The organism is Sphingomonas sp. CARO-RG-8B-R24-01, from assembly GCF_022662295.1.
Taxonomy (GTDB): domain Bacteria; phylum Pseudomonadota; class Alphaproteobacteria; order Sphingomonadales; family Sphingomonadaceae; genus Sphingomonas.
Genome location: NZ_JAKNQI010000007.1, coordinates 1 through 109,011, shown reverse-complemented (window position 1 = coordinate 109,011; position 109,011 = coordinate 1). Strand labels below are relative to the sequence as shown.

At 66.1% G+C, this 109,011-nt stretch carries 118 protein-coding genes and 3 tRNA genes (1 of these 121 only partly in view); 50 read left to right on the top strand and 71 right to left on the bottom strand.

Going from position 1 to position 109,011, the window contains the following annotated elements; translation table 11 throughout:
- On the top strand, window positions 1-80 hold the end of the coding sequence (gene moaA / locus L8G49_RS14485) for a GTP 3',8-cyclase MoaA (RefSeq protein ID WP_242186500.1). The gene continues 931 nt to the left of window position 1, outside the view; the window shows 80 of its 1,011 coding nt (coding positions 932-1,011); its start codon lies off the left edge, out of view; it ends in the stop codon at window positions 78-80.
- Window positions 77-856 carry an NAD kinase gene (locus L8G49_RS14480; RefSeq protein ID WP_242186499.1) on the top strand — a complete coding sequence of 260 codons (780 nt, stop codon included), beginning with the start codon at window positions 77-79 and terminating at the stop codon, window positions 854-856. The genes moaA and L8G49_RS14480 overlap by 4 nt, the downstream gene beginning before the upstream one ends.
- A 35-nt stretch (window positions 857-891) precedes the next feature.
- Here the strand turns inward: L8G49_RS14480 and L8G49_RS14475 are convergent, their stop codons facing one another.
- The 4 genes from L8G49_RS14475 to L8G49_RS14460 form a co-directional block, all read right to left on the bottom strand.
- Window positions 892-1,428 carry a GNAT family N-acetyltransferase gene (locus L8G49_RS14475; RefSeq protein WP_242186498.1) on the bottom strand — a complete coding sequence of 179 codons (537 nt, stop codon included), beginning with the start codon at window positions 1,426-1,428 and terminating at the stop codon, window positions 892-894.
- Complete coding sequence (gene ndk / locus L8G49_RS14470; protein ID WP_242139092.1) at window positions 1,421-1,843, bottom strand: nucleoside-diphosphate kinase; 423 nt, start codon at window positions 1,841-1,843, stop codon at window positions 1,421-1,423. The genes L8G49_RS14475 and ndk overlap by 8 nt, the downstream gene beginning before the upstream one ends.
- An 84-nt stretch (window positions 1,844-1,927) precedes the next feature.
- Window positions 1,928-2,371, bottom strand: coding sequence for a DNA polymerase III subunit chi (locus tag L8G49_RS14465; protein ID WP_242186497.1), 444 nt, complete (start codon window positions 2,369-2,371; stop codon window positions 1,928-1,930).
- 118 nt (window positions 2,372-2,489) lie between these two features.
- The gene (locus tag L8G49_RS14460) at window positions 2,490-3,962 is read right to left on the bottom strand and encodes a leucyl aminopeptidase (RefSeq protein ID WP_242186496.1); all 1,473 of its coding nucleotides are present in this window, start codon (window positions 3,960-3,962) and stop codon (window positions 2,490-2,492) included.
- A gap of 168 nt (window positions 3,963-4,130) precedes the next feature.
- Here L8G49_RS14460 and lptD point away from each other — a divergent pair, with 168 nt between their 5' ends.
- The 4 genes from lptD (at window position 4,131) to rsmA (ending at window position 9,741) form a co-directional block, all read left to right on the top strand.
- Window positions 4,131-6,368, top strand: a complete 2,238-nt coding sequence (lptD, locus tag L8G49_RS14455; protein ID WP_242186495.1) for an LPS assembly protein LptD — start codon at window positions 4,131-4,133, stop codon at window positions 6,366-6,368.
- Window positions 6,369-6,468: 100 nt separating this feature from the next.
- Complete coding sequence (locus L8G49_RS14450; protein WP_242139096.1) at window positions 6,469-7,890, top strand: peptidylprolyl isomerase; 1,422 nt, start codon at window positions 6,469-6,471, stop codon at window positions 7,888-7,890.
- A gap of 19 nt (window positions 7,891-7,909) precedes the next feature.
- The gene (gene pdxA, locus L8G49_RS14445) at window positions 7,910-8,902 is read left to right on the top strand and encodes a 4-hydroxythreonine-4-phosphate dehydrogenase PdxA (protein ID WP_277923298.1); all 993 of its coding nucleotides are present in this window, start codon (window positions 7,910-7,912) and stop codon (window positions 8,900-8,902) included.
- Entirely contained in the window at window positions 8,899-9,741 is an 843-nt protein-coding gene (rsmA, locus tag L8G49_RS14440; protein WP_242186494.1) for a 16S rRNA (adenine(1518)-N(6)/adenine(1519)-N(6))-dimethyltransferase RsmA, read from the top strand. Before pdxA ends, rsmA begins: the two co-directional genes overlap by 4 nt.
- Before the next feature lie 296 nt (window positions 9,742-10,037).
- On the opposite strand, the gene L8G49_RS14435 is transcribed toward rsmA, so the two are convergent.
- The 5 genes from L8G49_RS14435 to L8G49_RS14415 all read right to left on the bottom strand — a co-directional run bounded on the left by L8G49_RS14435 (window position 10,038) and on the right by L8G49_RS14415 (window position 15,621).
- Window positions 10,038-10,562, bottom strand: coding sequence for a hypothetical protein (locus L8G49_RS14435; protein WP_242186493.1), 525 nt, complete (start codon window positions 10,560-10,562; stop codon window positions 10,038-10,040).
- Between the two features lie 34 nt (window positions 10,563-10,596).
- Window positions 10,597-11,769: an RsmB/NOP family class I SAM-dependent RNA methyltransferase gene (locus L8G49_RS14430; RefSeq protein WP_242186492.1), complete on the bottom strand. Its 1,173-nt coding sequence runs from the start codon at window positions 11,767-11,769 to the stop codon at window positions 10,597-10,599.
- 249 nt (window positions 11,770-12,018) lie between these two features.
- Window positions 12,019-13,476 carry an IMP dehydrogenase gene (guaB, locus tag L8G49_RS14425; protein ID WP_242139100.1) on the bottom strand — a complete coding sequence of 486 codons (1,458 nt, stop codon included), beginning with the start codon at window positions 13,474-13,476 and terminating at the stop codon, window positions 12,019-12,021.
- 95 nt (window positions 13,477-13,571) lie between these two features.
- Entirely contained in the window at window positions 13,572-13,886 is a 315-nt protein-coding gene (locus L8G49_RS14420) for a hypothetical protein (protein WP_242186490.1), read from the bottom strand.
- Window positions 13,887-14,013: 127 nt separating this feature from the next.
- Window positions 14,014-15,621, bottom strand: coding sequence for a phosphoenolpyruvate carboxykinase (locus tag L8G49_RS14415; RefSeq protein ID WP_242186489.1), 1,608 nt, complete (start codon window positions 15,619-15,621; stop codon window positions 14,014-14,016).
- A gap of 202 nt (window positions 15,622-15,823) precedes the next feature.
- Here L8G49_RS14415 and L8G49_RS14410 point away from each other — a divergent pair, with 202 nt between their 5' ends.
- The 7 genes from L8G49_RS14410 to L8G49_RS14380 are packed head-to-tail and all read left to right on the top strand — an operon-like array spanning window position 15,824 to window position 20,970.
- On the top strand, window positions 15,824-16,531 hold the full coding sequence (locus L8G49_RS14410) for a response regulator transcription factor (RefSeq protein ID WP_242186487.1): 708 nt from the start codon (window positions 15,824-15,826) through the stop codon (window positions 16,529-16,531).
- Window positions 16,500-18,095: an ATP-binding protein gene (locus tag L8G49_RS14405; protein ID WP_242186485.1), complete on the top strand. Its 1,596-nt coding sequence runs from the start codon at window positions 16,500-16,502 to the stop codon at window positions 18,093-18,095. The genes L8G49_RS14410 and L8G49_RS14405 overlap by 32 nt, the downstream gene beginning before the upstream one ends.
- Window positions 18,092-18,514: an HPr kinase/phosphatase C-terminal domain-containing protein gene (locus L8G49_RS14400; RefSeq protein ID WP_242186483.1), complete on the top strand. Its 423-nt coding sequence runs from the start codon at window positions 18,092-18,094 to the stop codon at window positions 18,512-18,514. Before L8G49_RS14405 ends, L8G49_RS14400 begins: the two co-directional genes overlap by 4 nt.
- Window positions 18,511-19,452, top strand: a complete 942-nt coding sequence (rapZ, locus tag L8G49_RS14395) for an RNase adapter RapZ (RefSeq protein WP_242139107.1) — start codon at window positions 18,511-18,513, stop codon at window positions 19,450-19,452. The genes L8G49_RS14400 and rapZ overlap by 4 nt, the downstream gene beginning before the upstream one ends.
- A 30-nt stretch (window positions 19,453-19,482) precedes the next feature.
- Window positions 19,483-19,890 (top strand): PTS sugar transporter subunit IIA, encoded by a 408-nt coding sequence (locus L8G49_RS14390; protein WP_242139108.1) that lies wholly within the window; start codon window positions 19,483-19,485, stop codon window positions 19,888-19,890.
- Window positions 19,890-20,162, top strand: coding sequence for an HPr family phosphocarrier protein (locus L8G49_RS14385; RefSeq protein WP_242139109.1), 273 nt, complete (start codon window positions 19,890-19,892; stop codon window positions 20,160-20,162). The genes L8G49_RS14390 and L8G49_RS14385 overlap by 1 nt, the downstream gene beginning before the upstream one ends.
- A gap of 7 nt (window positions 20,163-20,169) precedes the next feature.
- Window positions 20,170-20,970, top strand: coding sequence for an RNA methyltransferase (locus L8G49_RS14380; protein WP_242186481.1), 801 nt, complete (start codon window positions 20,170-20,172; stop codon window positions 20,968-20,970).
- Here L8G49_RS14380 and L8G49_RS14375 read toward each other — a convergent pair.
- From L8G49_RS14375 to L8G49_RS14365, 3 genes are read right to left on the bottom strand one after another with little or no spacing between them, the layout of a single operon-like run.
- On the bottom strand, window positions 20,967-21,311 hold the full coding sequence (locus L8G49_RS14375; protein WP_242186479.1) for a PilZ domain-containing protein: 345 nt from the start codon (window positions 21,309-21,311) through the stop codon (window positions 20,967-20,969). The two genes, L8G49_RS14380 and L8G49_RS14375, sit on opposite strands and share 4 nt — an antisense overlap.
- A 14-nt stretch (window positions 21,312-21,325) precedes the next feature.
- Complete coding sequence (locus L8G49_RS14370) at window positions 21,326-21,463, bottom strand: hypothetical protein (protein ID WP_242186478.1); 138 nt, start codon at window positions 21,461-21,463, stop codon at window positions 21,326-21,328.
- A 38-nt stretch (window positions 21,464-21,501) separates the two neighbouring features.
- Complete coding sequence (locus tag L8G49_RS14365) at window positions 21,502-23,028, bottom strand: DNA recombination protein RmuC (protein ID WP_242186476.1); 1,527 nt, start codon at window positions 23,026-23,028, stop codon at window positions 21,502-21,504.
- A gap of 155 nt (window positions 23,029-23,183) precedes the next feature.
- On the opposite strand from L8G49_RS14365, the gene L8G49_RS14360 reads away from it, so the two are divergent.
- Window positions 23,184-24,848, top strand: coding sequence for a formate--tetrahydrofolate ligase (locus L8G49_RS14360; RefSeq protein WP_242186474.1), 1,665 nt, complete (start codon window positions 23,184-23,186; stop codon window positions 24,846-24,848).
- Between the two features lie 112 nt (window positions 24,849-24,960).
- Here the strand turns inward: L8G49_RS14360 and def are convergent, their stop codons facing one another.
- On the bottom strand, window positions 24,961-25,491 hold the full coding sequence (gene def, locus L8G49_RS14355) for a peptide deformylase (RefSeq protein ID WP_242186472.1): 531 nt from the start codon (window positions 25,489-25,491) through the stop codon (window positions 24,961-24,963).
- Between the two features lie 144 nt (window positions 25,492-25,635).
- Window positions 25,636-26,232 carry a recombination mediator RecR gene (gene recR / locus L8G49_RS14350; RefSeq protein ID WP_242139278.1) on the bottom strand — a complete coding sequence of 199 codons (597 nt, stop codon included), beginning with the start codon at window positions 26,230-26,232 and terminating at the stop codon, window positions 25,636-25,638.
- A gap of 117 nt (window positions 26,233-26,349) precedes the next feature.
- Between recR and fmt the strand changes: the two genes are divergently transcribed.
- The gene (gene fmt, locus L8G49_RS14345) at window positions 26,350-27,336 is read left to right on the top strand and encodes a methionyl-tRNA formyltransferase (RefSeq protein ID WP_242139116.1); all 987 of its coding nucleotides are present in this window, start codon (window positions 26,350-26,352) and stop codon (window positions 27,334-27,336) included.
- A complete protein-coding gene (gene truA / locus L8G49_RS14340; protein WP_242139117.1) occupies window positions 27,333-28,073 on the top strand; it encodes a tRNA pseudouridine(38-40) synthase TruA in 741 nt (246 codons plus the stop codon). Before fmt ends, truA begins: the two co-directional genes overlap by 4 nt.
- A gap of 195 nt (window positions 28,074-28,268) precedes the next feature.
- Here the strand turns inward: truA and thiS are convergent, their stop codons facing one another.
- A complete protein-coding gene (thiS, locus tag L8G49_RS14335; RefSeq protein WP_347272074.1) occupies window positions 28,269-29,273 on the bottom strand; it encodes a sulfur carrier protein ThiS in 1,005 nt (334 codons plus the stop codon).
- 135 nt (window positions 29,274-29,408) lie between these two features.
- Here thiS and aroQ point away from each other — a divergent pair, with 135 nt between their 5' ends.
- The 6 genes from aroQ (at window position 29,409) to purL (ending at window position 36,507) form a co-directional block, all read left to right on the top strand.
- Window positions 29,409-29,843, top strand: a complete 435-nt coding sequence (aroQ, locus tag L8G49_RS14325) for a type II 3-dehydroquinate dehydratase (protein ID WP_242139118.1) — start codon at window positions 29,409-29,411, stop codon at window positions 29,841-29,843.
- Between the two features lie 39 nt (window positions 29,844-29,882).
- Window positions 29,883-30,356: an acetyl-CoA carboxylase biotin carboxyl carrier protein gene (accB, locus tag L8G49_RS14320; RefSeq protein ID WP_242186470.1), complete on the top strand. Its 474-nt coding sequence runs from the start codon at window positions 29,883-29,885 to the stop codon at window positions 30,354-30,356.
- Window positions 30,357-30,358: 2 nt separating this feature from the next.
- Complete coding sequence (gene accC / locus L8G49_RS14315) at window positions 30,359-31,711, top strand: acetyl-CoA carboxylase biotin carboxylase subunit (protein ID WP_242186467.1); 1,353 nt, start codon at window positions 30,359-30,361, stop codon at window positions 31,709-31,711.
- Window positions 31,712-32,022: 311 nt separating this feature from the next.
- Window positions 32,023-32,976 (top strand): alpha/beta hydrolase, encoded by a 954-nt coding sequence (locus L8G49_RS14310; protein WP_242186465.1) that lies wholly within the window; start codon window positions 32,023-32,025, stop codon window positions 32,974-32,976.
- Between the two features lie 4 nt (window positions 32,977-32,980).
- Complete coding sequence (locus L8G49_RS14305; protein WP_242186463.1) at window positions 32,981-34,219, top strand: MFS transporter; 1,239 nt, start codon at window positions 32,981-32,983, stop codon at window positions 34,217-34,219.
- A 47-nt stretch (window positions 34,220-34,266) separates the two neighbouring features.
- Complete coding sequence (purL, locus tag L8G49_RS14300; protein WP_242186462.1) at window positions 34,267-36,507, top strand: phosphoribosylformylglycinamidine synthase subunit PurL; 2,241 nt, start codon at window positions 34,267-34,269, stop codon at window positions 36,505-36,507.
- A gap of 639 nt (window positions 36,508-37,146) precedes the next feature.
- On the opposite strand, the gene L8G49_RS14295 is transcribed toward purL, so the two are convergent.
- The 23 genes from L8G49_RS14295 to L8G49_RS14185 all read right to left on the bottom strand — a co-directional run bounded on the left by L8G49_RS14295 (window position 37,147) and on the right by L8G49_RS14185 (window position 59,586).
- Window positions 37,147-37,425, bottom strand: coding sequence for a DUF1467 family protein (locus L8G49_RS14295; protein WP_242186461.1), 279 nt, complete (start codon window positions 37,423-37,425; stop codon window positions 37,147-37,149).
- Window positions 37,426-37,456: 31 nt separating this feature from the next.
- On the bottom strand, window positions 37,457-39,034 hold the full coding sequence (locus L8G49_RS14290) for a ribonuclease J (RefSeq protein WP_242186634.1): 1,578 nt from the start codon (window positions 39,032-39,034) through the stop codon (window positions 37,457-37,459).
- Window positions 39,035-39,227: 193 nt separating this feature from the next.
- Window positions 39,228-40,010: a type III pantothenate kinase gene (locus L8G49_RS14285; RefSeq protein ID WP_242186460.1), complete on the bottom strand. Its 783-nt coding sequence runs from the start codon at window positions 40,008-40,010 to the stop codon at window positions 39,228-39,230.
- A gap of 17 nt (window positions 40,011-40,027) precedes the next feature.
- Entirely contained in the window at window positions 40,028-40,840 is an 813-nt protein-coding gene (locus L8G49_RS14280; protein ID WP_242186459.1) for a biotin--[acetyl-CoA-carboxylase] ligase, read from the bottom strand.
- A 47-nt stretch (window positions 40,841-40,887) separates the two neighbouring features.
- A complete protein-coding gene (gene nuoN, locus L8G49_RS14275; RefSeq protein ID WP_242139126.1) occupies window positions 40,888-42,342 on the bottom strand; it encodes an NADH-quinone oxidoreductase subunit NuoN in 1,455 nt (484 codons plus the stop codon).
- Entirely contained in the window at window positions 42,339-43,868 is a 1,530-nt protein-coding gene (locus tag L8G49_RS14270) for an NADH-quinone oxidoreductase subunit M (RefSeq protein ID WP_242186458.1), read from the bottom strand. Before L8G49_RS14270 ends, nuoN begins: the two co-directional genes overlap by 4 nt.
- A complete protein-coding gene (gene nuoL / locus L8G49_RS14265) occupies window positions 43,865-46,036 on the bottom strand; it encodes an NADH-quinone oxidoreductase subunit L (RefSeq protein WP_242186457.1) in 2,172 nt (723 codons plus the stop codon). The genes L8G49_RS14270 and nuoL overlap by 4 nt, the downstream gene beginning before the upstream one ends.
- Window positions 46,037-46,041: 5 nt before the next feature.
- Window positions 46,042-46,350 carry an NADH-quinone oxidoreductase subunit NuoK gene (gene nuoK / locus L8G49_RS14260; protein WP_010163525.1) on the bottom strand — a complete coding sequence of 103 codons (309 nt, stop codon included), beginning with the start codon at window positions 46,348-46,350 and terminating at the stop codon, window positions 46,042-46,044.
- Window positions 46,347-46,958: an NADH-quinone oxidoreductase subunit J gene (locus L8G49_RS14255; protein WP_242186456.1), complete on the bottom strand. Its 612-nt coding sequence runs from the start codon at window positions 46,956-46,958 to the stop codon at window positions 46,347-46,349. The genes nuoK and L8G49_RS14255 overlap by 4 nt, the downstream gene beginning before the upstream one ends.
- 34 nt (window positions 46,959-46,992) lie before the next feature.
- On the bottom strand, window positions 46,993-47,478 hold the full coding sequence (nuoI, locus tag L8G49_RS14250) for an NADH-quinone oxidoreductase subunit NuoI (RefSeq protein ID WP_010163523.1): 486 nt from the start codon (window positions 47,476-47,478) through the stop codon (window positions 46,993-46,995).
- A complete protein-coding gene (gene nuoH / locus L8G49_RS14245) occupies window positions 47,475-48,644 on the bottom strand; it encodes an NADH-quinone oxidoreductase subunit NuoH (RefSeq protein ID WP_131528515.1) in 1,170 nt (389 codons plus the stop codon). The genes nuoI and nuoH overlap by 4 nt, the downstream gene beginning before the upstream one ends.
- Before the next feature lie 139 nt (window positions 48,645-48,783).
- Window positions 48,784-50,784, bottom strand: a complete 2,001-nt coding sequence (gene nuoG, locus L8G49_RS14240; protein WP_242186455.1) for an NADH-quinone oxidoreductase subunit NuoG — start codon at window positions 50,782-50,784, stop codon at window positions 48,784-48,786.
- Window positions 50,784-52,088, bottom strand: a complete 1,305-nt coding sequence (gene nuoF, locus L8G49_RS14235; protein WP_010216648.1) for an NADH-quinone oxidoreductase subunit NuoF — start codon at window positions 52,086-52,088, stop codon at window positions 50,784-50,786. The genes nuoG and nuoF overlap by 1 nt, the downstream gene beginning before the upstream one ends.
- A 43-nt stretch (window positions 52,089-52,131) precedes the next feature.
- Window positions 52,132-52,362 carry a hypothetical protein gene (locus L8G49_RS14230; RefSeq protein ID WP_242186454.1) on the bottom strand — a complete coding sequence of 77 codons (231 nt, stop codon included), beginning with the start codon at window positions 52,360-52,362 and terminating at the stop codon, window positions 52,132-52,134.
- Window positions 52,359-53,027 (bottom strand): NAD(P)H-dependent oxidoreductase subunit E, encoded by a 669-nt coding sequence (locus L8G49_RS14225; RefSeq protein WP_242186452.1) that lies wholly within the window; start codon window positions 53,025-53,027, stop codon window positions 52,359-52,361. The genes L8G49_RS14230 and L8G49_RS14225 overlap by 4 nt, the downstream gene beginning before the upstream one ends.
- Window positions 53,027-54,262: an NADH-quinone oxidoreductase subunit D gene (locus L8G49_RS14220; RefSeq protein ID WP_242186451.1), complete on the bottom strand. Its 1,236-nt coding sequence runs from the start codon at window positions 54,260-54,262 to the stop codon at window positions 53,027-53,029. Before L8G49_RS14220 ends, L8G49_RS14225 begins: the two co-directional genes overlap by 1 nt.
- The gene (locus L8G49_RS14215; RefSeq protein WP_242186449.1) at window positions 54,259-55,104 is read right to left on the bottom strand and encodes an NADH-quinone oxidoreductase subunit C; all 846 of its coding nucleotides are present in this window, start codon (window positions 55,102-55,104) and stop codon (window positions 54,259-54,261) included. Before L8G49_RS14215 ends, L8G49_RS14220 begins: the two co-directional genes overlap by 4 nt.
- Complete coding sequence (locus tag L8G49_RS14210) at window positions 55,101-55,655, bottom strand: NADH-quinone oxidoreductase subunit B (RefSeq protein ID WP_010216641.1); 555 nt, start codon at window positions 55,653-55,655, stop codon at window positions 55,101-55,103. The genes L8G49_RS14215 and L8G49_RS14210 overlap by 4 nt, the downstream gene beginning before the upstream one ends.
- Entirely contained in the window at window positions 55,646-56,020 is a 375-nt protein-coding gene (ndhC, locus tag L8G49_RS14205; RefSeq protein WP_010163508.1) for an NADH-quinone oxidoreductase subunit A, read from the bottom strand. The genes L8G49_RS14210 and ndhC overlap by 10 nt, the downstream gene beginning before the upstream one ends.
- Window positions 56,021-56,381: 361 nt before the next feature.
- Window positions 56,382-57,194 (bottom strand): inositol monophosphatase family protein, encoded by an 813-nt coding sequence (locus L8G49_RS14200; protein ID WP_242186448.1) that lies wholly within the window; start codon window positions 57,192-57,194, stop codon window positions 56,382-56,384.
- Between the two features lie 147 nt (window positions 57,195-57,341).
- Complete coding sequence (efp, locus tag L8G49_RS14195) at window positions 57,342-57,905, bottom strand: elongation factor P (RefSeq protein ID WP_010163506.1); 564 nt, start codon at window positions 57,903-57,905, stop codon at window positions 57,342-57,344.
- A 65-nt stretch (window positions 57,906-57,970) separates the two neighbouring features.
- Window positions 57,971-58,597, bottom strand: a complete 627-nt coding sequence (locus tag L8G49_RS14190) for a M23 family metallopeptidase (protein WP_242186447.1) — start codon at window positions 58,595-58,597, stop codon at window positions 57,971-57,973.
- A gap of 14 nt (window positions 58,598-58,611) precedes the next feature.
- The gene (locus tag L8G49_RS14185; protein WP_242186633.1) at window positions 58,612-59,586 is read right to left on the bottom strand and encodes a L,D-transpeptidase family protein; all 975 of its coding nucleotides are present in this window, start codon (window positions 59,584-59,586) and stop codon (window positions 58,612-58,614) included.
- Between the two features lie 80 nt (window positions 59,587-59,666).
- Between L8G49_RS14185 and L8G49_RS14180 the strand changes: the two genes are divergently transcribed.
- Complete coding sequence (locus L8G49_RS14180; RefSeq protein ID WP_242186446.1) at window positions 59,667-60,266, top strand: DUF882 domain-containing protein; 600 nt, start codon at window positions 59,667-59,669, stop codon at window positions 60,264-60,266.
- A 46-nt stretch (window positions 60,267-60,312) separates the two neighbouring features.
- Here the strand turns inward: L8G49_RS14180 and L8G49_RS14175 are convergent, their stop codons facing one another.
- From L8G49_RS14175 to L8G49_RS14155, 5 genes are read right to left on the bottom strand one after another with little or no spacing between them, the layout of a single operon-like run.
- Window positions 60,313-60,585 (bottom strand): type II toxin-antitoxin system RelE/ParE family toxin, encoded by a 273-nt coding sequence (locus tag L8G49_RS14175; RefSeq protein ID WP_242186445.1) that lies wholly within the window; start codon window positions 60,583-60,585, stop codon window positions 60,313-60,315.
- Window positions 60,563-60,754, bottom strand: a complete 192-nt coding sequence (locus L8G49_RS14170) for a stability determinant (protein WP_242139144.1) — start codon at window positions 60,752-60,754, stop codon at window positions 60,563-60,565. The genes L8G49_RS14175 and L8G49_RS14170 overlap by 23 nt, the downstream gene beginning before the upstream one ends.
- A gap of 32 nt (window positions 60,755-60,786) precedes the next feature.
- Window positions 60,787-61,470 (bottom strand): thiamine phosphate synthase, encoded by a 684-nt coding sequence (gene thiE / locus L8G49_RS14165; RefSeq protein ID WP_242139151.1) that lies wholly within the window; start codon window positions 61,468-61,470, stop codon window positions 60,787-60,789.
- On the bottom strand, window positions 61,460-61,909 hold the full coding sequence (locus L8G49_RS14160) for a hypothetical protein (protein WP_242186444.1): 450 nt from the start codon (window positions 61,907-61,909) through the stop codon (window positions 61,460-61,462). The genes thiE and L8G49_RS14160 overlap by 11 nt, the downstream gene beginning before the upstream one ends.
- Window positions 61,910-61,949: 40 nt before the next feature.
- Complete coding sequence (locus L8G49_RS14155; protein WP_242186443.1) at window positions 61,950-62,858, bottom strand: class I fructose-bisphosphate aldolase; 909 nt, start codon at window positions 62,856-62,858, stop codon at window positions 61,950-61,952.
- 137 nt (window positions 62,859-62,995) lie between these two features.
- On the opposite strand from L8G49_RS14155, the gene L8G49_RS14150 reads away from it, so the two are divergent.
- Together L8G49_RS14150 and L8G49_RS14145 are read left to right on the top strand one after the other, a co-directional pair.
- Window positions 62,996-64,192 (top strand): MFS transporter, encoded by a 1,197-nt coding sequence (locus tag L8G49_RS14150; RefSeq protein WP_242186442.1) that lies wholly within the window; start codon window positions 62,996-62,998, stop codon window positions 64,190-64,192.
- Between the two features lie 52 nt (window positions 64,193-64,244).
- Complete coding sequence (locus L8G49_RS14145) at window positions 64,245-64,751, top strand: TlpA disulfide reductase family protein (protein WP_242186441.1); 507 nt, start codon at window positions 64,245-64,247, stop codon at window positions 64,749-64,751.
- 24 nt (window positions 64,752-64,775) lie between these two features.
- Here L8G49_RS14145 and L8G49_RS14140 read toward each other — a convergent pair whose 3' ends face one another.
- The 3 genes from L8G49_RS14140 to gap all read right to left on the bottom strand — a co-directional run bounded on the left by L8G49_RS14140 (window position 64,776) and on the right by gap (window position 67,554).
- A complete protein-coding gene (locus L8G49_RS14140; protein ID WP_242186440.1) occupies window positions 64,776-65,981 on the bottom strand; it encodes a phosphoglycerate kinase in 1,206 nt (401 codons plus the stop codon).
- Window positions 65,982-65,989: 8 nt separating this feature from the next.
- A complete protein-coding gene (locus L8G49_RS14135) occupies window positions 65,990-66,400 on the bottom strand; it encodes an MOSC domain-containing protein (protein WP_242186632.1) in 411 nt (136 codons plus the stop codon).
- A gap of 143 nt (window positions 66,401-66,543) precedes the next feature.
- On the bottom strand, window positions 66,544-67,554 hold the full coding sequence (gene gap, locus L8G49_RS14130; RefSeq protein ID WP_242186439.1) for a type I glyceraldehyde-3-phosphate dehydrogenase: 1,011 nt from the start codon (window positions 67,552-67,554) through the stop codon (window positions 66,544-66,546).
- A 168-nt stretch (window positions 67,555-67,722) separates the two neighbouring features.
- Here gap and L8G49_RS14125 point away from each other — a divergent pair, with 168 nt between their 5' ends.
- From L8G49_RS14125 to L8G49_RS14110, 4 genes are all read left to right on the top strand, one after another.
- Window positions 67,723-68,070: a hypothetical protein gene (locus L8G49_RS14125; RefSeq protein ID WP_242186438.1), complete on the top strand. Its 348-nt coding sequence runs from the start codon at window positions 67,723-67,725 to the stop codon at window positions 68,068-68,070.
- Window positions 68,070-68,369 (top strand): cell division protein ZapA, encoded by a 300-nt coding sequence (locus tag L8G49_RS14120; RefSeq protein ID WP_242186437.1) that lies wholly within the window; start codon window positions 68,070-68,072, stop codon window positions 68,367-68,369. The genes L8G49_RS14125 and L8G49_RS14120 overlap by 1 nt, the downstream gene beginning before the upstream one ends.
- A gap of 448 nt (window positions 68,370-68,817) precedes the next feature.
- Entirely contained in the window at window positions 68,818-69,390 is a 573-nt protein-coding gene (locus L8G49_RS14115) for a 5-formyltetrahydrofolate cyclo-ligase (RefSeq protein WP_242186436.1), read from the top strand.
- Window positions 69,387-69,599, top strand: coding sequence for a DUF2842 domain-containing protein (locus L8G49_RS14110; RefSeq protein ID WP_242186435.1), 213 nt, complete (start codon window positions 69,387-69,389; stop codon window positions 69,597-69,599). The genes L8G49_RS14115 and L8G49_RS14110 overlap by 4 nt, the downstream gene beginning before the upstream one ends.
- 37 nt (window positions 69,600-69,636) lie before the next feature.
- On the opposite strand, the gene L8G49_RS14105 is transcribed toward L8G49_RS14110, so the two are convergent.
- From L8G49_RS14105 to L8G49_RS14095, 3 genes are all read right to left on the bottom strand, one after another.
- Window positions 69,637-69,713, bottom strand: a tRNA-Asp gene (locus L8G49_RS14105).
- 76 nt (window positions 69,714-69,789) lie between these two features.
- A tRNA-Asp gene (locus tag L8G49_RS14100) sits at window positions 69,790-69,866 on the bottom strand.
- A 23-nt stretch (window positions 69,867-69,889) separates the two neighbouring features.
- Window positions 69,890-71,140, bottom strand: a complete 1,251-nt coding sequence (locus L8G49_RS14095) for an AI-2E family transporter (RefSeq protein WP_242186434.1) — start codon at window positions 71,138-71,140, stop codon at window positions 69,890-69,892.
- A gap of 209 nt (window positions 71,141-71,349) precedes the next feature.
- On the opposite strand from L8G49_RS14095, the gene L8G49_RS14090 reads away from it, so the two are divergent.
- From L8G49_RS14090 to L8G49_RS14080, 3 genes are all read left to right on the top strand, one after another.
- Entirely contained in the window at window positions 71,350-72,741 is a 1,392-nt protein-coding gene (locus tag L8G49_RS14090) for a carbohydrate porin (RefSeq protein WP_242186432.1), read from the top strand.
- Window positions 72,742-72,875: 134 nt separating this feature from the next.
- The gene (locus tag L8G49_RS14085; RefSeq protein WP_242186430.1) at window positions 72,876-73,070 is read left to right on the top strand and encodes a hypothetical protein; all 195 of its coding nucleotides are present in this window, start codon (window positions 72,876-72,878) and stop codon (window positions 73,068-73,070) included.
- Between the two features lie 181 nt (window positions 73,071-73,251).
- Window positions 73,252-74,184: a glycosyltransferase family 2 protein gene (locus tag L8G49_RS14080; RefSeq protein ID WP_242139221.1), complete on the top strand. Its 933-nt coding sequence runs from the start codon at window positions 73,252-73,254 to the stop codon at window positions 74,182-74,184.
- Here L8G49_RS14080 and L8G49_RS14075 read toward each other — a convergent pair.
- From L8G49_RS14075 to L8G49_RS14065, 3 genes are all read right to left on the bottom strand, one after another.
- The gene (locus L8G49_RS14075; RefSeq protein ID WP_242139223.1) at window positions 74,181-75,488 is read right to left on the bottom strand and encodes a DUF2079 domain-containing protein; all 1,308 of its coding nucleotides are present in this window, start codon (window positions 75,486-75,488) and stop codon (window positions 74,181-74,183) included. The genes L8G49_RS14080 and L8G49_RS14075 overlap by 4 nt on opposite strands.
- Before the next feature lie 331 nt (window positions 75,489-75,819).
- Complete coding sequence (locus L8G49_RS14070; protein WP_242186428.1) at window positions 75,820-77,568, bottom strand: chloride channel protein; 1,749 nt, start codon at window positions 77,566-77,568, stop codon at window positions 75,820-75,822.
- Between the two features lie 48 nt (window positions 77,569-77,616).
- Window positions 77,617-79,362, bottom strand: coding sequence for a class I adenylate-forming enzyme family protein (locus L8G49_RS14065; RefSeq protein WP_242186631.1), 1,746 nt, complete (start codon window positions 79,360-79,362; stop codon window positions 77,617-77,619).
- Window positions 79,363-79,502: 140 nt separating this feature from the next.
- Here L8G49_RS14065 and L8G49_RS14060 point away from each other — a divergent pair, with 140 nt between their 5' ends.
- From L8G49_RS14060 to L8G49_RS14035, 6 genes are all read left to right on the top strand, one after another.
- Complete coding sequence (locus tag L8G49_RS14060) at window positions 79,503-80,738, top strand: serine hydrolase domain-containing protein (RefSeq protein ID WP_242186427.1); 1,236 nt, start codon at window positions 79,503-79,505, stop codon at window positions 80,736-80,738.
- 347 nt (window positions 80,739-81,085) lie between these two features.
- Window positions 81,086-83,119, top strand: coding sequence for a 3-hydroxyacyl-CoA dehydrogenase NAD-binding domain-containing protein (locus tag L8G49_RS14055; RefSeq protein ID WP_242186425.1), 2,034 nt, complete (start codon window positions 81,086-81,088; stop codon window positions 83,117-83,119).
- Between the two features lie 258 nt (window positions 83,120-83,377).
- Window positions 83,378-84,685 carry an amidase family protein gene (locus L8G49_RS14050; protein ID WP_242186424.1) on the top strand — a complete coding sequence of 436 codons (1,308 nt, stop codon included), beginning with the start codon at window positions 83,378-83,380 and terminating at the stop codon, window positions 84,683-84,685.
- A 4-nt stretch (window positions 84,686-84,689) separates the two neighbouring features.
- Entirely contained in the window at window positions 84,690-85,871 is a 1,182-nt protein-coding gene (locus L8G49_RS14045; protein ID WP_242186423.1) for an acyl-CoA dehydrogenase family protein, read from the top strand.
- 141 nt (window positions 85,872-86,012) lie between these two features.
- Complete coding sequence (locus tag L8G49_RS14040; protein ID WP_242186422.1) at window positions 86,013-87,140, top strand: acyl-CoA dehydrogenase family protein; 1,128 nt, start codon at window positions 86,013-86,015, stop codon at window positions 87,138-87,140.
- 146 nt (window positions 87,141-87,286) lie between these two features.
- The gene (locus L8G49_RS14035; protein WP_242186421.1) at window positions 87,287-88,162 is read left to right on the top strand and encodes an acyl-CoA thioesterase II; all 876 of its coding nucleotides are present in this window, start codon (window positions 87,287-87,289) and stop codon (window positions 88,160-88,162) included.
- A 96-nt stretch (window positions 88,163-88,258) separates the two neighbouring features.
- Here L8G49_RS14035 and mltG read toward each other — a convergent pair whose 3' ends face one another.
- The 5 genes from mltG to fabD all read right to left on the bottom strand — a co-directional run bounded on the left by mltG (window position 88,259) and on the right by fabD (window position 92,666).
- Window positions 88,259-89,224, bottom strand: a complete 966-nt coding sequence (mltG, locus tag L8G49_RS14030) for an endolytic transglycosylase MltG (RefSeq protein ID WP_242139241.1) — start codon at window positions 89,222-89,224, stop codon at window positions 88,259-88,261.
- Window positions 89,225-89,231: 7 nt separating this feature from the next.
- On the bottom strand, window positions 89,232-90,491 hold the full coding sequence (gene fabF, locus L8G49_RS14025; RefSeq protein WP_242139242.1) for a beta-ketoacyl-ACP synthase II: 1,260 nt from the start codon (window positions 90,489-90,491) through the stop codon (window positions 89,232-89,234).
- Between the two features lie 123 nt (window positions 90,492-90,614).
- Window positions 90,615-90,851 carry an acyl carrier protein gene (locus L8G49_RS14020; RefSeq protein WP_010163766.1) on the bottom strand — a complete coding sequence of 79 codons (237 nt, stop codon included), beginning with the start codon at window positions 90,849-90,851 and terminating at the stop codon, window positions 90,615-90,617.
- Window positions 90,852-90,977: 126 nt separating this feature from the next.
- Complete coding sequence (fabG, locus tag L8G49_RS14015; protein WP_242186420.1) at window positions 90,978-91,718, bottom strand: 3-oxoacyl-[acyl-carrier-protein] reductase; 741 nt, start codon at window positions 91,716-91,718, stop codon at window positions 90,978-90,980.
- Window positions 91,719-91,730: 12 nt separating this feature from the next.
- A complete protein-coding gene (gene fabD, locus L8G49_RS14010) occupies window positions 91,731-92,666 on the bottom strand; it encodes an ACP S-malonyltransferase (RefSeq protein ID WP_242186419.1) in 936 nt (311 codons plus the stop codon).
- Window positions 92,667-92,850: 184 nt separating this feature from the next.
- Between fabD and L8G49_RS14005 the strand changes: the two genes are divergently transcribed.
- Window positions 92,851-93,213: an RcnB family protein gene (locus tag L8G49_RS14005; RefSeq protein WP_242186418.1), complete on the top strand. Its 363-nt coding sequence runs from the start codon at window positions 92,851-92,853 to the stop codon at window positions 93,211-93,213.
- Window positions 93,214-93,307: 94 nt separating this feature from the next.
- Here the strand turns inward: L8G49_RS14005 and L8G49_RS14000 are convergent, their stop codons facing one another.
- Window positions 93,308-94,018 (bottom strand): transcriptional regulator, encoded by a 711-nt coding sequence (locus tag L8G49_RS14000; protein WP_242186417.1) that lies wholly within the window; start codon window positions 94,016-94,018, stop codon window positions 93,308-93,310.
- Between the two features lie 537 nt (window positions 94,019-94,555).
- Here L8G49_RS14000 and rpsF point away from each other — a divergent pair.
- From rpsF to rplI, 3 genes are read left to right on the top strand one after another with little or no spacing between them, the layout of a single operon-like run.
- The gene (rpsF, locus tag L8G49_RS13995; protein WP_029623922.1) at window positions 94,556-94,981 is read left to right on the top strand and encodes a 30S ribosomal protein S6; all 426 of its coding nucleotides are present in this window, start codon (window positions 94,556-94,558) and stop codon (window positions 94,979-94,981) included.
- A 13-nt stretch (window positions 94,982-94,994) separates the two neighbouring features.
- Entirely contained in the window at window positions 94,995-95,219 is a 225-nt protein-coding gene (gene rpsR / locus L8G49_RS13990; RefSeq protein ID WP_010163758.1) for a 30S ribosomal protein S18, read from the top strand.
- Window positions 95,220-95,231: 12 nt separating this feature from the next.
- A complete protein-coding gene (gene rplI, locus L8G49_RS13985; RefSeq protein ID WP_242139247.1) occupies window positions 95,232-95,837 on the top strand; it encodes a 50S ribosomal protein L9 in 606 nt (201 codons plus the stop codon).
- A gap of 210 nt (window positions 95,838-96,047) precedes the next feature.
- Here the strand turns inward: rplI and L8G49_RS13980 are convergent, their stop codons facing one another.
- Window positions 96,048-96,236 (bottom strand): hypothetical protein, encoded by a 189-nt coding sequence (locus L8G49_RS13980; RefSeq protein ID WP_242186414.1) that lies wholly within the window; start codon window positions 96,234-96,236, stop codon window positions 96,048-96,050.
- Window positions 96,237-96,261: 25 nt separating this feature from the next.
- Window positions 96,262-98,088, bottom strand: coding sequence for a DNA mismatch repair endonuclease MutL (gene mutL, locus L8G49_RS13975; protein ID WP_242186413.1), 1,827 nt, complete (start codon window positions 98,086-98,088; stop codon window positions 96,262-96,264).
- Window positions 98,089-98,246: 158 nt separating this feature from the next.
- On the opposite strand from mutL, the gene L8G49_RS13970 reads away from it, so the two are divergent.
- From L8G49_RS13970 to L8G49_RS13945, 6 genes are all read left to right on the top strand, one after another.
- A complete protein-coding gene (locus tag L8G49_RS13970) occupies window positions 98,247-99,293 on the top strand; it encodes a rod shape-determining protein (RefSeq protein ID WP_010163754.1) in 1,047 nt (348 codons plus the stop codon).
- 128 nt (window positions 99,294-99,421) lie between these two features.
- The gene (gene mreC / locus L8G49_RS13965) at window positions 99,422-100,360 is read left to right on the top strand and encodes a rod shape-determining protein MreC (RefSeq protein ID WP_242139249.1); all 939 of its coding nucleotides are present in this window, start codon (window positions 99,422-99,424) and stop codon (window positions 100,358-100,360) included.
- Entirely contained in the window at window positions 100,357-100,866 is a 510-nt protein-coding gene (gene mreD / locus L8G49_RS13960) for a rod shape-determining protein MreD (protein WP_242139250.1), read from the top strand. Before mreC ends, mreD begins: the two co-directional genes overlap by 4 nt.
- 32 nt (window positions 100,867-100,898) lie before the next feature.
- Window positions 100,899-102,968, top strand: coding sequence for a penicillin-binding protein 2 (gene mrdA, locus L8G49_RS13955; protein WP_242139284.1), 2,070 nt, complete (start codon window positions 100,899-100,901; stop codon window positions 102,966-102,968).
- The gene (gene rodA / locus L8G49_RS13950; protein ID WP_242139251.1) at window positions 102,965-104,080 is read left to right on the top strand and encodes a rod shape-determining protein RodA; all 1,116 of its coding nucleotides are present in this window, start codon (window positions 102,965-102,967) and stop codon (window positions 104,078-104,080) included. The genes mrdA and rodA overlap by 4 nt, the downstream gene beginning before the upstream one ends.
- 108 nt (window positions 104,081-104,188) lie before the next feature.
- Window positions 104,189-104,264: transfer RNA gene (locus L8G49_RS13945), tRNA-Lys, on the top strand.
- Window positions 104,265-104,304: 40 nt separating this feature from the next.
- On the opposite strand, the gene L8G49_RS13940 is transcribed toward L8G49_RS13945, so the two are convergent.
- From L8G49_RS13940 to L8G49_RS13915, 6 genes are all read right to left on the bottom strand, one after another.
- Window positions 104,305-105,009 carry an HNH endonuclease signature motif containing protein gene (locus tag L8G49_RS13940; RefSeq protein ID WP_242186411.1) on the bottom strand — a complete coding sequence of 235 codons (705 nt, stop codon included), beginning with the start codon at window positions 105,007-105,009 and terminating at the stop codon, window positions 104,305-104,307.
- On the bottom strand, window positions 105,006-105,263 hold the full coding sequence (locus L8G49_RS13935; protein WP_242186410.1) for a hypothetical protein: 258 nt from the start codon (window positions 105,261-105,263) through the stop codon (window positions 105,006-105,008). Before L8G49_RS13935 ends, L8G49_RS13940 begins: the two co-directional genes overlap by 4 nt.
- Complete coding sequence (locus L8G49_RS13930) at window positions 105,260-105,469, bottom strand: hypothetical protein (protein WP_242186409.1); 210 nt, start codon at window positions 105,467-105,469, stop codon at window positions 105,260-105,262. Before L8G49_RS13930 ends, L8G49_RS13935 begins: the two co-directional genes overlap by 4 nt.
- Window positions 105,470-105,733: 264 nt before the next feature.
- Window positions 105,734-106,087, bottom strand: a complete 354-nt coding sequence (locus tag L8G49_RS13925; protein WP_242186408.1) for a hypothetical protein — start codon at window positions 106,085-106,087, stop codon at window positions 105,734-105,736.
- Window positions 106,084-106,299, bottom strand: a complete 216-nt coding sequence (locus L8G49_RS13920) for a hypothetical protein (protein ID WP_242186407.1) — start codon at window positions 106,297-106,299, stop codon at window positions 106,084-106,086. Before L8G49_RS13920 ends, L8G49_RS13925 begins: the two co-directional genes overlap by 4 nt.
- Complete coding sequence (locus L8G49_RS13915) at window positions 106,296-106,697, bottom strand: hypothetical protein (RefSeq protein WP_242186406.1); 402 nt, start codon at window positions 106,695-106,697, stop codon at window positions 106,296-106,298. Before L8G49_RS13915 ends, L8G49_RS13920 begins: the two co-directional genes overlap by 4 nt.
- Here L8G49_RS13915 and L8G49_RS13910 point away from each other — a divergent pair.
- Together L8G49_RS13910 and L8G49_RS13905 are read left to right on the top strand one after the other, a co-directional pair.
- A complete protein-coding gene (locus L8G49_RS13910; RefSeq protein WP_242186405.1) occupies window positions 106,696-106,986 on the top strand; it encodes a hypothetical protein in 291 nt (96 codons plus the stop codon). The two genes, L8G49_RS13915 and L8G49_RS13910, sit on opposite strands and share 2 nt — an antisense overlap.
- A gap of 84 nt (window positions 106,987-107,070) precedes the next feature.
- Entirely contained in the window at window positions 107,071-107,337 is a 267-nt protein-coding gene (locus L8G49_RS13905; RefSeq protein WP_242186404.1) for a hypothetical protein, read from the top strand.
- A 30-nt stretch (window positions 107,338-107,367) separates the two neighbouring features.
- Here L8G49_RS13905 and L8G49_RS13900 read toward each other — a convergent pair whose 3' ends face one another.
- From L8G49_RS13900 to L8G49_RS13880, 5 genes are read right to left on the bottom strand one after another with little or no spacing between them, the layout of a single operon-like run.
- Window positions 107,368-107,523: a hypothetical protein gene (locus L8G49_RS13900; protein WP_242186403.1), complete on the bottom strand. Its 156-nt coding sequence runs from the start codon at window positions 107,521-107,523 to the stop codon at window positions 107,368-107,370.
- Window positions 107,524-107,534: 11 nt separating this feature from the next.
- Window positions 107,535-107,735, bottom strand: a complete 201-nt coding sequence (locus L8G49_RS13895; protein WP_242186402.1) for a hypothetical protein — start codon at window positions 107,733-107,735, stop codon at window positions 107,535-107,537.
- Complete coding sequence (locus L8G49_RS13890) at window positions 107,732-108,064, bottom strand: hypothetical protein (protein WP_242186401.1); 333 nt, start codon at window positions 108,062-108,064, stop codon at window positions 107,732-107,734. Before L8G49_RS13890 ends, L8G49_RS13895 begins: the two co-directional genes overlap by 4 nt.
- Window positions 108,064-108,519, bottom strand: a complete 456-nt coding sequence (locus tag L8G49_RS13885) for a hypothetical protein (RefSeq protein WP_242186400.1) — start codon at window positions 108,517-108,519, stop codon at window positions 108,064-108,066. Before L8G49_RS13885 ends, L8G49_RS13890 begins: the two co-directional genes overlap by 1 nt.
- The gene (locus L8G49_RS13880) at window positions 108,516-108,800 is read right to left on the bottom strand and encodes a hypothetical protein (RefSeq protein ID WP_242186399.1); all 285 of its coding nucleotides are present in this window, start codon (window positions 108,798-108,800) and stop codon (window positions 108,516-108,518) included. The genes L8G49_RS13885 and L8G49_RS13880 overlap by 4 nt, the downstream gene beginning before the upstream one ends.
- Between the last annotated feature and the right edge of the window lie 211 nt (window positions 108,801-109,011).

Below are 109,011 nucleotides of genomic sequence, written 5' to 3'. Positions count from 1 at the left end.
CCAAGCCGGCACGGCACGATTTCGATATCGCCGCTTCGACCCCGGCCGTCGCCCGCCACATGAGCGTCACGGGCGGATGACCGACACGCCGCGACGGGCGCTGGTCGCGTCGCCGACACCACCGGCGCAGGCGGCGTTTCAGGCCCTGACCGAAAGCCACGACTGGGTTTCCCCGGAAGATGCCGAGCTGATCGTCGCGCTCGGGGGGGACGGGTTCATGTTGCAGACGCTGCATGCAATGCTGGAGCGCCGCAAACCCGTCGTGCCGGTATTCGGCATGAACCTCGGCACCGTCGGTTTTCTGATGAACGAATGGCGCGCCCACGGCCTGGAGGGGCGGCTGGATCGTACGAAGGCCTTCAAGGTCGTCCCGCTGTCGATGATCGCCACCACGATCAGTGGGGAAACGCATGCATTGCCCGCGATCAACGAAGTCTCGCTGCTGCGCGAAACGCGGCAGACCGCCAAGCTGGAGGTGACGGTCAACGACCGGGTCGTTCTGCCCGAACTGGCATGCGACGGGATCCTGGTTGCGACACCAGCCGGATCGACCGCGTATAATTTGTCTGCGCAGGGACCGATACTTCCGCTGGGATCGAACATGCTGGCGCTGACGCCGATCAGTCCCTTCCGGCCCCGGCGCTGGCGCGGCGCAATCCTGCCCGACAAGACCCGGATCAGCCTTCGCGTTCTCGAGCCGGGCAAGCGCCCGGTCAGCGCGGTCGCCGATCAGCGCGAAATCCGCGATGTCGCCCTCGTCGAGATCGCGATCGACCGGACACGGGAACTGACATTGCTCTTTGATCCCGAACACGCGCTCGACGATCGCATCACGATGGAGCAATTCGCGGCCTGAAACGCGGGACGTTGCCCGGCGGGCGACACGAGCCGCTACGGCAATAACGACCGGCCATAGACGAGGTCGTCATGGACCACGGCGCCTACGCGAAACTGCCGGGTGCCGACCACCGCGAAACCCTGACGTTCGTAAAAGCGATGCGCGCGGTAATTCTCGCCCCATACGCCGAGCAGGATGCGGCGGCGACCGAGACGTAACGCCGCGTCGACAGCGGCCTGCATCAGCGCAGGACCGAGTCCCGAACGATGCATCCGCGAGAGGCTGTAGATCCGACGCAGCTCGATATCGCCCGGTTCGAGCGCAACTGGCAGGTCGATCGTGCTGGTCATCACCGCATAACCGACCGGTGCATGCCCGGGCACGATTTCCCCGAGCAGCACCGCATCGCCCGGATCGCTTGCCCAGCCCGCGAAGGTTTCGGGCCGGTTCTTGGCCGCGCAATGCGCCACCAGGTCCGAACCGTCGAGCGACCCGGCATAAGTATCCAGAAACGTCGCGGACGCGACGAGCGACAGGGCGTCGGCATCCGCCGGCCCTGCCGCGCGCACGCGCCAGTTGGGATCAGCCAACGATTTCTTCGGGCTTGAAGAAATAGGCGATCTCGATCTCGGCATTCTCGTCGCTGTCCGAACCGTGCACGGTGTTCGCCTCGATCGACTCGGCGAGTTCCTTGCGGATCGTGCCGGCTTCGGCGTTCGCCGGGTTGGTCGCACCCATGATGTCGCGGTTGCGCTGCATCGCGTTCTCGCCTTCGAGAACCTGGACGACGACCGGGCCCGAGATCATGAACGAGACGAGCTCACCGAAGAACGGGCGTTCCTTGTGAACGGCATAGAAGCCCTCGGCCTGCTCGCGGGTCATCTGGATGCGCTTGGACGCGACGACGCGCAGGCCGGCTTCCTCGAGCATCTTGGTGACGGCACCCGTCAGGTTGCGACGCGTCGCGTCGGGCTTGATGATCGAAAACGTGCGGTTCGCGGCCATGACCGTGAAGCTCCTGTATGGTGAGGAAGGGAATGCGCGTCCCCTAGTCGCGGCATTCGGGCGATGCAACCCGCCCGCTTGGCTTCAGGCCGCCTGCTCCCAGCGGCCGTCGTCATTCTGCTTCCAGTAGCGCCGGTCGACTCCGTCCCGCTCGCCGAGCACACGCCACGCCGCGCGGGCCTCGACGATTCGCTCGTCGTCGAAGAAGTGGAAGGCGCGGTCGAAGCCGAGCGCATCCTCGCGCCACACCCCGTCGGCCAGCGCGACGTTGCGCGCCGCGTTGGCGGCGTTCGGTTCGGCGGAGATCAGGATCGGTTGCAGCGCATCGCTGGCATCGCCCGCGACCTGCGCATGCGGGAGGAAGCTTTCCGGCGCATAGGTCCACAGCAACCGGTCGAGCGCAGCGCGCTGCTCGCCGCTCTCGGCCACGACGAGTAACCGCCCGCCGCCCCCGACCACCCGCTCCGCGATGCGAGGGAGCACGCGGTCGAGCGGCTGAAGCGTCAGGTGGTAGAAATCGACCTGCATTGCTGTCCTTCGCCGTGTTCCTGCGAAGGCAGGAACCCAGGGTCATGTGAAATAACGCCTTTGGCTTACGTGACTCCTGGACTCCTGCTTTCGCAGGAGAACAAAAGCCGTTGGCGGATCAACCTTCGAAGTTATCCGCCACGAAGCGATCGAGCAGGCGCACGCCATAGCCGGTCGCGCCCTTTTCGTAATTCGGACCGGCCTTGTCCGACCACACCATTCCGGCGATATCGAGATGCGCCCACTTCACGCCATTCTCGATATAGCGAAGCAGGAACTGCGCAGCCGTGATCGATCCTGCGCCGCGCGGGCCGACGTTCTTCATGTCGGCGATCGGCGAATCGATCAGCTTGTTGTACGCATCGCTCATCGGGAAGCGCCACAGCAGGTCGCCCGACGCCTTGCCGGCCGCAAGGAGCTGATCGGCCAGCGAATCGTCGTTCGCGAAACAGCCGCCATGCTCATGGCCGAGGCTGACGATCATCGCGCCGGTCAGCGTCGCGAGATCGACGATCGTCTTGGGATGATGCGTCCGCTGGACCCAGGTGAGTGCGTCGCACAGCACCAGTCGGCCCTCGGCGTCAGTATTGAGCACCTCGATCGTCTGCCCCGACATCGAGGTCAGCACGTCGCCCGGGCGAATCGCGTTGCCGTCGGGCATGTTCTCGACGAGGCCGCACACGCCGATGACGTTCGCCTTGGCCTTGCGCCCGGCGATCGCCTTCATCGCGCCGACCACCGCGCCCGCGCCGCCCATGTCCCACTTCATGTCTTCCATGCCCGCGCCGGGCTTGAGCGAAATGCCGCCGGTGTCGAACGTAACGCCCTTGCCGACCAGCGCGAGGTCGGGATCGCCCGCACCCTTCCCGCTCCACTTGAGCGCGAGCAGTTGCGCGTTCTTGACCGAGCCCTGGCTGACGCCGAGCAGCGCGCCCATGCCGAGTGCGTGCATCTCGTCCTCACCGAGGACCGTGACCTCGAGGCCGAGACCTTCGACCTCGGCCAGCACCTTGGCGACGAAGCTCTCGGGGTAGATCACGTTCGGCGGCTCGGCGACGAGCGTACGGGTCAGCTCGAGGCCTTCGGTCAGGGCCTTCTGCGGGACCCAGGCGGCGTCGCTGCCCTCGGGCGTGTTGTGGAGCACGATGCTGGTCAACGTCGGCTTCGACTTTTCGGGAAGCTTGGTGCGATAGATATCGTGACGCCAGCCGCGTTGCGCCGCGGCACCCGCGAAGCGGGCAACGGCCTTCGCCGTCGCGGCGCTGCCCGCGAAATCGACGCTGACCTGGCTGACGCCCGAGGTCAGCAAACGCCCCGTCAGCGCGCCGCCGGCCTTCTCATAGTCCATTTCGCTACCGGAACCTGTACCGATCAGAAGCACGCGCCGGGCGGCACCATTCTGGTCGATGAACGTCTCGACGACCGCGCCGGACTCCCCGTCGAACCGGCTGGCCTGGGCAGCGGCCTTGAGCAAGTCGACGGCGCGCGCATCGACCAGCCCGGTCGCCAGCCGCGACAGCGCTTCCTTTTCGACGGTGAAGGCAAGGGCCGCGCCGGACGCCGGAGCCGCGCTGGAAAACTCGATATGCATGGAAAACAAGCCTCGATCGATCATTCACAATGAGTCGTCAGTCTCTAGGCCAGTGCACGGTCGCTGGCAAAGCGCGCTTTGCGCGATTGCAGCGCGCCGATGTCGATGCGATAGGGCATGATCGACCAACGGCCGCCGGCCTCATCGCATTTAGGTGTTTGTTCCGACGTGAAGCGTGCCGTCCTCCTTGCCAGTTGCGCTGCCCCGCTCGCGCTGATCGCCCTTCCCGCCGTCGCGCAGGACCTGCAGACGCGTACCGTCGCGCCCCCGCCACCTGCTACGACTCCCAGCGCCAATGACGACCAGGTCCAGTTCAACGCCGGTCAGCTGCAATATGACAGCAAGGAGGACATCGTCACCGCGACGAGCGACGTGCGGATGTACCGTGCCGGCGATCGCCTGCGCGCCGACAAGGTCGTGTGGAACCGCAAGACCGGAAAGGTCCTGGCGACCGGCAATATCGCGATCGTCAATCCCGGCGGCGACACCGCTTACGGCGATTCGATCGAACTAACCGATGCGTTGAAGGACGGCATGGTCGACAACATGCTGCTCGTCCTGGAAAAGGGTGGACGTCTGGCGGCGCGCAAGGGCACCCGTTCGCTCAACGAGACGGTGACGCTGGAAGACGCAGCCTATACGCCGTGCGCCGTCACCACCGGATCGAACTGCCCGAAAGAACCGTCCTGGAAGATCACTGCCGTTCGCGTGATCTACCGTCCCGAACGTGGTCGGATCTATTACAAGGGCGCGCGGATCGACCTGTTCGGCTTGCCGTCGCTGCCGCTCCCCGCTTTTTCGAACCCGATCGGTGGCGGCAACGACAGCGGCCTGCTGAGCCCGGACTTTCGCTACGGTCGCGTCAACGGGTTCGAATTCGCACAACCCTATCATTTCGCGCTTGCCCCGAATCGCGGCCTGACGATCACCCCGCGCGTGTTCAGCAGCGTCCTCCCGATGCTGCAGGCCGATTACGAAGCGCTCAACACGCTCGGCGCCTATCGGATCACCGGATATGCAACCGCCAGCCCGCGCAGCAACAACCTGCTGCTGCCGACGCCGCCGGGCACACCCGATTCGTTCCGCGGCTATCTCGATGCGTCCGGGCGCTTCCAGCTGAACCCGAACTGGAGCATCTCCGGGTCGCTCCGCCTGGCCAGCGATCGTACGTTCCTGCGGCGTTACGACATCTCGCGCGACGATCGGCTGCGCACGACGATCAACCTGGAGCGGATCGACCAGGACAGCTACTTCTCGATCGCGGGATGGTATGTGCAAACCTTGCGGGTCGCCGATCAGCAGGGAACGCAGCCGATCGCCTTGCCCGAAATCGACTATCGCCACCGCATCGCGAACAGCTTCCTCGGCGGCACGTTCACGTTCCAGGCGAACAGCCTGGCGATCACCCGCACCGCCGGCCAGGACACGCAGCGGGCCTTCGCCAGCGCCCGGTGGGACCTGCGCAAGATCACCCCATGGGGGCAGGAGATCACCTTTACCGCCTTCGGCCGTGGCGACCTGTACAACACCAACGACTCGCTTGCGACGACGGTTGCCAATTACCGCGGCGAGGACGGGTTTCACGGTCGGCTGATCGGTGCCTTCGCGATCGATATCAAATACCCGTTGATCGGTACGTTCCTGACCGGGACGCAGCGCCTCATTCCGCGCTTCCAGATCGTCACGTCACCGCAGACCGGCACGCTGGCGATCCCCAACGAGGATGCGCGCTCGGTCGATCTCGAGGATTCGAACCTGTTCGCGCTCAACCGATTCCCTGGGTACGACCGGTTCGAGGATTCGACCCGGTTCACCTACGGACTCGACTGGCAGGTCGATCTGCCCGGGCTGTCGTTCAGCACCAACGTCGGGCAAAGCTACCGGCTCAACAGCCGCCCCACTCTGTTCCCCGACGGCACCGGACTGTCGCGCCGCGTTTCGGACATCGTCGGTCGCAGCGAACTGCGCTTCCGCGACTTCGTCTCGATCATCCACCGCTACCGGCTGGACAAGGACGGGCTGGCGATCCGCCGCAACGAACTCGATGCGACGATCGGCTCGCGCAGCACCTATTTCCTCGTTGGCTATCTCCGCCTCAACCGCAACATCGACCCGACGCTCGAGGATCTCCGCGATCGCGAGGAAGTGCGGCTGGGCGCGCGGGTCCAGTTCGCGCGCTTCTGGTCCGCCTTCGGCTCGACCGTCATCGACCTCACAGACCGGAACGAGGACCCCCTGTCGCTCGCCGATGGATTCGATCCGGTCCGGCATCGCCTCGGTGTCCAATATGAGGACGATTGCCTGCGTCTGGGTGTCACGTGGAAGCGCGATTACCAGAACACGGGCGACGCGCGCAGCGGCAACAGCTACCTGTTGACGCTGGCGTTCAAGAATTTGGGGCGCTAACGCTAGGCCGGACAAGACCGTGGCCGCTAAGCCACGGTTCAGCCACATGGCTGCACTAGGGGCATGGCCGAAGACTGGCTGTGCGGGATGGGATTGGGATTTGGTGACGATTACGACAGGCAAGACGGTGCGGACGGTGCGCCGTTTGGGTTTCGGAGCGATGCTCGCGGCGTCAGTCGCCATGGCAGGTGCGTCGATCGCGCAGACCGCGCCGGACCCGGCGGGGCCGGACGCCGCTGAACAGCAGGCGTCCGCCAATCGCAGCGGCAATCTCGACCTCCCGACCAACCCGCAGATCTTCGGCAAGATCGACCCCAACGTCCGCAAGCCGACCGCCATCGTCAACGGCACCGTCATCACCGGCACCGACGTCGACCAGCGCCTCGCCTTCCTGCTCGCCGCGCGCGACATGAAGCTGTCGGAACAGGAAATGGCGCAGTATCGCCTGCTCGTGATCCGCCAGTTGATCGACGAAACGCTGCAGATCCAGGAGGCGAAGACCGCCGACGTCAAGATCTCGCTCGAAGAGGTCAACAAGAGCTACGATTCCATCGTCCGCAGCAATTTCGGCAAGTCCACGCCCGAAATGCGCGCCTATCTGCGCAGCATCGGATCGTCCGAGCGCTCCTTCAAGCGCCAGGTCGAGGCCGAGCTCTCGTGGAACCGCTATCTCCGCCGCAAGGTCGACATCAACGTCGGCGATGAGGAAGTGCAGGCGATCATCGACAAGCTGAAGAAGCAGCAGGGCACGACCGAATATCACGTCCGCGAGATCTACCTGTCGGCAGGCGGCGACCGGTCGCAGGAAGTGTTTGCGCAAGAGCAGCAGATCATGGCGTCGATCCAGAAGCGCGAAAAGGGCGACGACAGCTTCGGCTATTATGCCGGTGCCATGTCCGAGGCATCGACGCGGTCGACCGGCGGGGATCTTGGCTGGCTCAACGAAAACCAGCTGGCACAGCTGCCGCCGACGCTGGTCGAGGCGATCAAGACGATGCAGCCCGAGCACCTCGCCGGTCCGATCGAAGTCCCCGGCGGCTTCTCGATCATTTACCTGGTCGATACCCGGAAGGTCGGCGTGGCCGATCCGCTCGATGCGAAGCTGACGCTGAAGCAGTTGAGCGTTCGCTTCCCGGACGGCATCACGCAGGCGCAGGCTGACGTTCGCGTCACCGAATTCGCCAAGCTGTCCAAGACGATCCGTGGTTGCGGCGAAGTGGCCAAGGTGGCGTCGGCACTGGGTGCCGAGGTGGTCGACAACGATTCGGTCCGGATCCGCGATCTTCCGCCAGCGCTGCGCGACATCATGGCCAAGCTGAGCGTCGGCGAGTCCACGCCACCGTTCGGCTCCGCCAAGGACGGCATCCGCTCGCTGGTCCTGTGCGGCCGCGACGAATCGTCCGGCAGCACCGTACCGGGCGTCGAGCAGGTGCGCGGCCAGATGGAGAATGCCCGCGTCAACCTGCGTGCGAACCAGCTCCTGCGCGATCTTCGCCGTGACGCGATCATCGAATATCGCTGATCCCTCCGCCTTTACGCCGCTGGCGCCGATCGTCATCTCGATGGGCGATCCGGCCGGTATCGGGCCAGAGATCCTGGCCAAGGCCTGGGCGAAGCGGCGCGAAGCCGGCCTGCAGCCGTTCTTCGCGACCGGCGACGTGCGGGCGATTTCGGCGGTGTGGGACGGGCCGGTCCGGCCGATCTCGCATCCCGACGCGGCACGCGGCGTGTTCGACGACGCGCTTCCGGTCCTGACGGTTGAGGATGGCGGCGAGATCGTGACGGGCCGGCCGGACGTCGAGGGCGCGCGATGTGCGTTGCGGGCGCTGGAACTGGCCGCCGGCCTCGTCCGATCGGGGGCAGCGCGTGCGCTGGTCACCGCGCCGGTCTCGAAGGCGCAACTGTATCACATCGGCTTCACCTATCCCGGCCAGACCGAATTCGTGGCGGAGCGGTGCGGCATCGCCGGCGAGAATGCGGTGATGATGCTCGCCGGTCCCGACCTCCGAGTCGTGCCGATCACGACGCACGTTCCGCTGGCCGAGGTCAGCGCGCTGCTGTCGATCGAACTGCTCGTCGCGAAGGGCCGTGCGACGGCACGCGGGCTGACCCGCAATTTCGGGATCACCAACCCCCGGATCGCCTTTGCGGGGTTCAATCCGCATGCCGGCGAAAGCGGCGCGATCGGACGCGAGGAGATCGACATCATCGCCCCCGCCGTCGCCCAGCTTTGCGCCGAGGGGATCGTGGCGACCGGGCCGTTCGCTGCCGACACGCTGTTCCATCCCCGCGCGCGCCTGAACTATGATGCGGTCATGTGCTGCTATCACGATCAGGCGCTGATCCCGATCAAGACGCTGTATTTCGACGAAGGCGTCAACATCACGCTCGGCCTGCCGATCGTGCGGACCTCCCCCGACCACGGCACCGCCTTCGACATAGCGGGCAAGAACATCGCCGAGCCGGGCGCGATGATCGCGGCGATCCGCCTCGCCGGGGACGCCGCCGACCGCCGCGCCGCCGCCGACGCGTGAGCCTGCCCGACGCGCCGTTGCCACGGCCAGACCTTCCGCCGCTGCGTGACGTCATCGCGCGCCACGGCCTGGCGGCCAGCAAGGCACTCGGGCAGAATTTCCTGCTCGACGCACAATTGCTCGCGCGGATCGCCCGGATTCCCGGGGACCTGACCGATGCCGAGGTGCTGGAGATCGGCCCGGGGCCGGGCGGGCTGACCCGCGCGCTGCTCGCCGCCGGGGCTCGTGTGACCGCGATCGAACGCGACCGCCGCTGTATCCCGGCGCTGGCCGAACTGAGGGAAGCCTATCCCGGGCGGCTGACCGTCATCGAGGCCGACGCGCTCGAGATCGACGCCGTTCCGCTGTTCGCGGGCAAGCCGCATATCGCCTCCAATCTCCCCTACAATATCGGCACCGCGCTGCTGGTCCGGTGGCTGTCCGCCGACTGGGACCCGTGGTGGCAGAGCCTGACGCTGATGTTCCAGCGCGAAGTCGCCGACCGGATCGTCGCGCGGACCGACGACGATGCCTATGGACGGCTCGCCGTGCTGGCGCAGTGGCGCAGCAAGGCGACGCTGGCGATGCCGGTCCATCGGTCGGCCTTTACCCCGCCGCCCAAGGTGATGTCGGCCGTGGTGCATCTGCTGCCCGAGCCTGCGCCGCAGGCGGTCCGCTTCGCCACGCTGGAACGACTGACCGGGGCCGCCTTCGGCCAACGGCGCAAGATGCTGCGCCAAAGCCTCAAGGGCGTACCCGGCGCGCTCGACGCCCTGGCGGCGGTCGGAATCGATGCGACCCGGCGCGCGGAGACGGTCAGCGTTGCCGAATTCGTCGCCGTCGCGCGCGCCCTGGGATGATGCGCCGCGCGGAAGGTTAGGGGAAAGTTAGGCGGAATCGTATGCGCGGCCGCCCCATCCCGCGGTGCAATCCTAGAGGAATCCGGTGATGAGAAAGAGCATCGTCCGATCCTAGCGCGCCAGACGCGTGTAGGACAGCGCGATGCGCCTGGGCGGGGCAAGTCCGGGCGCCACGACAACCAGCGGCGCAAGCTGTGGCGACGCCGGGCCTCCTGCCGTCACACGGAAACGGGGTGGCGTCGACGCGTCTTCCCGGCAGGATCAAGGCGAACGTCACCCAGCCCGAACGGCGGGACTCAGTCCTTGGCCGCTCCGCCCACGGCCCCCGGCGGCGGCACGACGGTGGAGGCGGCGGCGGTCACCACCGGCGGACCCTTGGCGATCGATGCGGACAAGGCCGCGATTTCGGGACAGGCGCGCTTGGCGCAGACCGTGCGGATCTTGGCGAGATTGTCCTTGGCGCGTTGCACCGCGCCGCGCGCGACCAGCGCCTCGCCCTGCCCCCGCAAGGCAACGACGTCGTTCGGATCGAGCGACAGCGCCTCGCGGTACAGCCGGATCGCCTTGCCCGGCAACGCGCGGGACTGCGCGACTTGTCCCAGCACGACGAATGCATCGCGATTGCGCGGATCGACCGCCACCGCGCTCTCGAGCATGTCCGTCGCCGCATCGAGATTGCCGGCCGCCTGCAGCATCCGCCCCTTTGCCAGCAAGGCGAGCGACCGCGCGTCGATCGCGTCCTCGGCACGCTGCCCCTGAACGGATGTGCCGATCGTCAGCAGCGTCAGCGCGGCTGCGACGGCGACAGAGGTATAACGCATGAGAGACTCCAGCTTCGGCACGGCGACAGCGGTATCACCCACGCGTCAGTCGTGCGACAAAAAACCCGTCGGTCGCATCGTGCGCCGGCGTGAGCCGCATCCCCGCGCCATGGGCCCGTCCGGCCGGCAACCGCAGGGGTTCGCCATGCCATCCGGCATGATCGGCCAGGAACGCGGCGACCTGCCCCGCGCCCTCCTCGTCAAGCAGCGAACAGACGATATAGACCATCGCCCCACCCGGCCGCACCAGTTCCGCACCCACCGCGAGCACATGCTGTTGCGTCGCGACCAAACGGTCGAGGCGTTCGGGGCTCAAACGCCAGCGCGCTTCCGGGTTGCGCCGCCAGGTGCCCGTCCCCGAGCAGGGCGCATCGATCAGCACGCAATCCGCGCTCGCCGCCCAATCCGCCAGCATCTCCGATTCCCGCCCCGGGTTGAGCAGGCGCGTCTCGACCCCGTCCACCCCCGCCCGCTCGGCACGCGGCGCCAGCCGCGCCAGCCGGTTGCGATCGGTATCGGTGGCGAGGATGGTTCCCTCCCCGTGCATTTCGGCCGCCAGCGCCAGCGTCTTGCCCCCCGCACCGGCGCACAGGTCGACGATCCGCTGGCCGGGTCGCGCGTCGGCCGCGAGCGTGACGATCTGGCTGCCGGCGTCCTGCACCTCGAGAGCGCCGTCGGGAATGCCCTCGAGCCGGTCGACATCGGTGCCGGTCGGCAGCCGCAAGCCATCCGGCAAGCCAGCGATCGCGACCGCCCCGTCGATCGCGACGTCCTCCGCCCTCGCGCGATTGACCCGCACGTCGAGCGGTGCGCGGTCGATGAGGGCGGGAAACTCGCCTTCGTCGAGGCCCGACGCCCGCAACCGTTCGAGCAGCCAGTTGGGCGCAACCCCGGGCCAGGCCTTGCTCTCGCCATCGCCGATCCTGGCGGGGCCATGGCCGACGCCGTCGAACGTCTCGGCCAGCGCGGGATCCTCGGCGGCGAGCGCCAGCATCGCGGCGCGGCCCGAGCGCGGGCGTTCCCCGAGCGTGCGGATCGCGGCATAGACCAGCTCCCGGACCGCGCGGCGGTCCTTGCTGCCGGCGTAGCGACGGTTGGCGAAATACCGCGCGACGATCGTATCCGCCGCCGCCCCGGAATCGCGCGCCGCCACGATGATCTCGTCGAGCAGCTCGATCGCGGCCTGGGTTCTTGCAGCGGGGGTCATTGGCGGTCTTTCGGGGGCAATCGTGTGTCGTGGCGTGCCCATAGCCTGTCTAGGGCGCAATCACCTAAAAGCTGCGTCCAGCTCAAGCCGCTTCCTCCTAAAGCGCCTTCCACCTTAAGCCTCTTCCCCGGCGAAGGCCGGGGCCCAGTCGAGGAACAGTGGGTTTTGAACGCTGCGCGTGATTACGTCGGCTAGCGTGACTGGGCCCCGGCCTCCGCCGGGGAAGAAAAGGAAGAGAGCGCGAGCCGCTCAGCGCGTCGGGTAATTCGGTGCCTCGCGTGTGATGTCCACGTCGTGCACATGGCTTTCCTTGAGGCCAGCGCCCGTGATCTGGACGAAGCGCGCGCGCTCCTGCAACGCGGTGATGCTCGACGATCCGGTATAGCCCATCGCCGCGCGGATGCCGCCGACGAGCTGGTGGATCACGTCGCGCGCCGGGCCCTTGAACGCGACCTGCCCTTCGATCCCTTCGGGAACGAGCTTCATCTGGTCCTTGATGTCGCCCTGGAAATAGCGATCCGCCGAGCCGCGCCCCATCGCACCGACCGAGCCCATGCCGCGATACGATTTGTACGCACGGCCCTGGAACAGGAAGGTGTCGCCCGGGGCTTCCTCGGTGCCCGCGAGCAGCGAGCCGATCATGCAGGCCGATGCGCCCGCCGCTAGCGCCTTGGCGAGATCGCCTGAGGTGCGCAGGCCGCCGTCGGCGATGACCGGCACGCCCATCTTCTGGCCGACTTCGGCGCAATCCATGACGGCGGTCAGCTGCGGCACGCCGACCCCCGCGACGACGCGCGTGGTGCAGATCGACCCCGGGCCGATCCCGACCTTGATCCCGTCCGCGCCCGCATCGATCAGCGCGCGCGTCGCTTCGGCGGTCGCGACGTTGCCCGCGATGACCTGGACCGAATTGCTCAGCTTCTTGACCCGCTCGACCGCGCGCGCGACGTCGCGGTTATGGCCGTGCGCGGTGTCGATGACGACGAGATCGAGCTCGGCATCGACCAGCGCGGCGGTGCGGTCGAACCCCTTGTCGCCGACCGTCGTTGCTGCGGCGACGCGGAGCCGCCCGGCGGCGTCCTTGGTCGCGTTCGGGTAGGTGACCGCCTTCTCGATGTCCTTGACGGTGATGAGGCCGATGCAGCGATACGCCTCGTCCACCACGAGCAGCTTCTCGATCCGGCGATGATGGAGCAGGCGACGCGCCTCCTCCTGCGTGACGCCCGGCGAAACGGTGGCAAGGTTCTCGTGCGTCATCAGCTCGGAGACCGGCTGGCGCGGGTTCTCGGCGAAGCGGACGTCGCGGTTGGTGAGGATGCCGACGAGGACGCCGTCCGCGCGGACGACCGGGATGCCGCTGATCCGGTGATGCTTCATCAACGCCTGCGCATCCGCCAGCGTCGCATGCGGCTCGATCGTGATCGGGTTGACGACCATGCCGCTCTCGAACCGCTTGACCGCGCGCACGGCTGCGACCTGTTCGTCGACTTCCATGTTGCGGTGGAGCACGCCGATCCCGCCCAATTGCGCCATGACGATCGCCATGTCGGCTTCGGTCACGGTGTCCATCGCGGACGAGAGGATCGGGATGTCGAGCGAGATCCCGCGCGTCACGCGCGTCGCGGTGTTGGTCTGGCTCGGGACGATGTCCGATTCAGCGGGCACCAGGAGGACATCGTCGAAAGTGAGTCCGAGGCGAATGTCCATGGGTGCCGGTCCTGCGCGGGGGGAGAAAAGCGAGTCGTGGCGGTCCATGTAACCGCCGACCCCGCAAAGCGCCAGACCGCAGCCCGAATTCCCCTTTAGCGTTTGGCGAAGAACCCCGAGGCGAGCGTGCCGAGTTGCCCGAGCACCCCGCCCTGCTCCCCCAGCAGCCCGGCGAACTTGGCAAGCGCCCCCTCGCCGCCGATCTGTGCAACGATCTGCTGGAGTGTTTCGGCCGAGAACCCCGTGCTGGCGGCGGCAGTGCCGACCGTATCCCCCGGGGCGGCATGCGCCTGGCCGAGCGCCTGGATCGCCTGCTCGACCTGTTCCGGAGAGAGGCCGACCTTCGCCGCAAGGTTCTTGACGTCCACGTTCTGCGAAACCTGGCCGAGCAAATCGTCGAGCATTCCCATGCCGTTGGTACTCCATCTACAGTCGCCATGCCGGGGTCGTCCCGACATCAACGGTGGCGCGCATCCTGCGCCGCCGAATGTGGCGCAAGGGTGACCCCGGGACAAGCCCGGGGTCATGGATCGCGGATCAAGCCGGCGCGTGGACCTTCGGCGCGGACTGCCGCACGCCTTCGTCGACATGCTCCGCGAACTGCGCGAAGTTGTCGACGAACAGGTCGACGAGCCGGGCCGCCGTGGCGTCATACGCGTCCTTGTCCGCCCAGGTCGCGCGCGGGTCGAGGATTGCACTATCGACCCCCGGCACCGCGACCGGCACCTTGAACCCGAAGTTCGGGTCGGTGCGGAACTCGGCGTCGTTGAGGCTGCCGTCGAGGGCCGCGTTGAGCAACGCCCGCGTCGCCTTGATCGGCATCCGGCTGCCGACGCCGTACTTGCCGCCGGTCCAGCCGGTGTTGACCAGCCAGCAGTCGACCCCGCCCTTGGCGATCCGCTCCTTGAGCAGATTGCCGTAGACCGACGGATGCCGCGCCATGAATGGTGCGCCGAAGCAGGTCGAGAAGGTCGCGTCGGGCTCGGTCACGCCGATCTCGGTCCCCGCGACGCGCGCGGTATAGCCCGAAAGGAAATGGTACATCGCCTGTTCCGGCGTCAGCTTTGCGATCGGCGGGAGGATGCCATAGGCGTCCGCGGTCAGCATCACGATGTTGCGCGGGACCGGCCCCATGTTGTCCGCGGACGCATTGGGGATGAAGTCGATCGGATACGCCCCGCGGCTGTTCTCGGCGAGGCTCGCGTCGTCGAGGTCGAGCTGGCGCGTCACCGGGTCCATCACGACGTTCTCGAGGATCGTCCCGAACCGCTTGGTCGTCGCGAATATCTCGGGTTCCGCGTCGGCCGAAAGCCGGATCATCTTGGCGTAGCAGCCGCCCTCGAAATTGAAGACGGCGGTGTCCGACCAGCCATGCTCGTCATCGCCGATCAGCGTGCGGCTCGCGTCCGCGCTCAAGGTCGTCTTGCCGGTGCCCGACAGGCCGAAGAACACCGCGGTGTCGCCGTCGGGCCCCATGTTGGCCGAGCAATGCATCGGCATCACCCCGGTCGGCGGGAGGAGATAGTTGAGCAGGCTGAACACCGACTTCTTCATCTCGCCGGCGTACCGCGTACCGCCGATCAGGATCAGCTTGTCGGTGAAGTTGACCGCGATCACCGTCTCGCTGCGGCAGCCGTGCCGCTCGGGCGAGGCACGGAAGCTCGGCAGGTCGATGATCGTGTAATCCGGCACGAAGTCGCGCAGCTCGGATTCCTCGGGCCGCACCAGCATCGTGCGGATGAAGCTGTTGTGCCACGCCAGTTCGTTGACGACGCGCACCTTCACGCGGTGCTCAGGTTGCGAGCCGCCGAACAGGTCCTGGATGAACAGGTCTTCCTTGTGGCGCAGTGCTGCGAGGAAATCCGCCTTGAGCGCGGCGAAATGCTCCGGGCTCATCGCCTTGTTGCTCTTGCCCCACCAGACGGTCGACTCCGTCTCGGCGTCACGGACGATGAACTTGTCCTGCGCGGAACGCCCGGTATGCGCGCCGGTTTCGACGACCAGCGGGCCATCGGCGGACAATTTGCCCTCGCCGCGCGAGATCGCGGCCTGGATCAGGCGGGCGGTGACGAGGTTCCAATGAAGGCTCGCGCGGGTCTCGATGCCCTGCGCGTCCAGCCCCGACATGGGGATGCGTTCGCTCACAATATCTTCTCCTACTGTGCCGACCATCGTGGGCCTGCATACGTATGCTTTGGTTTCCGGCGCATATCGTTGCCATGTCCCGCGGTCAAACGTAGCGACGGCGCGCGCGACCGAGGATGGGACAGCGTCCGTTCAGCTTCCATTGAGGCTGGGGTCGTAATGGATTAGGGCCGATCTTCAACGACACGAGGCCCCTTCGCCGATGACGGCAACGATTGCCCTGGTCGATGACGACCGCAACATCCTGACGTCGGTTTCGATCGCGCTGCAGGCCGAGGGTTTCGTCACCCGGCTCTATTCGGATGGCGAGACTGCGCTCAAGGCGCTGGTCGACAATCCGCCCGATATTGCGATCCTCGACATCAAGATGCCGCGGATGGACGGCCTCGAGCTGCTGCGCCGCCTGCGCGAGAAGAGCATGGTCCCGGTGATCTTCCTGACCTCGAAGGACGACGAGCTGGACGAGGCGCTCGGGCTCGCGATGGGCGCGGACGATTACATCGCCAAGCCGTTTTCGCAGCGCCTTCTGATCGCCCGGATCCGCGCGATCTTGCGCCGCGCAGAGGTATCGCAGGGCGGCCCCGGCGCGGAGGAGCCCGCGGCGGAAACCAATCTCGTGCGCGGGCGGCTCGCGATGGACACCGCGCGGCACCGCGTCACCTGGGACGGCGCCGCCGTCACGCTGACCGTCACCGAATTCCTGATCCTCGAGACGCTGGCGCAGCGCCCCGGTATCGTGAAGACCCGCAACCAGTTGATGGACGCGGCCTATCACGACGACATCTACGTCGATGATCGCACCATCGACAGCCACATCAAGCGCGTCCGCCGCAAGTTCCGGCAGGTCGATGCAACCTTCGATGCGATCGAGACACTCTATGGAGCGGGCTATCGATTCTCCGAGGAATGACGAGCCCGCGCGCGAGGAGGATGCCCGCGCGCTGTCGCTCCGCTGGTCCGCGCGCGTTTCGCTCACGCCGCGGATCCTGTTCGTCAACGTCTTCGCGCTGGCGATGCTGGCAGGCGGATTCTTCTACCTCGATTCCTACCGCAGCCGGATCGTGGACGGCCGCGTCACCCAGTCGATCCGCGAAGCCCGGCTGATCGCGGAGGCGATCGTCGCCGTGCCGGACGCGCAGCGCGACGGGCTGGCGCTGAAGCTCGCGCGCGACATGGGCGCGCGGGTGCGGATCTATGATGCCAGCGCGCGCCCCGTGATCGACACGCGTGCGCTGGGGCTGCGCAACTTCGTGCTGCAGGACCCGGACAAGCAGGACTGGAGCCAGGCGTCCGCGCGCTTCCTCGACGCGGTGATCGACACGGTGGTCGGCACCCCGCGCGCGCCCTTGTACCGCGAGCACGTCTCGGGGCTCAACTGGCCCGACGTGCGCACCGCGCGCGATACCCCGACGGTCGCCGCCACCGTCTGGCGTGCGCCGGATCGCACGCCCGTCATCACCGCCGCCGCGCCCCTGCCTCGAGGCGGCGTCGTGATGACGACCAACAATGCGCGCGAGATCACGCAGACCGTCCGGGTCGAGCGCTTCCGCCTCGGCATCGTGCTGATGATCGTCTCGATCGTCTCGATCCTGCTGTCGCTGTTCCTGGCGCGGACGATCGTCCGGCCGCTGCGGCGGCTGGCGCGCGCGGCGGTGCGGGTCCGGGTCGGGCGCGCGCGCGAGGTCGTCGTTCCGCGATTGCCCGAACGCCGCGACGAAATCGGCATGCTCGCCCGCGCCTTGTCCGACATGAGCCTCGCGTTGCGCGCGCGGATCGACGCGATCGAGGCCTTTGCCGCGGACGTGACGCACGAGATGAAAAATCCGCTCGCATCGCTGCGCTCGGCGGTCGAGGGCATGGCGCTGGTCAAGGACCCTGCCCTGCAAGAACGCCTCCTCGCGATCGTGCGCGACGACGTCCACCGGCTCGACCGGCTGATCACCGACATCGCGGAAGCCTCGCGACTCGATGCGCAGCTCAGCCGCGCCAAGTTCGAGGCGGTCGATCTCGGCGCGATGCTCGCCGCGCTGATCGCGGGGCGCGACGCGCGTGGCGTCGAGCGCGGCATTCGGCTCCGCCTCGTGCTGCGCGATGCCAGCGACGCCGGATTCGTCGTGCTCGGCGAAGGCGCGCGGCTGGAGCGGGTGTTCGACAATCTGATCGACAATGCGGTGTCCTTCTCGCCCGAACACGGACTGATCAGCATCACCGTCGCCCGCGATCTCGAGGACGTCGTGCTGGAGGTGGAGGACGAGGGGCCGGGGGTTCCCCCCACCGCGCGCGAGCAGGTGTTCCAGCGCTTCCAGTCGCTGCGCCCGCCCGACGAAGCGTTCGGCAAGCATTCCGGGCTTGGCCTCGCGATCGCGCGGACCATCGTCGAGGCGCATCAGGGGCAGATCACGGCGGAAGCCCGCCGCGGGGGCATCGGCGGCGCGCGCTTCGTCATTCGCCTGCCGGTCAGCGAACCGCGATGACCGCGATGCTGGTGCATGCGACCACGGTTGCGATCGATGGCGCGGCGATCCTGCTGCTCGGGCCGTCCGGATCGGGCAAGTCGGACCTTGCGCTGCGGCTGATCGACCGCGGCGCCGTGCTGGTGAGCGACGATTATACCGTACTGGCCCGCGGCGACGATCGCCTGCTGGCGACCGCCCCCGCGACGATCTCGGGAAAGATCGAGGTGCGCGGCCTCGGCATCATCGCGGTCGAACGGACGAGTGACGTGCCGGTTGTCCTGGCGGTGCGGCTCGATCGGCCGGTCGAACGCATGCCGGTACCAACCACCGCCGACTATGATGGGATAACGATCCCCGAGATCGCGATCGACCCATTCGAGCTTTCCGCGCCGATCAAGGTGGAATTGGCGCTGCGGCACGCTAGAGAGGCGTCATGACGCTTGACCCCAAGGAAATCCTGCTCGTCACCGGCATGTCCGGCGCGGGCAAGTCGACCGTGCTGCGGACGCTCGAGGACCTGGGCTGGGAGGTCGTCGACAACCTGCCGTTGCTCCTGCTCGATCGCCTGCTGAGCGCGCCCTTGCCCGAAGGCGCCGAACGCTCGCGCCAGCCGCTTGCGCTCGGGATCGGGGCACGGACGCGCGACTTCGATTCGGACCGCATCGTCGAACGGATCAAGCATCTGCGCGAGAAGTTCGGCCACGACATCGGCACGCTGTTCCTCGACTGTGCGGGCGGCGAACTCGAGCGGCGCTATTCCGAGACCCGCCGGCGGCATCCGCTGGCGCTCGACCGCCCGGCCGCGGACGGGATTGCGCGCGAACGCGAATTGCTGGCGCCGCTGCGTCGCTGGGCGAACCGGCTGATCGATACCACCGACCTGACCAGCAACCAGCTGGCGCAACAGGTGCGCGACACGTTCTCGCGCGAGCATCAGGACGGGCCGACCCTGTCGGTCATGTCGTTCGGCTTCGCGCGCGGGGTGCCCCGCAACGCCGACCTCGTGTTCGACATGCGGTTTCTGCGCAACCCGCACTGGGTGCCGGATTTGCGGCCGGGCACGGGGCTCGACGCGGATGTCGCGGCCTATGTCGCGCAGGATCCTGCCTACGGCGCGGCGGTTGGCCGGATCGAGGAGCTGCTGCTCCTGCTGCTTCCGCGCTATCGCGCTGAAGGAAAGTCTTATTTGACGGTAGCGTTCGGGTGTACCGGGGGGAGACACCGGTCCGTGCATGTCACCGAACGCGTTGCCGCGCGGTTGCGCGATGCCGGATTTTCGCCCACGGTCGCACATCGGGATCTCGCCGCCGCCCCGCAAGACTCGCTGGAGGGGGCGCCGGACGAACGCCAGCAAGACGGAACGGCAGTAGCGTGAAATGGGCGGTTGCATGATTGGGGCGGTACGATGATCGGGCTGGTTCTCGTGACGCATGGCCGGTTGGCCGACGAATTCGTAACGGCGATGGAGCATGTCGTCGGCAAGCAGGAACGGGTCGCGACGGTCTGCATCGGGCCGGAAGATGACATGGAAGAACGCCGCAACGACATTGCCGCCGCGATCGCGCGCGTCGATGCCGGCCGCGGCGTGATCCTGCTGACCGACCTGTTCGGCGGAACCCCCTCCAACCTCGCCATTTCGCTGCTGGAGCGTGGCCGCATCGAAGTGATCGCCGGGATCAACCTGCCGATGCTGATCCGGCTCGAATCGGCCCGCAAGGCCATGAAGGTGGTCGACGCGGTCGCCGCCGCGCGCGAGGCGGGGCGCAAGTATATTTCCGTCGCGTCAGAGGTTCTGGGCGAGGCAGCGGCTTGATGTCGGTCAGCCGCAGCGTCGTCATCACCAACCGGCGCGGTTTGCACGCCCGGGCCAGCGCGAAGTTCGTGACGCTCGCCGCGACCCAGCCGTGCGAGCTCCATGTCGAGAAGGACGGGGCCGGATCGGTCACCGGTACCTCGATCATGGGGCTGATGATGCTGGGCGCCGCGATGGGCGATACGATCACCATCTCCGCGCAGGGCGACCAGGCCGAGGCCGCCGTCGGTGCGCTGTGCGCACTGGTCGAGGCAAAGTTCGGCGAGGATTGAACGCCGCATGCCCCGCGAAATCACGGCTTATTCCAACCCGCTGATCAAGCGGGTGCGGTCGCTGCGCGAGAAGCGCCACCGCCGGGAGGAAGGATTGTTCCTCGCCGAGGGCCTGCGGATCCTGACCGAGGCCCGCGAGGCCGGGCGGATCCCGCAATACCTCTTCTATGCCCGCGACAGCGCGGCGCATCCGCTGGTTCGCACGCTGGTCGCGGCGGTCGAGGGCGCGGGCGGCGAAGCGATCGAGACGGTCCCGGACATTCTGTCCAAACTGTCGGGCAAGGATAATCCACAAGCGGTGGTCGGCGTCTTTGCCGAGTTCACGCGGACGCTCGACAGCCTGGATCGCGCGGCATCGCCGATCTGGCTGGTCGCCGAGCGGCTGCGCGATCCGGGCAACCTGGGTACGATCCTGCGTACGGGTGATGCGGTCGGCGCGGGCGGGCTGATCCTGATCGGCGAGTGTGTCGACCCCTTTTCGGTCGAAGCGGTGCGCGCGAGCATGGGCGCATTGTTCACCGTTCCGGTCGTGCAGTGCGACTGGGATCCGTTCCTGGCGTGGTTGCGCAGGGGGCCGGGCCAGCTAGTCGGGTTGAGCCTCGATACCGCTACCGATTACCGCGCCGCGAGCTATGGCGCGCCGACCTTCCTGCTGACGGGCAACGAAGCGCAAGGGATGCCCGACGATTATGCCGCGGCGTGCGATACGCTCGTCAAGATCCCGATGCTCGGCAAGGCGGACAGCCTCAATGCCGCGGTCGCCACCGCCGTGATGGCCTATCAGGTGCTGGATCGGGTTCGGCGCTAGCGGGCGACGGCCGCTCCCGCCGTGCGGGCGACCAGGTGGTCGAACACCGCCGGATGCAGCGGCTGGTCGAACCGGATCCCGCACTGCCAGGCACGCGACCAGCTGACTTTCGCCTCGATCGGCTCGAGCCCGGGGAGCTTGACCCATACCGTGGAGCCGGGCGTGATGGTGAGATTGTCGACGCGGCAGCCCGTCCGCGATACGTCCAGCAGCCCCGCCGGTTGCGCTTTCCAGTTCCGCTCGCGCAACGTGATCCCGACCGTGATCGCGACCCGGTCGCCGATCCGACGTTCGGGATCCTCGTCCGCTACCGGGACGGGACCGAGCGTGGCCTGTTCCATGACGCCCATCCCGCTCAGGACGGTTGCTGATCGCGCTCGACCGCGCGCCGATCGCGCTTGCGACGTTCCTTGCCGTCATAGGCCGGCTGGTCCGCAATCCGCCGATCGGCGCCGCGCCGGTTGATCGCCGATGAGACCTTTACGCAGGGCATACCACATCCTTCTCCGCCCCAGTTTTACGCGGCGGAGGTTAAGAAGGACTCAGGCCCCCCGCCTCAACCTCCTGTTTGAGTTCGGTCTTCGACGTGTCGTCCGCGGGTTCGGACGCCGTCTCGGCCGGGGGCAGCGCGACCGCCTCGCCATAGCGTGCCAATGCCTCGACCGGCGGCACGTCGTCGATCTCCCGCGCCGTCGTCTCGATGTTGAGATCCCGGAACTTGCGACCGGTCACCAGTACGCGGCTTTCGAAGCTCGAGACGAACGTGTTGTAATTGTTGACCGCGCTGGTCAGCCCGCTGCCGACCTTGCGCAAGTCGCCCGCCGCCTTGGCCAGGCGCTCGTACAATTCCTTGCCAAGTTCGCCGATCTGCCGTGCTTCCTTGGCCAGCCGCTCCTGCCGCCACACCGCCGCGACGGTTCGCGCGATCGCGATCAGATTGGTCGGGGTCGCCAGCAAGACCCGCTTGTCGAACGCGAAGTCCCACAGGGTCGGGTCCTGCTCGAGTGCCGCGGTCAGGAAATGTTCGCCGGGGACGAACATGATGACATAATCGGGCGCATCGGCGAACTGGCTCCAATACGCCTTGTTGCCCAGTCCGTTGACGTGGGCGCGCATGGCGGCGGCGTGCATCGCGAGCCCCTTCGACCGCTCCGCCTCGTCGACCGCGCCAAAGGCATCCTGATAGGCGTTGAGCGACACCTTGGCGTCGATCACCAGGCTGCGGCCGCCCGGCACGGTCACGATCGCATCGGGCCGCAGCCGTCCGCCTTCGTCGCCGCCTGCCACCGATACTTCGGTCTGAAAGTCCGTATGTTCGGACAACCCACAGGTTTCGAGGACATTCTTGAGCTGCTGCTCGCCCCAGCGGCCGCGCGACTTGGGTGCGTTGCGCAATGAATTGACCAGCTTGGCGGCCTCGCTCGACACCTTCTCCTGCCCGACGCGCAACCCCTCGAGCTGCCCCTTCAACTGGTCGAACGCGCTCAGCCGCTCGGCCTCGACCTTGGTCACGGTCTCTTCATACCGCAGCAAACGGTCGCTGACGGGCTGGAGCATCGATTTGAGATTCTGCCCCGCCGTCTCTTCCGACTGGCGGAAGCGTTCATCGGCGCGCTTCAGGAACACGTCCTGCGCATCGTTGAGCAGTTTGTTCGACACTTCGGAAAATTGCGTGGCGAGCAGGTCCTTCGCGTGGAGCAATTCGGCGATCCGCGTCTCGTGCGTTTCGCGCACCAGCTTGAGGCGCGCGTCATCCGCATCACGCATTTCCGCCAGCCGATTCTCGAACGCCGAGGCATGCGTCTTGAGCGCGGTATTTTCGAGCCGCGCGACGTCGCGTTCATCGCGCAGTTCCGCCAGGTCGACGCGCAGCTGCTCGGCGTCTCGCGCGCGTTGTTCGGCACTGGCGAGATCGACGATCGCGCGCCGGAAATCGGCGTCGCGCGCCGCCGCATCGGCGCGGGCGGCGGCCAGCGGGCGATTGCCCAGCAGCCATCCGAACGCCAGGCCGACGAGGAGCGCACCGATCGCAAGCAGGGAAATCGTAAGGCCGGTCATGCTGGGTCTTTCTGGAACATTCTGGGAACCGTAGCGGCGGGGCCGGATGCGGACAAGCGCCGGGCGGGGTCAAATAGCCCGGACGCGCCGGAATGCATCAGCGATGCGCCACTTCCCCCCTCCCCCTATCCGATCCGAGCGGTTATGGGCGCTCCATGCTGTCCGACATCGCGATCTCGCGCGCCGCCACCCTGCACCCCATCAGCGCGATCGGCGCGGCAGCGGGAATCCCCCCGGAGGCGGTCGAGCCTTATGGACATTTCAAGGCGAAGATCGACCTCACCCGCCTGCCCGCGGCGACCTCGACCGGGAAGCTGATCCTCGTCACCGCGATCAACCCGACCCCCGCCGGCGAGGGCAAGTCGACGACCTCGGTCGGCCTCGCGGACGCGCTCAACCGGACCGGTCGCAAGACGATGCTCGCGCTGCGCGAACCGTCGCTTGGCCCGTGCTTCGGGACCAAGGGCGGCGCGACCGGGGGCGGCTACGCACAGGTCGTGCCGATGGAAGACATCAACCTCCATTTTACGGGCGATTTCCACGCCATCACGTCGGCGCACAATCTGCTGGCCGCGATGATCGACAACCATGTCCACTGGGGCAATGCGCTCGACATCGACGTGCGCCGGATCGTGTGGCGGCGGGTGCTCGACATGAACGACCGGGCATTGCGGGACATCGCGCAGTCGCTCGGCGGACCCGCGAACGGGTTTCCGCGGGAAAGCGGATTCGACATCACCGTCGCTTCGGAAGTCATGGCGATCCTGTGTCTGGCGGACGACCTGCACGACCTCGAAGCGCGGCTCGGGCGGATCGTCGTCGCTTATACGCGCGATCGGCAGCCGGTGACCGCCAGGGACCTGAAGGCCGATGGCGCCATGGCGGTGTTGCTCGCCCAGGCGATCAAACCCAACCTCGTCCAGACGCTGGAGGGGACGCCCGCGCTGATCCACGGCGGGCCTTTCGCCAACATCGCGCATGGCTGCAATTCGGTGATCGCCACGCGCACCGCGCTGGGTCTGGCGGACTATGTCGTCACCGAAGCGGGCTTCGGCGCCGACCTCGGGGCCGAGAAGTTCTTCGACATCAAATGTCGCCAGGCCGGGCTTAAGCCGGCGGCGACCGTGATCGTCGCGACGGTTCGCGCGCTCAAGATGAACGGCGGGGTGGCCAAGGCGGATTTGTCCGCGCCGGACGTGGACGCGGTGCGTCGCGGCGGCGTCAACCTCGCCCGCCATATCGAGAACGTCCGCGCGTTCGGGGTTCCGGTGGTGGTGGCGGTCAACCGATTCGACAGCGATACGCCGGAAGAGTTCGAGGCGATCCGCGCCATCGCGGCCGCGCAGGGGTGCGAGGCGGTCCTCTGCACGCACTGGGCCGAGGGCGGCGCCGGGGCCGAGGCGCTGGCGGAGGCGGTCGTCGCGCTCTGCGACCATATGCCGGGCCAGTTCGCCCCGCTTTACGCCGACGACCTGTCGCTGTTTGACAAGATCAATACGGTCGCCACGCGGATCTATCGCGCGGAGGAAGCCGTCGCCGACCCGTCGGTGCTCGCGCAGCTGGCGCGCTGGGAGGCGGCGGGGTTTGGCCACCTTCCGGTATGCATGGCCAAGACACAGTATAGTTTCTCGACCGATCCCGCCAAGCTCGGTGCGCCGACCGGGCACGTCGTGCCGGTCCGCGAGGTCCGGCTGAGCGCCGGTGCCGGGTTCGTCGTGGCGATCTGCGGGGAGATCATGACGATGCCGGGCCTACCACGCGTGCCGGCGGCGGAGGGCATTCGGTTCGGGGCGCTGGGTGAGATCGAGGGATTGTTCTGAAGCGGCAGGGATGAACCACCGTTCTTCTGCGAAAGCAGGCGCCTTGGGTAACGAGGAACTGCTCTCTTAACCCTGGGCTCCTGCCTGCGCAGGAGCACGCAGGAGGCTGGTTTCAGCCCGCCTTGCGCATCTTGGTCAGCTTTTTCATCAGCATGTCGCGCTTGAGCTTCGAGATGTGGTCGATGAACAAGACGCCGTTAAGATGGTCGATCTCATGCTGAAGCGCGGTCGCCATCAGGCCGTCCATGTCGCCTTCCTGCCGCACGCCTTGCTCGTCGAGCCACGCCGCGCGGCATCGTGCGGGGCGCTCGACGTCGGCATATTGCTCGGGAATCGACAGGCAGCCCTCGGCGTAGACCGACAGCTCGTCGCTCACCGACAGCAATTCCGGGTTGATGAAGACCAGCGGCTTGCGCACCGGCTTGGCGTCCTCGCCCTCGCCTTCGGTTTCCTGCAGGTCGATCACGACGATCCGCTGCTCGATCGCGACCTGGGTCGCGGCGAGGCCGATGCCTCGCGCGTCGTACATCGTGTCGAACATGTCGGAGACGATCGTGCGCACCGAGTCGTCGACGGTTGCGACGGGCTTCGCGACGGCGCGGAGGCCGGGATGCGGGACTTCAAGAATTTCGAGGACTGCCATTCCCGCGAGCTAGGAAAGCGCGCACGGCGCGTCAAGGTTGCTGCCTTGCTTCTTCGTGGCTTTGTGGCTTCGTGCGAGAAAGTCTTTTTCGCACAAAGCCACAAAGACACAAAGATCAGAACAGGTTGAAAGAGGTTTCGCCTCCTAGGCAACAGGTCGCCGCGCCCGCAACGCCTGCGCCAGCGTTCCTTCGTCGAGATAGTCCAGCTCGCCGCCGACCGGCAAACCATGTGCCAGCTGCGTGATGCGCACCGGGAAGCGTTCGATCCGCTCGGCGATGTAATGCGCGGTGGTCTGCCCTTCGAGCGTCGCGTTCATCGCAAGCACCACCTCGTCGATCCCGCCATCCGCGATCCGCCGCACCAGCGAATCGATCGCGAGGTCTTCGGGGCGAACTCCTTCGAGCGCGGACAGCCGCCCGCCAAGGACATGAAAACGCCCCGGGAACAGGCGCGAGCGATCTAGCGCCCACAAGTCCGCAACCTCCTCGACCACACACAAGGCGCGCGCATCGCGCCGCTGGTCGGCACAGACGCCGCAGGGGTTGGTGGTGTCAACATTCCCGCAAACTGAACAGGTTGCGAGGTTTTCATCGACAGCCATCAGAGCATTGAGCAACGGCCCCAGCGCTGCCTCGCGCCTTTTGAGAAGATGCAGCACCGCCCGTCGCGCCGATCGCGGTCCGAGCCCGGGGAGCTTGCTGAGCGCCTGCGTAAGGGCTTCGATTTCGGGAGACGCCATCCAGAACAGATAGGGGGCCATTGTGCGTTCGTCACCCCGGCGCAGATCGTCGACTGCAAGGCGCGGGAGGGATGCCGGCGCTTGTGTTTGGCGTCCCGCAATCGCAAGAGCCGCATCATGCGGATCATCTTCATGGGCACGCCCGACTTCTCTGTCCCCGTCCTGCAGGCGCTGGTCGATGCGGGGCATGACGTCGTCGCGTCGTACAGCCAGCCACCGCGCCGCGCCGGGCGCGGCAAGGCGTTGACGCCAACGCCGGTCCACGCACGCGCCGAGGTGCTCGGGATCCCGGTCCGTACCCCGGTCACGCTGCGCGATCCAGAAGCGCAGGCTGAATTCGCTGCGTTCGCCGCGGACATTGCTGTGGTCGCGGCCTATGGGCTGATCCTTCCGCGCGCGATCCTCGATGCGCCAGCGCGGGGCTGCCTGAATGTCCACGCCTCGCTCCTGCCCCGCTGGCGCGGCGCAGCGCCGATCCAGCGCGCGATCCTCGCCGGGGATGCGGTCACCGGTGTCTGCATCATGCAGATGGAGGCCGGGCTCGATACCGGCCCCGTGCTCTTACGCGACGAAACACCGATCGACGCAAAGACCGCAGGCACGCTGACCGACGAACTGAGCGCGATGGGCGCACGGCTGATGATCGCCACGCTGGCGGATCTCGCTGGTTGTGCGCCGGTCGTGCAGCCCGAGGATGGCGTCACGTATGCCGCCAAGATCGACAAGGCCGAAACCCGGCTCGATTTCGCGCAGGATGCCGTGGCGGTCGAGCGGCAGATCCGCGCGTTCAATCCGCCGGGGGCGTGGTTCGAGGTCGCGGGGGAACGCGTGCGCGTCCTTGCTGCCGACGTCCTCCGTCATCCCGGCGAAGGCCGGGACCGCCAAGTTGATCGCGCGCCCGGAGAACCGGACGGCCCCGGCCTGCGCCGGGGTGACGAAGGCGGGGCCGATGCGCTGGACGGGCTTGTGCTGGACGCCGACCTTACCATCGCCTGCGCGCAAGGGGCGATCCGGCCGACGCTGCTCCAGCGCGCGGGACGTGGCGTCATGACCGCGCCCGAACTGCTCCGCGGCTTCGCGATCCCCGCCGGAACCCGGCTTTGACGCGGTTCGCGCTGACGGTCGAATATGACGGGCGCCCATTCATGGGTTGGCAGCGGCAACACCATGGCCCGACCGTCCAGGCTGCGATCGAGCGCGCGGCGCACGCGATCACCGGCGAGACGGTCGCGGTCCACGCCGCCGGGCGGACCGACGCGGGAGTCCACGGGATCGCGATGCGCGCGCATATCGACATCGTACGCGACATCGCCCCGTTCCGGTTGCAGGAGGCGCTCAACGCCAAGCTACGGCCCGATCCGGTCGCGATCACCGGGTGCGAAATCGTGCCGGACGACTGGCATGCACGCTTTTCGTGCATCGGGCGGCATTACGAGTTCCGCATCGTCACCCGTCGCGCGCCGCTGACGTTCGAACGGGGCCTCGCGTGGCGAATCCCTGCGGCGCTCGATGTCGCGGCGATGGCGGACGGCGCGGCGCGACTGGTCGGGCGGCACGACTTCACCACCTTCCGCTCGGCGCACTGCCAGGCGGACAGCCCCTTGCGCACGCTCGACCGGCTCGACGTCGTCGCCGACGGCGAGCGGATCAGCGTGTTCGCCTCGGCGCGGTCGTTCCTGCATCACCAGGTGCGCTCGATGGTCGGGTGCCTCGCGCTGGTCGGCGAGGGGAAATGGACGGCGGCCGACATCACGACCGCGCTAGAGGCACGCGACCGGACCGCATTGGGGTTCAATGCGCCGCCTGATGGGCTGTATTTCTTGCGGGCGGACTATCCGTAGCCGCGGCATGGTTCGCACACTGTGCCGCAACATCCGCATAAGTTGCTGGGGCTAATCACTTTGCAACGGCGTCATCCTGAACTTGTTTCAGGGTCCACCGCGCCGCAATGACGGGCTGAGCCGGTTGCGCGGTGGATGCTGAAACAGGTTCAGCATGACGCCGTGTGTGGGGGGGCGGCGGCCCCGCCCCTCAGATCAGATCAACCCCGCCAGCGGGCTCGACGGATCGGCGTAGCGCCGCATCCCCATCCGCCCCGCGAGGTACGACAGCCGCCCCGCCTCGACCCCAGCCTTCATCGCCGCCGCCATCATCACCGGATCCTTGGCTTCGGCAATCGCGGTGTTCATCAACACCCCGTCGCAGCCGAGCTCCATCGCAACCGCTGCGTCGGACGCCGAGCCCACGCCCGCGTCGACCAGCACCGGCACGCTCGCCCCCTCGACGATCAGGCGGATCGTCACGCGGTTCTGGATCCCGAGCCCCGACCCGATCGGTGCGCCAAGCGGCATGATCGCGACCGCGCCTGCATTCTCCAGCCGCTTCGCTGCGATCGGATCGTCGACGCAGTAGACCATCGGGAGGAACCCCTCGTTCGCGAGAACCTCGGTCGCGCGGAGCGTCTCGACCATGTCGGGATACAGCGTCCGCGCCTCGCCGAGCACCTCGAGCTTCACGAGGTCCCAGCCGCCCGCCTCGCGCGCGAGGCGCAGCGTGCGGATCGCCGAGTCGGCGTCGAAACAGCCCGCGGTATTGGGCAGATAGGTGACCTTCTTCGGATCGATGAAGTCGGTCAGCATCGGCGCGTTCGGATCGCTGACGTTCACCCGCCGCACCGCGACGGTGACAATCTCCGCACCCGATGCCTCGAGCGCGGCGGCGTTCTGCGCGAAGTCCTTGTACTTGCCGGTGCCGACGATCAGCCGCGAGCGGAACGTGCGCCCCGCAACGGTCCAGGTATCGGCCGTGAGGGCGGGCGCATGATCCCCCCCGCCGACGAAATGGACGATCTCGAGCTCGTCGCCGTCCTCGACCATGACGTCACCCAGCGTCGAGCGCGGCACGACAGCGAGGTTGCGTTCGACCGCGACCTTTTCGGGCATGAGGCCCAGGTCGGCGGCGAGATCGGCCAGGCTCAGCCCCGCGCGGACCCGGCGATGCTCACCATTGACCTGGATGCTGACGGTTCCATCGCTGTGCACAATCATTGACCTTCCGTGTTCGCACCCGCGCTTCCCATGGTCGTGGCTCGACTTCCCGCGCCGCGACCGGGTAAGAGGGAGTGATAGCGCGATATAAGCGTGGCGCCACGGCCCGCAACCGAAAGCCTCCACCCGATGCCCGAAACGATTTTCGTCCTCAACGGCCCCAATCTCAACCTGCTGGGCACCCGCGAGCCCGAAATCTACGGCGCGGACACGCTCGATGACATCGCCGGGCAGCTCGAGGATCGCGCGCGCGAACTGGGGTTCGCCATCGACTTGCGGCAATCCAATCACGAAGGCCATCTGGTCGACTGGATCCACGAGGCGCAGGCGCTGCCCGCCAAGGCGGTGATCCTCAACGCCGCTGCCTTCACGCATACGTCGGTCGCGGTGCTGGATGCGATCAAGGCGGTGCGCACGCCGGTGATCGAGGTGCACCTTTCCAACCCGCACGCGCGCGAAGCCTTTCGCCACGTCAGCCGTATCTCGCCTGCCGTAAAGGGCACGATCAGCGGGTTCGGCGCGTTATCGTATCTGCTGGCGCTTGAAGCGGCGGCACGACTCTGACAGGACGCACCCTCGAAAAACAGGGAGCATAGGGGACATATGCCCGAAGATACCACTGCAGACGCCATGCGGATCGATGTCGATCTGGTGCGTCAGCTCGCACAATTGCTCGACGACACGTCGCTGACCGAAATCGAGGTCGAGGACGGCGGGCGCAAGATTCGCATCGCGCGCAAGGCCGCCGCGGCCCCCGCAGCCGTGCAATATGCGCCGGCACCGACGATGGCCGTGCCCAACAGCGCGCCGTCGGCGGAAATCGTCGCGGCCCCGCCGTCGATGGTCAACGCGGTCAAGTCGCCGATGGTCGGCACCGCCTATCTGTCGCCCAACCCCGAGGCGAAGGCGTTCGTCAGCGTCGGCGATACGGTTGCGGCGGGGGATACGCTGCTGATCGTCGAGGCGATGAAGGTGATGAACCCGATCCTCGCGCCGAGCGCAGGCCGTGTCTCGGCGGTGCTGGTAACGAGCGGGCAGCCGGTCGAGTTCGACCAGCCGCTGGTGGTCGTCGAATAATTATGGCCGACATCAAGAAGCTGTTGATCGCCAACCGCGGCGAGATCGCGCTCCGCATCCACCGCGCCTGCCACGAAATGGGCATCCAGACGGTCGCGGTTCATTCGACCGCGGATGCGGACGCGATGCACGTGCGGCTCGCCGACCAGGCGATCTGCATCGGCCCGCCGTCGGCGACCGAAAGCTATCTCAACATCCCGAACATCATTTCGGCGGCCGAGATCTCGGGCGCCGACGCGATTCACCCGGGCTATGGCTTCCTGTCGGAAAACGCCAAGTTCGCCGAAATCGTCGAAGCGCACGACATCATCTTCGTGGGGCCGAAGCCCGAGCATATCCGCACGATGGGCGACAAGATCGAGGCCAAGCGCACCGCTGGCGCGCTTGGGCTGCCGCTGGTGCCGGGGTCGGCCGGGCCGATCAGCGATCTAGCGGAAGCCAAGGAGATCGCGGCGGCGGCGGGCTATCCCGTCATCATCAAGGCGGCATCGGGCGGCGGTGGTCGCGGGATGAAGGTCTGCACCTCCGAGGACCAGCTCGAGACGCTGATGCAGCAGGCCGGCAGCGAGGCGAAAGCCGCGTTCGGCGATGCGACGGTCTATCTCGAAAAGTACCTCGGCAACCCGCGCCACATCGAATTCCAGGTGTTTGGCGACGGCGAAGGCAATGCGATCCATCTGGGCGAGCGTGACTGCTCGCTCCAGCGCCGCCACCAGAAGGTGCTCGAGGAAGCCCCCTCGCCCGTGCTCGGCGAAGAGGACCGCGCACGGATGGGCGGGATCTGCGCCAAGGCGATGGCCGACATGGGCTATCGCGGTGCCGGGACGATCGAATTCCTGTGGGAAAACGGGGAGTTCTATTTCATCGAAATGAACACGCGGCTGCAGGTCGAGCATCCCGTGACCGAGGCGATCACCGGGCTCGATCTGGTGCGCGAACAGATCCGCATCGCCGAGGGCCACGGCCTGACGCTGCGGCAGGAAGACGTGCAGTTCCGCGGTCATGCGATCGAATGCCGGATCAACGCCGAGGACCCGCGCACCTTCGCGCCGTCGCCCGGGCTGATCAAGCAGTTCCACGCGCCGGGGGGCATGAACGTCCGCGTCGATAGCGGGCTGTATGCGGGGTACCGCGTGCCGCCGTATTACGATTCGATGATCGCCAAGCTGATCGTCTACGGCACGACGCGTGCGGGCGCGATCCGCCGGTTGCGGCGGGCGCTGGAAGAGTTCGTAATCGACGGGCCCACGACGACGATCCCGCTGCATCAGGCGCTGATCGAGGATCCCGAATTCCAGGCGGGCGATTATACGATCAAGTGGCTCGAGGAATGGCTCGCGCGCGAGCCGGCTTGACCTGTTCTCCGGCGAAGGCCGGAGTCCAGGGTTACGGTCGCTGCGTTCTGTAATTCTGGATTCCCGCCTTCGCGGGAAAACATTGGCGATAGCGTCACCCCGGCCTCGCGCCGGGGCCCACCGTCGAGCGTCATCACCGTTTTGCGGAAGCGAACCGCCGTAAATCCGTGGCAAGCCCGGGATGCCGCGCGAGGGTGCGACGGCGCATCCCCACACACCCACGCACCAACGCTTGCCAGCGCGGAAGAAACCGGCAACCTTCCCCCGAAACCGGCCGCCCACGGGGCGGACACCAAGGGGGGGGGCAACGCATGGGCTGGCGCATTCTCGGCTATATCCTGCTCGCCCTGCTCGCGCTGCTGGTCATCGCGTTCCTTTATTTCCGCACGCCCGATACCGACCCCGTCGCCATGCGCGCCAAATACGGTGCGGCGCCGTCGCAATTCGTCGACCTCGGTAACGGCCTGACGGTCCATCTGCGCGACACCGGCCCGCGCGACGCCCCCGCGATGATCCTCGTTCACGGGTCGAACGCGTCGCTGCATACGTGGGAGCCATGGGCGCAGCGGCTGGGTACGCGCTTTCGCATCATCCGGATGGACCTGCCGGGCCACGGCCTGACCGGCGCCAGCCCGACGCGCGATTACTCCACCGCCGCCTATGTCGACGTGGTCGACCGCATTCGCGCAAGGCTCGGCGTCGACCATGTCGTGCTGGCGGGCAATTCGATGGGCGGCGGGGTCGCGTGGGCCTATGCGCTCGCCCACCCCGATCATGTCCGCGCGCTGGTCCTGATCGACTCGGTCGGCCAGCCCGAACCGGGCAATGGCAAGCCGCCGCTCGCCTTTCGCATCGCGCGCCTTCCGGTGCTGCGCGAGATTGCCGCCGTCGTCACCCCGCGCAGCCTGATCGCCGGCAGCCTGCCCGGCGTATTCCACGACCCCCGGCTGGCGGACGCCGCGATGATCGACCGCTATTGGGAATTGCTGCGCTATCCCGGCAATCGCCTGGCGACGATCGATCGCTTCGCGGGTCCGCCAGCGGTTGCGACGGCCGCGCAGCTCCACCGCCTGACGATGCCGGTCCTCCTTCTGTGGGGCGCCGACGACACGCTGATCCCGGTCTCGTCCGCAACGTGGCTGCACGCCCACATTCCGGGCAGCCGCCTGATCGTCTATCCCCACACCGGCCATCTGGTTATGGAGGAAGCGGCCGACCGAAGTGCGAACGATGTCCTGCATTTCCTCTCGGCGCCAAGAGGATAGCGACATGGCAGTGCTGGACGACCTAAAGACCCTCACGCCCTCCCAGCGCAGTGCGATCTGGGCGAGCTATCTCGGCTGGACGCTCGATGCGTTCGATTTCTTCCTGATGGTCTTCATGGTCAGCGCGATCGCGCATGAGTTCGGCACCGACGTGAAGACCGTGACCGAGGCGATCTTCTTCACGCTCGTCGCGCGGCCGTTCGGCGCGTTCTTCTTCGGGCTGCTCGCGGACCGGTTCGGGCGGCGTCCGGTGCTGATGATCGTCATCCTGCTGTTTTCCGTCTTCTCGATCGCGTCCGGCTTCGCACCGTCGCTGTTCGCGCTGTTCGTCATCCGCGCGGCATTCGGCTTCGCGATGGGCGGCGAATGGGGCATCGGCGCAAGCCTCGTGATGGAATCGATCCCGCCCAAGCTGCGAGGGTCCGTTTCGGGCCTGCTCCAGTCGGGCTATCCGTCGGGCTATTTCATCGCCAGCCTCGTCTATTTCCTGCTGTTCGACCTGATCGGGTGGCGCGGCATGTTCATGGTCGGCGTCGCGCCGGCGATCCTCGTCTTCCTCATCCGGATGCACGTCGAGGAAAGCCCGGTGTTCGCGGAACGCGCCAAGAAGGCGCGCAGCAACCCCTTCGCCGAGCTCGCACGGCATTGGAAAATGGCGCTCTATCTCGTTGTGTTGATGACCGCTTTCAACTTTCTCAGCCATGGCACGCAGGATCTCTACCCGACCTTCCTGCGCGAGCAGCACAAGTTCGACACGCATACGATCGGACTGCTCGCCGCGGTGATGAACATCGGCGCGATCATCGGCGGGATCGGGTTCGGGATCTGGTCGGAACGGATCGGGCGCAAGCGCGCGATCATCGTCGCCGCGGTACTGGCGCTACCGGTCATCCCCTTGTGGGCGTTCACGGCGACGCCACTGTTGCTCGGGCTCGGCGCGTTCCTGATGCAGATCGCGGTGCAGGGCGCTTGGGGCGTCGTGCCGGTCCACCTCAACGAACTGTCGCCCGCCGCGGTGCGCGGCATGTTCCCGGGGTTCGCCTATCAACTCGGCAACCTCATCGCCTCGCGCAACGGCCCGCTCCAGGCGGGGATCGCACAGGCGAACCACGGCAATTACGGGCTGGCGATGGCGCTGGTCGCAGGGGTCACCGTCGTCGTGCTGATCGGCTGGACCGCCTTCGGTCCGGAGCGCCGCAATGTCGATTTCGTCGCGGAGGCGAAGTCCGAGGCGCTCGCGTGACACATCCGGGGTGACGCGACCGGATCGGGCCGCTAAAGCCCCGGAGCATGAGCCAGATCACGCCGGAAGTCGTCGCCCAGCACGGGCTGTCCCCTGAAGAATATGAGCGCGTGCTGCACGCGCTGGGTCGCGAGCCCAATCTGACCGAGCTCGGCATCTTTTCGGTGATGTGGTCCGAGCATTGCTCGTACAAATCCTCGCGTATCCATCTCAAGAAGCTCCCGACCACCGGCCCGCAGGTGATCTGCGGCCCCGGCGAGAATGCCGGCGTCGTCGATATCGGCGACGGCCAGGCGGCAATCTTCAAGATGGAGAGCCACAACCACCCCTCCTACATCGAACCCTATCAGGGGGCCGCGACCGGCGTCGGCGGGATCCTGCGCGACGTCTTCACGATGGGTGCGCGCCCGGTCGCCAATCTCAACGCTTTGCGCTTCGGGCGGCCCGATCATCCCAAGATGCGTCACCTGATCTCGGGCGTGGTCCACGGCATTGGCGGCTACGGCAATTGCGTCGGGGTGCCGACGGTCGGCGGCGAGGTGAACTTCCACCCCGCCTATGACGGCAACATCCTCGTCAACGCGATGACGGTCGGCGTCGCCGAGGCCGACAAGATCTTCTATTCCGCCGCTTCCGGGATCGGCAATTCGATCGTCTATGTCGGCTCCAAGACCGGTCGCGACGGGATCCACGGCGCGACCATGGCGTCTGCTGATTTCGGCGAGGATTCGGAATCGAAACGCCCGACCGTCCAGGTCGGCGATCCCTTCACCGAGAAGCTGCTGATCGAAGCGTGCCTCGAACTGATGGCGTCGGACGCGATCGTCGCGATCCAGGACATGGGCGCGGCTGGCCTTACGTCCTCCGCGGTCGAGATGGCGTCCAAGGGCGGGGTCGGGATCGAGCTCAACATGAATGCGGTGCCGCAGCGCGAAACCGGCATGACGCCCTATGAGATGATGCTGAGCGAGAGCCAGGAGCGGATGCTCATGGTGCTCAAGCCCGGCCGCGAGGATTTCGCCGAAGCGATCTTCCACAAATGGGAGCTCGACTTCGCGGTGATCGGCCACGTGACCGACACCGGCCACATGGTGCTCAAGTTCCACGGCGAAACGGTCTGCGACATCCCGCTCGCGCCGCTCGCCGACGAAGCGCCTTTGTACGACCGGCCTGCGGCGTCGAAGGAAGAGTATCAGGCCTGGGCCAAGGTCAAGCCGCTCGCAGACGTCCCCGAGGCGACCGATATCGCGGCCGACCTGCTGACGCTGATGGCCTCCCCCGACGTCGCCTCGCGCCGCTGGATCTGGGAGCAGTACGACACGCAGGTCGGCGCGGACACGATCCAGCGCCCCGGTGGCGACGCTGCGGTCGTCCGCGTTCACGGCACGCAAAAGGGGCTCGCGATGAGCACCGATTGCACCCCGCGCTATTGCTATGCCGACCCGTATGAAGGCGGAAAGCAGGCGATTGCAGAGTGTTATCGCAACCTCTCGGCGGTCGGCGCGACCCCGCTTGCGGTCACCAACTGCCTCAACTTCGCCAACCCGCAGCGCCCCGAGATCATGGCGCAGTTCGTCGGCTGCCTCGACGGCATGGGCGACGCGTGCCGCGCGCTCGACTTCCCGATCGTGTCGGGCAACGTCTCGCTCTACAACGAGAGCAAGGCGACCGGTGGTGGTTCGGCAATCCTGCCGACACCGGCGATCGGCGCGATCGGGTTGCTTGCCGATTGGTCCAAGTCCGCGACGATCGCGTTCAAGGGCACTGGCGACGTGATCGTGCTGATCGGCGAACGCTCGGGGCATCTCGGCCAGTCGCTGTGGTTGCGCGAAGTCCATGGCCGTGAGGAAGGCGCCCCGCCCCCGGTCGATCTTGAAGCCGAGCGCCGCAACAGCGAGTTCGTCCGCGCGCATATCGCGACCGGCGCGCTGACCGCGGTGCATGACGTGTCCGATGGTGGCATCGCCGTGACGATCGCCGAGATGGCGCTCGCCGGGAATGTCGGCGCGATGCTGCATGCGCCGCTGCCATGCGGTGTGGCGTGCGCGTTGTTCGGCGAAGATCAGGGGCTGTACGTCGCAACCGTCGCGGATCACTTGCTGCTCGAGACGCTGATGGCGGCGGATGCGGCGGGTGTCGAGATCGAGCGGATCGGGCGGACGATCGCTAGCCGGCTGATCTTCGAGCTTCCCGACGACGATCATGTCGTGACGCTGGACGCACTGCGGGCAGCGCACGAGGGGTTCTTCCCCAAGCTGATGGGGGACATCGCGCCGGTCGAGAACTAAGGGGGGGGCGCATCCCGGCCCTCCACCCCGCCTACTTCCCCGGCGAAGGCCGGGGCCCAGGAGCGAAGGCCAAGGTAACGCAGCGCAGGCGGCAGCAACGCCTGCGTCACTCTTGGGCCCCGGCCTTCGCCGGGGAAGTCGACGGTGGTGGAGGTGGCGCGCTATTTTCGGCCCATGCACCCTGTCTTCCTCCCCGGCAAAGGCCGGGGCCCAGGAGCGAAGGCCAAGGTAACGAAGCGCAGGCGGCAGCAACTCCTGCCTCACTACTGGGCCCCGGCCTCCGCCGGGGAAGTCGAAGATGGTGGAGGTGGCGCGCTATTTCCGGCCCATTCACCCTGCCCACTTCCCCGGCGAAGGCCGGGGACCAGGAGCGAAGGCCAAGGTAACGAAGCGCAGCCAGCAGCAACGCCTGCGTCACTATTGGGCCCCGGCCTCCGCCGGGGAAGTCGAAGGTGGTGGAGGTCACGCGCTATTTCCTGCCCATTCACCCTGCCCACGTCCTCGGCGAAGGCCGGGGCCCAGGAGTGAGGGTTGAGGTAACGAAGCGCAGGCGGCAGCAACGCCTGCCTCACTACTGGGCCCCGGCCTTCGCCGGGGAAGTGGAAGGTAAGAGAAGCGTGCGGGATGGTGCAGATCCCCCTACTCGACGTCCTTCCAAGCCCCCCAGAAGTCGAGCATCTTCGGCGTCAGCCAACCATAGCTGAAGTTGAGCATATAAAGCCCCCACAACACGGTCGCCACGATCGTCACCCGCAGCGCAATCCGCCCCGCGCGAAACTCGTGCGGCGCGCTGTCCGCCTGGCCCGGCACGCGATCCACGCCTGCCTCGTCCGCGGTCTTCACCCCGAACGGCAGGACGAAGAACACCGAAAACGCCCAGAACAGAAAGTAGATCGCCAGCGCCGAAGTCCACCGCATGTCGTTCTCCTTCCCGTCCCAGCGCCTGAAGTCAGGCCTCGATCAGCAACACATCGACGATCGGCTTCTTGCCGGTCCAGCGCGTCGCGACCTTGCGGGTCGCGAGACGGATCTGCTCGCGCAGCTTGTCGCGGTCACGCCCGCCTTGCTTGACCGCCGCGATCACCGCGCCGATCGTCTCGTCGAGGAACGGCTCGCGGTCTTCCTCGACCGGAATGCCCTGGATGCGGACCTGCGGCTGCCCAATCATCCCGCGCTGCCCGACCGCAACCGCGACCGAGATCTGCCCGAACAGGCCGAGCTTGCGGCGCTCGTTGATCGTCGAGCCATCGCCCGGCAGGATCACGTCGCCATCGAGCACGAGACGACCGACCGCGGCATTGCCGATCTTGGTCGGGTTGCCCGGCGCGAGCCGGATGATGTCGCCGTTGGTCTGCACCACCGCACGCGGCACGCCTTCGGACAGGGCAAAGCGCGCCTGTTCCATCAGGTGGCGCATTTCGCCATGCACCGGCATCAGGATCTCTGGCTTCATCCAGCGATACATCTGGAGCAGCTCGGGACGACCCGGATGACCGGAAACGTGGACGTGCGCCTGGCGGTCGGTGATCATGATCACGCCCTTGGCCGCGAGCTGGTTCTGGATCCGCCCGATCGCGACTTCGTTGCCCGGGATCTGCTTGGACGAGAAGACGACGGTATCGCCCTGGTCGAGCGAGATCGGATGCTGGCCGTTCGCGACACGTGCGAGTGCTGCGCGATCCTCGCCCTGCCCGCCGGTCGCGATGACCAGCACCTTGTCGCGCGGCAGACGCATCGCTGCCTCGGCGTCGATCGTGTCCGGGAAGTCCTTCAGATACCCCGTCGCGCGCGCGACCTTGAGGATGCGGTCGAGCGACCGCCCCTGGACCGACAATTTCCGCCCGGTCTCGATCGCGACCTTGCCCAGCGTATGCAGACGCGCCGCGTTGGATGCGAACGACGTCACCAGCACACGACCCTTGGCCTTGCCGATCACGTCCATCAGGCCCGCCAGCACGTCGCTCTCGGAGCCCGACGCGTCGTTGTTGAACACGTTGGTCGAATCGCACACCAGCGCGAGCACGCCGTCCTTGCCGATCGCCGCGAGCTGGTCGGGGGTGGCGGGGCTGCCGATGACCGGCCGCGCATCGAGCTTCCAGTCACCGGTGTGGAAGATACGGCCGTACGGCGTATCGATCAGCAGTGCGCTCGCTTCTGGGATCGAATGCGACATCGGCACGAAGGTGATGCCGAACGGCCCGAGGTCGAACGGCGCGTCGGGCTGGATCACGCGGAGCTTGACGCGGCTGGCGTTGCCTTCTTCCTCGAGCTTGCCGCGGATCAGGCCGGCGGTAAACGGCGTCGCATACAGCGGCACGCCGAGGTCCTCGGCGAGATAGGGCAGCGCGCCGATATGATCTTCATGACCATGCGTCAGCACGATCCCGATCAGATCGTCGAGGCGTTCCTCGATGAATTGCAGGTCGGGCAGGATCACGTCGATGCCCGGATATTGCGGATCGGCGAAGGTGATGCCGCAATCGACCATCAGCCACTTGCCGTTGCAGCCGTACAGATTGACGTTCATGCCAATCTCGCCCGACCCACCGAGGGCCAGGAACAAGAGTTCTTTCTTTGGGGTAGTCACTAAGTCTTTGTTCTTTCAAATAAACGCCGCCAGCTTTGCCAGCGGCGCAGGGAGGGTGCGCTGGTGAGGCGCGATGAATATCGTAGAGATCGGGGAAGCGGGGCACCGGGGTCGGCGCACGCACGCATGGACTCTAGGCCTGCATATGGGCGCGTTCCCACAAAATCGCCAGCCCCTGAATGGTGAGATCGGGTTCGATCGCGTCGAAAGCGTCGGTATGCTGCTCGAACAGCACCGCCAGCCCGCCGGTCGCGACGACCGTGCACGGGCGACCGACTTCCGCCTTCATCCGCGCGACCAGCCCCTCGATCATCGCGACATAGCCCCAGTAGATGCCGATGTGCATTTGCGTGACCGTATCGCGCCCGATGACACTGGTGTCGCTGGGCGCCTCGATCGCGATCCGCGGCAGCTTGGCGGCGGCGGTGACGAGCGCGTCGAGCGACAGGTTGATGCCGGGCGCGATGATCCCGCCCTTATACGCGCCGGTATAATCGACGACGTCGAACGTCGCGGCGGTGCCAAAGTCGATCACGATCAGGTCGCCGGGATGCCGCGCATGTGCCGCGATCATCGTCACCGCGCGGTCCGCGCCGACGCTCTTGGGTTCGAGCACGTCGAGCTGCATGCCCCATTCGACCGGGGCCTGGCCCGCTATCAGCGGTTCGCTGTCGAAATATTTCCGCGCGAGCGTCTGGAGGTTGTGGAGTGCGCGCGGGACGACGGTCGCGATGATGACACCCTTCACCTGCTTGCGGTCATAGCCTTCGAGATTGAGCAACTGGCTGAGCCACACCGCATATTCGTCCGCCGTACGGCGCGGATCGGTGGCGATGCGCCAGCGTGCCTTGATCGTGGTGCCTTCGAGCAAGGCGAAGACGATGTTGGTGTTCCCGGCGTCGATGGCGAGCAGCATGGCTGGAGAGAAGCCCTTCAGAGGAGGAACACGTCGCCCGCGTGAATGACACGCGCGGTGCCATCCGCCAAGCGCAGGATGAGCGCGCCGTCACTGTCGAGCCCGTTGAACAGCCCGTCGGTCGCGCTGCCGTCGGGGAGCCGCGCGGTGAGCGCGGTGCCGATCGGGTGCGCGCGCTCGAGCCAGCGGGTGCGTATTGGCGCAATACCCTGCCCGCGCCAGATGCTCAGCCAGCGGGCGAAGGTGTCGGCGAGCGTTTCTGCGAAGTCGGCGGGCTCGGGGGTTGCGCCGTGGGCAGCGAGGCTGGTGGCGCGGCGGTCGGTGTCGGTCGGGTAATGCGCAATGTTGACGCCGATCCCGACGACGATCGCGTCACCGGTGCGTTCGAGCAGGATGCCGGAGATTTTTGCGCCGTCGATGAGGAGATCGTTGGGCCATTTCAGGACCAACCCTTCCGCATTACCGCTTTCGCCTCCGCTTCCCCTCTCGCTTCCGCTTCCCCGGCGAAGGCCGGGGCCCAAGAGCGGAACGTTGGAAGATCGATCGCTTCGGTCCGTTACCTCGGCCTGCGCGACTGGGCCCCGGCCTTCGCCGGGGAAGGGTACAGGTGATGGAAGATAGGCCCGGACCACCTCTTCCAGCGCAACCGCAGCCACCAGCGCAAGCGTAGCAGCAGCAGGATCCCCGCCCCGCACCCGCACAACGCTAGACCCGTAGAAATTCCCGACCGGCGAAACCCAGAGCCGCCCCTGCCGCCCGCGCCCGCCAGTTTGCCGCTCGGCGCGCAGCCAGATCCCCTCGGGAATCCCGCTGCGCGCCAGCTCCAGCATGTCGGCATTCGTAGATCCCGTCTCCGCGACGGTACGAACCCGCTCGCTCAGAACAGCGCCTTCGCCGCAACCATCGTCGCACCACCGAGGCTCGCAAGCCCCAGCCAGCCAAGCGGCGAAATCGCCGCGGCCATTACCGCGATCAGCCCGCCCTCGACCGGATCGGTGCGAACCGCAAGCGGCGCGCCATCGACCGTGTCAGCAGGCGCATCGATGTACATCACCTTGACGACACGCAGGTAATAGAAGGCACCGATCACCGAAGCGACGAAGCCGACCACCGCCAGCGGGTACAGCCCGGCAACGATCGCCGCCTGGAACACCGCGACCTTGGCGTTGAAGCCGAGCATCGGCGGAATACCTGCGAGCGAGAACATGAAGATCGCCATCGCCAGCGCCAGGCCAGGCCGCGTCCGCGACAGGCCAGCGAGAGCGGTGATGCTCTCGACCGGCTGCCCGGCGGCGTCCTTCATCTGAAGGACGATCAGGAAGCTGCCCAGCGTCATCACGACATAGACGGTCAGGTAGAACAGCACCGCCGCGACACCCGCCTGCGTACCGGCCGCGAGACCGATCAGCACGAAGCCGACGTTGTTGATCGACGAATAGGCCAGCAGCCGCTTGATGTTGCTCTGCCCGATCGCCGCGACCGCACCGAAGATGATCGACGCGAGTGCTGCGAAGATCACGATCTGACGCCACTGGTCGGTCGCCGGGCCCATCGCCTCGACCGCGACGCGGACCGACAGCGCGACCGCCGCCACCTTGGGAGCGGAGGCGAAGAAGGTCGTCACCGGGGTCGGCGCGCCTTCGTACACGTCCGGGGTCCACATGTGGAACGGAACGACACTCATCTTGAACGCAAGGCCAGCGAAGACGAACACGAGGCCGAAGGTCAGCCCGAGCGAACGGCCAGCACCATAAGCGGTCGCGATCGATGAGAACATCGTCGTGCCGCTGAAGCCGTACACCAGCGAGATGCCGTACAGCAGGATCCCGCTCGCCAGCGCGCCGAGCACGAAATACTTGAGGCCGGCTTCCGCCGAGCGACGGTCACGGCGCATGAAGCTCGCGAGCACATAGGCCGCAAGGCTCTGGAGCTCGAGACCGACATAGAGCGTCAGCAAGTCACCCGCCGACACCATCATGCTCATGCCCGCCGCGGACAGCAGGATCAGCACCGGATATTCCGGGCGGAGATCGTCGCCACGGCCAGCTGCGAAGAACCGCGGGGCGATCAGGATCGCGACGGCGGACGCACCGAAGATCAGGACCTTGGCGAACGCGCCGAACGCATCCGCCCGAACCAGCCCGCCAAACGCCGCGCCACCATAAGACGCAGGCCCGGTCAGTGCGATCGTCGCGCCAACCAGCACGGCAACCGCGACGATCGACACCAGCCGAGTCGATGCCTGGCCACCCCAGGCCGACACCAGCATCAGCGCGATTGCCCCAAGCGCGAGGATTTCCTCGGGGAGCACCATCAACAGCGACATGTTCATGGCCGTGCCTCCGCATGCGTCGCGGGCAGTGCCATGGCCTTGCCCGCGGTCGGGAGCGAGTCACCCGCCGGGGTCGCGCGCGAAATGCGTGCTTCCAGCGTTGCGACATCCTTGCGCATCGGCGCGAGGAAGCTCTCGGGATACACGCCCATCCACAGCGCTACCGCTGCAATTGGGGCCAACAGCGCAATTTCACGCAGCGAAAGGTCGGGCATTGCGCGCACATCGTCCTTGGTCAGATCGCCGAATACGACACGGCGGTACAAGTAGAGCATATAGGCAGCCCCGAGGATGATCCCGGTGGTGCAGAGCAGCGTGATGACGGTCGAGACGCGGTACGTCCCTGCCAGGCTGAGGAATTCGCCGACGAACCCGCTCGTGCCCGGAAGCCCGATCGATGCCATCGTGAAGAACAGGAACAGCAAGGCGTAGCGCGGCATGTTGATCGCCAGACCACCGTAACGCGAGATTTCGCGGGTATGGAGTCGATCGTAGATCACGCCGACGCACAGGAACAACGCTGCCGAGACGAGGCCATGCGACAGCATGACGATCATCGCGCCCTCGATCCCCTGCCGGTTGAACGCGAACAGGCCAATCGTCACGATCGCCATATGCGCGACCGAGGAATAAGCGATCAGCTTCTTCATGTCCGACTGCACGAGCGCCACGAGCGAGGTGTAGATCACTGCGATCGCCGACAGACCGAGCACCAGCCACGTCAGCTGCGCCGACGCTTCAGGAAACATCGGCAGCGAGAAACGCAGGAAACCGTATCCGCCAAGCTTGAGCAGAACACCCGCAAGGATCACCGAGCCAGCGGTCGGGGCCTGGACGTGCGCGTCGGGAAGCCAGGTGTGGAACGGCCACATCGGCATCTTGACTGCGAACGACGCGAAGAACGCCAGCCACAGGAAGGTCTGCGCCTTCACCGGGAAGTCGGTCCGCAGCAGCGTCGGAATGTCGCTGGTCCCTGCGAAATTCGCCATCCACAGCATCGCCACCAGCATCAGCACCGAGCCGAGCAGCGTGTAGAGGAAGAATTTGTACGAGGCGTAGATGCGGTTCACGCCACCCCAGATGCCGATGATCAGATACATCGGGATCAGGCCGGCTTCGAAGAAGATGTAGAACAGGAACAGGTCCTGTGCCGCGAAGGTGCCGATCATCAGCACTTCGGTGAACAGGAACGCCGCCATATATTCCTGGACGCGGTTGGTCACCGCGACCCAGCTCGCCCCGATGCACACCGGCATCAGGAACACGCTGAGCATCACCAGCAGCAATGCGAAGCCGTCGAGGCCGAGCTTCCAGCTGAAGATGCCGAGGTTGCCGGCGTCCTCGACGAACTGCCACTGCGCCCCGCCGATATCGTAGCTGGTCCACAGACCGATCCCGAGAACGAGATCGATAAGCGTCGCGATCAGCGCGATCCAGCGCGCGCCCTGCGCGGAGGAGAAGAGACAGGCCACGGCCGCAATCGCAGGGATCGCGAGCATGATCGAAAGGATTGGAATGCCGCTCACTTGCTCGTCGCCCAGATGTTGATTGCCCAGGTCACGGCCCCGGTCAGGCCCAGCAGCATGACGAACGCATAAGTGTAAACATACCCCGATTGGAACTTGCTAGCAGCGCGCGAACTCCGCTCGACGATCCACGCCGAGCCATTCGGCCCGAAGCGATCGATCGTCTTCTCGTCGCCGCGGTGCCAGAAGAAGCGGCCGATGGCGAACGCCGGCTTGACGAACAGCAGATCGTACAATTCGTCAAAATACCATTTGTGGAGCAGGAAGTCGTAGATCGGCGCGTAGGTCTCGGCGAGCTTCTGCGACACACCCGGCGAGCGGATGTAGAAGACGTAAGCCCCTACCAGACCGGTCAGCATCGCGATCGTCGCCGACAGCTTCACCAGCAACGGGATCTCCTCCATCGACTCCATCAGCTTCTCGCGGAAGGCGATGCTGCCGTGCCAATAGGCTTCGCCAGCGCTCGGATCGATGAAGTAGCCGTGGAACACGAACCCGGCCGCAATCGCACCGATCGAGAGGATGATCAGCGGGAGCAGGATCGGGAACGGGCTTTCGTGCGGATGATAGCCGCCCGTGCCGTCGCCCTTGGTCGTGAACACCGGATGCAGCGGAACCGCGTGACCAGGCGCATTGTGCGTATCCGGCTCACTGCCCTGCCCTTCTTCCGCGGCTTCACCATGATGCGCATGCGCAGCAGTGGTGCCGTGATCGTCATGGCCAGCATGGACCGAGTCATGGCCGTGGCCGTGCGCATCGTGGATCGCATGCTGGATATGCTCGGACTGCTCCCAGCGCGGCTTGCCCCAGAAGGTGAGGAACATCAGACGCCACGAATAGAAGCTCGTCAGCAGCGCGACGATGATCCCGACGATCGATGCGCCATGCTGGCCCGAAGCCCAGGCCGCCTCGATGATCGCGTCCTTCGAGTGGAAGCCGGCGAACCCGATCGCGAGCGGATTGCCGAACACTGCGGGGATGCCGACGCCGGTGATCGCCAGCGTGCCCATCATCATCCCCCAGAAGGTGATCGGAATGCTTTTCCGCAGGCCGCCATAATAGCGCATGTCCTGCTCGTGATGCATCGAATGGATCACCGAACCCGCACCCAAGAACAGCAGCGCCTTGAAGAAGGCGTGCGTGAACAGGTGGAACATCGCGGCGCCATACGCCCCACACCCGGCGGCAAAGAACATGTACCCGAGCTGCGAGCAGGTCGAATACGCAATGACGCGCTTGATGTCGGTCTGCACCAGCCCGACCGTCGCGGCGAACAGGCAGGTCGCTGCACCCACCGTCATCACGACCGTCAGCGCGAACGGCGACGTCTCGAACATCGGCGACAGGCGGCACACCATGAACACGCCCGCGGTGACCATCGTCGCCGCGTGGATCAGCGCCGACACCGGGGTCGGGCCTTCCATCGCGTCCGGCAACCAGGTGTGAAGCCCGAGCTGCGCCGACTTGCCCATCGCACCGACGAACAGCAACAGGCACAGCAGCGTCATCGTATCGACGCGGTAGCCCCAGAAGCCGATCGTCGAGCCCATCATCCCCGGCGCGAGCCGCAGGATCTCGGGGATCGAGACGGTGTGGAAGACGAGATAGGTGCCGAAGATGCCGAGCATGAAGCCGAGATCGCCGACGCGGTTGACGACGAACGCCTTGATCGCGGCGGCATTGGCGCTGGGCTTGCGGAACCAGAAACCGATCAGCAGGTAGGATGCGAGACCCACGCCTTCCCAGCCAAAGAACATCTGGACGAGGTTGTCCGCGGTCACCAGCATCAGCATCGCGAAGGTGAACAGCGACAGATACGCGAAGAAGCGCGGCTGGTCGGGGTCCTCCTCCATATAGCCCCAGCTATACAGATGGACGAGCGCCGAGACGCTGGTGATGACGACGAGCATGACCGCGGTCAGCGCGTCGACGCGCAGCGACCAGTCGATCACCATGTCGCCGGAATGGATCCAGTCGAGCACCGGCACGACTGTCGCTTCGCCACCACCGAGGTAATGGATGAAGATCGGCCAGCTCAGCGCGCACGACGCGAACAACGCGCCGGTCGTCACGATCTTGGGAAGCGCGGAGCCGAAGCCCTTGTTCGCAAACCCTGCGATCAGTGACGCGAGCAGCGGCAGGAAGACGATGAGAAGAATCGAATGCACGTAACTTACCCCTGCATCCGGTTGGCGTCGTCGACCGAGATCGTCCCGCGGCTACGGAAGTAGATGACGAGGATGGCAAGCCCGATGGCCGCCTCACCCGCCGCGACCGTCAGCACGAACATCGCGAACACCTGTCCGACGAGATCGTGAAGATAGCCCGAGAAGGCGACGAAGTTGAGGTTCACCGCGAGCAGGATCAGCTCGACCGCCATCAGCATGACGATGAGGTTCTTGCGGTTGGCGATGATGCCCAGCACGCCGAGCGCGAACAGGATCGCGCCCACGACGAGATAATGGCCCAAACCGATCGTCATAGCTCCACCCCTGCGCCGACCGTCGGCTGCGTGTTGCGCGTCGCGTCCTGCGGACGGCGCGCGTTCTGCCGCGAAATGTTCTGCTTGCGCGAACCCGTACGATCCCGATGCGTCAGCACGATCGCACCGATCATCGCGACGAGCAGGACCAGCCCGGCGCCTTCGAACACGAAGAGATAGCGCGTGTAGAGCACCATGCCGAGCGCCTGGATGTTCGACATCGTCTCGGGCATCGGCGCACCACGCCGGGCGAGTTCGATCGTCCCTGCGCTCCACGCGCCGAAGGCGAGCATGATCTCGGCCGCCAGCCCGACCGCGAACACCGCGCCGATCGCTGCGTAGCGGGCGAAGCCAGCGCGCAGTTCGGCGAAATCGATGTTGAGCATCATCACGACGAACAGGAACAGCACGGCGACGGCTCCCACGTACACGATGACAAGCAGCATCGCGATGAACTCGGCACCGACGAGGACCATCAGGCCCGCTGCGTTGAAGAAGGCCAGAATCAGCCACAACACGGCATGCACCGGGTTGCGCGAGGTGATGGTCAGCGCGGCTGAAACAATCACGATCGCTGCGAAAAGATAAAAGGCGAGTGCCTGGATCACGGTTTTCTGGGGCCCCTCAGAGTCGGTGCGGCGCTTAACGGTAAGGCGCGTCGGCGGCAAGGTTCGCGGCGATCGCGCTTTCCCAACGATCGCCATTCGCCAGCAGCTTGGTCTTGTCGTAGATCAGCTCTTCGCGCGTTTCCGTCGCATATTCGAAGTTCGGACCCTCGACGACCGCGTCGACCGGGCAGGCTTCCTGGCACAGGCCGCAGAAGATGCACTTGGTCATGTCGATGTCGTAGCGCGTCGTGCGGCGCGAGCCGTCGTCGCGCGGCTCGGCCTCGATCGTGATCGCCTGCGCCGGGCACACTGCTTCGCACAGCTTGCACGCGATGCAGCGTTCCTCGCCGTTGGGATAGCGCCGCAGCACATGCTCGCCGCGGAAGCGCGGGCTGATCGGGTTCTTCTCAAAGGGATAGTTGATCGTCGCCTTGGCCTTGAAGAAATACTTCAGGGTCAGCGCGTGCGCCTTGAGGAATTCCCAAAGCGTATAGGACTTGATGATCTGGGCGACGCTCACGAGCGCTTCTCCAACTGGTTCACGGGAGCAGCCTGGCACACGCCATCGGTGGGATAGCGCGGACGACCGTCATCGTAGAGATATTGCTTGGTATAGACCCGGTTCTCGGGCGCGCACTCGGTGCCGACGCGGGTGACCATCAGGACACCGGACACGAGGAACACCCAGAACAGCGACAGCGGCAGGAAGATCTTCCAGCCCAGCCGCATCAGCTGGTCATAACGGTAGCGCGGCACCGTCGCCTTGACCCAGCTGAACACGAAGAAGAACAGCAGGATCTTGATGAACAGCCAGATGATCCCCGGCACGACATAGAGCGGTGCCCAGTCGAACGGCGGCAGATACCCGCCCCAGAACAGCGTCGCGTTGAGCGCGCACATCAGGATCACGTTGGCATATTCGCCGAGCCAGTAGAGCGCGAACGACATCGACGAATATTCGGTCTGGTAACCGGCGACGAGCTCGCTCTCCGCCTCGGCCAGATCGAACGGCGCACGCTGCGTTTCCGCGAGCGACGAGATGAAGAACACCACCGCCATCGGGAACAGCAGCGGGTTGAGGAAGAAGCCGTTGACCGGCGTCCCCATCACGCTCTTCTGCGCTTCGACGATATTGGTCAGGTTGAAGCTGCCGCTCCACAGCACGATCGAGATGAGCACGAAGCCGATCGCGACTTCATAGCTGACCATCTGCGCCGCGGCGCGGATCGCCGAGAAGAACGGATATTTCGAGTTGGACGACCAGCCCGCGAGGATCACGCCGTACACGCCGATCGACGAGGCGGCGAGAACGTAGAGCAACCCGACGTTGATGTCGGAGAGTGCGGCGCGCGCATCGAACGGGACCACCGCCCAGACGATCAATGCAACCGTGAAAGTGATGATCGGCGCGATGATGAACAGCGTCTTGTTCGCCGCCGACGGGATGATCGTTTCCTGCAGGAACACCTTCAGCCCATCCGCGAACGACTGGAGCAGACCGAACGGGCCGACCACGTTGGGACCACGCCGCAGCGCCATCGACGCCCAGATCTTGCGATCGGCGTAGATCAGCATCGCGACCGCCAGCATGACCGGCAGCGCGATCAGCAGGATGTCCATCAGCGTGGCGAGGAACCACGCCCAGCCATAAGGCATCCCGAAACGGTAAGTGAAGAAGGAGGTCATGCTGCCAGTTCCCCTTCCCCGGCGCAGGCCGGGGCCCAGTCGGGAAGGTTGTCGTTACCGCGCGCCGCGCTCAGCCGAACGGCCGCTCGCGACTGGGCCCCGGCCTGCGCCGGGGAAGAAAGAAGCGAAGAAGCGAAGGTCATTCCGCCGCCTCCGCGAATTCCTGCCCGTGGACCAGTTCCGCCGAGCAGCGCTGCATCGTCGGGCTTGCCCGGCAGATCGCGTTGGTCAGGTAGAAGTCCTTGATCGGATAGCCGGTCAGCGTGCCCGAGGCCGCTGCGTTGAGCGCAGGCGGGGCCCAGTCGAACGCCGCCAGCCCGAGCGTTGCGAGTGCGGGCGTATCGGTCGCCATGTTCGCGCGCAATTCCTCGATCGTGTCGAACGGCAGCGTCTTGCCCATCATGCCCGACAGCGCGCGCAGGATCGTCCAGTCCTCGCGCGCGTCGCCCGGCGGGAACACCGCACGCTCGCCACGCTGAACACGACCCTCGAGGTTGACGTACGTGCCAGACTTTTCGGCATAGCTAGCCCCCGGCAGAACGACGTCGGCAGATGCCGCGCCCTTGTCGCCATGATGTCCGATGTACACCTTGAACGTGCCTTCGAACGCGCCGAAATCGACCTCGTCCGCGCCCAGGAAGAAGGCAAGCTTCGGCTTGGCTGCGACGACATCCGCGATGCCGCCCTTCTGCGCATAACCGAGCATCAACCCGCCCATGCGGCTCGCCGCCATATGGAGCACGTTGAAGCCGTTCCAGCCGTCCTTGACCAGACCCAGCGGCGACACCAGCGCGAGCGCCGCGCCGAGCGACTTGAGCGCCGCCCCGCCGACGATCATCATCGGACGCTCGGCCTTGGCGAACGCCTCGGTCACGGCCTCGGGCAGGTTGCCGAGCACGCCGAGATCCTCGCCAAGCCATTCGACCTTATAGGTCAGTTCGGTTTCCGGCCCGATCGCGAACACCTTCGCGCCGCGCTTGATCGCCTTGCGAATCCGCGTGTTCACCAGCGGCGCTTCCCAGCGCACGTTGCTGCCCACGATCAGGATCACGTCGGCCTGTTCGGTGCCGGCGATCGTCGTGTTGAAATTGACAGCGGCCAGATTGGTCGTGTCATAATCCATGCCGGTCTGGCGGCCCTCGAGCAGGGTCGAGCCCATGCTGCCGAGCAACGCCTTGGCGGCATACATCGTCTCGCAATCGACCAGATCGCCAGCAATCGCCGCGATGCTCGACCCGGCATCGACCTGCGAGATCGCGAGGAAGGCGGCGTCCCAAGAGGCTTCGGTCAGGCGGCCGCCCTTCCGGATATACGGCTTGTCGAGGCGGCGACGGACCAGGCCGTCAACGGCGTGGCGCGTCTTGTCGCTCGCCCATTCCTCGTTCACGTCCTCGTTGATCCGCGGCACGGCGCGCAGCACCTGGCGACCACGGCTATCGAGCCGGATGTTGGTGCCGACCGCGTCCATCACGTCGATCGTCAGCGTCTTGCGGAGTTCCCACGGACGCGCTTCGAACGCGTACGGCTTGGACGTCAGCGCACCGACCGGGCAGAGATCGACCACGTTGCCCGACAGTTCGCTCGTCACGGCATGTTCGAGATAGGACACGATCTGCATGTCCTCGCCACGACCGATCGCGCCGATTTCCTCGACGCCGGCGACTTCCTCGGCAAAACGGATGCAGCGCGTGCACTGGATGCACCGCGTCATCACCGTCTTGACGATCGGCCCCATGTACTTCTCGGTAACCGCACGCTTGTTCTCGTCATAGCGCGACTGGCCGCGCCCGTAAGCGAGGCTCTGGTCCTGCAGGTCGCATTCGCCACCCTGGTCGCAGATCGGGCAATCGAGCGGATGGTTGATCAGGAGGAACTCCATCACCCCTTCGCGCGCGTTCTTGACCATCGGCGAGTTGGTGAAGATTTCCTGCTTGTCCGCGGCCGGCAGCGCACACGATGCCTGCGGCTTCGGCGGTCCGGGCTTCACCTCGACCAGGCACATGCGGCAATTGCCCGCGATGCTCAGGCGCTCATGATAACAGAAGCGCGGGATTTCCTTGCCCGCGATTTCGCACGCCTGGAGCACGGTGGCACCAGCGGGAACTTCGACTTCGACGCCGTCGACTTTGACAATAGGCATTATTCAGCCGCTTCCATCATCGGGCTCAACCCGCCGCCACGCTTCTCGGTGATCCGCCGCTCCATCTCGGGGCGGAAGTGCTTGATCAGGCCCTGGATCGGCCATGCCGCCGCATCGCCCAATGCACAGATCGTGTGGCCCTCGACCTGCTTGGTCACCTGATACAGCGTATCGATCTCGGAAATGTCCGCGTCGCCGGTGCGCATCCGCTCCATCACGCGCCACATCCAGCCGGTGCCCTCGCGGCACGGCGTGCACTGGCCGCAGCTCTCATGCTTGTAGAAGTAGGAGAGACGGCTGATCGCGCGGACGATGTCGGTCGACTTGTCCATGACGATGATCGCCGCGGTGCCCAGACCCGAACCGACCTTCTTGAGGCCGTCAAAGTCCATCGGGCAGTCCATGATCTCGGCAGCCGGTACCAGCGGCACCGAAGACCCGCCCGGGATGACCGCGAGCAGATTGTCCCACCCGCCGCGGATCCCGCCGCAATGCGTTTCGATCAGTTCGCGGAAGGTGATGCTCATCGCCTCCTCGACCACGCACGGCTTGTTCACATGCCCGCTGATCTGGAACAGCTTGGTGCCGCGATTGCCCTCGGCGCCGAAGCTCGCGAACCACTCGGGCGAGCGCCGCAGGATCGTCGGCACGACCGCGATCGACTCGACGTTGTTGACCGTCGTCGGGCAGCCATAGAGCCCTGCCCCCGCCGGGAACGGCGGCTTGAGCCGTGGCTGGCCCTTCTTGCCCTCGAGGCTCTCGAGCATCGCGGTCTCTTCGCCGCAAATGTACGCGCCCGCGCCACGATGGACGAAGACGTCGAAGTCATAGCCCGAGCCGCTGGCGTTCTTGCCGATCAGGCCCTTGTCATACGCCTCTGCGACCGCGGCGAAGAGGACTTCGGCCTCGCGGATATATTCACCACGGATGTAGATGTAGGCGGCGCGCGCGCGCATCGCATAACCCGCGATCAGCGCGCCTTCGATCAGCTTGTGCGGATCGTGGCGGATGATCTCGCGGTCCTTGCACGACCCCGGCTCAGATTCATCGGCGTTGATGACGAGGAAGTTCGGGCGGTCCGGCTTTGGTTCCTTGGGCATGAACGACCATTTGGTGCCGGTCGGGAAACCAGCGCCGCCACGGCCGCGCAAGCCCGATGCCTTGACCGCGTCGATCAAAGCATCCTGCCCGCGTGCCATCAGGCCCTTGGTGTCGTCCCAATCGCCACGCTTGATCGCGGCCTCGAGGTTCCACGGCTGGAAGCCGTAGACGTTGGTGAAAATGCGGTCCTTGTCAGCAAGCATTAGCGTGCGCTCTCGGTCGCGAGGATAGGAAGGAACGGGCGCATCAGGCGGCTCCGTCCACGAGTTCGAGCCGCTGCTTCACGCGGCGCATGTCGGCCGATACGCCGTCGACCCCATGCTGAAGGGCGGCGAGATGCGTATCGATCCCAAGCAGGCGATGCTCCATCGCGGTCTGCCGCAATTCCATGTTGAGCATCCGGTCTTTCACGTCGCTGACATCACTGCGAATGCCGCGCAGCATCTCGGAAATGAAACGGGTTTCTTCGACCGTCATGCCCACTCCCCCCGATAGTCATGGTTCTCGTCGACCATCGCGACGAGATTGGTCGGGCCGCCCGCCGCGCAGCTGTCGCGCCGCCCGGTCTGCGATCCCGGCGCGACCGGCGTCCCGTTGGCAAGCGCCTCGAGCAATGCGCTGGTCTTGTCGTAATCGAGATCTTCGAAATTATCGTCGTTAATCTGGACCATCGGCGCGTTGGCGCAGGCACCAAGGCATTCGACCTCGGTCAGCGTGAACATGCCGTCCGGGGTCGTCCGGCCCTTGATCAGCCCCTTGTTCTTGCAGGCCGCCAGCACGTCGTCGCTGCCGCCAAGCAGGCACGGCGTGGTGCCGCAGACCTGCACGTGGAAACGACCGACCGGTGCCATGTTGAACATCGTGTAGAAGGTCGCGACTTCATAGACGCGCATGTACGGCACGCCGATCTGGCGCGCGACGAACTCGATCACCGGGACCGGCAACCAGCCTTGCGTCTGCGTCTCTTCGCCGACCTGACGCTGCGCCAGATCGAGGAACGGGATCGACGCGGATTGCTCGCGACCCTTGGGATAGCGACCGAGGATCTCGTTCGCCTTCTTCTGGTTTTCGTCGTTCCACGCGAACGCACCCCAGCGGGCGCGGGTCTCGGCTTCGTCGGGGATCTTGGGGGCTTCAGCCATTATCGGTCACATTCACCAAAAACGATATCCATCGCGCCCAGGATCGCGGTCGTATCCGCAAGCATGTGGCCCTTCGACATGAAGTCCATCGCCTGCAGATGCGAGAACGCGGTCGGGCGGATCTTGCAGCGGTACGGCTTGTTCGTGCCATCGGCGACGAGATACACGCCGAACTCGCCCTTGGGACTTTCGGTCGCGACATAGACGTCGCCTGCGGGCACGTGGAAGCCCTCGGTGTAAAGCTTGAAGTGATGGATCAGCGCTTCCATCGACCGCTTCATCTCGGCGCGCTTGGGCGGCACGACCTTGCGATCGAGCGACGCGATCGGCCCCTCGGGCATGTCGCGCAGGCACTGCTTCATGATCTTCGCAGACTGACGGACTTCCTCGACGCGCACCATGAACCGGTCATAGCAATCGCCACGCGTACCGACCGGTACGTCGAACTCCATCCGGTCGTACACGTCATACGGTTGCGACTTGCGCAGATCCCAGGCGATGCCCGAACCCCGGATCATCGGGCCGGAGAAGCCCCACTTGATCGCATCCTCACGGCTGACCGTGGCGATGTCGACGTTGCGCTGCTTGAAGATGCGGTTGTCCGCGACGAGCGAGATCGCATCCTCGAACAGCCGCGGCAGCCGCGTGTCGAGCCAGTCGGCGATGTCGGTCAGCAGCTTGAGCGGCGCATCCTGATGGACGCCGCCCGGACGGAAGTAGGCGCTGTGCATCCGCGCGCCCGAGACGCGCTCGAAGAAGTTCATGCAATCCTCGCGGATTTCGAACAGCCACAGGTTCGGCGTCATCGCGCCGACGTCCATGACATGCGACCCGAGGTTGAGCATGTGGTTCGAAATGCGCGTCAGCTCGGCGAACAGCACGCGGAGGTACTGCGCGCGGATCGGCACTTCGAGATCGAGCAGCTTCTCGATCGCGAGCACATAGCTATGCTCCATGCACAGCGGCGAGCAGTAATCGAGCCGGTCGAAATACGGCAGCGCCTGAATGTACGTCTTGTATTCGATCAGCTTCTCGGTGCCGCGATGGAGCAGCCCGACGTGCGGATCGACACGCTCGACGATCTCGCCGTCGAGCTCCATCACCAGGCGCAACACGCCGTGTGCGGCCGGATGCTGCGGACCGAAGTTGATCGTGTAGTTCTGGATTTCGACATCGCCGACTTCCGGCTTCTCGCCGTCGGTACGATGTTCGAGCTGGTCGAGATACTCGCTCACTGGTTCTGTCCTCCGCCAGTCCCGCCGCCGCTGCCCTTGCTGGGCATGACCGACGGATTGGCTGGCTTTTCGCCCGCACCGGCACCGGACTTGCCCGCGCCGGACTGGCCGGTGTTCTCGGTGACCTTTGGATCGCTCGGCACCTGGGTCGGCGACTTCGCCGCATCGGCCTTGACGATCTCGTCCGCCTTGAGCGGCGTCGGCGCACCCTTGGCTTCCGGCACCTTCGCCTTCTCGTCGCCCGGGAGGACGTATTCGGCGCCTTCCCACGGGCTCATGAAGTCGAACGTCCGGAAATCCTGCGCCAGTGCGACAGGCTCATAAACCACGCGCTTGGCTTCTTCGGAATACCGCAATTCGACATAGCCGGTCAGCGGGAAGTCCTTGCGCTGCGGATGACCGCGGAAGCCGTAGTCAGTCAGAATGCGCCGAAGGTCCGAATTGCCCGAGAACAGCACGCCGTACATGTCGTACACTTCGCGCTCGAGCCAACCGGCGACGGGCCAGATGCTCGTCACCGATGGCACCGGCTTCTCGTCGTCGGTCTGCACGTGGACGCGGATGCGATGATTACGAGTCAGCGAGAGCAGGCAATAGACTACCTCGAACCGGTCGATCCCGCGATCGGGATAATCGACGCCCGCGATTTCCATCAGCTGCTGATATTCGAGACCCGGCGTATCGCGCAAAGCGACCATCGTCTCGACCAGCGAGGCACGATCGACATGCAGCGCGACTTCGCCGACCGCGTCGAGCGAATGCAGCAGACGACCACCGAGCGCAGCGGTTGCCGCGTCGATCACGCCGTCATTGGCGCGATAGGCTGGAGCCGGCGCCCTCATCGTTCAATCGTCCCGACGCGACGGATCTTCCGCTGGAGCTGCATGATCCCGTACAGCAATGCTTCCGCAGTCGGCGGGCAACCGGGGACGTAGATGTCCACGGGTACGATCCGGTCACAGCCGCGTACGACCGAGTAGCTGTAATGATAATAGCCGCCGCCGTTGGCGCAGGAGCCCATCGAGATGACGTACTTCGGCTCGGACATCTGGTCATAAACCTTGCGGAGCGCCGGAGCCATCTTGTTGCACAGCGTGCCCGCGACGATCATCACGTCCGACTGGCGCGGCGATGCGCGCGGCGCGGCGCCGAAACGCTCGAGATCGTAGCGCGGCATGTTCACGTGGATCATCTCGACCGCGCAGCACGCGAGCCCGAAAGTCATCCACCACAGCGATCCAGTGCGCGCCCAGTGAAACAGGTCCTCGGTCGACGTGACGAGGAAACCCTTGTCGCCGAGTTCGCCGTTCAGGTCGTTGAAGAACGCGGCATCGGGTTGAACCAGATCCTGGCCCGGCAGGCCAGTGGTCGGGTGCGTCAGTTCTACTCCCATTCGAGAGCTCCCTTCTTCCACGCATAAACAAGGCCGAGCGCGAGTTCGGCGATAAACAGCATCATCGATCCCCACGCGACCCAGCCGAGCTGGAACACGCTGACCGCCCATGGGTATAGGAACGCTGCCTCGAGATCGAAGATGATGAACAGGATCGCGACGAGGTAGAAGCGCACGTCGAACTGACTGCGCGGATCCTCGAACGCGGGGAAGCCGCACTCATATTCGGAGAGCTTTTCCGCGGTCGGCTTGTGCGCTCCGGTCAGGCGCGCGACGAGCATCGGCAGGAACACGAACACGCTGGACAGCACGAGCGCGACGCCGAGGAACAGCAGGATCGGGAGATATTGTGACAGGTCAACCAAGGGTGTTCTCGCATGTGCGAAGGGATGCCGAGGGCTTTAGGACCATGGGCTTTTAGGGGCAAGGGTTGCGGGCGTGAGAATGAATCGCAACAGGCGTTCGGCGGGGGTTTCTCACAGCGCGCCGTCACGCGCGGCGCATCGCCGTCGTTCCCGCGAAGGCTAGGTTTCTGCAAGGCTCGGGTCACGGACCCGTCATTTGCTGTTTTCCCGCGAAGGCGGGTATATAGGGTCACGCAGAACAACGGCTTTTAGTTCCTGCGACTCCTGGACTCCCGCTTTTGCGGGAGAACAGCCATGACTTTGCGAAGGTCTCGCCGGCGCGGAGAAACGGAATTTGGGGGCAGTGCCGGCCCCCGCCCCCTCAGCGCAGCGCGCCCGCCAGCAATTTATGGAGTCGCGTCTGCAACCCGTCGTTGGCGGCGAGGAACTCGCTGCGTTCCATCATCTTCTCACCGCCGCGGAAGTCGGTGACGAACCCGCCTGCTTCCTTGACCAGCAACAGACCCGCCGCGACGTCCCACGGCTTGAGACCCGACTCCCAATAGCCATCGTATCGCCCCGCGGCGACCCAGGCGAGATCGAGCGCGGCCGACCCCATCCGCCGGATCCCGGCGACTTCCGGCGCGATAGCCCCGAAGATGCGCGACCATTCGGCGAAATTGCCGTGGCCGAGGAACGGGATCCCCGTCGCGATCAGCGAGTCGGCAAGGTCCCGCCGTGCCGACACGCGCAACCGCTGCTCCTGCACCCACGCGCCGCGGCCCTTCTCGGCCCAGAACGCTTCGTCGGTGATCGGCTGATAGACCATCGCCGAGGTGATCTCGCGCTTGCCGTTGGGCATCGGTTCCTCGACCGCGATCGAGATCGCGAAGTGCGGGATGCCGTGGAGGAAGTTGGTCGTGCCATCAAGCGGATCGACGATGAAGCGCGGCTTGTTGGGGTCACCGGGGACTTCGCCGCGCTCTTCCATGAGGAAGCCCCAGTCGGGGCGTGCGCGCGACAGTTCCTCGTACAGCGTCTGTTCGGCGCGCTGGTCGGCGATCGTCACGAAGTCGGCGGGGCCCTTGCGGCTGACCTGAAGTTGCTGGACCTCGTTGAAGTCACGGCGCAGGCGCGGGCCGGCCTTGCGCGCGGCGCGATCGATGACGGTCATCAGACCGGAATGGGAGGGCATATCTTTTTCTTTCTTCTCCCTCTCCCCGCTTGCGGGGAGAGGGTCGGGGAGAGGGGCAGTACAGTGCGGGGCGCTACGATACTGCCCCTCTCCCGTCCTCGCTTCGCTCGGCCACCCTCTCCCCGCAAGCGGGGCGAGGGAGAAGCATTATTCCGCGCGCTTCACATAGGTCTGTTCGTACACGTCGACGACGATCCGCGTTCCCGCGCCAATATGCGGCGGGACCATCACGCGGACGCCATTCTCGAGGATCGCGGGCTTGTAGCTCGACGAGGCGGTCTGCCCCTTCACCACCGCATCCGCCTCGACGATCAGCGCCTCGATCGTGTCGGGGAGCTGGACCGAGATCGGGCGCTCCTCCCACAATTCCATCACGACATCCATGCCGTCCTGCAGGAACGCCGCCGCATCGCCGAGGATGTCCGCGTCAAGCGTGATCTGCTCGTAATTGACCTTGTCCATGAAGGTCAGCGTGTCGCCTTCGCGGAACAGGAACTGGAAGTCGACCGTGTCGAGCCGCACCTTCTCGAGGCTCTCGGCCGAGCGGAAACGGACGTTGTTCTTGCGGCCGTCGATGAGGTTCTTCAGCTCGACCTGCATGTAGGCACCGCCCTTGCCGGGTTGGGTGTGCTGGATCTTCACCGCACGCCAGATGCCGCCTTCATATTCGAGAATGTTGCCGGGACGGATTTCGACCGCGTTGATCTTCATGGGGTGAGCCTGCGTTGGAAAGAGCCAAGCGGCGCCCCGTTTGCGAGGCACCGTGGCGCGAGGCCTTAGCCGGGCAGCGGCTTGCCCGCAAGATAGGGGAACGGATCGACGTCGGTCCCCTCATACCAATGCTGGGCCGGGTCGGTGCGGGTGAGCCCGAAATGCAGGTGGTAATTCCCTGCCCCCGCGTTGCCCGTGTCGCCGACATAGCCGAGCAACTGCCCGGTCGTAACCGGCTGGCCCTCGTGCAGGCCGGACGCATAGCCCGCCAGATGCGCATAATAATGCGTCCAAGTCCGCGATGGCGAGCGAATATAGACCGTCGTGCCACCCGCCGCGCTGTTCCATAGCTTCTCGACGATGCCGGGTGCCGCAGCGATCACCGGCGTGTTTGCCGCTGCCATCACGTCCGTCCCGTGATGCTCCCGTTCGCCATTCTGTCGCGGATCGCCCCACGATTCGCGAATGTCGCCCCGGCGCACACCAGCAACCGGAACGGCCAGCACAAGCGAGCCTCCACGCCCCGCGCCAATGTCGACCGGCTGAGGCTGCCCGCGGACGGCGAGACGGAGCCGCGCGATCGGTCCATCCCGCGTGCCGCCCGGCGCGTCGGGAAGGAACACCAGCGCTGCTACCCAGAGCCCCACGACCCCGAGCAGCAGCACGACGAAAATTACACCAAGTTTCTTCATCCCCCGCCCCCGGATCAGCTCTGGAACACCGCCGGCGTACCGGCCTTGATCATCATGGCGAGACGGGCGGCATCCCAGTTGGTCAGGCGAATACAGCCATGGCTTTCCGCGCGACCGATCGTCTCGGGGGACGGCGTTCCGTGGATCCCGTAATGCGGCTTGGACAGGTCGAGCCAGACCACGCCGACCGGCCCGTTGGGGCCCGGCGGAAGCAGCGCCTGCTTCGAACCCTTCTTGGCATCCCAGAACAGCGACGGATTGTAGTGGAATTCGGGATTGTAGCTCGGCCCGAGCACCTTCCACGTTCCGATCGGCAGCGGATCGTGCGTGCTGCCCATCGTCGCCATGAACTGCGCGACGAGCTTGCCGTCCTTGTCGAGCACGCGAAGCACTTCCTTCGACTTGGACACGACGATCTTGGCGCCCTGCGGCTGGGTCGAGTCGATGTTGAGGTCGCTCAGCGTCTTGCGCCAATTCTCTGGGAGCTTCGGATCATAGGCCCGCTCGGTCGTGATCGCGTTCGGGACGACGATCTGCGTCCCGGCGGTCAGCTTGGTGTCCGGGCTGTTGAGCTCGATCAGCACCGCGGGCGTGGTGTGGAACATCTCGCCCATCTTCTCCATCACCGACTTGTAGCCGAGCGCGGGCAACTTCGACTGGAGCGCCGGGTCCTTCGGGAACGGGTTGGTGAACGGGCCGGCGAGGATCTCGTTGGTCAGCGTGATCTTCTGGGTCGGCCGCCAGGCGCGATGCGGATACAGCGCACGGAGCGTTGCCGGATCGAGCTTGCCGGTCTTGGGCAAGTCCTGGACCTCCTGGAACCCGGTGATCGCCGCGACCAGCGATTTGCCCTCGCGCCCGTCCAGCACGCCGGGCGAGAAACCGAGATGGTCGAGGATCACCTGCGCATGCAGGACCGACAGATCCAGCTTGGTTTGTGCCGCGGGCGTTGGCAGCGGCGCGTTGGTTCCCGCCGCGCCCGCCGCCATGAGACCAACCGGGGCCAAGGCCAGACAAGCGACGCTGGCAAAGGTTTTGAGCACGGTTTCAGTCTCCTACATGCAATTGCATGCAGATAACGACAGACCGGGACGTTGGGTCCGTTACGACTTCGAAATGTAGCGCGCCGCTCTCACGCCGCGCACTGATCGGCGGCGCGATCGCGGGCGGCGCGGCGCTGGCGCTCCCCCTGCCCGCAATGGCGGTGGGCGTGGAATGGCGCCTTGCGATCCGCAACGTCCATACCAACGAAAGCGTCGATGCGGTGTTCGCGCGGTCTGGACGGTTCGTTCCGGCCGGGCTGGCCGAGCTCAACCACGGCCTGCGCGACTGGCGAACGGGCGATACAATCGGCATGGACCGCCGCCTGCTGGCGCTGCTCGTGTCGCTCCGACAGAAGCTGGAGCTTGGCGGCAACTGCAAGATCGACCTGATCTGCGGCTATCGCTCGCCACAGACCAATGCGAAGCTCCGCGCCCGCGGCGGCTCGCATAGCGGCGTCGCGAGCCAGAGCCAGCACATGCTCGGCAAGGCGACCGATATCGTGGTCCCCGGCGTGTCGCTCGACCGGTTGCGCGGCGCGGCGCTTGCGCTGGGTGGGGGTGGCGTCGGCTATTATCCGCGCGACGGGTTCGTGCATGTCGATACCGGGCGCGTGCGGCACTGGTAGCTATGGAGTGAGCGGGTCAACTTCTCCAAGCTACGAAGTACGCCTGTCACGGGTATCGCTGTCGGGCGTGCAGAACTGCGAGTATCGTCACCGTGTCGTCGTCCGCCTTATACACGATAACAGAGTTGGGGTGTGCCACTGCTTCACGGGTGCCGCGCACCCGGCCGGGCCGGTACATGAACGGATTACGTAAAACCATCTCCACCGTATCGAAAATGGCGTCCTCCATCCGGGCGGCTGCGCTAACGTTCCGGTCGCCGATATAGTCGAGGATTGCGCGGAGTTCGTTGCGCGCCTTAGTCTCCCAGAGAAGCTGCACGTGTCTTCGCTTCGATCAACGCGCGCATTTCTGCCCGCACCTGATCGTGAGGGAGCTTCGGGTGAGGGGAATCCAGTGCCGCCTGCACCCGCGCTCGGAACCAAGTATCGTACGCTGCGGCGTCCTCCGTAGTGTCGAATACGGACTCGATAGGAGAGAGTTTCGCCATGCTCCGCTCATAGCATGAACTGTGCTCCGCCTCTACCGCTTGAGCACCTCGGCAAACGCCTTTACCGCTGCTGCTTCGTCCCCGCCCCAGACGCCGTGCGAGACGGCAAGGAAATCCGCCCCCGCCTGTACCAGCGGTGGCGCATTGGCCGGCGTGATCCCGCCGATCGCGACGCAGGGCAGTTCGAACACGGTCGACCACCAGCTCAGCAACACCGGGTCGGCGACATGCTCCGCGACCTTGGTGGTCGTGGGATAAAACGCGCCGAACGCGACGTAATCCGCGCCCCCTTCCCCCGCTTCCATCGCCAGATGGCGGCTGGCGTGGCAGCTGATCCCGATCTGCGCCGCCGCGCCCAGCTCGCTGCGCGCCTCCTGCGGATCGCCATCGTCCTGCCCGAGATGGACGCCATCCGCGCCGAGCCGCTTGGCGAGCGCGATGCTGTCGTTGACGATGAAGGCGACGTCCGCATCGGCGCAGATCCGCTGCAACGGCTCGGCGAGCGCGGCCGCGGCATGCTGGTCGATGTCCTTGACGCGGAACTGGAACGCCGCGACGGGGCCGGCGTCGAGCGCGCGTTTCAGCCGGTCGGCAAAGCCGCCGGTGACGTCGAGCGGCGAGACGAGATACAGCTGGCACGGCGGCCGGCGATAATCACGCTGGAACTGCGCACCGAAATCGGGGTCGAGCGGGCCGAGGGGGTCTTCAATGTCCATGCGCAGCCGATAGCGCCGTGATCGCGGCATGGAAAGCCGCGGGATCGTCAAGCTTGTGCGCGATCGCACGGATCGGCTTGCCGCGGCGGCTCAGAACGGGCTCGGAAAGGTCGACCACGACGCTCGGCCAGCTTGCCAGCGCGAGGTTAACCATGTCCTTCTGCCGGAGGGCGACCGCGTTCCAGGTGGTACGGAGACCGGCGATGTCCGTGATCGGGACGGCGATCGACTTGAGGCGTCCCGTCCGCATCGTCAGCACGCCGTCCGCGATCGTCACCGGATACCGCCGGAACGACCCCAGCAGCAGCGCCAGGCTGATCACCACCGACAGATCGAGCAGCCCGACGACGACCGCCGCAACCCAGCCGAGCAGCGCGACCACCACGAGATGCACCACCAGCATCTCGACGATGGCGATCCCCAGCAGCACGCCTATCATCGGGCCGAGGCTCCGATGATAGGCGAACGCCTGCGTGTCCTTACGCTTCGCCCTTGTAGATCGCGATGATCTTGCCGAGCATCTCGAGCGCTTCGTCACGCGGGCGCTGGAAGGTGTTGCGGCCGATGATCGAGCCATTGCCGCCGCCCGCGAGAATGTCGCGCGCGTCCTGATAGATCGCGTCCGACCCCTTGGACGCGCCGCCCGAGAAGACGACGATCCGGCGCCCGGCAAAGCTCGCCTGGACGACGTGTTTCACGCGGTCCGCCTGGTTCGACCAGTCGGTGGCCTCGTACATCGGCTTGGCTTCCTTCTGCTCGATATGGTCGCTCGGCAGCTTCACCTTGATGATGTGCGCGCCCAGCAGCGCCGCCATGTGCGCGGCATAAGCCCCGACATCGAGCGCGAGCTCGCCCGACTTGGGAAGCATCCCGCCGCGCGGATAGGACCAGATCACGGTCGCGATGCCGACCGACTTGGCCTCCGCCGACATTTCGCGGATCTGCCCGATCATGTCGAACAGGTCGTCCGACCCCGGATAGATGGTGAAGCCGATCGCCGCGCAGCCGAGCCGCACCGCATCCTCGACCGACCCGGTGACCGCCTGGTTCGCGCCCTGCGCCCAGCTGTTCGAGCTGTTGACCTTGAGGATCGTCGGGATCTGCCCGGCGAAGGTCATCGCGCCCGCTTCCAGCATGCCGAGCGGAGCGGCATAGGCCGAGAGCCCCGCGTCGATCGCGAGCTGATAGTGATAATGCGGATCGTACGCCGGCGGGTTGATCGCGAAACTGCGTGCCGGGCCATGTTCGAACCCCTGGTCGACCGGCAGGATGACGAGCTTGCCGGTGCCACCGAGATGGCCGTGCATCAGGATCCGGCCGAGGTTGGCCTTGGTCGCGGGGCTGTCGGATTCGTACTTGTCGAGAATGGCTTTGACGGCAGGCGTCATGGTCTGGATCCTCTTCTTCTGGGCTTTGCGGGCGTGATAGTCAGCCACACCCGCGACTGCAACGCGCCATTCCCCCCGCAGGACCGATTGCACGGCGCGCACTTGCTTTTTCCGCGACGGCGAGGCTTTCGGGTCGGATGAGCCATCCCGACCATCATGATCTTTCCCCCGCGGCCACGCTGCTGATGGCGGTCGCGTGCGGCGCGATGGTCGCCAACCTCTATTATGCCCAGACGCTGATCGAGACGATCGGGCCCGACATCGGCCTGTCCGCGGGGCTCGCGGGGGCGATCGTGACGTTGACCCAGCTCGGCTATGGGCTCGGCCTCGCGTTCATCGTGCCGCTGTCGGACCTGGTCGAGAACAAGCGGCTGATCCTCGTCGCCACGGTCGGCGCGGTGCTCGGATGCCTCGGCATCGCACTGGCGGAAGGGCCGATCACGTTCCTGGCCGCCGCCCTGGTGACCGGCGTCTGTTCGGTCGGCGCGCAAGTGCTGGTGCCGCTTGCCGCCAAGCTCAGCAGCCAGGAACGTCAGGGCCGCACGATCGGGCTGGTGATGAGCGGGTTGCTCACCGGGATCATGCTCGCGCGGCCGGTTGCGAGCTTCGTCGCCGGGCTCGCGGGGTGGCGCGCGATGTTCTTCGTCTCCGCCGGCGTGACCGCGCTGGTCGGGGTGGCGCTGCTGCTGATGCTGCCCGCGCGCCGGCCGGACAGCACGCTGCGCTACGGCGCGTTGCTGGCATCATCGCTCGACCTGCTGCGGCGATATCCGGTCCTGCGGCTGCGCGCGGCGTATCAGGCGCTGCTGTTCATTGCCTTCAACATGTTCTGGACCGCCGCGCCGATCGTGCTGACGCAGCGCTTCGGGCTGGGCGCGAACGGCGTGGCATTGTTCGCGCTCGCTGGCGCGGGCGGCGCGCTGGCGGCACCGATCGCCGGGCATTTCGCCGACAAGGGGCGCGCGCGGGCGACGACGCTGTTCGCCCTGCTGCTGCTCACGGTGGCGTTTGTCGCGTCGGACATGGTCGTCGCGGCGGGGAGCGTGATCGCCTTCGCGGTCGGCGCGGTGCTGATCGACGCGGCGGTCCAGCTCAACCAGATCTCGGGACAGCGCGTGATCTTCGGCCTGGACCCGGCGGCGGGCGGGCGAATCAACGCTGCGTACATGACGATCGTCTTCCTGTTCGGCGCGATGGGCTCGGTCATCGGCAGTGCCAGCATCGCGGCAGGGGGATGGGCGCTCACCAGCATGATCGGGGCCGGGATCGGCGGGATGGCGTTGCTGCTGTTCGCGCTGTTCGACCGTACGGCGGGACAACGGCCGTCCGATTGACGAAAGCGTAAAACTCCAGCACCTTGCCGCCCGGATCGATGGGGGCATTGATATGCAGGGTTTGAGAAAAAGCGTACGGGGCATTGCCCTGGTGGGGGCTGCAGTGCTGCTGCTCGGGGCAAAGCAGCCGAAGGTGGGCGACCTGGCGCCGCCGTTCGTCGTCACCCTGATCGACGGGAGCAAGATATCCTCGGAACAGTTGCGCGGACAGGTCGTCGTGCTCAACTTCTGGGCGACGTGGTGCGGCCCATGCAAGGCCGAACTCCCGCTGCTCGACGCTTATTACGAATTGCAGAAAGTGCACGGCCTGAAGGTCTATGCCATCGCCACGGAAGACTCCGTGCCCGCGTTCCAGCTGAGGAAACTGTTCGCCCAGCTGCACATCACGCCGGCGCGCGGGATCAAGGGGCCGTATGATACGCTGGGCGCGGTGCCGACCAACTTCATCATCGATCGATCGGGGCATGTCCGCTATGCCAAGGCCAGTGCCTTCGGGCTGGACGCGCTCAACGCCGAACTGGTTCCGCTGTTGAAGGAAGCTGCGCCGCCGCTCGGATGACCCCGCGCGACGGCGCACCGGGTATCACCCCCGCGAGAGCGCCGCCACGCCGGGGAGATCCTTGCCTTCCATCCATTCCAGGAACGCGCCGCCCGCGGTCGAGACGAAGGTGAAATCGTCCGCCACGCCCGCCTGGTTGAGCGCGGCGACGGTATCCCCGCCGCCAGCGACCGAAACGAGCGATCCGCTCTTGGTCAGTGCCGCCGCGGTCTTGGCAAGCGCCACCGTCGCGGTATCGAACGGCGGCGTCTCGAACGCGCCGAGCGGGCCGTTCCACACCAGAGTCCGGCAATTCTTGAGTACGTCCGCCAGCGCCTCGGTCGCTGCCGGCCCGATGTCGAGGATCATCTCGTCCGCCGCGACCTCATGCACGTTGACCGTGCGGATCGGCGGGTTGGCGCGGAATTCCTTCGCGACGACGACGTCATACGGCAGATGGATCGTGCAGTTCGCGCTGTCCGCCGCGGCGAAGATCTCGTCCGCGGTGCCGGTCAGCTCATGCTCGCACAGTGACTTGCCGACGTTCACGCCGCGCGCCGCGAGGAAGGTGTTCGCCATCCCGCCGCCGATGATGAGGTGATCGACCTTGGTCACGAGATGCTTGAGCACGTCGAGCTTGGTCGAAACCTTCGCCCCGCCGACGACCGCAGCAACCGGATGCTCGGGGTTGCCGAGCGCCTTGTCGAGCGCATCGAGTTCGGCCTCCATCGCGCGGCCAGCGAAAGCGGGCAGCTTGTGCGCGAGGCCCTCGGTCGAGGCATGCGCGCGGTGCGCGGCGGAGAAGGCGTCGTTGACGTACAGGTCGCCGAGCGCTGCGAACCGATCGACCACCGCTGGATCGTTCTTCTCCTCGCCGCCGAAGAAGCGCGTATTTTCGAGAATCGCGACATCGCCGGGTGCAAGCGCGGCAACCGCCGCCGCATCGCCTTCCCAGTCGACATATTGGACCGGCCGTCCGAGCACGTTGGCATAAGGCTCGACCAGTTGCTTGAGCGACAGCTCGGCGGAAGGCGTGCCCTTGGGCCGCCCGAAATGCGCTAGGATGAGGACGATCGCGCCCTTGTCGGCCAGCTCGGTGACGGTCGGCAGCGTCGCGCGCAGCCGCGTGTCGTCGCTGACCGCGCCGTCCTGCATCGGCACGTTGAGATCCTCGCGGACCAGCACGCGCTTGCCGCGCACGTCACCGATCTCTGCGCCGATATCGTCCAGCGTCTTGAAGGCCCGTGTCATGTCGTCCGTCACTCCTCGAGAACCAAAATCGTGTCGCCGACGCGGATCGTCCCGCCGACCAGAACGCGCGAACATGCGCCGCCGCGCCAGTCGGGTGTCATCGCCGCGCGCAGGCCCGCCGCGAGCGCTTCCATCCGCTCGCACGGATCGGTTTCGCGCGTGATCATCACTTCGACCGTATCGCCGATCCGCAACCGCGTTCCCGGCACCTGTGGGAGATCGAGCCCGTCGACCAGTAGATTGGCGCGCCGTTCATACCAGGGCAGGCTATGCCCCACCTCAGCCATCGCGGCGTCCCAGTCACGGCGCTCGAGCAGCGTCACCTGGCGCCGCCCCTTTCCACCGGGCTTGATCGTCCCGCGGAAATCGCCGTGGATCCCGCCTTCCAGCGTCACGTCGACGTGGTCGACGGTCTCCATCGGGCCTTTGGGCCGGCCGTGGCGGGCGATCCCCGCCAGAACGCCACCCGTCACCCCGGCGAAGGCCGGGGCCGTCTCGTTGTCGGGCACCGTGCCCAAAGACGCAGCGGCCCCGGCCTGCGCCGGGGTGACGGCAGTCGCCATCAGAGGAACTTGCCCATCGCCCCCGCGGTATCGACCATGCGGTTCGAGAAGCCCCACTCATTGTCATACCAGCTGACGACGCGGACCAGCTTGCCGTCCATCACCGCCGTCTCGAGGCTGTCGATCGTCGACGAGGCGGGGGTATGCACGATATCGATCGACACCAGCGGCTCGTCCGAGAAGACCAGCACGCCCTTGAGCGGACCGCTTTCCGCCGCTGCCTTCAGGATCGCATTGACCTCCTCCTTGGTGGTCTCGCGCGACGGCATGAAGGTCAGGTCGATCAGGCTGCCGTCCGGAACGGGAACGCGCACCGCCGAGCCGTCGAGCTTGCCCTTGAGCTCGGGCAGCACTTCGCCGACCGCACGCGCGGCACCCGTCGTGGTCGGGATCATCGACATTGCGGCAGCGCGGGCGCGGCGCAGATCGGGGTGGATCTGGTCGAGGATCTTCTGGTCGTTGGTATAGGCGTGGATCGTGGTCATCAGCCCGCGCTCGATCCCGATCGCGTCGTTGAGGACCTTGGCGACGGGCGCGAGGCAGTTGGTGGTGCACGACGCGTTCGACACGATCGTGTGCTCGGCGGTCAGCTTGTCATGGTTGACGCCGTAGACGACCGTCAGGTCGACGCCCTTGCCGGGTGCCGAAATCAGCACCTTCTTGGCACCCGCGTCGAGATGCTTCTGGCAGCTCTCGCGATCGGTGAAGAAGCCGGTGCATTCGAGCACGATGTCGATGCCCTGCTCGGCGTGCGGCAGATTGGCGGGGTCGCGCTCGGCGGTGACGCGGATGCGCTTGCCGTCGACGACCAGGTCGTTGCCCTCGGCCGAGACGTCGCCCGGATATTTGCCGTGGACCGAGTCGCGGCTGAACAGCCACGCGTTCGACTTGGCATCGGCGAGGTCGTTGATCGTGACGAGTTCGAGCCCGCAGTCGGCGCGTTCGAGAATGGCGCGCGCGACAAGGCGACCGATGCGCCCGAAACCGTTGATCGCTACCTTGACCGTCATCGTGCTGCGCTCCTCAAGCTCATGCTCGGCGCGGCATGGGCCAGCGCCGACTCCTATGGGACGAGCGCGTCTTTGCGGGGCGCAAGCCAGCGCGTCAACCGCCCGGCATGACGCAAAGACGTCACAAATGCGCCTTGTCGCAAGCCAGTCCCATGCTATCTCGCGACGATGGCAGACCCCATCGCCAACCCGGCACCCCCAGCAGTATCGCCTGATCGTCCCCTCCAACCCCCCGCGCCTTCGGCCGCAGGGGCGACGACGCCGGCGGCACCGGACGTGCTCTCGCCCGAAGACGCGCACAAGCGCATGATCGACCGGATCGAGGATGCGCTCACGCGAATCGATATCGCAACGCGCCGTCGCGCCGACGCCCTGACCACGCTGGAACAGCGCCACGACGTGTTGCGCGACCGGATGACCCAGGCGATCGCGACGCTCGACACGGTCCTCGCCGCCGCCGACGCCGCCGATACGGCCGAGGCTCCGAGCGATGCCGCCGAGCGGGGGGACGCCTGATGGCCGAAGTCACGCTCACGTTCGGCACGCGCCGCCACACCGTCGCTTGCCCCGACGGGCAGGAGGACCATCTGCGCCATCTCGGCGCGATGCTCGCCGCCAACTATCCGACGGCCGAGAAAGCCTCGGGCGGACTGAGCGGCGAGCGGACGATGCTGTTCGTCGCGCTGATGCTCGCGGACAGCCTCGACGAGGCCAAGCGCCGCCCCGCCGCCGCCCCCGCCGTGTCCCACGACGAGGTGTTGCTCGGGCTGATCGCGGAACAGCTCGAAATGCTCGCCGAGCGCCTTGAGCAATAACCGCGAAGCGCCTATATCGGACGGCGGCGGGCACTGCCCGGTACGAGCCTTTATTATCCCTGAGGCTATTCTTCATCCAAGGGGGTTGTCCCTGCCCGGGCCCTGGCCCGACGCACATGATCCCCACCTGACGTACCGTGCGTCAGAGGATAACCCGGCACACGGCCACGGCGGTCCCGCCACCCGCTTATTGGAGTTGCGTTTGTTCGCGTCGTGGTAGAGGCGCGAGCCACTAAACGCTCGTAGCGACGGCGCCCTCGCTGAGATAGCACCACATCCCCCCACAGCCGTCATCCTGAACTCGTTTCGGGATCCACCGTGCCGCCACGCCTGCGGCCGGAGAGCGCGCACCACGGTGGCCCCTGAAACACGTTCAGGGTGACGGGGCGCAGAGGAGTGCGCGCGTGGCTATCGACGCCCGCCACGGCTTCGGCCTATCACCGAGCAGATGACGCCCCCCGCAATCGACAAACCCGCGCTCCGCGCGCGTATCCGCGCCACCCGCGACGCGTTCCACGCCGCCGCCCCCCCCGAACTCACCCCGCCTGGCCCCTTTCTGGCGCTTCTGAAGCCCGGCCTCACCGTCACCGCGTACATCCCCGTGGGTAGCGAGGCAGACCCTGCCCCGCTCGCCCGCGCGGCGCTGGCGGCGGGCTGTCGCATCGCGCTCCCGCACGTCACGACGCGCGCCGAGCCGATGCGCTTCCTCGCCTGGGATCCGGTGGACGACCTCCACCCCGGCCCGTTCGGCCTCAGCCAGCCGCACGCCGGCTCCCCGGTCCTGACTCCCGACATCATCCTCACCCCGCTGCTCGCGTTCGATGCGAAGCTCGACCGGCTCGGCCAGGGCGCCGGCTATTACGACCGCGCATTCGACGCTTATCCCGACGCCCGGCGGATCGGGGTTGCCTGGAGCGTGCAACAGGTCGACACCGTCCCGACCGACGCGTGGGACATGCCGCTCCACGCGATCATTACCGAACGTGGATGGATCGCCCGACCGATGGACCGAGCAGAATGAACCCGAGCTGGCGCAAACCCGTGGGCATGCTCGCGATGCTGGCGCTCGTCACGATCTGGTGCGTGCTCGCCGCAAGCCTGTCGGGCGTGGTCGGGAAATGGCACCCGCTCTTGCAGGCGCTCTATTATCTGGTCGCGGGAATCGCGTGGATCTGGGTGCTGCCGCTGCGCAGGATGCTGGCGTGGATGGAAACCGGCCGCTGGGGCTGAACGGGCCTCGGCCCAGGGCGCCATTCCCGGTAGGGAATGGCGCGAGTGACGGGGCTCGAACCCGCGACCTCCGGCGTGACAGGCCGGCGCTCTAACCAACTGAGCTACACCCGCGTAGATCGGACCCGACGGGCCCGAGAAACCGGATCATGACATTTCCCGAGCCATTCCGCACCGAAAATCGGGAGAATGGCGCGAGTGACGGGGCTCGAACCCGCGACCTCCGGCGTGACAGGCCGGCGCTCTAACCAACTGAGCTACACCCGCTTGAGAAGCGTGAGGCGCGGCTCCTAAGCGACACCCCCTACCCTGTCAACAACCGTTTCTGCATCCGAAGACGATGCCGTGAAATTTGGCTGGCCGTGCTTCGTCAGCGTGCCGTGTTCGAACAGGAAACCGGCGATATCGGGCTTGCCCGCGGCACGCACGACCGTCTGCAGGATGATCAGCAACGGCACCGCTAGCAACGTGCCCGCCGTTCCCCACACCCACGACCAGAAACTGATCGAGACGAGAATGAGGATCGGGTTGATGGTCAGCCGGTGCCCGACGATCAACGGGGTGATCGCATTCGCCTCGACCAGATGGCAGCCGATCATGATGAAGGCGGGCAGCAGCGCGACCCAGATGTCGTGGAACGTCATCAGCCCGCCCAGCGCGAGCAGCCCCGCCGCCGCGATCGGGCCGAAATAGGGGACGTAGTTGAGCAACGCGACGATCCCGCCCCACATCAGCGGATAGGGCATCCCCATCACGTACAGCACGCCCGCGATCGCGACGCCGAGGGTCAGGTTGATGATCGTGATCGTCCCCAGATAGGCCGACGTGTCGTCGACCACGTTCTGGATCACCCGCGCCGTCGCCATGGCCCCACCGAAGCTCGAGCGGCTGGTGATGGTGCGCTGCCGCAGCCGGGTCCAGCCCGACAGGAAGAAGAACACGACCAGCACGCCGAAGAACACCTGGATGATCACCGACGGGGCCGAGGACGCGGCAAGCTCGAGGATCGAGCTCGGAGGGGCCACGGCGGCGGTCTGCGGCGTCTTGACCGGGCCGGCGGCGGCGAGGTGCTGGACCGTGCGGTTGAGATATTTCTCGAAGCTCGAATACAGGTCGATCAGTGGCGCGATGTTCATCTGGATCCGGTCGATCCGCTCGGGCAGCCGGCGGAAGAATTCGGTCGCCGGCACGATGATTGCGGCCAGCGCGACGTTTGCCGCGACCAAAAACAGCAACACGCACGTCAGCGCCGCGAGCGCAGAGGGCACCCGCCGTCGCTCGAGCCATTCGAGCACCGGCACCAGCGAAATCGCGATCACCAGCGCGGCGGTGGTCGGCAGGAAGAACTCCGCCCCCGCCTTGAGCGCGAACGGTGTCGCCAATGCCAGCCCCACACCCGCCGTGAGGGTCAGGGCCGCCAGCAGCCGGTCGCGCCGCAGCGCGATCCGCGCCTCGTCCTCCGGCTCGCCGCCCGAAGGGGCCAGCCCGAAGGCACCTGCTGGCCCGAAGGCGCCTGATGGGATATCGTCTCGTTCTGCCATGATCGCGACCCTAGCGTCATTCGCCCGTTCCGCAATCGCGCTGCACGCGCCGGTCCGGACGACCGCGTTGCTCCGCGCCGGGGCGCAAGACCGCCGGGCGGCTTTGACCGGCTACGGCCCCTCCTCTACGGGGCGGTGACGACTCGGTGGCCGGTAGCGTTTCGCCGCCGGACCGTTCGCGGTGCCCGTAGAAAAGCAGGAAGTGCGTCATGATCCTCCCGAGCTTGCGGCTGCTGTGTCGTGTCGCACCGATGGCGCTCGGCATTGTCGCGACACCCCTGCTCGCGCAGGCCGGATCCTCCGCGCCCGCCGGATCGACGCCGGTCGCGCCCAAGCCCGCGACGCCCGACGACAGCGCGGCCCCCGAACGTTTTGACCTGCATGCGCAATTCACCTTCGTCGGGCAGGCACAGCCCGCCTTTCGTGCTGCCGCCGACGGCCCCAACAGCTTGCGCTCCGGCGGGGACGCGCGCGAAACGACGGATTTTACCGTCTACGCCGGCGTCCGTCCCTGGAAAGGCGCCGAACTGTGGATCAATCCCGAAATCGACCAGGGGTTCGGCCTCGCCAATACGCTCGGCGCGGCCGGCTTCCCGAGCGGCGAGGCCTATAAGGTCGGGAAGCAGGCTCCCTATTTCCGGTTGCAGCGGCTGTTCCTGCGGCAGACGATCGGCCTCGGCGGCGCGTCCGAGCCTGTCGCCGCCGATCTCAACCAGCTCGGCGGGGATCGGCGCACAGACCGGCTCGTCCTGACGGTCGGCAAGATCAGCGTCGGCGATGTCTTCGACACCAACAGCTACGCGCACGACCCGCGTGGCGACTTTCTCAACTGGACGGTGATCGAGGCGGGCGCGTTCGATTACGCCGCCGATGCATGGGGCTACACCACGGGCGGCACCGCCGAACTGTATCGCGGGCGGTTCGCGGTTCGCGCCGGGCTGCTCAATCTGTCGACCGTGCCCAACAGCGAAAGGATCGGCACCGGCTTTCGCCAATACGAACTGGTCGGCGAGATCGAGGAACGCCATCAGCTCGGCGGCCAGCCGGGCAAGATCAAACTGACCGCCTTTGCCAATCACGGCCTGATGGCACGGCTCGACGATGCGGTCGCCCTGTCCACTGCCACCGGCCTCCCCGCCGATCCCGCGCTGGTCCGGCGCTTCGCGACCCGCGCCGGGGTGAGCCTCAACCTGGAACAGGCGGTAACGCCCACGCTCGGCGTGTTCGCGCGCGCGGGGTTCGCCGACGGCCGCTACGAGGCGTTCGAATTCACCGACGTCGATCGCAGCGTCTCGGGCGGCGTTTCGCTGGCCGGGGAACGCTGGGGGCGGGTCAACGACCGTGTCGGCGTGGCGCTGGTCGTCAACGCCGCGTCGCAGGCCCGCCAGCGGTTTCTCGCGGCCGGCGGCCTCGGCATCCTGGTCGGCGACGGCAGCCTTGCCCGTTACGGCAGCGAAGACATCGTCGAGCTCTATTACGATCTCGCCGTCCGCAAGGCGATCCATCTGAGCGCGGACGTCCAGGCGATCGATCATCCCGCCTACAACCGGGATCGCGGCCCCGTCGCCGTGCTCGGCCTGCGGCTCCATGGACAGATCTGAGGTGCGGCACGGGGGCCCGCGGCGTGCCCTGGCGGATCGGGCGACCATCCTGGCCCGATCCAGCAAATCTACGGGAACCTATTGAACGACGAACGCTTTTTTCAGCACTTTCCCGATGACCGATTTGAAGACCCATGCCCCAGAAAATCGACCGTTCCACGTCCCGAGCAACCCGCTTGCACCGCGAGGCGATGAATTGCGTCACCTTCGCGGTCCGGGAACGCGATACCGAGCATGCAGCCGAACTGATCGACGAGGCGATCCGGTTGAAGCGTCGATCCAGTGAACTGGAGGAAGCGATCGCGCCCGAAGACGCCGACCACCGCTGACCGTCACGACGTGGCGTACGCGCCATACCCGATATGGCGCGGCGCGCGCGCCATGCCGAATAGTTGCCGCATCGGCCGCAAAACTGCGTCTCAGCGGTGGCATCGGCGCGTCGCACGAGCTATCGGCCGAGTCGGAAATCCCTGACGCGGGGACGTCCAGGCCGAGTTTAGGGAGTTCGTGATGACCGCGCCGTCGATTGCCGTATTGTTGCCATGCTATAACGAAGAAGCTGCGATCGCGCAGACCGTCGCCGGATTTCGCGCTGCGCTGCCGGGTGCGATCATCTATGTCTACGACAACAACAGCAGCGACCGCACGGTCGAGGTTGCCCGCGCCGCCGGAGCCGTCGTCCGTCGCGAGCGGATCCAGGGCAAGGGTGCGGTGGTCCGCCGGATGTTCGCCGACATCGATGCCGACATTTATGTCATGGCGGACGGCGATGCGACCTATGACGCAGCGTCCGCGCCCGCGCTGGTCGCGCGGCTGGTGGACGAACAGCTCGACATGATCGTCGGATCGCGCATCAGCGAGGTGCAGGAATCATATCGCCGCGGGCATCGCTTCGGCAACGCGTTGCTTACCGGCATGCTGGCGAAGCTGTTCGGCCGGTCGTTCACCGATATCCTGTCCGGTTATCGCGTGTTCTCGCGCCGCTTTACCAAGAGCTTCCCGTCCCTGTCCGCCGGGTTCGAGATCGAGACAGAGATCAGCGTCCATGCGCTCGAACTCAAGATGCCGGTGGCCGAGATCGAAACGCCGTATTACGCCCGCCCGGAGGGGTCCACCTCCAAGCTGTCGACGTATCGCGACGGCTGGCGCATCCTCCGCACGATCCTGGCGCTGTACCGGATCGAGCGGCCGGTGTTGTTCTTCGGCGCGATCGGCGCGGTCTTCCTGCTGCTCGCCGCGATCCTCGCGGTGCCCCTGGCGGTCACCTATTTCGAGACCGGGCTGGTCCCGCGCTTCCCGACCTTCATCCTGATCTCGGGCCTGGTGATCCTCGCGGCGCTCAACGGCTTTACCGGGCTGATCCTGGATACGGTCGTGCGGGGCCGCCTCGAAGTACGGCGGCTGGCCTATCTCGCCTATCCGGCACCTGGCGCGCGCGGTTAACCCGCGCGCTGCCGTCCCGGCATCACGGCTGCGACGCAGCGTCGAATGAGTTCGATGCCGAGGAACAGCGTGATGCCGTGGATCAGGTAGTGATACCGCAAGACCGGCTGCACCATCGCATAGGGCAGTGCCGTGACGAGCACGAGCATCGCCGGGTACAGATACCGGCCGCGCCAGAGGACGAGGCTGGCCAGCGCGGCGATGAGGCCCAGCGCCGCCAGCGTCCAGACCAGCGCCAGCTTCACCACGATGGCGCGGTTGAGCCCGCCATAAATGTCCCACTGCCATGCCGGCGGAAAGTAGAACTGCACGACGTGGCGTAGCGACAATGTTGCGAACTGGGCCGGATGGGCCCGGATCCACTGCTTCGCTTCATCGCCGAGACGATCGGCATAGACCCGCTCCCCGCCCATCGCCTGCATTCGGTCGAATGCAGCCTGGCTTTCCTGCGGATGGATTTCCCGCAGCCGATTGCGGAACACGTCGACCTGATTGTCGCCGCTGACCGCAGCGGGGTGGTTTGCGAGGGCGAGTTCGAGCCCCATGTTGCTCCGCAGCGGGATGAATCGTCCGAACGCCTCGTAGTTGCGGACCGTCCAGGGCGTCAGCACGGCCACCAGGATTACGACCGCGCTGACGACGAACGGAAGCCACGCACGCAGCGGGCATTGGCGGATCAGCCAGATCCCGAGCATGGCGAACCCAGCGACGCCGAGCGCAGGATTGAGGAAGAACAGGATCGATGCAATCGCGCAGGTAATCCCCCAGGTGCGAAGCGTGCGATCCTCCGCGAGCTCGGCGTTCAGGACACGCAGCAGCACCCACGCGCCCAGCAATGCGGCCAGCGCGCCTTCCCAGATCCGGAAACTGGTCGTCTCCAGATCGGGAAAGAGGGGAATGAGGCAGAAGATCGCGAGCGCCGCCAACCGCCAGGGCTTCGGGGTACCGAGCCTTTCGAGGCACAGGAACAGCAGATATCCGGAGCCCAACACCATGCTGATCGACATGGTTGCCAGCAGGAACTCGGCGGTCGGCGAATGGAGCCCGAAGACCCGATAGATATAGCCGGCCACAAACGGCAGGATCGGGGTGAAGTGCGCGGTCAGTCCGCTCCCGCGCGCGAAGACGTCGCCGATCGTCCCGTCCCGCGCGACCGATGCCGCGACGTTCAGCGCCTCGCCCGACGCCCATCGCGCTTCGGGACGCAAAATGAGCCATGCCGCGCGCTCGAGCGCGCCGACGATCAACAGCGCCAGCACGATCACATTGCTGTGAATTTTCCGTAAGCCTGCAAACAAGGACATGATACGCTTCCTGTGCTCTCGCCCGGGAGCCGCGCCGAACACCGCGCGACTTTCAAAATTCCCGCCGGCAGCCGCCGTGGAAATCAGACCCCGTAACCCGTATTCGCTCAGCCGGTTTCCCGAGGATCGCTCAGTCTGGCCCCGACGGTCGTGTGCTTACAAAACGTGTTGCGCCGCAACAATCCGAATAAAGCCGTCGACAGGATTGAACGCAATAGAAAAACGCTGAGAAATCGGCGCTCGGGCCATCGTCAAAAGGGCGCATTCCTTCGCTCGCGGCACACGGGGTCCGCCATCCGCGTACCGTAGGGCTTGTCCGGCCAAGCCCCGCTCACCGCTCCCCGAACAAATCGTTCTGCGCCTTTTCGAGCTCTTCGGCATAGCGTCGCCGTACGTAGGATTCCGACAGGATCCCCACCACGTGCCGATCCGAATCGAGCACCGCGAGTTCGTCCGCGCCGCTCGCGTCGAAGCGCTTCATCACGGTGACGATATCCATATCGACCGCGAGCGCGGCATCCGCATTGATCGCGATGGACCCCACGCCGACGGCTGGATCGAGCCCGTCGGCATAGGCCGCCGGTGTCTGGACGATCCCGGCATAATGGTGCGCGGCATTGACCAGCACGACACGGCTGGCCGACCCGAGCGGAAAACGCTGGCGGAATTCCCCGATGCTGATCTCGCAGTCGGTCGCGCGGGTCTCGCGCCGCATCATCTTGTCGACCGTGAGCGCGCGGATCCAGCCGATGTCGCGCGCGCTCTTGATCGTCTCGCCGCGCAGGTGGAGCCGCCAGGTCGAGAACGAGTAGCCGAACGTCTCGCGTACGATCGTCGACGACACCAGGGCCGCCGCGAGCACCGCGCCGGTCAGTGCGAAATCCTGTGTCGCTTCCAGCACGAGCATCGCCATCGTCATTGGCCCGCCAACCACCGCCACGGCGAGCGCGGCCATGCCCACCATCGCGGCATTGTGCGGATCGACCACCGGATAGCCCGCGATTATCTCCAGGACGCCGGCGAACAGATGCCCGACCAGCGTTCCCAGGAACAACGAGGCGAAGAACAGGCCGCCGCGATAGCCGAACCCGAGCGAGACGATCGACGCCGACGCCTTGGCCAGGAACACCAGCGCGACGAAGCCGAGCGACGCCCCCACCGCAATATCCATGTGAAGCGCGCCATGTCCCGCCGACAGCACTTGCGGCGACCAGAAGGCGATCGGCATCAGCAACGCCCCGCCGAGCATCGGGCGTGCCCAGTCCGGCACCGGGGCCATCCGCGATCCCTGCTCGACCAGTGCGACCAGGCGCATCAACGCGATGCCGAACAGTGCGCAGACCCCGCCAAGCCCGGCGTACAGCAGGTAATGGTGCGATTCCGCGGGCAATCCCGAAAGCGAGTCGATGATGTAGGGCTGGGCGCCGAACAGCTGCGACACGAACACCGCCGCGATCGCCGCCGCCGCGATCGGGGCGATCGCCGAGGGGGTGTAGGCGCCGATCACGATCTCGAACGCGTAGAAGGCGCCGGTGAGCGGCGCGCCGAATGCGGCCGCGATCGACGCCCCCGCCCCCGCGCCGACCAGATTGCGCAGGTCGCTGCGCCGCAGTTGCAATGCCGCGCCGGTGACCGATGCGATCACGCCACCCATTTGTGCATAGGCCGCCTCGAGCCCGACCGACGCGCCGAAGCCGTTCGAGATGACGGTCTGTCCCGACACGACGAGGCTGTCCGACACCGACATGCGTCCGCCGTGCAGCGCATTCGCCTCGACCGCGTCGACCATCCGCCGTCGCTTGCTGCGCACGCCCCAGGAAAAGATCGACAGCACCGCGCCGCCGACCGGCAGCATCGCCAACGGCGCCCAGCCGAGCGACGCGACCGCGCTGAGCCGCTGGCCGCGCGGCAGGGCGAACATCCAGTGCTGCAGGGTCCGCGCCAGCGCGCCGAGAACGACCGTACACAAGCCGGACGCTGCGCCGATCACCACGGCGAGCACGATCAGCGCGAACTCGCTCGCGCGGATCTGGCGGCGCAGCCACGCCAGGGGGAAGAACAGACGTCGACGCAAGGACATGCCGCCCGATACTGCGCCGACCGCCGCGCGCCTACCCCTTCCGCAGGGTCAGGCCGCGGCTTCGAACCGATCCGCGAACAGCGCCTTCAGGTCCTTCTTGAGGATCTTGCCATTGGCGTTGCGCGGCAGCGTCGCGGGCACGAAGCGGATCGCGACGGGGGTCTTGAAGATCGCCAGCCGATCCTTGACCCATTGCTTGAGCTCCGCCTCGGTCGCGGTCTTGCCCGCGGCGAGGTGGACGACCGCGACCGGCTCCTCCCCCAGCGTCCGGTGCGGCACGCCGATCAGCGCGCAATCGGTGACCGCGGGGTGCGCGTAGAGGACGTTCTCGACCTCGGACGAATAGATGTTCTCGCCGCCGCGGATGATCATGTCCTTGGCGCGGTCGACGATATAGACGAACCCCTCTTCGTCCACTCGCGCGAGGTCGCCGGTGCGGACCCAGCCGTTCACGAACGTCTCGGCGGTCGCCTCGGGCTTGTTCCAATAGCCCTTCACGATCATCGCCCCGCGCGCCCACAATTCGCCGACTTCGCCGATGGGGAGTTCCTGCTCGCCCGCTTCGTCCATGATACGCAGGTCCGCGACCGCGACCGGCGGGCCCGCACTGGTCGGGCGGTTGAGATAATCCTCGCCGGCATGGCTGGTGACGGTCGCCATCGTCTCGGTCATCCCCCAGCCATTGCCGGGCAGCGCGCCGAATTCGGTATAGATCCGCCGTACCAGCTCGGGCGCGGACGGTGCGCCGCCATAAGCGATCGCCTCGAGCGAGGAGAGATCGTAGCGCGACCGATCGGGATGTTCGAGGATCTGCCACGCGATCGTCGGCACGCCCCCGGTCATATGGACGCGCTCGGTCTCGATCAGCTCCATCGCGCGCACCGTATCCCACTTGCGCATGAACACGAGCGTGTTCCCCGCCGCGATCGACCCCATCATCGTCGCCGAGCAAGCGGTGACGTGGAACAGCGGAATCACCATCAGCAGCGTCTTGGGCGTGGGCTCGGGCGGGGTCTCGCCACGCCGCAAGCTCGCGCGCGCGGAGGAATAGGCCGCCGACAGGATGTTTGTCGTCAGGTTTCGATGCGACCCGAGCGCCCCCTTGGGCGCGCCGGTGGTGCCGCTGGTGTAGAAGATCGTTGCGGGATCATCCGGGGCGACTGGCACCTCCGGCCACATCGGCTCGGGAAGCGTGGCGTAATCGTGCGGCGTGCCGATCAGATCCTCCAGCCGCTCGGCATTCCCAGCCAGCGGCGCGGAGGCACGTGCGACGACCGTCGTCTCCACCGCGGGGAACGCCACCCCATGCTCCACCAGCCGCCGATAGCGCTCGTCGTCGACGAACAGCATCCGGCACCCCGAGTCGGTGATCCCGTACGCAAGCTCCCCTGCGGTCCACCACGCGTTGAGCGGCACGACGATCGCCCCCACGCTCGCGGCGGCGAAGAAGATCACCGGCCATTCGGGCAGATTGCGCATCGCCAGCCCGATCCGGTCGCCCTTCGCCACGCCGCGCGCGCGCAACGCCTGCGCAAGCGCCGCCACCGCGCGCGCATTGGCGTCATACGTTACGCGCTCGTCCTCATAGACCGTGAACACCCGAGCCCCATGCGCGCGCGACGCCGCGGCGAGCCAGCCGAGCGACGGCGGCGCATGTTTCCACACGCGAGTCGGCACGCCCTCGACCTCGACCGTCTCCATCTCGAACTTCGTCCCCGCCGCGGTCAGCGCGGCGGCGGCATCGGCGAGCGTCATCCGGGGCCAGGCCGGGTCCAGCGCGACAAGCGGTTGCATATCCAAGACGACTCTCTCCTGACGGCGCGCGGACCCGAAGTTGAAGGTCGGGTTTGCCGCGTGATCCTGTTTCGCACAGGTTAGTGTTGATTTGGGCGCCGCTCAAGGCAATAGGGTGACAAGCGTTTCGAACGGGGGGTATGGAAGCCGAGATGAAGTTCGCCACGTCCGCCGCCAGTCGATTCGACATACGCCGCCTCGCAGCGGTCGATGCGTTTCTTCAGGAGCGTTACCTCGACACCGGCAGGCTCCCGCACGCGCAGATCCTGATCGCGCAAGGCGGCGAAATCGCGCATTTTTCTTCGCTCGGCCCGGCGCGCGAGGGCGAGGCCGCACCGATCGACCAGCATTCGCTGTTCCGGATCGCGAGCATGACCAAGCCGGTCACTTCCGTCGCGTTCATGATGCTGGTCGAGGAGGGTCGGGTCGCGCTCGACACGCCGGTTCATCACGTCCTCCCCGAGTTTAAGGGCGTCGGCGTCTATGCCGGCGGCGGTGGCGGCGTGCCGTTCCAGACCCGGCCGACCGCCGAGCCGATGCGGATGATCGACCTGCTGCGCCACACCGCGGGGCTCACCTACGGCTTCCAGAACCGCACCAACATCGACGCCGCGCATCGCGAGGGGAAGCTCGAAAGCTGGCACGGCAACCACGACCTCGACGGCTTCATCGCCGCGCTCGCCAAGCTGCCGCTCGAATTCTCGCCGGGCGATGCCTGGAATTACTCGGTCGCGACCGACGTGCTCGGCGCGGTCGTCCAGCGCGTGTCGGGCGTGCCGCTCGAGACCTTCTTCCGCGACCGCATCTTCGCGCCGCTCGGAATGGACGACACTTTCTTCCACGTCCCCGAGGACAAGATCGACCGCCTTACAGACTGCTACACCTTCGTCCCCGGCAAGGGCCGCATCCTTTACGACCGGGGCGCTGCCAGCGCGTGGAGCCGCGCGCCCAAACTCGTGTCGGGCGGCGGCGGTCTGGTCTCGACTGCGCTCGACTATCACCGTTTTTGTTCGATGCTGCTGGGCGGCGGCGAGCTTGAGGGCACCCGTATCATCGGCCGCAAGACGATCGCGCTGATGACGGTCAACCATCTGCCCGGCGGGTCCGACCTGTCGAAAATGTCCAAGTCGCTGTTCAGCGAGGCGGCGAATGCGGGGACGGGCTTCGGCCTCGGCTTCGCGGTCAATATCGACGTCGCGCGCTCGATGATCCCCGGCTCGGTCGGCGAATATTATTGGGGCGGGATGTTCTCCACCGCCTTCTTCATCGATCCGGTCGAACAATTGCACATGGTGTTCATGACGCAGCTGTCGCCGTCCAGCCTCTACCCGATCCGCCGCGAGCTTAAAACGTTGATTTACAGTGCGTTGACCTGACCCTTTCACTTCCCCGGCGAAGGCCGGGGCCCAGAAGCGCCACCTGAGCTGGCTGGCGCTGCGCACAGTTACAAAAACCTCCGCGACTGGGCCCCGGCCTTCGCCGGGGAAGCAAACAGGAGAAGACGATGACCGGCCCGATCACCACCCAGCTCCACGACGACGTCCTCGTCATCATCTCCAACAACCCGCCGGTCGACGCACGCGCATTGACCTGAACCTTTCGCTTCCCCGGCGAAGGCCGGGGCCCAGTAGCGCCACCTGAGTTGGCGGGCGCTGCGCCGAATTACAAAAACCTCCGCGACTGGGCCCCGGCCTTCGCCGGGGAAGAAACAGGAGAGAAGACGATGACCGGCCCGATCACCACCCAGCTTCACGACGACGTCCTCGTCATCCTCTCGAACAACCCGCCGGTCAACGCGCTCGGCGCTGCCGTCCGCCAGGGCCTCGAAGCCGGGATCAAGGAAGGCCTCGCCAACCCGCAGGTCAAGGCGATGGTGATCCGTTGCGACGGCCGCACCTTCTTCGCGGGCGCGGACATCACCGAGTTCGGCAAACCGATGCAGGAGCCCGGCCTCCCGACCGTGGTCGACATGATCGAAGCCTCGGACAAGCCCGTCATCGCCGCGATCCACGGCACTGCGCTCGGCGGCGGGTGCGAGGTGACGCTCGGCTGCCATTATCGCATCGCGGTACCCAGCGCGAAGATCGGCACCCCCGAGGTCAAGCTCGGCCTGCTCCCCGGTGCGGGCGGGACGCAGCGCCTGCCGCGCATCGCAGGCGTCAAGCTCGCGCTCGAACTCACCGCCAAGGGCGACCCGATCCCCGCCAAGCTCGCGCTGTCCGCCGGGCTGATCGACCGACTTGCCAACGAAGACAGCCTCGAAGCCGATGCGATTGCCTTCGCGCGCGAAGTCGCCGACGCCAGGCCCCTGCCCCGCGCGCGCGACAAGGTGGCGCAGGCCGATCCCGAAGCGGTCGCCCAGTTCAAGAAGGACAACGCCAAGCGCTTCCGCGGCTTCGACGCCCCCGCCGCCAACATCGCCTGCGTCGAGAAAGCGACCGACGGTTCGAGCTTCGACGAGGGTATCGCGTTCGAACGGCAGGAATTCATGAAGCTGATGATGGGCGTCCAGTCCGCCGCGCAGCGCCACATCTTCTTCGCCGAACGCCAGGCCGCCAAGATCGACGGCATCGACCCCAAGATCCCGCTCCGCGAAATCAAGCGCGTCGGCGTGATCGGCGCGGGCACGATGGGCGGCGGCATCTCGATGAACTTCCTGTCCGCGGGCATCCCGGTGACGATCGTCGAAATGGCGCAGGAAGCGCTCGACCGCGGTGCCGGCACGATCCGCAAGAATTACGAAGCCTCCGCCGCCAAGGGCCGCCTGAAGCCCGACCAGGTCGAAGCCGCGATGGGCGCGCTCACCCCGACGCTCGACTTCGACGCGCTCGCGGACTGCGATCTCATCATCGAGGCGGTGTATGAGGACATGGGCGTGAAGAAGGAGATCTTCACCCGGCTCGACGCGATCGCCAAGCCCGGCGCGATCCTCGCGTCGAACACCTCGTATCTCGACATCGAGGAGATCGCCTCGGTTACCAAGCGGCCCGGCGACGTCGTCGGCATGCACTTCTTCTCGCCCGCCAACGTGATGAAACTGCTCGAGGTGGTGCGCGGCGCGCAGACCGAGGACGATGTGCTCGCAACCGTGATGTCGCTGTCCAAGACGATCCGGAAGGTCGCGGTGGTCGCGGGCGTGTGCGACGGGTTCATCGGCAACCGGATGCTCAAGCCCCGCCAGGTCGAGGCGATGAAGCTGCTGATGGAAGGCGCGACGCCCGAGCAGATCGACAAGGTCCATGTCGCGTTCGGCATGCCGATGGGCCCGTTCCAGATGAGCGACCTCGCCGGCGTAGACATCGGCTGGCACCGCGACCCCACCCGGATCGAGAACATCCGCGACGCGCTCGCCGCCGAGGGCCGCTGGGGGCAGAAAACCGGCAAGGGCTTCTACGATTACGACGAGAAGCGGAACCCGACGCCCTCGCCGCGGGTCGCCGAGATCATCGAGGACTTCCGCTCGAAATCGAACCTGCAAAAGCGCGAGATCAGCGACCAGGAGATCGTCGAGAAGACGCTCTACACGATGGTCAACGAAGGCGCGCTGATCCTCGAGGAGAAGATGGCGCAGCGCGCGAGCGATATCGATGTGGTGTGGATCTACGGCTACGGCTGGCCAGTCTATCGCGGCGGGCCGATGTTCTGGGCGGATAGCGAGGGGCTCAAGACGATCGTCAGCGGGCTGGAGAAGCACGGGTTCGCGGTGGCGGAACTGCTAAGGAGCAAGGCAGAGAGCGGTGGCCGGTTCAATGGGTAAGGGTGCGACCGTGGCGCCCGGTCGCATTGTTCCCCCGCGCAGGCGGGGGCCCAGGATTACGCGCGCAGCGTTTGATACCCTGGGCTCCCGCCTGCGCGGGAGAACAGTAAGTGAAGCAGCTTCTTCTCCCTCTCCCCGCTTGCGGGGAGAGGGCAAGCGAGGCGCAGCCGAAGCGCGGGAGAGGGGCAGTACAGAGAGGTCGCTCTGCTGTACTGCCCCTCTCCCCGGCCCTCTCCCCGCAAGCGGGGAGAGGGAGAAGTGAAAACCGCCCTGCAAACCGCCGCCGCGATCCGCGCGGGTGAAACCACCGCGCTCGCGGAATGCGAAACCGCCATCACCCGCATCGAATCCGGCGACACCACCATAAACGCCGTCGTCGTCCGCGATTTCGACCGAGCCCGCGAAGCCGCGCGCGCAATCGACGCCGCCCCCAAAGACTCCACCCGCCCCCTCCTAGGCGTCCCCATGACGGTCAAGGAAAGCTTCGACGTAGCCGGTCTCGCAACCTGCTGGGGCTTCCCCGAACACGCCGACTTCACGGCAACCGAAGACGCAGTCCAGGTCACCCGCCTCAAAAACGCCGGCGCAGTCATCCTGGGAAAAACCAACGTCCCCGTCGCTCTCGCCGACCTCCAGACCAACAACCCGGTCTATGGCCGCACCCGCAACCCGCTCGACCACAGCCGCGTCCCCGGCGGCTCGTCAGGCGGCGCAGCAGCAGCCCTCGCAGCAGGCTTCGTCCCCATCGAGATCGGCTCGGACATCGGCGGCTCGATCCGCCTCCCCGCCGCCTTCTGTGGCGTGTGGGGTCACAAGCCAACCTACAACGCGCTGTCATCCTTCGGCCATAACTTCCCGAGAACACACAGTTGTGGCGTAGCCCTCAACGTCGTCGGCCCGCTCGCCCGCGACCCCGACGATCTGGAAGCCCTGTTCGGCGTCATGGGCGGCGACGCGCTCGCAAGACCCGCCCCGCGAGCGCCCGGTGACTGGCGGATCCTGCTGCTCCCCGAACACCCGCTAGCAAAGTCGCAAGCCACGATCCAGACCGCTATCGCCGCGGTGGGCGAAGCCTTCCGGGCGGCGGGCGCGCAGGTCGACGACGCCAGCACGCTCCTGCCCGATCTTGTCGCGCAACACGGCGCCTATATCCACATGCTCGTCGTCGCGATGGCGCGCGGCGCGCCGATGGAAGGCGGTCAGCCGCTCGTGCTTCCCGACTGGTTCACGCTGATCGACGCGCAGGCCAAGTCCCGCCGCAACTGGGCGCGCCTGTTCACGCACTATGAGGCGGTGATCGCACCGATCTGGGGCACCACCGCTTACGCCCACGACGACACCCCGCTGATGACTCGCATCGCGACGATCGACGGGCAGGACACACCGGCGGGGGTCCAGATGGCCTATCCCGGTCTCGCCACGTTCCCGATGCTTCCCGCCACCAGCGTGCGGATCGGGACCGATCCCGACGGCCTGCCGATCGGGGTGCAGGTGATCGCCGATTATAACCGGGATTACACCGCGATCGCGGTCGCACGCGCCGCGCATGAATTGATGAGGAGTTGATCCGATGACCCAAGACCTCGAAACCTTCCGCACCGAAACGCGCGCGTGGCTGGAAGCGAACTGCCCGCCCGAAATGCGCCAACCCGTCCGTTCCGAGAAAGACGCCTGCTGGGGCGGCCGCAATCCGGATTTCCAGCCCGGCCAGAAGGAATGGATGGACGCGATGGCCTCGCGCGGCTGGACCGTGCCCGACTGGCCCGCGGCCTATGGCGGTGGTGGCCTGTCACCCGCCGAGACGAAGGTGCTGCGCGAAGAGATGGCCGCAATCAAGGCACGCAACCCGCTCAATTCTTTCGGTATTTCCATGCTCGGGCCAGCACTGCTCAAATACGGCACCGAGGAGCAGAAGCGCGACTATCTCCCCAAGATCGCCCGCGGCGAAATCCGCTGGTGCCAGGGCTATAGCGAGCCGAACGCGGGCTCCGACCTCGCCTCGCTCGCCACCTCGGCGGAGGACGCTGGCGACCATTATGTGATCAACGGACAGAAGGTCTGGACCTCCTACGCCGACAAGGCCGACTGGATCTTCTGCCTGGTCCGCACCTCCAAGGAGTCGAAGCAGGGCGGGATCAGCTTCGTGCTGTTCGACATGGCGAGCGAAGGCGTCTCGACCAAGCCGATCCTGCTGATCTCGGGCTATTCGCCGTTCTGCGAGACCTTCTTCGACAATGTGAAGGTGCCGAAGTCGCAGCGCATCCATGAAGAGAACAAGGGCTGGGACGTCGCCAAATATCTGCTCGGCCACGAACGCGAGATGATCTCCGGCATGGGGTTGGCAAGTACTGGCGGCAACCCGTTGATCGAAGGCGCTATTGCGACCATAGGCCTCGACCACGAGGGCCGCCTCGCGGACCCGCTCCTGCGTGCAACGATCGCCATGTTCGAAGTCCGCGCAAAGGCGTTCGGGGCAATGTCCGAACGCTTCATCGACGAACTGAAAGCCGGCCGCGCCCACCCCGCGCAGCCCTCGATGATGAAATATTACGGCACCGAACTGAACAAGAGCCGCCACGAACTCCAGATGGCAGCCGGCGGCTCCGACGCGCTCGAATGGGAGAGCGAAGCCTCGGGCGGCGGCCGCGAGGCGCGCGCGTGGCTGCGCACCAAGGCGAATTCGATCGAGGGCGGAACGAGCGAGGTCCAGCTCAACATCATCGCCAAGCGTATCCTGGAATTGCCGGCCTGATTCTCCCTCTCCCGCTTAGCGGGAGAGGGTGGCCGAGCGAAGCGAAGGTCGGGAGAGGGCAGAAGCGCGGACGGTAGCATCCGGAACAGCCCCTCTCCCCGACCCTCTCCCCACCGGGGAGAGGGAGAAGAAGGAAGAACAATGCCGCTCTATCTCAACGACGACCAAACCGCCCTTCAGGACACGATCCGCGATTTCGTCGCGGAGCAGGCCCCCGTCAGCCACATGCGCGGCTTGCGCGACGCAAATGACGCGACCGGCTTCAGCCGCGATCTCTGGCGCAGCTTCGCCGAAATGGGCTTTACCGGCATCCTGATCGACGAAGCGGATGGCGGTCTCGGGCTCGGCCATGTCGAGGCGGGCGTCGTGCTGGAGGAGATCGGCCGCAACCTGTCACCCTCGCCCTTCCTCACGACCGCCGTCGCCGCGGTCGCGGCGCTCAAGGGCAGCGCCCACGCCGCACGCTGGTTCCCCGGCATCCTCAGCGGCGAAACCGTCGCCGCGCTCGCGATCGACGAAGGAGCGAAGCATCGCGACACCGTCACGCTGACCGCCGAGCGATCCGGCAACGGCTTCAAGCTGTCGGGCAAGAAGCAGTTCGTCACGCACGGCCACGTCGCCGACCTGCTGATCGTCTCCGCACGCACCGCCGGCAGTGCTGCCGATGCGGAAGGCGTAACGCTGTTCGCGATCCCGAAGGACGCGGCGAACCTGACCGCCACCCCCGAACGCCTTACGGATGCCAGCATCGCGGCGCGGCTCGAGTTCGACGGCGTGGAAGTCGATGCCGACGCGGTGATCGGCGACGTCGACGGCGGGCGCACCCCGCTCGACCGCCTGCTCCGCGCAGGCCGGACGGGCGCGTCGGCCGAGCTGCTCGGCGTCGGCGGTGGCGCGATGGACATGACCGTCGGCTATCTCAAGGAGCGCAAGCAGTTCGGCACGCTGATCGGCAGCTTCCAGGCGCTCCAGCACCGCGCGGCACATCTCTACTCGGAAATGGAAGTCGCGCGCGCCGCCGTGCTCAAGGCGCAGCAACTGCTCGATACCGGCAGCGTCCATGCCGACGAAGCGGTGTCGGTCGCCAAGGCGATGACCGCGCTCGCCACCACCTTGTCGGTGCAGGAAGGCGTCCAGATGCACGGCGGGATCGGGATGACCGACGAATATGACATCGGCTTCTACATGAAGCGCGCCCGCGTGCTGGCCGAGATGTTCGGCGACGCCAACTTCCACGCGGACCGGCTCGCGCGCGCGGCGGGATACTGAGCGGCCCCTTGCCAAACTTCGCTTCCCCGGCGAAGGCCGGGGCCCAGTCGTGAGCGGCTAATGGCAGGCGCTGCACGTCGATGACGCTGGCCATCGCAACTGGGCCCCGGCCTTCGCCGGGGAAATGCTAGAGAGTGACACGTTAAATGACCGACCCCATCCCCGCCCGGCTTGCGCAGGACCTAATCGACCTGCTCGATGTCGAGGAGATCGACACCGACCTCTATCGTGGTCCCAGGGGCAATGACGGGTTCGGCCGCGTGTTCGGCGGACAGGTGATCGCACAGGCGCTTCAGGCGGCGCAGCGGTCGACCGATGCGCCGAAGGCGGCGCATTCGCTCCACGCCTATTTCATGCGGCCAGGCGCGGAAGATCACCCGATCCTCTACCGTGTCGTCCGCGACTTCGACGGCAAGAGCTTCTCGACCCGCCGCGTGATAGCGACCCAGCGCGGCGTGCCGATCCTCAACCTCGCCTGCTCATTGCAGATCCCGGAAGATGGCCTGGCGCATCAGGATGCGATGCCCGAGGTCCCCCCGCCCGAGGACCTGACCAACGACCGCGACCTGCGGCTCGCGATGATCGACCGGATCCCGGAACGCTACCGCGCGATGTTCCTGCGTCCGCGGATGGTCGAGATCCGCCCGGTCTCCCCGCGCAGCTGGCTCGATCCGGTGCCGCACGCCCCGTTCCAAAACAGCTGGTTCCGCGTCGTCGCACCGATCGGCGACGATCCCGCGATGCACCGCGCGATTCTCGCTTATGCATCCGACATGTCGCTGCTCGGCACCGCGACGCTGCCGCATGGCGTCAACTGGATGATGAACAAGCTCCAGACCGCGAGCCTCGACCATTCGCTATGGCTCCACGAGGACTTCCGGGCGGACGAATGGCTGCTCTACGCCTGCGACAGCCCGTGGGCGGGGCACGCCCGCGGGTTCAACCGCGGGAAGATCTTCGCGCGCGATGGGCGACTGGTCGCCAGCGTCGCCCAGGAAGGACTGATCCGCCTGCGCGAATAGCGATCGGGGCGTGCCGCGGAATACCGGGGGGGAAAGCAACCCTCTGGGGAATTGCCCACACCCTGCGCAGTCCTGCCGTCTTGCAGGCAGCCGCGCTCAGATACCGTGCGCCAATCGATACGCCCGCCATTTGACGACATTCGCATTATGCTGCTCCAGCGTGTCGGCAAACACATGCCCGCCAGAACCGTCAGCCACGAAATACAGCGCTTTCGATTGAGCCGGATCCAGCACTGCATCGATGCTGGCGCGTCCCGGATTGCAGATCGGACCCGCCGGTAAGCCCGTCATGGCGTAGGTATTGTAGGCGTTGACCGCACGGACCTCGGACAACAGGATCTTCCGACCCAGCGGCTTGCCCTTGGTAATCGGGTAGATGATGGTCGGGTCCGCCTGCAGCATCATCCCCTGCCGCAGCCGATTGCCGTAGACCGCAGCGACGAGCCGGCGCTCACTGGGCTTGCCGGTTTCCTTCTCGACGATCGATGCAAGGATCAGCGCCTCGCGCGGCGTCTTCACCACGAGCCCCGCCTTACGCTTCGCCCAGGCTTGCGCGAGATACCGCGTCATCGGGACCTGCATCCGCTCGACCATCTGTGCGCGGGGCTCGCCGCGTTGATAGGCATAGCTGTCGGGCAGGATGCTGCCCTCCTCCGGCGCAGGGATGGTGCCGGTCAGTTCCGCCGTCCGGTCAAGCGCCTGCTTCACCATGATGGACGGATACCCTTCGGGAACCACGAGAAAGCGCTGGACCGTCTTGGTCCCCTGCAACACCTTCAGGATGTCACCCTGGCTCATGCGCGGCGGGATCCGATACTCGCCCGCCTTGACGGGCGCGTTCGATCCGAACACGCGCGCAAGCAAACGGAACCGCTCGGCCGAGGCGATCGCACCGGCTTTTTCAAGCTGGAGCGACACCGAGGCGAGGCTCGATCCGGGGGCGATCTGCACCGAGATCGAACGATCGAGCGGACCCTTTCCGCCCCACATGGTCGCTACCCCGAACACGGCCACCGCCGCAATCAGCAGCAGCGCCAGCCCAAGGCAGCCAGACCGGCGCATCCGAACCTCAGACCGCCGTCATGATGAGCGAGGCATTCGTCCCGCCGAAGCCGAACGAGTTGTTGAGTACCGCCTTGACCGACCGCTGCTTGGCAACGTGCGGCACCAGGTCCACGCCTTCGCAACTGTCGCTGGGGTTATCGAGATTGAGCGTCGGTGGAACGATCTGGTCGCGCAGCGCCAGAATGCAGAAGATGCTCTCGACTGCACCAGCGCCACCGAGCAGATGCCCGATCGCCGACTTGGTCGAGCTCATCGACAAGGTATCGATATTGGTGCCGAACAGGCGGCGGACCGCGCCGAGTTCCAGCTCGTCGCCGAGCGGGGTCGAGGTCCCGTGCGCGTTGATATAATCGATGTCCGACAGCTGCAGTCCCGACCGCTTCATCGCCATTTCCATCGAGCGGAACGCGCCCGACCCTTCGGGATGCGGCGCAGTGACATGATAGGCGTCGCCCGACATGCCGTAGCCGATCACCTCGGCATAGATCTTCGCGCCACGCGCCTTGGCGTGCTCATATTCCTCGAGGCAGACGACGCCCGCGCCCTCGCCCATCACGAAGCCGTCGCGTGCCACGTCATACGGCCGGCTCGCCTTTTCGGGCTGGTCGTTGAACGCGGTCGACAGCGCGCGCGCCTGCGCGAAACCGGCGATCCCGAGCGGGCAGATCGCGCCCTCGGCGCCGCCTGCGAGCATCACGTCGGCATCGTCCATCGCGATCATCCGCGCAGCGTCGCCGATCGAATGCGCGCCGGTCGAGCAAGCGGTGACGACCGCGTGGTTCGGGCCCATCAGGCCGTATTTGATTTGGACCTGCCCGGTAATCAGGTTGATCAGCCGACCGTGTACGAAGTGCGGCGAGACGCGGCTCGGCCCCTTGTTCTCGCACACGAGTGATTCGCTCGCGATCCCGGGCAACCCGCCGATCCCCGACCCGATCGAGCAGCCGGCACGATAGCGTTCCGCCTCGGTCATGTTGGTCAGGCCGGCATCCTCGAGCGCCTGTCCGGCCGCATCGATGCCGTAGATGATGAACGGGTCGACCTGGCGCTGGACCTTGTGGTCGACACGCAGGTTGGGATCGAAGCCATACGCATGGTCCGCGGGCTTCACCTCGCATGCGATCCGGCATTTCTGGTCCGACGCATCGAACCGCGTGATCGGACCCGCGCCCGATTTCGACGCGAGCAGATTCGCCCACACGGTTTCGACCTCAGCACCGAGCGGCGTCACGAGCCCCAATCCGGTTACGACAACACGGCGCATGGCCATCTCCCGTTGTATTTCTTGTCATCCAAATAAGAAACGGCCCCCCGCCCCCGGTCAATAGCCCTGGGACGGGGAGCCGCTTCTGACTTCAGCGTTGCTGCCGCGCCCGTGGCGTGGCGCTCAGCCCTTGTGCTCGTCGATGAACGTGATCGCGTCCTTGACGGTCGTGATCTTCTCGGCGGCATCATCCGGAATTTCGACTTCGAATTCTTCTTCGAATGCCATCACCAGCTCGACGATGTCGAGGCTGTCCGCGCCCAGATCATCGATGAAGCTCGCATCTTCGGTCACCTTGTCGGCTTCAACGCCGAGATGCTCGACGACGATCTTCTTAACGCGGTCTGCGGTCTCGCTCATATTCCGTCCCTCTGTAGCTGGGGGTTCTTGATTCCTGAACGCACCTAGAACGGGGTTGGGGCCCTTGCAAGGGGAACCGGCACCCGAACCGGTACGGTAACGCCGCGAACCGTGCGGCGTCTGCGCTTAGATCATCGCCATGCCACCGTTGACGTGAATCGTCTGCCCCGTGACATAGCCTGCTTCGCGGCTCGCCAGATAGACGACCGCCGCGCCGATATCCATGCCCTGGCCCATCTTTCCCATCGGAATCCGCGCATTAAGCGCGTCTTTCTGCGCATCCGGCAAGCCATCGGTCATCGGCGAGGCGATAAAGCCGGGGGCGACGCAGTTCACGGTGATCCCGCGGCTGGCCAGTTCCTGGGCGAGCGCCTTCGACATGGCGGTCAGAGCGCCCTTCGATGCGGCGTAATTCGCCTGGCCTGGGTTACCGGTGGTGCCAACCACCGAGGTGATCGAGACGATCCGCCCGAAGCGCGCCTTCATCATCGGCCGCGCCGCGGCGCGCGCGAGACGGAACGCCGCCTCGAGGTTGACACGGATCACCGCGTCCCATTCCTCGTCCTTCATCCGCATCACCAGATTGTCGCGCGTGATGCCGCCATTGTTGACGAGGATGTCGAGCTTGCCACCGAGCGCCTCGACGGCCTGCGGGACAAGCGCATCCACGGCCGCGCTGTCCGACAGGTCGCAAGGCAGCGCCACGTGATTGCCCGCCAGGCCGTCGCGAAAGGCTTCCAGCTTGGTGACATTGGACCCCGACACCGCCAGTCGCGCCCCCTGTTCCGCAAGCCCACGCGCAATGGCGGAGCCGATGCCTCCCGAAGCGCCCGTGACGAGCGCCGTCATTCCAGTCAGATCGAACATGCTATTTCTCCGTCAGAGCGCTTTTGCGAGCGCCTCGATATCGTCCATCGTCACGACGCTGGCCGTCTCGACCTCGGGCGCGATGCGCTTGATCATGGGGGTCAGCACCTTGCCGCCGAACTCGACGAAACGCTCCACCCCGGTTTCCGCCATCGCGAGCACCGATTCGCGCCAGCGCACCATCCCGGTTACCTGCTCGACCAACAGCCGGCGGATCGTGCCGGCGTCCGCAACGGCGGTTGCGGTGACGTTGGCGAACAACGGGACGAGCGGCGCCTCGATCCGCGCATCGGCGAGCGCACGGTCCATCGCGTCGGCCGCCGGTTGCATCAAGGCACAATGGAACGGGGCGGAGACGGGCAACAAGACAGCGCGCTTGGCACCCATATCCTTCGCCAACGCGACCGCGCGTTCGATTGCGCTCCGATGCCCGGAGATCACCACCTGCGACGGATCATTGTCGTTCGCGACCGTGCACACTTCCCCCTCCGCAGCCGCTTCGGCAATCGCGCGGGCCTTTTCGACGTCGGCCCCCAGCAAAGCCGCCATCGCGCCGATACCGACCGGGACCGCCGCTTGCATGGCTTGCCCGCGTAGCTTCAGCAATCGCGCCGTCGTCGCCAGGTCGATCGATCCTGCCGCACACAGGGCACTATATTCCCCGAGCGAATGGCCGGCGACATAGTCCGCCTTGTCGGCAAGCCTGATCCCGCCTTCCTCTTCCAGCACCCGCAACGTCGCGATCGCATTCGCCATGATCGCCGGCTGTGCGTTCTCGGTCAGTTGCAGCTGATCCTCCGGTCCGTCGCGCATGAGGCGGAACAGATGCTGTCCCAGCGCCTCGTCGACTTCCTGAAACACCGCCCGGGCGACCGGGCTCGCCGCGGCGAGCGCACTGCCCATGCCGACGACCTGACTGCCCTGCCCCGGGAATACAAAAGCTCGCATCACACCACTCCTTTGCACGGGCGGTTAGGCGCTCCACCGAAGCGGCGTCAACCTGAACGGAGCTGGGACGACGGGGACATGTTGCGACCATTTGACGGTCCGTCCGGCACGGATGCGCGACAAACGCCCCCCAGATAGGGTCCGACGCCGGGAGCAAGGCGCCGTCCATAGACAGGAGTTTGTCATGAAAAAGATGATCATCGCGTTGCTGGCAACAGCCGCCGCGGCGAGCCCGATAGCCGCCACCAGCGCCGACGCCCAGCAGCGCCAAACCACGACCGTGGTCCGCGAACGCCCCAACGGCACGGTCGTGACGAAGCGGACCACGGTCGACCGCCCGGCCGATCGCCGCTGGGCACGCGGTCAGCGGTTCGACCGTCGCTATGCGCAGAATTACCGCGAGCTCGGCGACTGGCGTGCCTATCGCGCGCGACGCCTCTACGCGCCGCCGCGTGGCTATCACTGGGTGCGCTCGGGCAATGATGCCGTCCTCGTTGCATCGCGCGGCGGGATCGTCGGCGCCGTGCTGTCGGGCGCCTTCAACTGATGCCGCCGCGCCGTTAGCGCGCCGTAACGATCGGCCTCGGCGACCCGCGCCGAGGCCGATCTTGCCTGTTTTCCGAAGCCCCCGTTTTTCCGGATCAGTGACTTACGCGAACCCCCGCCCGGCGGATCAAACCTCGTTCGGACGCCGCCTCGGGCAGGAAAGCGTGCTGTCCGGTGTCGGTTGCCCAGGGATCGTGCAACGCCGCGGTGGCGAGCAGGGTCGCCACGAGTTCGACCTGACGGCTCGTTCCGGTCTTGGCGAAGATGGCGGACAATTGCTTCCGCACCGTCGCAACCACCGAACCGCGCAGTTGCGCATGGGTCGTCAGCGACCGCCCCATCACCAAACTCTGCGCGAGGGCCGTTTCGCTCGCCGTGAGCAGATACACGCGGGACGGGACCAGGATCTCCGATTCTGCCCATGCCAGCAGATCGCGCACCACCATCTTGGTCCGGCTGGAGGATCGATAGGTTCCCATCGCCGTGTCGCGCGCGATCAGTATCGCATGGCGTGCCCCCGTCGTGTCCATGACGGACACCAACAGCACATCCCCGCCCCGCTGGTTCAGCGCCGCGTTCATCCGTTCGGCGAGATCGAGCGACGCCCAGGCGACCCGCTCGCGCAGCGACCCGCGCAGGATGTTGCCGCGGTCTAGCATGTGCTGCCCAACCGCGTTGCACCCGAGCAAAACGCCGTCCGCGTCCAGTTCGAACGTGGCGAGATACCGGTCCGATACCGGGGTATGAATGTTATAGGCTTCGTAAAGCTGTAGATGATCTGATCGAATTGCGACTCTTGCCGTCATCGAACCGATGTCCTTTCCCCACCAACGAATGAAAGTGCTGGCTCACCTGGCCGCCTGATGATTGGCTCGGCAGTCCTGACGCTTCCATCCGTCCCGTTTTGACGTTCCATTCTGACCTTCAGGAAGTTTGCGCTCCAAAAGCATCCGACAACGAAACCCGTCGAAAAGAGCACTGCACCGCAAAACATCTCTATTAATAGGATCATGACGGAACACCTCCTGCCGCCCTACCTACATCCATGCGACCTATATCAGAATACGGCAGATCGTGTATGGTTAATACTTAGGATGATGTAGGATTTCTTCGCCGGACACATATACGGTCTGGAAGAGTAGATTTAGCGTGAAAAAACAATCCTAACATTGGCGTTGCGATATGCCGGCCATGAACGCTTGCGTCGCGCGAAGAGATCGGGCAATGGGCTCGCCCGTGCTGCGGCCAGAAATGGTCGTCGTATGGGATTCCCGAGACGACAGCCGGAGGGGCGTCCGCATGGTGCGGCGTCAGCGATCGGCCAAAAGAGAGAGACGAGACACATGGCTCTATACGAGCACGTGTTCCTTGCGCGCCAGGATCTGGCACAAGCGCAGGTGGACGCCCTGGCGGAAACCGCCACCAAGATCGTGAACGATAACGAAGGCCGGGTCGTCAAGACCGAGAGCTGGGGTCTGCGTAGCCTGGCGTACAAGATCGCCAAGAACCGCAAGGCGCATTACGTGATGCTCGAAATCGACGCCCCTGCCGGTGTCGTCGCCGAGCTCGAGCGCCAGACGCAGATCAACGAAGACATCATCCGCTACATGACGGTCAAGGTCGACGCGCTCGAAGAGGGCCCGACCGTGATGATGCGCAAGTCCGAGCGCGACCGTGAGCGTCGTGGCGACCGTGAAGGTGGCCGCGAAGGCCGCGGTGATCGTCCTGACCGCGGCGACCGCCCGCGTCGTGACTTCGACGGCGAATAAGGAGCTATAGACCATGGCACGCCCATTTTTCCGCCGCCGCAAGAGCTGCCCGTTCTCCGCAAAAGACGCTCCCCGGATCGATTACAAGGACGTCCGGTTGCTTCAGGGCTTCGTGTCCGAGCGTGGCAAGATCGTCCCGTCGCGTATCACTTCGGTGAGCGCAAAGAAGCAGCGCGAGCTCGCCCAGGCGATCAAGCGTTCGCGTCATCTGGGCCTTCTGCCCTACATCGTTAAGTAAGGAGCGGCTGAGATGGATGTCATCCTGCTGGAACGCGTCGACAAGCTCGGCAACATCGGCGACGTCGTCAAGGTGAAGGACGGGTTCGCCCGCAACTTCCTCCTGCCGAACAAGAAGGCGCTTCGCTCCAACGAAGCCAACCGCAAGGTCTTCGAAAAGAATCGCGAGAACATCGTTGCCGAGAACGCAGCGCGTCGTTCGGAAGCGGAAGTCGAGGCCAAGGACATCGACGGCACGACCGTGACGTTGATCCGTCAGGCGTCGAACACCGGCCAGCTGTACGGCTCGGTCGCGGTGCGCGATCTGATCGAGATCCTCGAGGCCGAAGGCCACAAGGTGTCGAAGTCGGCAATCGTGCTCAACAAGCCGATCAAGGCCATCGGCCTTTACGAGGTCAAGGTTTCGCTGCACCCGGAAGTGTCGGTGACGATCAAGGTCAACATTGCACGCTCGCCCGAAGAGGCGAAGATGCAGGCCGAGGGCGTCAACGTCATGGAAGCGATGTTCGAAAAGGACGAGGCTGGCTTCGTTGAGGATTACGATCCCAACGCAGAACCCGGCGCGACCGCCGAGGTTGCCTCGAACCAGGACGACGTCGAGGCTCCTGCCGCAGCGTAAGTCATTCGGTTACTGTGCGAAAAGGGCCGTCCGGAGTGATCCGGGCGGCCCTTTTCGGTTGGATGGGAGCGCGGAAGGTTAGGCAAAGGTTAGGCGGTATCGCATGCCGTCGACCCATCGCCCTAACGGATCAGGAATGCGGTGCCGGTGCTGTCAAAGAGCGCGCGTGCATGATGCCATGCCGATCGCATGTAGGACAGGCGGAAATGGTCAGCCTGTTACCGCGCACGCACCGACCAGGGCCGCGAGCGGAATGAGCGCGAAAAAGACGGGAAGAACTTTGGTCATGGGGCGGTCCGATACGACGAAGGGGGCTGTCGTCGTGTAAATGCGCCGTACGAGATTTGTTTCCGTTCGATGAACGAAACCCAGCATTTCGTCTTTCTCCTTACCGTTCATTTCGAGTCCCGCGGAATTGGCCCTGCTACTTCCGACCGAACAGCCGCTCGATGTCGCCATGCGCCAGCTTCACCCACGTCGGGCGGCCGTGGTTGCACTGCCCCGAATGCGGAGTGACTTCCATTTCGCGCAGCAGGGCATTCATCTCGGCGACCGACAGGATCCGCCCTGCCCGCACCGATCCGTGGCACGCCATCGTCGCAGCGACGTGATCGAGTCGCTCGCGTAGCGACAGCGCCTCGTCGAAGGCGGCGAGTTCGTCGGCGAGGTCGGTAACGAGGCCGGTGACGTCGCTTTGCCCGAGCATCGCCGGCACGCCGCGCACCAGCATCGCGCGCGGGCCGAAGCGGTCGAGGTCTAGGCCGAACTCGCTGAGCTCGGATGCCCGCGCCTCGAGGCGGTCGCAGGCGGATTCGTCGAGCTCGATCACTTCGGGGAGGAGTAGCGCCTGGCTGGCGACTCCGCCGGACGCCATCGCCTTGCGCATCCGTTCGAGCACGAGGCGTTCGTGCGCGGCGTGCTGGTCGACGAGGATCAGCCCATCCTGCGCTTCGGCGACGATGTAGGTCTTGGCGACCTGGCCGCGGGCTACGCCCAAGGGGTAGGCGACGGTTTCGGGGGGTGGGGTGTAGGCGGGTTCGGCGCGGGCTAGCGGGGGTGGGGTGAAGAAGGAGCGGCGGTCGGATACCGCGTAATACCGTTGATCCACGGGAAGCCCCTCCCCTTCAGGGGAGGGGTTGGGGGTGGGGGGTGTCTCACCGAGCCGGAGCTCTGCTGGACTTCCCCACCCCAACCCCTCCCCTGAAGGGGAGGGGCTAGTTTCTGTCGTCCACGCGGCGAGCGCACTCTCCGTCGGCCGCTGGCTGCGATGTCCCGCCTCGTCCAACGCCCTTCGCAACCCGCTGACGATCAGCCCGCGCACCAGCGCCGGATCGCGGAACCGCACCTCGGTCTTGGCGGGATGGACGTTGACGTCGACCGCATCGGGCGGGACGTCGAGGAACAAAGCCACCACTGCATGCCGGTCGCGCGGCATCATCTCGGCATAGGCGCCGCGAATCGCGCCGATCAGCAGGCGGTCCTTCACCGGACGCCCGTTGACGAACAGATATTGATGATCCGCGATCCCGCGATTGAACGTCGGCAAACCGGCGATCCCGCCGAGCCCGATCCCCTCGCGGACGAAATCGATCCCGACGCCATTCTCGACCAGCCCGCGGTCGGTCAGCCCGGCGACTCGGTCGGGCAAGGTCTCGCCCGAGCTGACCGACAGCGATCGCCGCCCGTCATGCTCGACCGAGAAACCGATATCCGGCCGTGCCATCGCGAGCCGCCGCACCACGTCCATGCACGCCGCGAACTCCGCACGCGGCGAACGCAGAAACTTGCGCCGCGCAGGCACTCGGGCGAACAAGGCCTCGACCCGCACGCGAGTCCCGGGCGGGATCGCGGCGGGGCCTTCCGACTCCAGCACGCCATTGTCGATCACGCGCGACCACCCTTCCGCGCCCGGCACGCGGCTCTCGAGCGTCATCCGCGCGACGCTCGCGATCGAGGGCAACGCCTCGCCGCGAAAACCGAGCGTGCTGACCGCCTCGATCGCCTCGTCGGGCAGCTTCGACGTCGCATGCCGCTCGAGCGCGAGCGCCATGTCGGACGGTTGCATCCCGCACCCGTCGTCGGTGACTTCGACCAGGTCGGTCCCCCCGCCCGCCAGCCGCACCGCGATCCGCGTCGCGCCCGCGTCGATCGCATTCTCGACCAGCTCCTTCAACGCGCTGGCTGGCCGTTCCACCACTTCACCGGCAGCGATACGATTGACGAGATGTTCGGGGAGGCGGCGTATTGACATGCCTTAAGCTCTAGCCCAAGCGACGCCATCCCGCGAGCCGTAACCGTGACTTAACCAGAGCGTGGGCTTCGCTCTGAAAGCCACGGTCTTAAGCATGTCGCGGGGGCGAAATGCGACCTGCCGGAAGCCACCGCACCCGGCGTGAAACGGAACGATCCATGGGCTTTTTCTCGAATCTCTTTCGCTTCTCCTCGCACGACATGGCGATCGATTTGGGGACCGCCAACACCGTCGTCTATCTGCGCGGTCGCGGCATCGTGCTCAATGAACCCTCGGTCGTCGCGGTCGAAACGCTCAACGGCGTCAAGCGCGTCAAGGCGGTCGGCGACGACGCCAAGCTGATGATGGGCAAGACCCCCGACAGCATCCAGGCGATCCGCCCCTTACGCGACGGCGTGATCGCCGATATCGACGTGGCCGAGCAGATGATCGCGCACTTCATTCGCAAGGTCCACGGCGGGCAGCGACGCTTCATGCGCTGGCCGCAGATCGTGATCTGCGTCCCCTCGGGTTCGACCTCGGTCGAGCGCCGCGCGATCCGCGATGCCGCGTCGAACGCCGGCGCCTCGCAGGTCTGGCTGATCGAGGAGCCGATGGCGGCCGCGATCGGCGCCGACATGCCCGTCACCGAGCCGATTGGATCGATGGTCGTCGACATCGGCGGCGGCACGACCGAAGTCGCGGTGCTGTCGCTGCGCGGTCTCGCCTATACCACGTCGGTCCGCGTCGGCGGCGACAAGATGGACGAGGCGATCGTCTCCTATGTCCGGCGCAACCACAATCTCCTGATCGGCGATGCGACCGCGGAGCGGATCAAGCAGGAAGTCGGCGTCGCCAAGCCCCCGCTCGACGGGATCGGCCTGACGATCCACGTCAAGGGCCGCGATCTCGTCAACGGCGTGCCCAAGGAGATCCAGATCAACCAGGGCCAGATCGCCGAAGCGCTGAGCGAACCGGTCGGCCAGATCGTCGAGGGTGTCCGCATCGCGCTCGAGAATACCGCACCCGAACTAGCGGCCGATATCGTCGATCAGGGCATCGTGCTGACCGGCGGTGGTGCATTGCTCAAGGGCATCGACGAGGTTCTGCGCGACGAGACCGGCCTGCCGGTCACGATCGCGGACGACCCCCTCACCTGCGTTGCGCTCGGCACCGGGCGGGCGCTCGAGGATCCGATCTACCGCGGTGTGCTGCACAGCGCCTGAGCGGGGCGCACGCAGCAAGAATGAAGGGCCGTCAAGCGGGATGGGTACGCGAACCCCTACTCAGCGCAGGCGGCCGTCGCTACAGATGGTAGCATCAGGCGGCCTTTGGGCCTTTGGACGGGGGTAACATGGCGCCGCCTCGCAATCGGCGCCCGGGTTTTTCGCGGCGGGCGCAATATGGTTTGTTTCTTGGCTATGTGATCGCGGTTGCAGGGTCGTTGGTCGCCGCGGTGCTTCTTGCCCTGTCGGCGATCGATCCGCCGGCCTTCGCGGTCTTGCGCGCCAGCGTCGCCGAAGTGACGACGCCGATCTCGTCGGGGCTATCCACGGTGGGCCAGTGGTTCGGCGCGATCCCGGGCGGCGTGTCCGAATATTTCGGCGTCCGCGACGAGAACCGCCGGCTGCGCAAGCAGCTTGCCGACCAGCATGCGCTGTTCATGCGCGCGCGGTCGCTGGGCTATGACAACCGGCGGCTCGCCGCGTTGCTGCGGTTGCGCGAACGCGTTGCCGATCCGGTCGTCACCGCACGCCTGGTCAGTTCCTCCGGCGCCAGCACGCGCCGCTTTGCGGTGCTCAACGCCGGATCCTGGCAGGGCGTTGCGTCGGGGCAACCGGTTACCGGGCCCGACGGCCTGGTCGGCCGGGTCCTGGAAACGGGACCCAATAGTGCGCGCGTGCTGTTGCTGACCGATCCAGAAAGCGTCGTTCCCGTGCGCCGGACCCGCGACGGCATGCCGGCGCTGGCGGCGGGGCGCGGCGACGGGCTCATCGACATCCGTTCGGTCGCGATGGCCAATCCCGGTTTTGCCGCGGGCGACGTTTTCGTCACGTCCGGGATCGGCGGGATCTATCCGCCCGACGTTCCGGTTGGTCACATCGTCCGGCGCGGCCGGGATGCGGCAATCGCGCGGAGCTATGCCCAGCCCGACACGCTGGACTATGCGATGGTGCAACAGGCGTTCCTGCCACCCCCGCCCCCGGTCGCGGTTCCGCAGCCCGCCCCGAAGCCGACACCCAAGCCCAAGGCCAAGCCAACGTCCCGACCTGCGCGGCCCGCCGCGCGATGAGCCAGATTCGCGGCCCCTTCGACGAGCCACCCGATCACAGTCTTGCACGCTTCGTGCCGGCGTTGTCGGTCGTGCTTGCATCAACGCTCGCGGTCTGGCCGGTCATCGCCAACATCCCGGTCCTGCCGCCGTTCGGACTGCTGATGCTGCTCGGCTGGCGCCTGTCCCGTCCGCTGAGCCTGCCGGTATGGGCGCCGCTGCCGCTTGGGCTGTACGACGATTTGCTAAGCGGCCAGCCGCTCGGCAATTCGATGCTGTTCTGGACCCTGTGCTTCTTCATGATCGACCTGATCGACCAGCGCGTCGTGTTTCGCGATTTCTGGCAGGACTGGCTGATCGCCGGTGGATCGATCTGCTTCTGCCTCATCCTCGGGCGGCTCGTCGCTTCACCGCTCGGCGCGCACGTCGACACGCTTTTGATGCTGCAAATCGCGGTAACCACCTTGCTGTTTCCCCTCGCGACGCGCATCTGCTCGATGCTGACGCGCGAGGAGGAAACGGCGTGACCGGGCCGACCTTCGGCAATTCCAACAAGGTGATGACCGAGGCGGCGCAAAGCTTCAGCTTTTCGCGACGCGCGGTGCTGCTGGGCGCGGGTCAGGGGCTGGTCGGCGTGGCGCTGGCGGGCCGGATGGCGTGGCTCGCGGTCGCCGAGAACGAACATTATACCACCCTGTCGGAAAGCAACCGCGTCAACATGACGCTGGTCCCGCCCCGCCGCGGCTGGATCGTCGATCGGCACGGCGCGCCGATTGCCAACAACCGGACCGATTTCCGGGTCGACATCATTCCCGACCGGCTCGAGGACAAGGATCGCGTGCTCGCCCTGCTCCGCGACGTCCTGAAACTGCCGCCGGAGGAGATGGACCGGCTGGTCTCCGACCTCGAGCATGCGGCGGGTTTCCAACCCGTCCAGGTCGCCGAGAATCTCGACTGGGAACGCTTCGCCGCGGTCAGCGTGCGCTTGCCCGAACTGCCCGGCGTGGCCCCCACGCGCGGCTTCTCGCGCAGCTATCCCGCCGGGGCGGCCGTCGCCCACCTGACCGGTTATGTCGGTGCCGCGTCGGCCGAGCAGTATAAGCAGACGCACGACCAGCTGATGGTCACGCCCGGCTTCAAGCTCGGCAAGGACGGGCTGGAAAAGACGCTCGAAAAGACGCTGCGCGGCGTTGCCGGCCAGAAGCGCGTCGAGGTGACCGCGCGCGGCAAGCTCGTCGCCGAACTCGCGACCAGACCCGACCAGCCCGGCCAGAACGTCCGGTTGACGATCGACGCAGGGCTGCAGGACTATGCCGCGCGTCGCCTGGGCACGCAGTCCGGCTCGGTCGTCGTGATCGACTGCACCAACGGCGAAATGCTGGCGATGGTGTCGATGCCGGCGTACGACCCCAACAACTTTTCCGACGGGATCAGCCATCTCGAATGGAAGATGCTGTCGGACAACGACCATGTGCCGTTGATGAACAAGGTCCTGCAGGGCCTGTATCCGCCGGGATCGACGGTCAAGCCGATGAATGGCCTGGCGCTGCTCGGCGCTGGCGTCCCCGCGTCAGAGCGGGTCTTCTGCAGCGGAGCGTTGCGCGTCGGGACGGGCGTGTTCCACTGCCATCTCAAACGGGGCCACGGCGCGCTCGATCTCAAGAACGCGATCATGCAGAGCTGCGACATCTATTTCTACGAAATGGTCCGGCGCCTCGGGTATGACAACGTCGCGCCGGTCGCGCGGTCGCTCGGGCTCGGCCAGAAGTTCGACCTGCCCTTCCGGAGCCAGCGCTATGGCACCGTCCCGGACGCGGCATGGAAGCTGCGTCGCTACAAACAGGCCTGGACCGTGGCCGACTCGCTGAACGCCTCGATCGGCCAGGGATATGTGCTGACCAACCCGTTGCAACTGGCGGTGATGGCGGCGCGGCTCGCCTCGGGTCGTGCGCTCCAGCCCAGCCTGCTCACCGGCCATGTCCACACCGATGCCCCTGCCCTGTTGGTGCAGCCCGACCACCTCCGGACGGTCCATGAGGCGATGTGGGGCGTGGTCAACGGCGGGGGGACTGGCGGCGCTGCGCGAATGCTGACGCCGGGGGTCGCGCTTGCGGGCAAGACCGGCACCGCGCAGGTCCGCCGCATCACGATGGCCGAGCGCGCGGGCGGCGTGCTGAAGAACGGATCGCTTCCCTTCAAGATGCGCGACCACGCGCTGTTCCAGGGGTTCGCGCCGCATGACAACCCGCGCTACGCGATCGCCGTGGTGCTGGAACATGGTGGCCATACCGTCCGCAACCTCGACACGCCCGCGATCGCGCGCGACATCATGACATGGCTGTTCGACCGCGACCGCGCGATGGCGTCGCTGGCCGAAGCGGAACCGACCTGGGGTGGCGACATCCGGACCCGCATGGCGGCCGAGACCGCCGCCTACCGCGCCGCCGCCAATGCGCCGCCGCTCGCGGTCGGCGCCCAGACCGAGCGCGATGCGACCGCACCGACCGACGCGCCCGCCGTCCGCGCGGCGGCCGCCGCCGACGTCGCAGCCGCCGAAGCGCTCGCCAACAGTGCCGCGCCCGGCAATACGGTCGCCGAGGACGGCAGCACGGAGCACGATCCGCGATGAGCACGCGCAGCATCGTCCCCGCCCCGTTCGCCCAGCTGCCGTGGAAGATCATCCTGCTGGTCCTGGCGATCGGCTGTTTCGACCTGCTCGTGCTCTATTCGGCGGCGGGTGGCAGTGTCCGGCCCTGGGCGCTGTCGCAGGGCATCCGCTTCTTCATGCTGCTGGGCGTGGCGCTGGCGCTGTCGCGCGTGCCCGAACGCTGGTGGAACACCGGCGCGATCCCTGCCTATGGGGCGCTGTGCTTGATGCTGGTGCTGGTCGAGCTGGTCGGCGCGGTGCGCGGCGGCGGCCAGCGCTGGCTCGACGTCGGTTTCATTCGCCTTCAGCCGTCGGAGTTGATGAAGCCCTGCATCGTCCTCGCCTGCGCAAAATTCTACGACATGCTGCCCCCGAACGAGACTCGCCGGTTCGGGGCGATCTGGCCCGCGGCAATCCTGATCCTGATCCCCGCGGCGCTGGTCATGAAACAGCCCGACCTCGGAACCGCGCTGATGATCACGATCGGTGGCGTCACGGTGATGTTCCTGGCCGGCGTCCCGCTGCGGCTTTTCATCATCGGCGCCCTGTCGCTGTGTGCGGCCGTGCCGCTCGCGGTCAACTTCGTGCTGCACGGCTACCAGCGCAACCGCATCCTCGTCTTCCTGGATCCCGAAAGCGATCCGCTGGGTATCGGCTACCATATCAGCCAGTCGAAGATCGCGATCGGGTCGGGCGGCATCTTCGGGAAGGGCTTCCTCAACGGGACGCAGAGCCATCTCGATTACCTGCCCGAGGGGCACACCGATTTCGCGCTGGCGACGATGATGGAGGAATGGGGCCTGCTGGGCGGCGTCCTGCTGATCGTGGCGTTCGTCCTGATCGTGCAATGGGGTCTCTCCACCGCCCTGAAAGCCCAGTCACGCTTTGCGAAGCTGACCGCCGCCGGGCTCGCCGCGACGATCTTCTATTATGTCGCGATCAACATGGCGATGGTGATGGGGATGGCGCCGGTCGTCGGCGTCCCCCTGCCGCTGATCAGCAATGGCGGATCGAGCCAGATGACGTTCATGCTGTGCCTCGGTATCCTGATGTCGATCAACCGGTCGAACCACAAAACCGAGGGTCGCTGGTGAGTTTTTTGCCGCAATCGCAAAAAAGGGTTTGCAAGCTGCGCAGACGCTGCTAACCGACCGCCTCCCGGCAACGGCGGCGCTGACGCGCTGCCCCTACCAAGCGGGAATGGACGCATAGCTCAGTTGGTAGAGCAGCTGACTCTTAATCAGCGGGTCCTTGGTTCGAGCCCAAGTGCGTCCACCACTCTTCACATTGGAATCCTTAGGTTTTCTGCCGAAGCGCGCTAGCGCTCCGACATGTTCTCCGACACGCTTTCCGACAAACTCGGTTTGTTCGGGATATGTTTTCGGGCGCAAAAAGCCGCATGCTTCAGCTTGGCAACCGCCATTACAGTTGGCTTAAGCTCGGGGCTGGCAGCATCGTATGCGAGCGTCTTTCGCCAACGCCCCCCGTTGAGCCGTGCCAGCACTTCGCGCGGGACAGGCTCCCAATTTGCGGGATCAGTATTCAGCGGGTTGCTGTCGAGACATTTGAGGGCGCATCCTTCGGGAACGGGCCCGTTCGCAAGCTCCCATAGGTGCCGGTGCTTCAAAACATAGCGGCGTTCGAATCCGGTGTGGGGGTTCGTCTCCGCGACGCTGATCTCGACGTAACCGTCTTTCGAGACGCGCTCATGTCCAAGATAGTTCGTATTGTGGGGCCGCTGGCCTACCTTGAATTGCGTTTTGCGCGCGTTCGGATGGCGCCCACCCTTCCCCGGCGGGCAAGGCACGCCCTTGTTCATCGGCGCCGCGCCCTTCGCGAACTGGCCGGTGCGGCCGGTCGACCATCCCTTCCGTTTGCGCAGCGAATGAAGGTTGATTAGCGAGGCGTCGACGCGCCCGAAACGCTCGCAGAACGCCCGGTGGTAATCGCTGATCACCATAAGACGGTTGGCCTCGAGCCACGCCATCTCCTCGGCGCTGTACGAGATTGCCCGCCCCTTCATGAGGAGCCATCCTGATATGGGGCTTTCGCCTCGATCATCGGCAGCATGGGCATGAAGCGGTCGCCGTGGTTGGCGATGACGAGCGCAGCTTTCAGCTGCAGGTCGGCGTTGCGAATGACGTGATCCGCCAGCTGAGTTATGGCCTCCGCGCGCTTTGCCTCCTTCTCGATGCCCTCGAGGTCGAGGTCTTCGTCGCCGAGCCGCTCAAGCTGCGCGAACAGGTGGTTATTCAAATCAGAGAGCTTGTTCTTCATTTCGTATCCCTCGCTTCGTCCAGCGCGCCAATCCGCGCGATATGCTCGCGCCGCACTGACGCGATCCGGCGCGCCTTCTCGGCGTTCGCCTTGTTGTAGATCTTGGTGACGGCGAGCGTCTTGTGACCGGAGACGGCGCGGACGTCGTCTTCGCCGGCGTCGCCGATCTCGGTAATGCCGCCATGCCTGAACCCGGTGAACGTCATGTCCTTCGGAAAGCCGAGGGCACCCGACGCAGAACGTGCCGCTGTAGAAGAACGGGTCGCGGGCATAAGTCTCGGCAAGAGCGAGGCCCATGTTGGTGACGACGCCGCATTTCTCGTGGACGTAGGCGCGGCGGACCGGCTCGACGAAACCCTTTGCGCGCTCGCCGGCGGACAGGACGACGTAGCCCTTCTGCATGCCCGTTGCCGGGTTGATATCGCGATGGTCCGGGGTCACCGGACTCCCATCGGTCAAGGTTGTGTTGCTCACAGCAAGTCTCCGGATTGAGGGGGTAGGATCGTGCGCAGCGGCGTGCGGCGGTGAACAGGTTTTTCAGGCGCACCGACGATGAGGCGGACAACTGCGGGGTGATGGAGCTTGCCGTCCGCACCCATCCAGGTCAGTCGACCGTAATGGATCCAGTCCTCCGGCAGTTCTGACATGCCGAACCGCAGCAGCGGCTCGATGTCCTCCGGATACTCGGCGAGGTAGGAGACGAAGCTCCCAGCCGTCTGCGTGCCGCTGACGCCCGCTGCGTGGCCCAAGGCTTCCGAGACGTCGGCGAGCCGCTTGATCACTGCAACGGCGGCGGCGAAATCGATCGTCGACACGTCCGTCATGACGGTTTCCGGAGATCGGCAAGCGCCCGCGTCAGATCCATGCTCGCGCGGCGAACCGCGCCGCCATCCTTCGGCGGGATGCTGTCGTCGACAAACGTTTCGCTAGCCTTGAGCCAGTCCTTTGGGACGCTGACAGGCTCGGGTACGGCCTTGGCACGGGCGATGAAGCGCTCGGCCTCCGCGATCGCAATTTTGAGGGTTTCGCGGTTCATGCTGATACTCCCGCGCCGGCACGCCGGCAGTAATCGATAAAAGAGAGGTTGCAGTCGGCGTCGAGCCACGCCTGATAGCGCCGCTGGCTGCGCGTCAGCTTGGGGGGCAGCGGGCTGTTGGCGACGACGAACGCGCGGCCCTTGTCGGTGACGCGGAAGAAGTCGTCGCCCCCGAACATCAGGGTTGCGCCATCCTTGCGCCACATCAGCCCGGCCTCGACCAGTGCCATGCAGTCCGGGTGGTCGTCACTTCCGTCACCGGTGACGAAGTGCGAACGATATTGGTTGCCCTGCCCGTACTGGTCGACGCCTAGTGCATGCTGCAGAACATGAAGCTGGCGTGCAGCGTCGTCCGAGCGCACAACAGGCCCAGCTACGATGATGGGACGATCACTCATGCAACGCACCGATCTCTTGGAGTTCGAACCTGGGCGCGGACGCTGGTCGAGGGATGCTGACGGCTACGAGTTCACTGGTATTGGCGTTTCCGGTCCGGTTCGCTTCGTCATCACTGCGGAAGCGTTGCGGGAACTGGTCAATCCAGGAGGCGAAGCAGTCGATGGAGAGCTCGGCGTGTCGATCTTCGAACAGTTCGACCACGATATTTTCCACATTGCCCAGCGCGAGGTCAGCAGGCGGGGAACAGAGCACCAGCCCATTATTCTGACGCGGGACGATATGGGCTGACATCACGACGGCATCCCGTCATGCTGGACACTGTCGAGCTGCGCGCGCACCATCTCCACGGACAAAACGTTGGGACTCTCAAGCATGACCGAAGCCTTCGCGAAGTTTGAGTACGCGCCCTCAGTTGATCGATTGTCGATGAAGGAATGGCGGTGGGGTAAGCCCCTCCTGTTCCAAGTTTCCGTCACCACCCTGGCGCAGCTGTACGGCCCTGTCGGAGACCAGACACCTGACCAGGTCGTCAGGTTGAATCGGGCACAGTTGAACCATGTTGCGACGCGCAAAACGCGAGACGCGTTGATGCGCCCGTCTGAGCCGGTGACGTTGGAACAGTGTGATTTTGCAATCTGACAAGTGATATCGGACGAAAAAGCGGTGCCGTCAGCCATGTCGCACCGCCCCGCGCCCGGCGCGCAGCTGGTCGAGACGTTTCCGGATCCACAGCGGGTCGATGCGGTCCCGGCGGGCCCGCTCCTCAAGCACCCGGGCGACGAGCTGGCGATCGTTGTGTTCGAAGCGCCGAATTGCGGGAAGCATGTAGCAGCCGCTCACAGCGCACCCCGCATGCGAACGGTCCCGGCGGTGGGCATGTGCGGCGGCGCGGCATCCCACTTGGCCTGGTCGACCTCGACCGGCGCGCGCGTACGGTGGGCGCACAGGACCTTGCCATTGCGCGGCGGCACGCGGCGCAGCAGGCGCAGCGGGAGAAAGTGACCCGGGGCCACCTCGACGTTCCGGTATTGGCTCATATGGTTGCGTCCGTCCATTTCACGTCGCCCGAGGGCGCGATGATTTTGACACGCCGGCCGTCGCGAGATTTCACGATCAGCGGGCAGCGGAGGTACTTGGTGATGTACGGGTCATAGACGTCGGCCCCGGGCCGATCGTTCGGGTAGAGCAGCGGCACGTCGTACCACCACACCTTGGTGGTGCTCCGACCCATGCGCTTCAGCGTGGCAAGCTGCTCTTGCGTCCAGGGCGAGCCCTCGACGGCCTTGCCGTGCCACACGTCGTTGAACGACGGGTTGAGGCGCGGGCCGGACACGAGCGCGATCCTGATGCGTTCTGCCTCGTCCATCAGCTGAAGTATCCTGTGAACAGCGCGCAGGCGGCGCGGTTCGCCTCGAGGCGCTCGCGCGTGTTGGCCGCGATCTGGGCGGCAGCGGCAGCGGCGGCGTCGTGTTCCTTGGCGAGTTCGTCGTAACGTGCGACGCTGAGTTGCAACGCCTTGGCGATCTGCGAAGTGTTCGGACGGCGACCGACGCGCTTCCGCACGCGGGCGTCGGCACCGAGGAGCGCCATCAGTGCACGGAATTTCTTCGGCGGTTCCTCGGCGATCTTGCGGTCGACGATCCGCTCGGCGCGCGTCCAGATATCTGCGCGTAGGTCGCGCGCACGGCGTTTCACGACGGCCGAAATGCTCATGGTGTCGCGGACCTCCTGTTTCTTCAGGTCCGCTTCAGTCCGCTGCAAGGCGGCGAAGACTGGGCGCAGATCGACCAGTGCCTGTTCCAGATCGGGGTCGCGCGTCATCGCGGCGCCCCCGCAACATGCGCCCAGCGCGCGCGGTGCGGCGACGCTTTGCCGTACGCCCTGCCCGCCTCGAAATGGTCGACGCCATACTTCGTCTGCCAAGTGCGCAGCCCGATCGTGTCTTTCTCCTGGTGCGCGCCCGAGCAGAGCGGCACGGCGTGATAGTCGGGCGACTTGAGACCGCATCCCTTCATGCCGTCGGCATCGGAGTGCGACGCCTCCATCACGCCGGTGCATACATGCCCCGCCCGACCCGCGAGCAGGCACGGCCGCTTGCGCAACCAGGCGAGGTGGGTAGGGAACCGGCGGCCGGCATCGGCCTTCCCGCTGTTCTGCTTCCGAGAGCGGACATCGACGCGCATTAGCCGAGCCACGCCCGCGCAACGACGAGGCAGACGAACACCAGCCCGACGCCGAGGGTCAGCGCTGCGGACGCCCAGAGCGATTCCGGTTGCTCGGCGTCGGCGCGGACGCGCGCGGCCTGCTGGTTGA

What these genes read in the sequence shown, in the direction of transcription:
- nuoN (WP_242139126.1), bottom strand. Translation starts at nt 42,342, where the DNA reads ATGAACATGTCGCTGTTGATGGTGCTCCCCGAGGAAATCCTCGCGCTT.
- L8G49_RS13920 (WP_242186407.1), bottom strand. Translation starts at nt 106,299, where the DNA reads ATGAACCGCGAAACCCTCAAAATTGCGATCGCGGAGGCCGAGCGCTTC.
- mrdA (WP_242139284.1), top strand. Translation starts at nt 100,899, where the DNA reads ATGACCGAGGCGGCGCAAAGCTTCAGCTTTTCGCGACGCGCGGTGCTG.
- thiE (WP_242139151.1), bottom strand. Translation starts at nt 61,470, where the DNA reads ATGGACATTGAAGACCCCCTCGGCCCGCTCGACCCCGATTTCGGTGCG.
- L8G49_RS14045 (WP_242186423.1), top strand. Translation starts at nt 84,690, where the DNA reads ATGACCCAAGACCTCGAAACCTTCCGCACCGAAACGCGCGCGTGGCTG.
- L8G49_RS14095 (WP_242186434.1), bottom strand. Translation starts at nt 71,140, where the DNA reads ATGGCAGAACGAGACGATATCCCATCAGGCGCCTTCGGGCCAGCAGGT.
- L8G49_RS14285 (WP_242186460.1), bottom strand. Translation starts at nt 40,010, where the DNA reads ATGCTGCTCGCCATCGACGCCGGGAACACCAACATCGTCTTCGCCTTG.
- L8G49_RS14005 (WP_242186418.1), top strand. Translation starts at nt 92,851, where the DNA reads ATGAAAAAGATGATCATCGCGTTGCTGGCAACAGCCGCCGCGGCGAGC.
- mreD (WP_242139250.1), top strand. Translation starts at nt 100,357, where the DNA reads ATGAGCCAGATTCGCGGCCCCTTCGACGAGCCACCCGATCACAGTCTT.
- L8G49_RS14230 (WP_242186454.1), bottom strand. Translation starts at nt 52,362, where the DNA reads ATGACGGTCGAAGAAACCCGTTTCATTTCCGAGATGCTGCGCGGCATT.
- L8G49_RS13970 (WP_010163754.1), top strand. Translation starts at nt 98,247, where the DNA reads ATGGGCTTTTTCTCGAATCTCTTTCGCTTCTCCTCGCACGACATGGCG.
- L8G49_RS13895 (WP_242186402.1), bottom strand. Translation starts at nt 107,735, where the DNA reads ATGAGCCAATACCGGAACGTCGAGGTGGCCCCGGGTCACTTTCTCCCG.
- aroQ (WP_242139118.1), top strand. Translation starts at nt 29,409, where the DNA reads ATGCCCGAAACGATTTTCGTCCTCAACGGCCCCAATCTCAACCTGCTG.
- L8G49_RS14185 (WP_242186633.1), bottom strand. Translation starts at nt 59,586, where the DNA reads ATGGCGGCGGGCGCGGCGGGAACCAACGCGCCGCTGCCAACGCCCGCG.
- L8G49_RS14160 (WP_242186444.1), bottom strand. Translation starts at nt 61,909, where the DNA reads ATGATAGGCGTGCTGCTGGGGATCGCCATCGTCGAGATGCTGGTGGTG.
- L8G49_RS14370 (WP_242186478.1), bottom strand. Translation starts at nt 21,463, where the DNA reads ATGCCCTGCGTAAAGGTCTCATCGGCGATCAACCGGCGCGGCGCCGAT.
- L8G49_RS14420 (WP_242186490.1), bottom strand. Translation starts at nt 13,886, where the DNA reads ATGGGAATGCTCGACGATTTGCTCGGCCAGGTTTCGCAGAACGTGGAC.
- L8G49_RS14075 (WP_242139223.1), bottom strand. Translation starts at nt 75,488, where the DNA reads ATGTCCTTGTTTGCAGGCTTACGGAAAATTCACAGCAATGTGATCGTG.
- L8G49_RS14060 (WP_242186427.1), top strand. Translation starts at nt 79,503, where the DNA reads ATGGAAGCCGAGATGAAGTTCGCCACGTCCGCCGCCAGTCGATTCGAC.
- L8G49_RS14020 (WP_010163766.1), bottom strand. Translation starts at nt 90,851, where the DNA reads ATGAGCGAGACCGCAGACCGCGTTAAGAAGATCGTCGTCGAGCATCTC.
- L8G49_RS14405 (WP_242186485.1), top strand. Translation starts at nt 16,500, where the DNA reads ATGGAGCGGGCTATCGATTCTCCGAGGAATGACGAGCCCGCGCGCGAG.
- accB (WP_242186470.1), top strand. Translation starts at nt 29,883, where the DNA reads ATGCCCGAAGATACCACTGCAGACGCCATGCGGATCGATGTCGATCTG.
- fmt (WP_242139116.1), top strand. Translation starts at nt 26,350, where the DNA reads ATGCGGATCATCTTCATGGGCACGCCCGACTTCTCTGTCCCCGTCCTG.
- L8G49_RS14080 (WP_242139221.1), top strand. Translation starts at nt 73,252, where the DNA reads ATGACCGCGCCGTCGATTGCCGTATTGTTGCCATGCTATAACGAAGAA.
- L8G49_RS14385 (WP_242139109.1), top strand. Translation starts at nt 19,890, where the DNA reads ATGTCGGTCAGCCGCAGCGTCGTCATCACCAACCGGCGCGGTTTGCAC.
- L8G49_RS13930 (WP_242186409.1), bottom strand. Translation starts at nt 105,469, where the DNA reads ATGACGTTCACCGGGTTCAGGCATGGCGGCATTACCGAGATCGGCGAC.
- L8G49_RS14125 (WP_242186438.1), top strand. Translation starts at nt 67,723, where the DNA reads ATGGCAGACCCCATCGCCAACCCGGCACCCCCAGCAGTATCGCCTGAT.
- L8G49_RS14380 (WP_242186481.1), top strand. Translation starts at nt 20,170, where the DNA reads ATGCCCCGCGAAATCACGGCTTATTCCAACCCGCTGATCAAGCGGGTG.
- fabG (WP_242186420.1), bottom strand. Translation starts at nt 91,718, where the DNA reads ATGTTCGATCTGACTGGAATGACGGCGCTCGTCACGGGCGCTTCGGGA.
- rpsR (WP_010163758.1), top strand. Translation starts at nt 94,995, where the DNA reads ATGGCACGCCCATTTTTCCGCCGCCGCAAGAGCTGCCCGTTCTCCGCA.
- L8G49_RS14140 (WP_242186440.1), bottom strand. Translation starts at nt 65,981, where the DNA reads ATGACACGGGCCTTCAAGACGCTGGACGATATCGGCGCAGAGATCGGT.
- L8G49_RS14190 (WP_242186447.1), bottom strand. Translation starts at nt 58,597, where the DNA reads ATGAAGAAACTTGGTGTAATTTTCGTCGTGCTGCTGCTCGGGGTCGTG.
- L8G49_RS14065 (WP_242186631.1), bottom strand. Translation starts at nt 79,362, where the DNA reads ATGCAACCGCTTGTCGCGCTGGACCCGGCCTGGCCCCGGATGACGCTC.
- L8G49_RS14365 (WP_242186476.1), bottom strand. Translation starts at nt 23,028, where the DNA reads ATGACCGGCCTTACGATTTCCCTGCTTGCGATCGGTGCGCTCCTCGTC.
- mreC (WP_242139249.1), top strand. Translation starts at nt 99,422, where the DNA reads ATGGCGCCGCCTCGCAATCGGCGCCCGGGTTTTTCGCGGCGGGCGCAA.
- L8G49_RS14480 (WP_242186499.1), top strand. Translation starts at nt 77, where the DNA reads ATGACCGACACGCCGCGACGGGCGCTGGTCGCGTCGCCGACACCACCG.
- L8G49_RS14090 (WP_242186432.1), top strand. Translation starts at nt 71,350, where the DNA reads ATGATCCTCCCGAGCTTGCGGCTGCTGTGTCGTGTCGCACCGATGGCG.
- L8G49_RS13940 (WP_242186411.1), bottom strand. Translation starts at nt 105,009, where the DNA reads ATGAAGGGGCGGGCAATCTCGTACAGCGCCGAGGAGATGGCGTGGCTC.
- L8G49_RS14305 (WP_242186463.1), top strand. Translation starts at nt 32,981, where the DNA reads ATGGCAGTGCTGGACGACCTAAAGACCCTCACGCCCTCCCAGCGCAGT.
- guaB (WP_242139100.1), bottom strand. Translation starts at nt 13,476, where the DNA reads ATGGACATTCGCCTCGGACTCACTTTCGACGATGTCCTCCTGGTGCCC.
- L8G49_RS14145 (WP_242186441.1), top strand. Translation starts at nt 64,245, where the DNA reads ATGCAGGGTTTGAGAAAAAGCGTACGGGGCATTGCCCTGGTGGGGGCT.
- rplI (WP_242139247.1), top strand. Translation starts at nt 95,232, where the DNA reads ATGGATGTCATCCTGCTGGAACGCGTCGACAAGCTCGGCAACATCGGC.
- efp (WP_010163506.1), bottom strand. Translation starts at nt 57,905, where the DNA reads ATGAAGATCAACGCGGTCGAAATCCGTCCCGGCAACATTCTCGAATAT.
- L8G49_RS14295 (WP_242186461.1), bottom strand. Translation starts at nt 37,425, where the DNA reads ATGCGGTGGACTTCGGCGCTGGCGATCTACTTTCTGTTCTGGGCGTTT.
- L8G49_RS13925 (WP_242186408.1), bottom strand. Translation starts at nt 106,087, where the DNA reads ATGACGGACGTGTCGACGATCGATTTCGCCGCCGCCGTTGCAGTGATC.
- L8G49_RS14435 (WP_242186493.1), bottom strand. Translation starts at nt 10,562, where the DNA reads ATGCGTTATACCTCTGTCGCCGTCGCAGCCGCGCTGACGCTGCTGACG.
- nuoH (WP_131528515.1), bottom strand. Translation starts at nt 48,644, where the DNA reads ATGACCTCCTTCTTCACTTACCGTTTCGGGATGCCTTATGGCTGGGCG.
- L8G49_RS14460 (WP_242186496.1), bottom strand. Translation starts at nt 3,962, where the DNA reads ATGCATATCGAGTTTTCCAGCGCGGCTCCGGCGTCCGGCGCGGCCCTT.
- purL (WP_242186462.1), top strand. Translation starts at nt 34,267, where the DNA reads ATGAGCCAGATCACGCCGGAAGTCGTCGCCCAGCACGGGCTGTCCCCT.
- def (WP_242186472.1), bottom strand. Translation starts at nt 25,491, where the DNA reads ATGGCAGTCCTCGAAATTCTTGAAGTCCCGCATCCCGGCCTCCGCGCC.
- L8G49_RS14210 (WP_010216641.1), bottom strand. Translation starts at nt 55,655, where the DNA reads ATGGGAGTAGAACTGACGCACCCGACCACTGGCCTGCCGGGCCAGGAT.
- rodA (WP_242139251.1), top strand. Translation starts at nt 102,965, where the DNA reads ATGAGCACGCGCAGCATCGTCCCCGCCCCGTTCGCCCAGCTGCCGTGG.
- L8G49_RS14180 (WP_242186446.1), top strand. Translation starts at nt 59,667, where the DNA reads ATGCAGATAACGACAGACCGGGACGTTGGGTCCGTTACGACTTCGAAA.
- L8G49_RS14150 (WP_242186442.1), top strand. Translation starts at nt 62,996, where the DNA reads ATGAGCCATCCCGACCATCATGATCTTTCCCCCGCGGCCACGCTGCTG.
- L8G49_RS13910 (WP_242186405.1), top strand. Translation starts at nt 106,696, where the DNA reads ATGCAACGCACCGATCTCTTGGAGTTCGAACCTGGGCGCGGACGCTGG.
- L8G49_RS13980 (WP_242186414.1), bottom strand. Translation starts at nt 96,236, where the DNA reads ATGAACGGTAAGGAGAAAGACGAAATGCTGGGTTTCGTTCATCGAACG.
- L8G49_RS14135 (WP_242186632.1), bottom strand. Translation starts at nt 66,400, where the DNA reads ATGGAGACCGTCGACCACGTCGACGTGACGCTGGAAGGCGGGATCCAC.
- L8G49_RS13905 (WP_242186404.1), top strand. Translation starts at nt 107,071, where the DNA reads ATGACCGAAGCCTTCGCGAAGTTTGAGTACGCGCCCTCAGTTGATCGA.
- L8G49_RS14465 (WP_242186497.1), bottom strand. Translation starts at nt 2,371, where the DNA reads ATGCAGGTCGATTTCTACCACCTGACGCTTCAGCCGCTCGACCGCGTG.
- gap (WP_242186439.1), bottom strand. Translation starts at nt 67,554, where the DNA reads ATGACGGTCAAGGTAGCGATCAACGGTTTCGGGCGCATCGGTCGCCTT.
- L8G49_RS14040 (WP_242186422.1), top strand. Translation starts at nt 86,013, where the DNA reads ATGCCGCTCTATCTCAACGACGACCAAACCGCCCTTCAGGACACGATC.
- L8G49_RS14375 (WP_242186479.1), bottom strand. Translation starts at nt 21,311, where the DNA reads ATGGAACAGGCCACGCTCGGTCCCGTCCCGGTAGCGGACGAGGATCCC.
- rpsF (WP_029623922.1), top strand. Translation starts at nt 94,556, where the DNA reads ATGGCTCTATACGAGCACGTGTTCCTTGCGCGCCAGGATCTGGCACAA.
- L8G49_RS14070 (WP_242186428.1), bottom strand. Translation starts at nt 77,568, where the DNA reads ATGTCCTTGCGTCGACGTCTGTTCTTCCCCCTGGCGTGGCTGCGCCGC.
- nuoF (WP_010216648.1), bottom strand. Translation starts at nt 52,088, where the DNA reads ATGCTTGCTGACAAGGACCGCATTTTCACCAACGTCTACGGCTTCCAG.
- L8G49_RS13885 (WP_242186400.1), bottom strand. Translation starts at nt 108,519, where the DNA reads ATGACGCGCGACCCCGATCTGGAACAGGCACTGGTCGATCTGCGCCCA.
- nuoG (WP_242186455.1), bottom strand. Translation starts at nt 50,784, where the DNA reads ATGCCTATTGTCAAAGTCGACGGCGTCGAAGTCGAAGTTCCCGCTGGT.
- L8G49_RS14170 (WP_242139144.1), bottom strand. Translation starts at nt 60,754, where the DNA reads ATGGCGAAACTCTCTCCTATCGAGTCCGTATTCGACACTACGGAGGAC.
- L8G49_RS14400 (WP_242186483.1), top strand. Translation starts at nt 18,092, where the DNA reads ATGACCGCGATGCTGGTGCATGCGACCACGGTTGCGATCGATGGCGCG.
- L8G49_RS14225 (WP_242186452.1), bottom strand. Translation starts at nt 53,027, where the DNA reads ATGGCTGAAGCCCCCAAGATCCCCGACGAAGCCGAGACCCGCGCCCGC.
- rapZ (WP_242139107.1), top strand. Translation starts at nt 18,511, where the DNA reads ATGACGCTTGACCCCAAGGAAATCCTGCTCGTCACCGGCATGTCCGGC.
- L8G49_RS14280 (WP_242186459.1), bottom strand. Translation starts at nt 40,840, where the DNA reads ATGCTGGAGCTGGCGCGCAGCGGGATTCCCGAGGGGATCTGGCTGCGC.
- L8G49_RS14115 (WP_242186436.1), top strand. Translation starts at nt 68,818, where the DNA reads ATGACGCCCCCCGCAATCGACAAACCCGCGCTCCGCGCGCGTATCCGC.
- L8G49_RS13915 (WP_242186406.1), bottom strand. Translation starts at nt 106,697, where the DNA reads ATGAGTGATCGTCCCATCATCGTAGCTGGGCCTGTTGTGCGCTCGGAC.
- fabF (WP_242139242.1), bottom strand. Translation starts at nt 90,491, where the DNA reads ATGCGCCGTGTTGTCGTAACCGGATTGGGGCTCGTGACGCCGCTCGGT.
- L8G49_RS14430 (WP_242186492.1), bottom strand. Translation starts at nt 11,769, where the DNA reads ATGACCCCCGCTGCAAGAACCCAGGCCGCGATCGAGCTGCTCGACGAG.
- L8G49_RS14390 (WP_242139108.1), top strand. Translation starts at nt 19,483, where the DNA reads ATGATCGGGCTGGTTCTCGTGACGCATGGCCGGTTGGCCGACGAATTC.
- accC (WP_242186467.1), top strand. Translation starts at nt 30,359, where the DNA reads ATGGCCGACATCAAGAAGCTGTTGATCGCCAACCGCGGCGAGATCGCG.
- L8G49_RS14200 (WP_242186448.1), bottom strand. Translation starts at nt 57,194, where the DNA reads ATGCCCTCCCATTCCGGTCTGATGACCGTCATCGATCGCGCCGCGCGC.
- L8G49_RS13890 (WP_242186401.1), bottom strand. Translation starts at nt 108,064, where the DNA reads ATGGACGAGGCAGAACGCATCAGGATCGCGCTCGTGTCCGGCCCGCGC.
- L8G49_RS14215 (WP_242186449.1), bottom strand. Translation starts at nt 55,104, where the DNA reads ATGAGGGCGCCGGCTCCAGCCTATCGCGCCAATGACGGCGTGATCGAC.
- L8G49_RS13935 (WP_242186410.1), bottom strand. Translation starts at nt 105,263, where the DNA reads ATGAAGAACAAGCTCTCTGATTTGAATAACCACCTGTTCGCGCAGCTT.
- L8G49_RS14035 (WP_242186421.1), top strand. Translation starts at nt 87,287, where the DNA reads ATGACCGACCCCATCCCCGCCCGGCTTGCGCAGGACCTAATCGACCTG.
- L8G49_RS14360 (WP_242186474.1), top strand. Translation starts at nt 23,184, where the DNA reads ATGCTGTCCGACATCGCGATCTCGCGCGCCGCCACCCTGCACCCCATC.
- L8G49_RS14120 (WP_242186437.1), top strand. Translation starts at nt 68,070, where the DNA reads ATGGCCGAAGTCACGCTCACGTTCGGCACGCGCCGCCACACCGTCGCT.
- L8G49_RS14155 (WP_242186443.1), bottom strand. Translation starts at nt 62,858, where the DNA reads ATGACGCCTGCCGTCAAAGCCATTCTCGACAAGTACGAATCCGACAGC.
- recR (WP_242139278.1), bottom strand. Translation starts at nt 26,232, where the DNA reads ATGGCGTCTCCCGAAATCGAAGCCCTTACGCAGGCGCTCAGCAAGCTC.
- mutL (WP_242186413.1), bottom strand. Translation starts at nt 98,088, where the DNA reads ATGTCAATACGCCGCCTCCCCGAACATCTCGTCAATCGTATCGCTGCC.
- L8G49_RS14410 (WP_242186487.1), top strand. Translation starts at nt 15,824, where the DNA reads ATGACGGCAACGATTGCCCTGGTCGATGACGACCGCAACATCCTGACG.
- L8G49_RS14085 (WP_242186430.1), top strand. Translation starts at nt 72,876, where the DNA reads ATGCCCCAGAAAATCGACCGTTCCACGTCCCGAGCAACCCGCTTGCAC.
- L8G49_RS14290 (WP_242186634.1), bottom strand. Translation starts at nt 39,034, where the DNA reads ATGAACGTCAATCTGTACGGCTGCAACGGCAAGTGGCTGATGGTCGAT.
- L8G49_RS14310 (WP_242186465.1), top strand. Translation starts at nt 32,023, where the DNA reads ATGGGCTGGCGCATTCTCGGCTATATCCTGCTCGCCCTGCTCGCGCTG.
- L8G49_RS14000 (WP_242186417.1), bottom strand. Translation starts at nt 94,018, where the DNA reads ATGACGGCAAGAGTCGCAATTCGATCAGATCATCTACAGCTTTACGAA.
- fabD (WP_242186419.1), bottom strand. Translation starts at nt 92,666, where the DNA reads ATGCGAGCTTTTGTATTCCCGGGGCAGGGCAGTCAGGTCGTCGGCATG.
- ndk (WP_242139092.1), bottom strand. Translation starts at nt 1,843, where the DNA reads ATGGCCGCGAACCGCACGTTTTCGATCATCAAGCCCGACGCGACGCGT.
- L8G49_RS14110 (WP_242186435.1), top strand. Translation starts at nt 69,387, where the DNA reads ATGAACCCGAGCTGGCGCAAACCCGTGGGCATGCTCGCGATGCTGGCG.
- mltG (WP_242139241.1), bottom strand. Translation starts at nt 89,224, where the DNA reads ATGCGCCGGTCTGGCTGCCTTGGGCTGGCGCTGCTGCTGATTGCGGCG.
- nuoK (WP_010163525.1), bottom strand. Translation starts at nt 46,350, where the DNA reads ATGACGATCGGTTTGGGCCATTATCTCGTCGTGGGCGCGATCCTGTTC.
- L8G49_RS14055 (WP_242186425.1), top strand. Translation starts at nt 81,086, where the DNA reads ATGACCGGCCCGATCACCACCCAGCTTCACGACGACGTCCTCGTCATC.
- L8G49_RS13900 (WP_242186403.1), bottom strand. Translation starts at nt 107,523, where the DNA reads ATGCTTCCCGCAATTCGGCGCTTCGAACACAACGATCGCCAGCTCGTC.